General features: G+C 52.5%; 112 protein-coding genes (1 of these 112 only partly in view). 89 read left to right on the forward strand and 23 right to left on the reverse strand.

Annotated features, from left to right (window positions below; all coding sequences use genetic code 11):
* On the forward strand, positions 1–507 hold the 3' portion of the coding sequence (gene nudE / locus IMQ48_RS04195; protein WP_003827667.1) for an ADP compounds hydrolase NudE. It extends 54 nt beyond the left edge of the window; 507 of the gene's 561 nt are visible here — the last part of the coding sequence; its start codon lies off the left edge, out of view; it ends in the stop codon at positions 505–507.
* A gap of 94 nt (positions 508–601) precedes the next feature.
* Here the strand turns inward: nudE and mrcA are convergent, their stop codons facing one another.
* Complete coding sequence (mrcA, locus tag IMQ48_RS04200; protein WP_196208027.1) at positions 602–3,154, reverse strand: peptidoglycan glycosyltransferase/peptidoglycan DD-transpeptidase MrcA; 2,553 nt, start codon at positions 3,152–3,154, stop codon at positions 602–604.
* A gap of 120 nt (positions 3,155–3,274) precedes the next feature.
* Between mrcA and IMQ48_RS04205 the strand changes: the two genes are divergently transcribed.
* From IMQ48_RS04205 to IMQ48_RS04300, 20 genes are all read left to right on the forward strand, one after another.
* On the forward strand, positions 3,275–4,057 hold the full coding sequence (locus IMQ48_RS04205; protein ID WP_196208028.1) for a DNA utilization protein HofM: 783 nt from the start codon (positions 3,275–3,277) through the stop codon (positions 4,055–4,057).
* On the forward strand, positions 4,054–4,593 hold the full coding sequence (locus IMQ48_RS04210) for a PilN domain-containing protein (protein ID WP_196208029.1): 540 nt from the start codon (positions 4,054–4,056) through the stop codon (positions 4,591–4,593). Before IMQ48_RS04205 ends, IMQ48_RS04210 begins: the two co-directional genes overlap by 4 nt.
* Positions 4,577–5,047: a hypothetical protein gene (locus IMQ48_RS04215; RefSeq protein WP_196208030.1), complete on the forward strand. Its 471-nt coding sequence runs from the start codon at positions 4,577–4,579 to the stop codon at positions 5,045–5,047. Before IMQ48_RS04210 ends, IMQ48_RS04215 begins: the two co-directional genes overlap by 17 nt.
* Positions 5,037–5,453, forward strand: coding sequence for a HofP DNA utilization family protein (locus IMQ48_RS04220; protein ID WP_196208031.1), 417 nt, complete (start codon positions 5,037–5,039; stop codon positions 5,451–5,453). The genes IMQ48_RS04215 and IMQ48_RS04220 overlap by 11 nt, the downstream gene beginning before the upstream one ends.
* Positions 5,365–6,603: a DNA uptake porin HofQ gene (hofQ, locus tag IMQ48_RS04225; RefSeq protein ID WP_196208032.1), complete on the forward strand. Its 1,239-nt coding sequence runs from the start codon at positions 5,365–5,367 to the stop codon at positions 6,601–6,603. Before IMQ48_RS04220 ends, hofQ begins: the two co-directional genes overlap by 89 nt.
* A 403-nt stretch (positions 6,604–7,006) precedes the next feature.
* Entirely contained in the window at positions 7,007–7,528 is a 522-nt protein-coding gene (aroK, locus tag IMQ48_RS04230) for a shikimate kinase AroK (RefSeq protein WP_003023552.1), read from the forward strand.
* A gap of 55 nt (positions 7,529–7,583) precedes the next feature.
* Positions 7,584–8,672: a 3-dehydroquinate synthase gene (aroB, locus tag IMQ48_RS04235; protein WP_196208033.1), complete on the forward strand. Its 1,089-nt coding sequence runs from the start codon at positions 7,584–7,586 to the stop codon at positions 8,670–8,672.
* Between the two features lie 96 nt (positions 8,673–8,768).
* A complete protein-coding gene (gene damX / locus IMQ48_RS04240) occupies positions 8,769–10,079 on the forward strand; it encodes a cell division protein DamX (RefSeq protein WP_196208034.1) in 1,311 nt (436 codons plus the stop codon).
* A gap of 117 nt (positions 10,080–10,196) precedes the next feature.
* A complete protein-coding gene (gene dam, locus IMQ48_RS04245) occupies positions 10,197–11,033 on the forward strand; it encodes an adenine-specific DNA-methyltransferase (RefSeq protein WP_196208035.1) in 837 nt (278 codons plus the stop codon).
* A gap of 17 nt (positions 11,034–11,050) precedes the next feature.
* Positions 11,051–11,728 (forward strand): ribulose-phosphate 3-epimerase, encoded by a 678-nt coding sequence (rpe, locus tag IMQ48_RS04250; protein ID WP_096759286.1) that lies wholly within the window; start codon positions 11,051–11,053, stop codon positions 11,726–11,728.
* A complete protein-coding gene (gene gph / locus IMQ48_RS04255; protein WP_196208036.1) occupies positions 11,721–12,479 on the forward strand; it encodes a phosphoglycolate phosphatase in 759 nt (252 codons plus the stop codon). The genes rpe and gph overlap by 8 nt, the downstream gene beginning before the upstream one ends.
* Positions 12,472–13,476 (forward strand): tryptophan--tRNA ligase, encoded by a 1,005-nt coding sequence (gene trpS / locus IMQ48_RS04260; RefSeq protein ID WP_196208037.1) that lies wholly within the window; start codon positions 12,472–12,474, stop codon positions 13,474–13,476. The genes gph and trpS overlap by 8 nt, the downstream gene beginning before the upstream one ends.
* A 162-nt stretch (positions 13,477–13,638) precedes the next feature.
* A complete protein-coding gene (gene yhfZ / locus IMQ48_RS04265; protein WP_196208082.1) occupies positions 13,639–14,544 on the forward strand; it encodes a GntR family transcriptional regulator YhfZ in 906 nt (301 codons plus the stop codon).
* A 14-nt stretch (positions 14,545–14,558) separates the two neighbouring features.
* The gene (locus IMQ48_RS04270; protein ID WP_181218611.1) at positions 14,559–14,921 is read left to right on the forward strand and encodes a PRD domain-containing protein; all 363 of its coding nucleotides are present in this window, start codon (positions 14,559–14,561) and stop codon (positions 14,919–14,921) included.
* A gap of 83 nt (positions 14,922–15,004) precedes the next feature.
* A complete protein-coding gene (locus tag IMQ48_RS04275) occupies positions 15,005–16,168 on the forward strand; it encodes a YhfX family PLP-dependent enzyme (RefSeq protein ID WP_196208038.1) in 1,164 nt (387 codons plus the stop codon).
* Positions 16,168–17,394, forward strand: coding sequence for a phosphopentomutase (locus IMQ48_RS04280; protein WP_196208039.1), 1,227 nt, complete (start codon positions 16,168–16,170; stop codon positions 17,392–17,394). The genes IMQ48_RS04275 and IMQ48_RS04280 overlap by 1 nt, the downstream gene beginning before the upstream one ends.
* Entirely contained in the window at positions 17,391–18,269 is an 879-nt protein-coding gene (locus IMQ48_RS04285) for a phosphotriesterase-related protein (protein WP_196208040.1), read from the forward strand. The genes IMQ48_RS04280 and IMQ48_RS04285 overlap by 4 nt, the downstream gene beginning before the upstream one ends.
* Before the next feature lie 10 nt (positions 18,270–18,279).
* Positions 18,280–18,633 carry a DUF2620 domain-containing protein gene (locus IMQ48_RS04290; RefSeq protein ID WP_181218618.1) on the forward strand — a complete coding sequence of 118 codons (354 nt, stop codon included), beginning with the start codon at positions 18,280–18,282 and terminating at the stop codon, positions 18,631–18,633.
* A gap of 11 nt (positions 18,634–18,644) precedes the next feature.
* Positions 18,645–19,949 (forward strand): YhfT family protein, encoded by a 1,305-nt coding sequence (locus IMQ48_RS04295; RefSeq protein WP_196208041.1) that lies wholly within the window; start codon positions 18,645–18,647, stop codon positions 19,947–19,949.
* A gap of 12 nt (positions 19,950–19,961) precedes the next feature.
* Positions 19,962–21,062: an aminotransferase class I/II-fold pyridoxal phosphate-dependent enzyme gene (locus tag IMQ48_RS04300; protein ID WP_196208042.1), complete on the forward strand. Its 1,101-nt coding sequence runs from the start codon at positions 19,962–19,964 to the stop codon at positions 21,060–21,062.
* Positions 21,063–21,124: 62 nt separating this feature from the next.
* Here the strand turns inward: IMQ48_RS04300 and IMQ48_RS04305 are convergent, their stop codons facing one another.
* The 6 genes from IMQ48_RS04305 to tsgA form a co-directional block, all read right to left on the reverse strand.
* Positions 21,125–21,295 carry a YhfL family protein gene (locus IMQ48_RS04305; protein ID WP_187253783.1) on the reverse strand — a complete coding sequence of 57 codons (171 nt, stop codon included), beginning with the start codon at positions 21,293–21,295 and terminating at the stop codon, positions 21,125–21,127.
* A gap of 272 nt (positions 21,296–21,567) precedes the next feature.
* The gene (cysG, locus tag IMQ48_RS04310; RefSeq protein WP_196208043.1) at positions 21,568–22,941 is read right to left on the reverse strand and encodes a siroheme synthase CysG; all 1,374 of its coding nucleotides are present in this window, start codon (positions 22,939–22,941) and stop codon (positions 21,568–21,570) included.
* Between the two features lie 11 nt (positions 22,942–22,952).
* Entirely contained in the window at positions 22,953–23,762 is an 810-nt protein-coding gene (nirC, locus tag IMQ48_RS04315) for a nitrite transporter NirC (protein WP_196208044.1), read from the reverse strand.
* A 173-nt stretch (positions 23,763–23,935) separates the two neighbouring features.
* On the reverse strand, positions 23,936–24,262 hold the full coding sequence (gene nirD / locus IMQ48_RS04320; RefSeq protein WP_115257314.1) for a nitrite reductase small subunit NirD: 327 nt from the start codon (positions 24,260–24,262) through the stop codon (positions 23,936–23,938).
* A complete protein-coding gene (gene nirB, locus IMQ48_RS04325; RefSeq protein ID WP_196208045.1) occupies positions 24,259–26,802 on the reverse strand; it encodes an NADPH-nitrite reductase large subunit in 2,544 nt (847 codons plus the stop codon). The genes nirD and nirB overlap by 4 nt, the downstream gene beginning before the upstream one ends.
* Before the next feature lie 273 nt (positions 26,803–27,075).
* Entirely contained in the window at positions 27,076–28,257 is a 1,182-nt protein-coding gene (gene tsgA / locus IMQ48_RS04330; protein ID WP_196208046.1) for an MFS transporter TsgA, read from the reverse strand.
* A gap of 345 nt (positions 28,258–28,602) precedes the next feature.
* Here tsgA and ppiA point away from each other — a divergent pair, with 345 nt between their 5' ends.
* From ppiA to IMQ48_RS04355, 5 genes are all read left to right on the forward strand, one after another.
* Positions 28,603–29,175 carry a peptidylprolyl isomerase A gene (ppiA, locus tag IMQ48_RS04335; protein ID WP_096759295.1) on the forward strand — a complete coding sequence of 191 codons (573 nt, stop codon included), beginning with the start codon at positions 28,603–28,605 and terminating at the stop codon, positions 29,173–29,175.
* A 107-nt stretch (positions 29,176–29,282) separates the two neighbouring features.
* Positions 29,283–29,450 carry a YhfG family protein gene (locus IMQ48_RS04340; RefSeq protein ID WP_096759296.1) on the forward strand — a complete coding sequence of 56 codons (168 nt, stop codon included), beginning with the start codon at positions 29,283–29,285 and terminating at the stop codon, positions 29,448–29,450.
* Entirely contained in the window at positions 29,440–30,042 is a 603-nt protein-coding gene (locus IMQ48_RS04345) for a putative adenosine monophosphate-protein transferase Fic (RefSeq protein WP_196208047.1), read from the forward strand. Before IMQ48_RS04340 ends, IMQ48_RS04345 begins: the two co-directional genes overlap by 11 nt.
* A gap of 30 nt (positions 30,043–30,072) precedes the next feature.
* The gene (pabA, locus tag IMQ48_RS04350) at positions 30,073–30,636 is read left to right on the forward strand and encodes an aminodeoxychorismate synthase component 2 (protein WP_196208048.1); all 564 of its coding nucleotides are present in this window, start codon (positions 30,073–30,075) and stop codon (positions 30,634–30,636) included.
* An 85-nt stretch (positions 30,637–30,721) separates the two neighbouring features.
* Positions 30,722–31,939, forward strand: a complete 1,218-nt coding sequence (locus IMQ48_RS04355) for an aspartate aminotransferase family protein (protein ID WP_196208049.1) — start codon at positions 30,722–30,724, stop codon at positions 31,937–31,939.
* Between the two features lie 99 nt (positions 31,940–32,038).
* Here IMQ48_RS04355 and IMQ48_RS04360 read toward each other — a convergent pair whose 3' ends face one another.
* Both IMQ48_RS04360 and crp read right to left on the reverse strand, forming a co-directional pair.
* Positions 32,039–34,126, reverse strand: coding sequence for a YccS/YhfK family putative transporter (locus IMQ48_RS04360; RefSeq protein ID WP_196208083.1), 2,088 nt, complete (start codon positions 34,124–34,126; stop codon positions 32,039–32,041).
* Positions 34,127–34,177: 51 nt separating this feature from the next.
* Positions 34,178–34,810 (reverse strand): cAMP-activated global transcriptional regulator CRP, encoded by a 633-nt coding sequence (gene crp, locus IMQ48_RS04365; protein ID WP_000242758.1) that lies wholly within the window; start codon positions 34,808–34,810, stop codon positions 34,178–34,180.
* Positions 34,811–35,119: 309 nt separating this feature from the next.
* Here crp and IMQ48_RS04370 point away from each other — a divergent pair, with 309 nt between their 5' ends.
* Entirely contained in the window at positions 35,120–35,524 is a 405-nt protein-coding gene (locus IMQ48_RS04370) for an OsmC family protein (RefSeq protein ID WP_096759301.1), read from the forward strand.
* A 98-nt stretch (positions 35,525–35,622) separates the two neighbouring features.
* Here IMQ48_RS04370 and IMQ48_RS04375 read toward each other — a convergent pair whose 3' ends face one another.
* The 4 genes from IMQ48_RS04375 to IMQ48_RS04390 form a co-directional block, all read right to left on the reverse strand.
* Positions 35,623–36,492: a phosphoribulokinase gene (locus tag IMQ48_RS04375; protein WP_196208050.1), complete on the reverse strand. Its 870-nt coding sequence runs from the start codon at positions 36,490–36,492 to the stop codon at positions 35,623–35,625.
* A 52-nt stretch (positions 36,493–36,544) separates the two neighbouring features.
* Positions 36,545–36,763, reverse strand: coding sequence for a YheU family protein (locus tag IMQ48_RS04380; protein ID WP_096759303.1), 219 nt, complete (start codon positions 36,761–36,763; stop codon positions 36,545–36,547).
* Between the two features lie 2 nt (positions 36,764–36,765).
* On the reverse strand, positions 36,766–37,782 hold the full coding sequence (locus IMQ48_RS04385) for a hydrolase (RefSeq protein ID WP_196208051.1): 1,017 nt from the start codon (positions 37,780–37,782) through the stop codon (positions 36,766–36,768).
* Positions 37,783–37,863: 81 nt separating this feature from the next.
* Entirely contained in the window at positions 37,864–38,583 is a 720-nt protein-coding gene (locus IMQ48_RS04390) for an NUDIX domain-containing protein (protein WP_117342452.1), read from the reverse strand.
* A gap of 192 nt (positions 38,584–38,775) precedes the next feature.
* Between IMQ48_RS04390 and prs the strand changes: the two genes are divergently transcribed.
* From prs to mdcH, 10 genes are all read left to right on the forward strand, one after another.
* Complete coding sequence (prs, locus tag IMQ48_RS04395) at positions 38,776–39,636, forward strand: ribose-phosphate diphosphokinase (protein ID WP_196208052.1); 861 nt, start codon at positions 38,776–38,778, stop codon at positions 39,634–39,636.
* A 14-nt stretch (positions 39,637–39,650) separates the two neighbouring features.
* The gene (locus IMQ48_RS04400) at positions 39,651–41,141 is read left to right on the forward strand and encodes a nicotinate phosphoribosyltransferase (protein ID WP_196208053.1); all 1,491 of its coding nucleotides are present in this window, start codon (positions 39,651–39,653) and stop codon (positions 41,139–41,141) included.
* A gap of 193 nt (positions 41,142–41,334) precedes the next feature.
* Complete coding sequence (gene mdcA / locus IMQ48_RS04405) at positions 41,335–42,990, forward strand: malonate decarboxylase subunit alpha (protein WP_196208054.1); 1,656 nt, start codon at positions 41,335–41,337, stop codon at positions 42,988–42,990.
* Positions 42,990–43,877: a triphosphoribosyl-dephospho-CoA synthase gene (locus IMQ48_RS04410; RefSeq protein ID WP_196208055.1), complete on the forward strand. Its 888-nt coding sequence runs from the start codon at positions 42,990–42,992 to the stop codon at positions 43,875–43,877. The genes mdcA and IMQ48_RS04410 overlap by 1 nt, the downstream gene beginning before the upstream one ends.
* Entirely contained in the window at positions 43,859–44,158 is a 300-nt protein-coding gene (gene mdcC / locus IMQ48_RS04415) for a malonate decarboxylase acyl carrier protein (protein ID WP_196208056.1), read from the forward strand. Before IMQ48_RS04410 ends, mdcC begins: the two co-directional genes overlap by 19 nt.
* Positions 44,151–44,984: a biotin-independent malonate decarboxylase subunit beta gene (locus IMQ48_RS04420; protein ID WP_115257326.1), complete on the forward strand. Its 834-nt coding sequence runs from the start codon at positions 44,151–44,153 to the stop codon at positions 44,982–44,984. Before mdcC ends, IMQ48_RS04420 begins: the two co-directional genes overlap by 8 nt.
* Positions 44,984–45,784, forward strand: coding sequence for a biotin-independent malonate decarboxylase subunit gamma (gene mdcE / locus IMQ48_RS04425; RefSeq protein ID WP_196208084.1), 801 nt, complete (start codon positions 44,984–44,986; stop codon positions 45,782–45,784). Before IMQ48_RS04420 ends, mdcE begins: the two co-directional genes overlap by 1 nt.
* Before the next feature lie 192 nt (positions 45,785–45,976).
* A complete protein-coding gene (locus IMQ48_RS04430) occupies positions 45,977–46,936 on the forward strand; it encodes an AEC family transporter (RefSeq protein ID WP_196208057.1) in 960 nt (319 codons plus the stop codon).
* A gap of 3 nt (positions 46,937–46,939) precedes the next feature.
* Positions 46,940–47,557 (forward strand): malonate decarboxylase holo-ACP synthase, encoded by a 618-nt coding sequence (locus IMQ48_RS04435; RefSeq protein ID WP_196208085.1) that lies wholly within the window; start codon positions 46,940–46,942, stop codon positions 47,555–47,557.
* The gene (mdcH, locus tag IMQ48_RS04440; RefSeq protein WP_196208058.1) at positions 47,558–48,454 is read left to right on the forward strand and encodes a malonate decarboxylase subunit epsilon; all 897 of its coding nucleotides are present in this window, start codon (positions 47,558–47,560) and stop codon (positions 48,452–48,454) included.
* A gap of 82 nt (positions 48,455–48,536) precedes the next feature.
* On the opposite strand, the gene IMQ48_RS04445 is transcribed toward mdcH, so the two are convergent.
* Both IMQ48_RS04445 and IMQ48_RS04450 read right to left on the reverse strand, forming a co-directional pair.
* On the reverse strand, positions 48,537–49,469 hold the full coding sequence (locus tag IMQ48_RS04445; protein ID WP_196208059.1) for a LysR family transcriptional regulator: 933 nt from the start codon (positions 49,467–49,469) through the stop codon (positions 48,537–48,539).
* Positions 49,470–49,485: 16 nt separating this feature from the next.
* Positions 49,486–51,390, reverse strand: a complete 1,905-nt coding sequence (locus tag IMQ48_RS04450; RefSeq protein WP_196208060.1) for an ABC transporter ATP-binding protein — start codon at positions 51,388–51,390, stop codon at positions 49,486–49,488.
* Positions 51,391–51,521: 131 nt separating this feature from the next.
* Between IMQ48_RS04450 and kefG the strand changes: the two genes are divergently transcribed.
* From kefG to slyD, 4 genes are all read left to right on the forward strand, one after another.
* On the forward strand, positions 51,522–52,073 hold the full coding sequence (gene kefG, locus IMQ48_RS04455) for a glutathione-regulated potassium-efflux system ancillary protein KefG (RefSeq protein WP_196208086.1): 552 nt from the start codon (positions 51,522–51,524) through the stop codon (positions 52,071–52,073).
* Complete coding sequence (gene kefB, locus IMQ48_RS04460; RefSeq protein WP_196208061.1) at positions 52,073–53,878, forward strand: glutathione-regulated potassium-efflux system protein KefB; 1,806 nt, start codon at positions 52,073–52,075, stop codon at positions 53,876–53,878. Before kefG ends, kefB begins: the two co-directional genes overlap by 1 nt.
* A gap of 9 nt (positions 53,879–53,887) precedes the next feature.
* Positions 53,888–54,088, forward strand: a complete 201-nt coding sequence (locus tag IMQ48_RS04465; RefSeq protein WP_042322806.1) for a YheV family putative zinc ribbon protein — start codon at positions 53,888–53,890, stop codon at positions 54,086–54,088.
* 94 nt (positions 54,089–54,182) lie between these two features.
* The gene (gene slyD, locus IMQ48_RS04470) at positions 54,183–54,800 is read left to right on the forward strand and encodes a peptidylprolyl isomerase (protein ID WP_196208062.1); all 618 of its coding nucleotides are present in this window, start codon (positions 54,183–54,185) and stop codon (positions 54,798–54,800) included.
* Between the two features lie 124 nt (positions 54,801–54,924).
* On the opposite strand, the gene IMQ48_RS04475 is transcribed toward slyD, so the two are convergent.
* Positions 54,925–55,143, reverse strand: a complete 219-nt coding sequence (locus IMQ48_RS04475) for a protein SlyX (protein ID WP_003023639.1) — start codon at positions 55,141–55,143, stop codon at positions 54,925–54,927.
* Positions 55,144–55,373: 230 nt separating this feature from the next.
* Here IMQ48_RS04475 and fkpA point away from each other — a divergent pair, with 230 nt between their 5' ends.
* From fkpA to bfr, 11 genes are all read left to right on the forward strand, one after another.
* The gene (gene fkpA, locus IMQ48_RS04480; protein ID WP_196208063.1) at positions 55,374–56,192 is read left to right on the forward strand and encodes an FKBP-type peptidyl-prolyl cis-trans isomerase; all 819 of its coding nucleotides are present in this window, start codon (positions 55,374–55,376) and stop codon (positions 56,190–56,192) included.
* A 165-nt stretch (positions 56,193–56,357) separates the two neighbouring features.
* The gene (locus IMQ48_RS04485; protein WP_000091462.1) at positions 56,358–57,080 is read left to right on the forward strand and encodes a transcriptional regulator; all 723 of its coding nucleotides are present in this window, start codon (positions 56,358–56,360) and stop codon (positions 57,078–57,080) included.
* The gene (gene tusD, locus IMQ48_RS04490; RefSeq protein WP_196208064.1) at positions 57,080–57,466 is read left to right on the forward strand and encodes a sulfurtransferase complex subunit TusD; all 387 of its coding nucleotides are present in this window, start codon (positions 57,080–57,082) and stop codon (positions 57,464–57,466) included. Before IMQ48_RS04485 ends, tusD begins: the two co-directional genes overlap by 1 nt.
* Entirely contained in the window at positions 57,466–57,825 is a 360-nt protein-coding gene (tusC, locus tag IMQ48_RS04495; RefSeq protein WP_196208065.1) for a sulfurtransferase complex subunit TusC, read from the forward strand. Before tusD ends, tusC begins: the two co-directional genes overlap by 1 nt.
* Positions 57,826–57,831: 6 nt before the next feature.
* Entirely contained in the window at positions 57,832–58,119 is a 288-nt protein-coding gene (gene tusB / locus IMQ48_RS04500) for a sulfurtransferase complex subunit TusB (RefSeq protein WP_196208066.1), read from the forward strand.
* Positions 58,120–58,244: 125 nt separating this feature from the next.
* Positions 58,245–58,619 carry a 30S ribosomal protein S12 gene (gene rpsL / locus IMQ48_RS04505; RefSeq protein WP_003023654.1) on the forward strand — a complete coding sequence of 125 codons (375 nt, stop codon included), beginning with the start codon at positions 58,245–58,247 and terminating at the stop codon, positions 58,617–58,619.
* A gap of 95 nt (positions 58,620–58,714) precedes the next feature.
* The gene (gene rpsG / locus IMQ48_RS04510) at positions 58,715–59,185 is read left to right on the forward strand and encodes a 30S ribosomal protein S7 (RefSeq protein WP_135324092.1); all 471 of its coding nucleotides are present in this window, start codon (positions 58,715–58,717) and stop codon (positions 59,183–59,185) included.
* 96 nt (positions 59,186–59,281) lie between these two features.
* Positions 59,282–61,396, forward strand: a complete 2,115-nt coding sequence (fusA, locus tag IMQ48_RS04515) for an elongation factor G (protein ID WP_196208067.1) — start codon at positions 59,282–59,284, stop codon at positions 61,394–61,396.
* A gap of 70 nt (positions 61,397–61,466) precedes the next feature.
* A complete protein-coding gene (gene tuf, locus IMQ48_RS04520) occupies positions 61,467–62,651 on the forward strand; it encodes an elongation factor Tu (protein WP_096759316.1) in 1,185 nt (394 codons plus the stop codon).
* 184 nt (positions 62,652–62,835) lie between these two features.
* A complete protein-coding gene (gene bfd, locus IMQ48_RS04525) occupies positions 62,836–63,030 on the forward strand; it encodes a bacterioferritin-associated ferredoxin (RefSeq protein WP_159137316.1) in 195 nt (64 codons plus the stop codon).
* A gap of 71 nt (positions 63,031–63,101) precedes the next feature.
* Positions 63,102–63,578, forward strand: a complete 477-nt coding sequence (gene bfr / locus IMQ48_RS04530) for a bacterioferritin (RefSeq protein WP_135324095.1) — start codon at positions 63,102–63,104, stop codon at positions 63,576–63,578.
* On the opposite strand, the gene IMQ48_RS04535 is transcribed toward bfr, so the two are convergent.
* The gene (locus IMQ48_RS04535) at positions 63,575–64,042 is read right to left on the reverse strand and encodes an A24 family peptidase (RefSeq protein WP_196208068.1); all 468 of its coding nucleotides are present in this window, start codon (positions 64,040–64,042) and stop codon (positions 63,575–63,577) included. The two genes, bfr and IMQ48_RS04535, sit on opposite strands and share 4 nt — an antisense overlap.
* 380 nt (positions 64,043–64,422) lie before the next feature.
* Here IMQ48_RS04535 and rpsJ point away from each other — a divergent pair, with 380 nt between their 5' ends.
* The 31 genes from rpsJ to arfA all read left to right on the forward strand — a co-directional run bounded on the left by rpsJ (position 64,423) and on the right by arfA (position 79,261).
* Positions 64,423–64,734: a 30S ribosomal protein S10 gene (gene rpsJ, locus IMQ48_RS04540; RefSeq protein ID WP_001181005.1), complete on the forward strand. Its 312-nt coding sequence runs from the start codon at positions 64,423–64,425 to the stop codon at positions 64,732–64,734.
* A 32-nt stretch (positions 64,735–64,766) separates the two neighbouring features.
* A complete protein-coding gene (gene rplC, locus IMQ48_RS04545) occupies positions 64,767–65,396 on the forward strand; it encodes a 50S ribosomal protein L3 (RefSeq protein ID WP_096759318.1) in 630 nt (209 codons plus the stop codon).
* A gap of 10 nt (positions 65,397–65,406) precedes the next feature.
* A complete protein-coding gene (gene rplD / locus IMQ48_RS04550; RefSeq protein ID WP_003031119.1) occupies positions 65,407–66,012 on the forward strand; it encodes a 50S ribosomal protein L4 in 606 nt (201 codons plus the stop codon).
* Positions 66,009–66,311: a 50S ribosomal protein L23 gene (gene rplW / locus IMQ48_RS04555; RefSeq protein WP_004868363.1), complete on the forward strand. Its 303-nt coding sequence runs from the start codon at positions 66,009–66,011 to the stop codon at positions 66,309–66,311. Before rplD ends, rplW begins: the two co-directional genes overlap by 4 nt.
* Positions 66,312–66,328: 17 nt before the next feature.
* Positions 66,329–67,150, forward strand: a complete 822-nt coding sequence (gene rplB / locus IMQ48_RS04560) for a 50S ribosomal protein L2 (protein WP_038634702.1) — start codon at positions 66,329–66,331, stop codon at positions 67,148–67,150.
* Between the two features lie 16 nt (positions 67,151–67,166).
* Positions 67,167–67,445: a 30S ribosomal protein S19 gene (gene rpsS / locus IMQ48_RS04565; protein WP_001138115.1), complete on the forward strand. Its 279-nt coding sequence runs from the start codon at positions 67,167–67,169 to the stop codon at positions 67,443–67,445.
* A gap of 14 nt (positions 67,446–67,459) precedes the next feature.
* On the forward strand, positions 67,460–67,792 hold the full coding sequence (gene rplV, locus IMQ48_RS04570; RefSeq protein ID WP_000448832.1) for a 50S ribosomal protein L22: 333 nt from the start codon (positions 67,460–67,462) through the stop codon (positions 67,790–67,792).
* Positions 67,793–67,809: 17 nt separating this feature from the next.
* Positions 67,810–68,508 carry a 30S ribosomal protein S3 gene (gene rpsC, locus IMQ48_RS04575; protein WP_006817277.1) on the forward strand — a complete coding sequence of 233 codons (699 nt, stop codon included), beginning with the start codon at positions 67,810–67,812 and terminating at the stop codon, positions 68,506–68,508.
* 12 nt (positions 68,509–68,520) lie between these two features.
* Positions 68,521–68,931: a 50S ribosomal protein L16 gene (rplP, locus tag IMQ48_RS04580; RefSeq protein WP_000941212.1), complete on the forward strand. Its 411-nt coding sequence runs from the start codon at positions 68,521–68,523 to the stop codon at positions 68,929–68,931.
* Positions 68,931–69,122, forward strand: a complete 192-nt coding sequence (gene rpmC / locus IMQ48_RS04585; protein ID WP_000644742.1) for a 50S ribosomal protein L29 — start codon at positions 68,931–68,933, stop codon at positions 69,120–69,122. The genes rplP and rpmC overlap by 1 nt, the downstream gene beginning before the upstream one ends.
* A complete protein-coding gene (gene rpsQ / locus IMQ48_RS04590) occupies positions 69,122–69,376 on the forward strand; it encodes a 30S ribosomal protein S17 (protein WP_003031120.1) in 255 nt (84 codons plus the stop codon). The genes rpmC and rpsQ overlap by 1 nt, the downstream gene beginning before the upstream one ends.
* 162 nt (positions 69,377–69,538) lie before the next feature.
* Positions 69,539–69,910 carry a 50S ribosomal protein L14 gene (gene rplN, locus IMQ48_RS04595; protein ID WP_000613954.1) on the forward strand — a complete coding sequence of 124 codons (372 nt, stop codon included), beginning with the start codon at positions 69,539–69,541 and terminating at the stop codon, positions 69,908–69,910.
* A gap of 10 nt (positions 69,911–69,920) precedes the next feature.
* On the forward strand, positions 69,921–70,235 hold the full coding sequence (gene rplX / locus IMQ48_RS04600; RefSeq protein WP_003031122.1) for a 50S ribosomal protein L24: 315 nt from the start codon (positions 69,921–69,923) through the stop codon (positions 70,233–70,235).
* A gap of 14 nt (positions 70,236–70,249) precedes the next feature.
* Positions 70,250–70,789, forward strand: a complete 540-nt coding sequence (gene rplE, locus IMQ48_RS04605) for a 50S ribosomal protein L5 (protein WP_003031123.1) — start codon at positions 70,250–70,252, stop codon at positions 70,787–70,789.
* A gap of 14 nt (positions 70,790–70,803) precedes the next feature.
* A complete protein-coding gene (rpsN, locus tag IMQ48_RS04610) occupies positions 70,804–71,109 on the forward strand; it encodes a 30S ribosomal protein S14 (RefSeq protein ID WP_045448294.1) in 306 nt (101 codons plus the stop codon).
* 33 nt (positions 71,110–71,142) lie between these two features.
* Complete coding sequence (rpsH, locus tag IMQ48_RS04615) at positions 71,143–71,535, forward strand: 30S ribosomal protein S8 (protein WP_003031127.1); 393 nt, start codon at positions 71,143–71,145, stop codon at positions 71,533–71,535.
* A gap of 12 nt (positions 71,536–71,547) precedes the next feature.
* Complete coding sequence (rplF, locus tag IMQ48_RS04620) at positions 71,548–72,081, forward strand: 50S ribosomal protein L6 (RefSeq protein WP_196208069.1); 534 nt, start codon at positions 71,548–71,550, stop codon at positions 72,079–72,081.
* A 9-nt stretch (positions 72,082–72,090) separates the two neighbouring features.
* Positions 72,091–72,444 carry a 50S ribosomal protein L18 gene (gene rplR, locus IMQ48_RS04625; protein ID WP_000358960.1) on the forward strand — a complete coding sequence of 118 codons (354 nt, stop codon included), beginning with the start codon at positions 72,091–72,093 and terminating at the stop codon, positions 72,442–72,444.
* Between the two features lie 14 nt (positions 72,445–72,458).
* Positions 72,459–72,962 carry a 30S ribosomal protein S5 gene (gene rpsE, locus IMQ48_RS04630; protein ID WP_003031131.1) on the forward strand — a complete coding sequence of 168 codons (504 nt, stop codon included), beginning with the start codon at positions 72,459–72,461 and terminating at the stop codon, positions 72,960–72,962.
* A gap of 3 nt (positions 72,963–72,965) precedes the next feature.
* On the forward strand, positions 72,966–73,145 hold the full coding sequence (gene rpmD, locus IMQ48_RS04635) for a 50S ribosomal protein L30 (RefSeq protein WP_001140434.1): 180 nt from the start codon (positions 72,966–72,968) through the stop codon (positions 73,143–73,145).
* 3 nt (positions 73,146–73,148) lie between these two features.
* On the forward strand, positions 73,149–73,583 hold the full coding sequence (gene rplO, locus IMQ48_RS04640) for a 50S ribosomal protein L15 (RefSeq protein ID WP_096759320.1): 435 nt from the start codon (positions 73,149–73,151) through the stop codon (positions 73,581–73,583).
* A 7-nt stretch (positions 73,584–73,590) separates the two neighbouring features.
* Positions 73,591–74,922, forward strand: a complete 1,332-nt coding sequence (gene secY / locus IMQ48_RS04645) for a preprotein translocase subunit SecY (RefSeq protein WP_001118864.1) — start codon at positions 73,591–73,593, stop codon at positions 74,920–74,922.
* Between the two features lie 30 nt (positions 74,923–74,952).
* Positions 74,953–75,069: a 50S ribosomal protein L36 gene (gene rpmJ / locus IMQ48_RS04650; protein WP_000868187.1), complete on the forward strand. Its 117-nt coding sequence runs from the start codon at positions 74,953–74,955 to the stop codon at positions 75,067–75,069.
* A 146-nt stretch (positions 75,070–75,215) separates the two neighbouring features.
* Positions 75,216–75,572 carry a 30S ribosomal protein S13 gene (gene rpsM / locus IMQ48_RS04655; RefSeq protein WP_003031135.1) on the forward strand — a complete coding sequence of 119 codons (357 nt, stop codon included), beginning with the start codon at positions 75,216–75,218 and terminating at the stop codon, positions 75,570–75,572.
* Positions 75,573–75,588: 16 nt separating this feature from the next.
* Positions 75,589–75,978, forward strand: coding sequence for a 30S ribosomal protein S11 (rpsK, locus tag IMQ48_RS04660; protein WP_003031137.1), 390 nt, complete (start codon positions 75,589–75,591; stop codon positions 75,976–75,978).
* A 32-nt stretch (positions 75,979–76,010) separates the two neighbouring features.
* Complete coding sequence (rpsD, locus tag IMQ48_RS04665; RefSeq protein ID WP_003031138.1) at positions 76,011–76,631, forward strand: 30S ribosomal protein S4; 621 nt, start codon at positions 76,011–76,013, stop codon at positions 76,629–76,631.
* A 25-nt stretch (positions 76,632–76,656) separates the two neighbouring features.
* Positions 76,657–77,646 carry a DNA-directed RNA polymerase subunit alpha gene (gene rpoA / locus IMQ48_RS04670; RefSeq protein ID WP_096755434.1) on the forward strand — a complete coding sequence of 330 codons (990 nt, stop codon included), beginning with the start codon at positions 76,657–76,659 and terminating at the stop codon, positions 77,644–77,646.
* Positions 77,647–77,686: 40 nt separating this feature from the next.
* Entirely contained in the window at positions 77,687–78,073 is a 387-nt protein-coding gene (gene rplQ / locus IMQ48_RS04675) for a 50S ribosomal protein L17 (RefSeq protein WP_001216372.1), read from the forward strand.
* Positions 78,074–78,180: 107 nt separating this feature from the next.
* The gene (locus IMQ48_RS04680; RefSeq protein ID WP_196208070.1) at positions 78,181–78,549 is read left to right on the forward strand and encodes a DUF1992 domain-containing protein; all 369 of its coding nucleotides are present in this window, start codon (positions 78,181–78,183) and stop codon (positions 78,547–78,549) included.
* Positions 78,550–78,559: 10 nt separating this feature from the next.
* Positions 78,560–78,985: a Zn(2+)-responsive transcriptional regulator gene (gene zntR, locus IMQ48_RS04685; protein ID WP_196208071.1), complete on the forward strand. Its 426-nt coding sequence runs from the start codon at positions 78,560–78,562 to the stop codon at positions 78,983–78,985.
* Positions 78,986–79,042: 57 nt separating this feature from the next.
* A complete protein-coding gene (gene arfA / locus IMQ48_RS04690) occupies positions 79,043–79,261 on the forward strand; it encodes an alternative ribosome-rescue factor ArfA (protein WP_096755436.1) in 219 nt (72 codons plus the stop codon).
* Here the strand turns inward: arfA and mscL are convergent.
* The 5 genes from mscL to def form a co-directional block, all read right to left on the reverse strand.
* Positions 79,258–79,671, reverse strand: a complete 414-nt coding sequence (mscL, locus tag IMQ48_RS04695) for a large-conductance mechanosensitive channel protein MscL (RefSeq protein ID WP_135324100.1) — start codon at positions 79,669–79,671, stop codon at positions 79,258–79,260. The genes arfA and mscL overlap by 4 nt on opposite strands.
* 141 nt (positions 79,672–79,812) lie before the next feature.
* A complete protein-coding gene (gene trkA / locus IMQ48_RS04700; protein WP_135324101.1) occupies positions 79,813–81,189 on the reverse strand; it encodes a Trk system potassium transporter TrkA in 1,377 nt (458 codons plus the stop codon).
* Positions 81,190–81,210: 21 nt separating this feature from the next.
* Positions 81,211–82,500: a 16S rRNA (cytosine(967)-C(5))-methyltransferase RsmB gene (gene rsmB, locus IMQ48_RS04705; protein WP_196208072.1), complete on the reverse strand. Its 1,290-nt coding sequence runs from the start codon at positions 82,498–82,500 to the stop codon at positions 81,211–81,213.
* A 51-nt stretch (positions 82,501–82,551) separates the two neighbouring features.
* A complete protein-coding gene (gene fmt / locus IMQ48_RS04710) occupies positions 82,552–83,499 on the reverse strand; it encodes a methionyl-tRNA formyltransferase (RefSeq protein ID WP_196208073.1) in 948 nt (315 codons plus the stop codon).
* Positions 83,500–83,513: 14 nt separating this feature from the next.
* Positions 83,514–84,023 (reverse strand): peptide deformylase, encoded by a 510-nt coding sequence (def, locus tag IMQ48_RS04715; protein ID WP_196208074.1) that lies wholly within the window; start codon positions 84,021–84,023, stop codon positions 83,514–83,516.
* A gap of 129 nt (positions 84,024–84,152) precedes the next feature.
* Between def and dprA the strand changes: the two genes are divergently transcribed.
* The 6 genes from dprA to IMQ48_RS04745 are packed head-to-tail and all read left to right on the forward strand — an operon-like array spanning position 84,153 to position 87,945.
* Positions 84,153–85,277 (forward strand): DNA-protecting protein DprA, encoded by a 1,125-nt coding sequence (dprA, locus tag IMQ48_RS04720; protein WP_196208075.1) that lies wholly within the window; start codon positions 84,153–84,155, stop codon positions 85,275–85,277.
* Positions 85,249–85,722 (forward strand): DUF494 family protein Smg, encoded by a 474-nt coding sequence (gene smg / locus IMQ48_RS04725; protein ID WP_003031162.1) that lies wholly within the window; start codon positions 85,249–85,251, stop codon positions 85,720–85,722. The genes dprA and smg overlap by 29 nt, the downstream gene beginning before the upstream one ends.
* Positions 85,723–85,748: 26 nt before the next feature.
* Positions 85,749–86,291, forward strand: a complete 543-nt coding sequence (locus IMQ48_RS04730) for a type I DNA topoisomerase (RefSeq protein ID WP_196208076.1) — start codon at positions 85,749–85,751, stop codon at positions 86,289–86,291.
* Positions 86,292–86,295: 4 nt separating this feature from the next.
* Positions 86,296–86,868 carry an L-threonylcarbamoyladenylate synthase type 1 TsaC gene (gene tsaC / locus IMQ48_RS04735; RefSeq protein ID WP_196208077.1) on the forward strand — a complete coding sequence of 191 codons (573 nt, stop codon included), beginning with the start codon at positions 86,296–86,298 and terminating at the stop codon, positions 86,866–86,868.
* A 1-nt stretch (position 86,869) separates the two neighbouring features.
* Positions 86,870–87,691: a shikimate dehydrogenase gene (gene aroE / locus IMQ48_RS04740; protein ID WP_196208078.1), complete on the forward strand. Its 822-nt coding sequence runs from the start codon at positions 86,870–86,872 to the stop codon at positions 87,689–87,691.
* Positions 87,688–87,945, forward strand: coding sequence for a DUF1488 domain-containing protein (locus IMQ48_RS04745; protein ID WP_196208079.1), 258 nt, complete (start codon positions 87,688–87,690; stop codon positions 87,943–87,945). The genes aroE and IMQ48_RS04745 overlap by 4 nt, the downstream gene beginning before the upstream one ends.
* On the opposite strand, the gene IMQ48_RS04750 is transcribed toward IMQ48_RS04745, so the two are convergent.
* Entirely contained in the window at positions 87,921–88,475 is a 555-nt protein-coding gene (locus IMQ48_RS04750) for a gamma carbonic anhydrase family protein (protein ID WP_196208080.1), read from the reverse strand. The genes IMQ48_RS04745 and IMQ48_RS04750 overlap by 25 nt on opposite strands.
* Positions 88,476–88,693 lie beyond the last annotated feature (218 nt).

Below are 88,693 nucleotides of genomic sequence, written 5' to 3' on the forward strand. Positions count from 1 at the left end.
TCCCGACTGTTTAAAGTCGAAAGTGTTGACCTTGAATTCAGCAACGGCGTACGCCGCGTCTACGAACGTATGCGTCCGTCCACGCGCGAAGCGGTAATGATTGTGCCGATTGTTGATGACCACCTGATTCTTATCCGCGAATACGCGGTCGGGACCGAATCTTATGAGCTTGGTTTTTCCAAAGGGTTAATCGATCCTGGTGAAAGCGTGTTCGAAGCGGCGAATCGGGAGCTGAAAGAAGAGGTCGGCTTTGGGGCGAAGGATCTGACATTTTTGAAAAAACTCAGCATGGCGCCGTCCTATTTCTCCAGCAAGATGAACATCGTGGTGGCAGAGGATCTGTATCCTGAATCGCTGGAAGGTGATGAGCCCGAGCCGTTGCCGCAGGTGCGCTGGCCGCTGGCGCATTTGATGGACTTGTTAGAAGATCCAGATTTTCACGAAGCGCGTAATGTGAGTGCGCTGTTTCTGGTACGCGAATGGCTGAAAGGGCAGGGACGGCTGTAGCGTATAGCGCCGGAAGGTGACGCCAGAGGCGTCTTATCCGGCCTACAATGTTGCGCTAAGTAGGCCGGATAAACGAAGCGTCATCCGGCGAAGATCAGAACAGTTCGTGCGTCTCACCGTTATCGATAATGGTGGTTCCCACTTCATGAACCGCCTGCTGTGTCGGCTGCGTCCCTTCAATAAAATACTCTTCACGACTGTTGCCGCCGCTCGCCAGTTGGCCGGTGCTACGATCGATATTGACCGTTACGATACCTGGCGGTGGCGTCAGCGGCTGCTCTGGTACGCCCTCTAACACACTCTTCATGTAGGCATCCCACGCTGGCTGGGCACTCTTCGCCCCCCCTTCATAGCCGGAGATCTGATCTTTGATAGCACCTGAAGCCGTAGAGTGTCCAAGGTTGCGGCGATGGTCATCAAAACCGATCCATACCGAGGTCACGACCCCAGGGCCGTAGCCGGAGAACCAGGCATCTTTCGAGCTGTTGGTGGTCCCGGTTTTACCGCCGATATCACGACGTTGTAAATCGCGACCTGCACGCCAGCCGGTTCCCATCCAACCTGGTTCACCAAAGATATTGGTGTTCAGCGCACTTTTAATCAGGAACGCCAACGGCGTGTTGATCACGTGCGGGGCGTATTCCTGGGTTCCGCTTTGCGCGACCAGCGCCTGATTCGCCTGCTCCAGTTGCGGCATTGGTACAGCAGCGTTTTGCTGTTCCTGAGAAATAGCAACGTCTTCAACGTTACTGTTTTCCAGCACGTTAGATTTCTGGGTATCACCATAAATCACCGGAATATCACATTCCGGGCAGGCAATTTTTGGCTTCGCCTCGAAGATAACGCCGCCCTGATCGGTTTCAATCTTGCTGATGAAGTACGGATCAACCAGGAAACCGCCGTTGGCCATCACCGCGTAGCCGCGTGCAACCTGTAGCGGAGTGAACGAGGCGGAACCCAGCGCCAGCGATTCGGTATGAACAATGTTTTGTGCCGGGAAACCAAAACGTTGCAGATACTCTGCCGCATAATCCACGCCCATCGCGCGCATGGCGCGAACCATCACCACGTTTTTCGACTGTCCCAGCCCCTGACGTAAGCGGATAGGGCCGGCGTATTGCGGTGGTGAGTTTTTCGGCTGCCAGTCGGAACCCGCACCTGCATCCCAGCGAGAAATTGGGACGTCATTCAGCATACTGGCCAGCGTCAGGCCTTTATCCATTGCGGCAGTGTAGAGGAACGGTTTGATATTCGACCCGACCTGACGTAACGCCTGGGTGGCACGGTTAAACTTGCTCTGGTTGAAATCAAAGCCACCAACCAGTGCCATTACCGCGCCGTTTTGCGGATTGATGGAGACCAGCGCGGAGTTGACGTCCGGAACTTGTGCCAGCCACCAGGCATCACCGACCTGGCGGACCCAGATTTGCTGACCCGTCTGGACAACATCGGTCACTTTTCGTGGCGTCGGGCCCTGTTGGGTATCGGAGCGGTAAGGGCGTGCCCAGCGCATGCCTTCCATACGCAATGCCACCGACGTGCCGTCTGCCAGCATTGCAGTGGCTTCCTGCGGGTTGGCGCTGGTTACTGCCGCCGGGAGTAATGGCCCGTAGGTCGGCAGCGCTTTCAGCGTGTCGGTGATTTTCTTGGTATCCCAGGTACTTTCGCCCACTTTCCACAGCACATTTGACGGGCCGCGGTAGCCGTGGCGCATGTCGTAATCCATGACGTTATTACGCACGGCCTGCTGGGCCGCCTGCTGGACTTTGCGTGTAATGGTGGTGGTGATGCGATACCCGTCTTCATAGGCTTTTTCACCATAACGGCTATACATTTCCTGGCGCACCATCTCAGACAGATACGGTGCAGAGAAGGCGATTTCCGGCGCGTGATAGTTGGCGTCAATGGCTTCGCTGCGCGCCTGATCGTACTGGGCCTGCGTGATGTAGTTTTCGCTTAACATACGCGACAGCACCACGTTACGTCGCGCGGTAGCCCGGTCCATTGAATAGAGCGGGTTGAAGGTTGATGGCGCTTTTGGCAGACCGGCAATGACCGCCATCTCACTTAAGCTAAGCTGGTCAACCGTCTTACCGAAATAGACTTGTGCCGCGGCACCTACACCATAGGCACGATACCCCAGGTAGATCTTATTCAGATAAAGCTCGAGGATTTCATCTTTACTCAGCAGTTGCTCGATGCGGATCGCGAGGAACACCTCTTTGATCTTACGCATCAGCGTACGTTCCGGGCTGAGGAAGAAGTTTCTCGCCAACTGTTGGGTGATGGTACTCGCCCCTTGCGACGCGTGTCCGGAGAACAGCGCGACGCTGGCCGCACGGAAGATCCCCACCGGGTCAACGCCGTGATGCTCGTAAAAGCGGCTGTCTTCGGTGGCGATAAAGGCTTTGACCATTTCCGGCGGCATCTGATCCAGCGTGACTGGAATTCGACGTTTCTCGCCATACTGCGCGATCAGTTCGCCGTCAGCGCTGTAAACCTGCATCGGGATCTGCAAACGCACATCTTTTAACGTCGCGACGTCAGGTAATTGAGGCTCAATATAGCGATAGAGGCCATAAACCGAGCCTGCTCCCAGCAGGATGCAACATACTGCAAGGATTAATAAATACTTTACGAACTTCACTGGAGATTTCCCATTTAGTGGCATTTGGGCAGTTTATAAACAAACGCGCGGTAGTATAAAGGCAAGCCAGACGCATTGATATACCCGTTAGAGCAACGGGTGATAAGGAGATCATCAGCAATGGCTTTCAATATCTGGAAAATTGGTCTGCATATTCAGCAACATGAAGTACTGGCTGTGGCTATCGTTCGCGACGCATCCGGCTGGTTTCTACAGCGCTGGTGGCGGTTGCCGTTGGCAGGCCAGGCGATTGTCGACGGACATATTCGCGCACCTGAGCAGCTTACCGAGGTGTTGTTGCCGTGGAGTCGTGAACTTCCCCGCAGACATCACATTCATCTGTCCTTTCCCGCCCACAGGACGTTACAAAAAAAGTTCCCACGCCCAGCCATGACTCTGCGTGAGCCAGAGCAAACGACGTGGTTATCCGGGTCGATGGCGCGTGAGTTAGATATGGACCCCAATGCGCTGCAATTCGATTATAGCGAAGACACCTTAAGTCCGGCGTTTAACGTGACCGCCGCGCAAAGCAAAGAGGTGTCGACCCTCCTGACGTTGATGCAAACGCTGAAAGTACAAATAACCGCCATTACGCCGGATGCCAGCGCGTTACAGCGCTTTATACCGTACTTACCGGCGCATCAGCAGTGCCTGGCCTGGCGCGATGACGCGCAGTGGTTGTGGGCGACCCGCTATGCGTGGGGGCGCAAATTGGCGGGCGACAGTCACGCTATCGACGATCTTGCCGCGACATTATCGTTTGCCCCTGAACAGATTGCGTTGTGTGAGCCCGGCGGCTTTGATCCCTTAAGCGTGGTGTCTGTTCGTCAGCCGCCCATTCCGCCTGAAAGCCACATCTTTACTATTGCGCTTGGGCTAGCAATGGGGGAAACAGACCGATGATAGCGACCATTAATCTCCTCCCATGGCGTCAGTCTCAGCGGCGCGCCTGCCTGCGGTTTTGGGGGGTGCTATTTAGCGGTTCACTGCTGCTGATCGTTGGTTGTGCATTGCGCTATTACACCGTCGTCATTGAAGGCAACCGGGCGACTGATATATGGATAGCCGCTGAGAAAACACGGGGCGAGGCGCTTGTTGCACAAAAAACGCATTTACTCCAGCGCCAACAACAATGGCAACAGCGACAGCAGCGTAAAACGCAGCGTGACCAGACGCGAAGCTGGCAGCCGATGCTTGTAGGACTGGTGAATATACTGCCAGAACAGGCGTGGCTGACAACCCTGACCTGGCAGCATGAGGTGCTGGAGCTGAGAGGAATGGCGCAGAACTTTAGCGCACTCAATGCGTTGGAAACGCAATTACGCAAACAGCCCTTTTTTCGTTTAGGCAGCCCCGGTGAAACGCTGCAGGATGCACAGGGCCGTTGGCAATTCCACTATCGCCTGACGCGGAGCGTGATGCATGAACGCGTTCTGTGAATGTTGGTTGGCCTTGTCGCCGCGTTGTCGAGTCGTCTACTGGGGCGGCTGGAGTTTCGGCATGATACTCGTGGTCGTGTTATGCCTGTTTTATCCGCTACACCAGGAGCGCAATGCACAACGAGAGGTGCTGGTGCAGCAACGCGTAGAAAACAATGCGCAATGGCGGAGCCTGTGCCAACTGGCGACACCGGCTGAGCCCTCTCTTTGGGCTGCTGACGAGAAGACGATACCTTTTTCTGCTCTGGATTTTCAGACTCCTGTTTCACGCCTGATTCACTGGCAGCCTTCTGCGCAGGGAGGGGAGATGACGTTGAAGCCTGCCTGGGATGCTGTCCCGCCAATGTTTGTCCGGCTGGCGGAACGGGGGATGCGCGTTAACGGTTTTTCTCTTCACCTGGAGAATGAAGAGCTGATGCTAACGCTGCAACTGGAGCGTCCGAATGGCGGTTAAGCATGGGCTGTTGGTGGGGATTAGCCTGCTGATGCTGACCGGTATGCGTGATCCCTTCCAGCCACCAGAGGATCGTTGCCATATCACTGAGCTATCGACGTGGCGATATCACGGTACGGTGAGCCGGGGACCACGCGTGATCGGTCTGGTTCAGGATGGTAGGCATAAATGGCGGCGGATCGAACTGCATGAGGCGCTGAATAGCGGGTGGACGGTTTCTCACATTTCAGCACAACACGTAACTATTGAGACGGGTAAAGACTGTGAGCCGTCACGCTGGCAGTGGCAACGACAAGGACAAGGACAAGGAGAAGGGAATGAATCGATGGATAGCCGTGATGCTGATGGTGGTCATACCCAGCGTACTGGCGGGAAAAGCACAAAACGTGACGCTGGTGGTGGATGATGTTCCCGTGGTTCAGGTATTGCAGGCGCTGGCTGAACAGGAAGGCAAAAATCTGGTGATTTCGCCCGATGTTGGCGGTGTGCTGTCGTTGCACCTGACTGATGTCCCGTGGAAGCAGGCATTTCAGACGGTGGTAAAAAGCGCTGGGCTGGTGTTGCGCCTGGAGGGGAGCATTCTGCATGTGCATTCGGTGAACAGGCAGACTGAAAATGCGGCACGCCAGGAGAGTGAGCAAGCGCGGCTTCAGGCCCTTCTTCCGCTGGAACATCGTAGCCTCGTTTTGCAGTATGCTGACGCAATTGAACTGGCAAAAGCAGGTGAGAAACTGCTGAGTGCCAAAGGCAGTATGACGGTGGATAAACGCACGAATCGATTGCTGGTTCGTGATAACAAAACCGCGCTGATGGCGCTGGAAACGTGGGTGGCGCAAATGGACTTGCCGGTTGAACAGGTAGAACTGGCGGCACACATCGTCACGATTAACGAAAAAAGCCTGCGAGAGCTGGGTGTGAAGTGGTCACTGGCCGATGCCCAGCAAGCGGGGGCGGTGGGTAACATCACGGCGCTTGCCAGCGATCTTTCCGTGCCCGCTGCGACGTCGCGTGTAGGGTTCAACATTGGTCGCATCAATGGTCGTTTACTGGATTTGGAGCTGTCTGCACTGGAGCAAAAACAGCAGCTTGATATTATCGCCAGCCCACGATTACTGGCATCTCACCTGCAACCTGCCAGTATTAAGCAGGGCAGTGAGATCCCCTACCAGGTCTCCAGCGGGGAAAGCGGCGCGACATCCGTCGAATTCAAGGAAGCCGTGTTGGGGATGGAGGTCACACCCACCGTGCTGCAGAAAGGGCGAATTAGACTAAAGTTGCATATCAGCCAGAATGTTCCAGGGCAGGTGTTACAACAGGCGGATGGTGAAGTACTGGCTATCGATAAGCAGGAGATTGAAACGCTGGTCGAAGTAAAAAGCGGAGAGACAATTGCACTGGGCGGGATTTTTTCACACAAGAATAAATCTGCGGCAGACAGTGTGCCGTTGTTAGGTGATATCCCCTGGCTTGGTTATTTATTTCGCCATGACGGCAAAGAGGATGAGCGGCGCGAGTTAGTGGTTTTTATTACGCCCAGACTGGTCTCAAGCGAATAATTTATGCATGAAAAGCCGTTGTTTTTGCACTGAACACGTTTCAGAAATTTGACGTGCGGGTGTATTTAGCATACAAGGAGTACCGATTTGAGCGTCGGTACTTTTCTTTACTCGTGCACCGGTAATACGCTTTGCCTTTCTGGTGGTGTGTCATGGGTTGATTTGGCGTCATTTGGCCGTGCGATTCGTCGCCAGGCCTGATGTTTGCAGGGCAATACGCCTGCCACGACCAGAAATGCGAAAGGTTTGGTGATTTATTCAGTTGCCAAACCCGCTTGAGTATTGAGATAATTTTCAGTCTGACTCTCGCAATATCTTATGAGGTTTCAGTTCATGTCCTGCTGCGCTGAGTATCTGCGAAGCGGGTTTACCATTAACGAATAGTCTTAGTAGTACCGAAAAAATGGCAGAGAAACGCAATATCTTTCTGGTTGGGCCTATGGGTGCCGGAAAAAGCACTATTGGGCGCCAGTTAGCTCAACAACTCAATATGGAATTTTACGATTCTGATCAAGAGATTGAGAAACGAACCGGAGCTGATGTGGGCTGGGTCTTCGATGTAGAAGGTGAAGACGGCTTCCGCGATCGCGAAGAAAAAGTCATCAACGAGTTGACGGAAAAACAGGGTATTGTGCTGGCAACTGGCGGTGGCTCTGTAAAATCACGTGAAACACGTAACCGTCTTTCCGCGCGTGGCGTCGTGGTCTATCTTGAAACGACAATTGAAAAACAACTTGCGCGAACTCAACGCGACAAGAAACGCCCGCTGCTGCAGGTAGAATCACCGCCTCGCGAAGTTCTGGAAGCGTTGGCTGACGAACGCAATCCTCTGTATGAAGAGATTGCTGACGTGACCATTCGCACCGATGATCAGAGCGCTAAAGTCGTGGCAAACCAGATTATTCATATGTTGGAAAGCAACTGATTCTGGCTTAATACACTCGTCTGCGGGTACAAGTAACTAAGGTGGATGTCGCGTCATGGAGAGGATTACAGTCACTCTCGGGGAACGTAGTTACCCTATCACCATCGCGGCTGGTTTGTTTAATGAACCGGCTTCATTCTTACCGCTGAAATCGGGCGATCAGGTTATGTTGGTGACCAACGAAACTCTGGCTCCCCTTTATCTCGATAAGATTCGCGGCGTACTTGAACAGGCGGGTGTTAATGTTGATAGCGTCATCCTTCCTGACGGCGAGCAGTATAAAAGCCTGACGGTGCTGGATACGGTATTCACAGCATTACTGCAAAAACCGCACGGTCGCGATACCACGCTGGTTGCTCTTGGCGGCGGCGTGATTGGCGATCTTACCGGTTTTGCAGCCGCCAGCTATCAGCGCGGCGTACGTTTTATTCAAGTCCCGACAACGTTGTTGTCGCAGGTTGATTCCTCCGTTGGCGGCAAAACAGCCGTAAACCATCCCCTTGGCAAAAATATGATTGGTGCCTTTTACCAACCGGCCTCCGTGGTGGTGGATCTCGATTGTCTGAAAACGCTTCCTGCGCGTGAGTTGGCGTCGGGTCTGGCGGAAGTGATCAAATACGGCATCATCCTTGACGGTGAATTTTTCAGCTGGCTGGAAGATAATCTGGACGCATTACTCCGTCTGGACGGTCCGGCAATGGCGTACTGTATCCGCCGTTGTTGTGAGCTGAAAGCAGAAGTTGTCGCAGCAGACGAGCGCGAAATGGGCTTACGTGCTTTACTGAATCTGGGACATACGTTTGGCCATGCAATCGAAGCTGAAATGGGTTATGGCAATTGGTTACATGGTGAAGCGGTGGCCGCAGGTATGGTAATGGCTGCTCGTACGTCAGAACGTCTGGGTCAGTTTTGCTCCGTGGACACACAGCGCATCATTACGCTGCTGAAGCGGGCAGGCTTACCGGTTAATGGACCACGTGAGATGTCCACTCAGGCCTATTTACCGCACATGCTGCGAGATAAAAAAGTGTTGGCGGGGGAGATTCGTTTAGTGCTTCCGTTGGCAATAGGGAAGAGTGAAGTGCGCGGCGGAGTGTCGCACGAGGTGGTTCTTAACGCTATTGCTGATTGTCAGCAGGCGTAACAACAAGAAAGGTCCGGCTTGCGTTGTAAGACGTAAGTCTTTTAGCTTCAGGTTATGTGCAACGTCGTAAGCATTAACCTTTGAGTGGGGTGTTAAATGGATGAATTCAAACCAGAAGACGAGCTGAAACCCGATCCCAGCGATCGTCGTACTGGTCGTTCTCGTCAATCGTCTGAACGCGATAATGAGCCGCAAATCAATTTTGATGATGTTGATCTGGATGCTGACGATCGTCGTCCAGCGCGCGCGCGTAAAGAACGTGACGAAGAACAAGACATTGAAGAAGACTATGAATCTGATGACGATACCGTGGATGAAGAGCGTGTAGAACGCCGTCCTCGTAAGCGTAAGAAAGCCGCCAGCAAACCAGCCTCTCGCCAATATATGATGATGGGTGTGGGTGTTCTGGTGTTGCTGTTGTTGATTATCGGCATCGGTTCCGCGTTGAAAGCCCCCTCATCTCCTTCTTCCAGCGATCAGACGGCGTCTGGCGAGAAGAGTATCGATCTTTCTGGCAGTAGTGCGACCGATCAGGCGAGCACCACTCAGCCTGCAACAGGTGCTGAGCAGCCAGCAGGTAATGCGCAGCAGGATGTTTCTCTGCCGCCGATTTCCTCTACGCCGACTCAGGGACAAGAGCCTGTTGCCGCTGAAGGTCAACAGCGTGTTGAAGTTCAGGGCGACCTGAATAATGCCCTGACACAGCAGCAAGGTCAGGAACAGGCGAACAACGTGGTCGTGAACTCCACGCTGCCAACCGAACCTGCCACCGTTGCACCCGTTCGCAATGGCACTACCGCACGTCCTGCAACAACTGAGCCAACTGAACGTCACGCGACTGCGCGCCCGGAACGCAAACAGGCCGTTATTGAGCCGAAGAGCAAACCGCAGACGACCGTGAAAGCGATGCCGACAGAGCCAAAACCTGTTGCTCAGGCAAAGCGCACTGAACCGACTGCGCCAGTAACTGCACCGGTCACTACGACCAAAGCACCTGCGGCGACGACTGCGCCAAAAGCGACAGCTGAGCCTAAAGCAACCGTCAGTACCACCACACCTGCGCAGACTGCTACCCCTGCGGCACCTACGGCAACGCCTGTTGCGGGTGGTGCAAAAACGGCAGGCAATGTTGGGGCGTTAAAATCGGCGCCGTCCAGTCATTACACTCTGCAGCTTAGCAGTTCTTCTAACTACGACAACCTGAACGGTTGGGCGAAGAAAGAGAACCTGAAGAACTACGTGGTGTATCAGACGACGCGTAACGGTCAACCGTGGTATGTTCTGGTTACGGGCGTATATGCGTCTAAAGACGATGCAAAACGTGCGGTGTCTACGTTACCAGCCGACATTCAGGCGAAAAACCCGTGGGCGAAACCGCTGCATCAGGTTCAGGCCGATCTGAAGTAAGATAGGATATGTTCTGCAATGGTTTGATGTTTCGCCCAATTGCGGGACAAAGACTAAAGCGCAGGATGCTGTCGGAGCTTTCTCCACAGCCGGAGAAGGTGTAATTAGTTAGTCAGCATGAAAAAAAATCGCGCTTTTCTGAAGTGGGCAGGGGGAAAATACCCCCTGCTTGATGATATCAAACGACATTTGCCTCAGGGCGATTGTCTTGTTGAACCCTTCGTGGGTGCCGGGTCGGTGTTCCTTAACACCGACTTTTCTCGTTATATTCTTGCCGATATCAACAGCGACCTCATCAGTCTCTATAACATCGTGAAGTCACGTACCGATGAGTATGTGCAGGCTTCGCGTGAGCTGTTTGTTCCTGAGACCAATCAGTCTGAGGTGTACTATCAGTTCCGGACAGAGTTTAACGCAAGCCAGGATCCATTCCGACGCGCGGTGCTGTTCTTATACCTCAACCGTTTTGGTTACAACGGCCTGTGTCGGTATAACCTTCGTGGCGAATTTAACGTGCCGTTTGGCCGTTATAAAAAACCCTACTTCCCGGAAGCAGAGTTGTACCATTTTGCCGAAAAAGCGCAGAATGCAGAGTTTCATTGCCTCTCCTATGAAGAGTGCATGGAGCGCGCTGATATCAACTCTGTGGTTTATTGCGACCCGCCATATGCGCCGCTTTCGGCGACGGCGAATTTCACCGCGTATCACACCAATAGCTTTAGCCCGAAAGAGCAGGCGCATCTGGCCGAGATGGCAGAAAAGCTGGTCAGTAAGCAGATCCCGGTGTTAATTTCGAACCACGACACGCCCGATACGCGCGAGTGGTACCGAGCGGCGAAGCATTTTCAGGTCAAAGTGCGGCGCAGTATAAGCAGCAACGGCGGCACACGTAAAAAGGTGAATGAACTGCTGGCTCTGTACAAACCAGGAGTCGTAACGCCTGCGAAAAAGTAATTCTCAAGGAGAAGCGGATGAAACAGTATTTGATTGCCCCCTCAATTCTGTCGGCTGATTTTGCCCGCCTGGGTGAGGACACCGCGAGCGTCCTGGCTGCCGGTGCCGATGTTGTGCACTTCGATGTCATGGACAACCATTATGTACCTAACCTGACTATCGGGCCGATGGTACTGAAATCACTACGCAAATATGGGATTACCGCCCCTATTGATGTGCATCTGATGGTGAAGCCGGTTGATCGTATTATCCCGGACTTCGCTGCCGCGGGCGCCAGCATCATTACCTTTCACCCGGAAGCCTCCGAACACGTCGATCGCACCTTACAGCTGATCAAAGAGAACGGCTGTAAAGCGGGTTTGGTATTTAACCCGGCCACGCCGCTGAGCTACCTGGACTACGTGATGGATAAGCTCGATGTGATCCTGCTGATGTCCGTTAACCCAGGCTTTGGCGGGCAATCTTTCATTCCGCAAACGCTGGAAAAGCTGCGTGAAGTCCGCCGCCGTATTGATGAGTCCGGCTATGACATTCGCCTGGAAGTTGATGGCGGCGTTAAGGTGAACAATATCGGCGAAATCGCCGCAGCGGGTGCGGATATGTTTGTCGCAGGCTCCGCGATTTTCGACCAACCTGACTACAAAAAAGTCATTGATGAAATGCGCCATGAACTGGCGAAGGTAAGTCATGGATAAATTTCAGGATATTCGGGGCGTTGCTTTTGACCTCGACGGTACGCTGGTTGATAGCGCGCCGGGATTAGCCGCCGCGGTAGATATGGCGCTATATGCGCTGGAATTACCCACCGCAGGTGAAGAACGTGTGATTACCTGGATTGGTAATGGCGCGGATGTATTGATGGAGCGTGCGCTCACCTGGGCTCGCCTTGAGCGCGCGACGCTGCGTAAAACCACGGGTAAACCTCCCGTTGATGACGACATTCCTGCCGTTGAGCAAGTGCGTATTTTACGTAAGCTGTTTGACCGCTATTACGGTGACGTTGCCGAAGAAGGGACATTCTTATTCCCCCACGTTGCCGATACGCTGGGTGCGCTGCATGCGAAAGGCCTGCCGTTAGGTCTGGTGACTAACAAGCCGACGCCGTTTGTGGCACCGTTGCTTAATGCACTGGATATCGCCAGGTATTTTAGCGTAGTCATCGGTGGTGACGACGTTAAGAACAAAAAGCCGCATCCTGACCCGCTGCTGTTAGTGGCCTCACGTATGGAGATCGCGCCTGAACAATTGCTCTTTGTCGGTGATTCGCGCAATGATATTCAGGCGGCAAAAGCCGCAGGCTGTCCTTCGGTTGGCCTCACGTATGGGTATAACTACGGTGAAGGGATCGACCTCAGCCAGCCGGATGTAATTTACGACAGCATTAATGACCTTCTGCCCGCACTCGGGCTCCCGTATAGCGAAAATCAGGAATTGAAAAATGACTAAGCCCATCGTTTTTAGTGGCGCACAGCCCTCAGGTGAATTGACCATTGGCAACTATATGGGTGCGCTGCGTCAATGGGTAAACATGCAAGATGATTACCACTGCATCTACTGTATCGTGGACCAGCATGCTATCACCGTCCGTCAGGACGCGCAGAAGCTGCGTAAAGCCACGCTGGACACGCTGGCACTGTATCTGGCGTGTGGTATCGATCCTGAGAAAAGCACCATTTTCGTTCAGTCCCACGTGCCGGAACATGCACAGTTAGGCTGGGCGCTGAACTGCTACACCTATTTCGGCGAACTGAGCCGCATGACTCAGTTCAAAGATAAATCTGCCCGTTACGCTGAAAACATCAATGCCGGCTTGTTCGACTACCCGGTACTGATGGCGGCCGATATTCTGTTGTACCAGACCAATCTGGTACCGGTAGGGGAAGATCAGAAACAGCACCTGGAACTGAGCCGTGACGTCGCCCAGCGTTTTAATGCACTGTATGGCGACATCTTCAAAGTACCTGAGCCGTTTATTCCGAAATCCGGTGCACGCGTGATGTCCCTGCTTGAGCCGACGAAGAAAATGTCTAAGTCGGATGACAACCGCAACAACGTGATCGGCCTGCTGGAAGATCCGAAATCTGTGGTGAAGAAAATCAAACGCGCCATGACGGATTCCGACGAGCCGCCTGTTGTTCGCTACGATGTGCAGAATAAAGCGGGTGTCGCCAACCTGCTGGATATTCTCTCTGCCGTGACCGGTCAGAGCATCCCGGAACTTGAGCAGCACTTTGAAGGCAAGATGTATGGTCACCTGAAGGGTGAAGTCGCAGACGCCGTGTCCGGTATGCTGACTGAGCTTCAGGAGCGTTATCACCGTTTCCGTAACGATGAAGCCTTCCTGCAGAAAGTAATGAAAGACGGCGCAGAAAAAGCTGGCGTACGTGCAGCGGAAACGCTGAAAGCGGTTTATGAAGCGATTGGATTTGTTGCCAAGCCGTAATTTACTCTGTATTTCGAAAACCGGGTTAGCCCCGGTTTTTTTTCGTCTGTCGGTTTGCAAACAACAAAAACTGTGAAGTGCTTCGCCGTTTGCACATTTCGTTATTGCGTTATATCTTCAATTTAATGAAGATATAAATATTCAATTTACTGAAAATATATGATGCGTCGGACATTTATCAAGAAAGAGGGGGTTGTACTGACAACCCTGGCCCGTTACCTTCTCGGTGAGAAGTGCGGTAATCGTTTGAAAACTATCGATGAACTGGCTGCTGAGTGTCATTCATCGGTAGGGCTAACACAGGCGGCGCTGAAAACGCTGGAATCCTCTGGAGCGATCCGTATCGAGCGTCGCGGGCGTAACGGCAGCTTCCTGGTGGAGATGGATAACCGCACGTTGTTGAAGCATGTCGATATCAATAATGTGGTCTGTGCGATGCCGCTGCCCTATACCCGTTTGTATGAAGGGTTGGCGAGTGGACTGAAAGCGCAGTTTGACGGGATCCCGTTTTATTACGCACATATGCGTGGGGCGGATATCCGTGTGGAATGCCTGATCAATGGCGTCTACGACATGGCGGTAGTTTCCCGTCTGGCTGCAGAAAGTTATCTTGCGCAAAACGGGCTTCGCATCGTACTGGCACTGGGACCGCATACTTACGTAGGCGAACACCAACTTATCTGTCGTAAAGGTGAGTCCGGGCAAGTGAAGAGGGTGGGACTGGATAACCGCTCGGCGGATCAGAAAATTATGACCGAGGCCTGTTTTGGTGAGCGTGATGTTGAGCTGATTGACCTTCCTTATCACGAAAGCCTGCAGCGTATTGCGAAAGGGGATGTAGATGCGGTGATCTGGAACGTGGTGGCGGAGGCTGAACTGGCAGTACTGGGGTTAGAAGCAACGCCACTGACCAACGACCCGCGATTTCTGCAGGCCACCGAAGCCGTAGTGTTGACCCGGACAGATGATTATCCGATGCAGCAGTTACTCCGTGCCGTCGTTAACAAAGACGCGCTGCTTGCCCACCAGCAACGTGTGGCAAATGGTGAACAGGAACCCAGTTATTAAGCGAAGGGCATAAGATGGAAAACAGACTGAACCTGTTGTGTGAAGCGGGTGTTATCGACAAGGATATCTGCAGCGGCATGCTGCAGGTAGTGAAGCAACTCGATGAAGAGTGGCATTTACCGGTTCATACCGAGCAGGGAGCAATGGCAATAACCCATATGGCGAGCGCATTAATGCGTAGCCGCCGGGGGGAAGTGATCGAAGCTCTTGATGATGAACTGCTGGCTGAGCTGGCGCAATCAAACCACTGGCCAACTATTTTATTGGTGCATTGTGGGTTGTTGAAAGAGTTTGCGCTGACGCTACATGCTAATGAAGAGGGGTATCTGTTGGCGAACCTGTACGGATTATGGATGGCGGCGCACGAAGGCGTCTGAGGTAAATCGAATATCGGCGTACCGCATCTTAAATATTCAAAAAAATGAATATTTAACTGAGGGATTAGAAACGAGGCATACAGATGTTTATACAGGCATTGAAACGCCAGAACCCTGCACTCATTACTGCCGCTATTGGCCTGTGGCAGGAAGGAAAGATTGCGCCAGATAGCTGGGTTATTGATGTTGACCAGGTGATCGAGAATGGCAAACGCCTCTTAGACGTGGCGCAGCAACACGGTATCTCACTCTATTTGATGACTAAGCAGATTGGGCGTAATCCGTGGCTGGCAGACAAGCTATTGCAGCTTGGTTATGAAGGCATTGTGGTTGTGGATTACAAAGAGGGCCGCGTGATGCGCCGCGCCGGGCTACCGGTCGCGCATCAGGGGCACCTGGTACAGATCCCTTCGCGACAGGTCAGTGACGCAGTGGCTCAGGGAACTGATGTCATAACTCTTTTTTCACTGGAAAAAGCGCGTGAGGTTTCCGCTGCGGCAGTGAAAGCTGGTTGTGAACAGGCTGTCATGCTCAAAGTCTATGATAAAGAGGATTATCTCTATCCGGGGCAAGAAAGTGGATTTCCACTGGCCTATCTGAACGATGTCGTGAATGAAATACGTTGTTTACCGGGCCTGCATCTTAGTGGATTAACTCATTTTCCCTGCCTGCTGTGGGATGAGAAATCCGCAGAAACGGTACCGACGCCAAATCTGCACACCCTGGTGGCAGCCCGACGTCAGTTAGCCGCGGCAGGCGTTGACGTTGAACAACTCAATGCCCCCTCTGCCAGCAGCTGTACATCGCTTCCGCTACTGGCGAAATATGGCGTGACTCACGCAGAGCCTGGACATGCGCTGACGGGAACCGTCCCGTCTAATCAGAAGGGCGACCAGCCTGAACGTATTGCAATGCTCTGGCTGAGCGAGATTTCCCATACTTTTTGCGGAGACAGTTATTGCTATGGTGGCGGCTATTACCGCCGTGGCCATGCGCGCAATGCACTGGTTTTTGCGCCTGGCAATAGCATACCCGTTGAAGCAACGCTGCAACCTGTAGATGACAGTAGTATCGATTATTACCTGCCTCTGGCTGGAGAGTTCCCGGTGAGCAGTGCGGTGGTGTTCTGCTTCCGTACCCAAATCTTTGTGACCCGTAGTGATGTTGTGCTGGTGTCCGGTATTCAGCGTGGTGCAGCTGAGATCGTTGCCCGGTACGACAGTCTCGGAAATGTACTGGAGGGTTAATGGCGCGATTCGTGGTGTTGGTCATTGATAGCTTTGGGGTCGGCGCAATGAAGGACGTGACGCGGGTCAGGCCGCAGGATGCTGGGGCGAATACCTGTGGTCATATCCTGGGCGAACTCCCGCAGTTACAGTTGCCGACGTTGGAAAAGCTGGGGTTGATTAACGCGCTGGGCTATGCGCCGGGTGTGATGAAACCTTCATTGTCGGCTGTCTGGGGTGTGGCGGAACTGCAGCATGAAGGGGGCGATACCTTTATGGGGCATCAGGAGATTTTAGGCACTCAGCCGCAGTCCCCGTTGCGCATGCCGTTTAGCGATGTTATCGACCGGGTTGAGCAGGCGCTGAAAAGCGAGGGCTGGCAGGTGGAGCGGCGTGGTGGTGAACTGGCATTTCTGTGGATCAACGGGGCTGTGGCCGTGGGGGATAACCTCGAAGCAGATTTAGGTCAGGTCTATAACGTGACCGCTAACCTGTCTGTTATCCCGTTTGATGAGGTGTTGAAAGTCGGCCGAGTGGTACGTGAGCAAGTACAGGTTGGGCGCGTGATCGCGTTTGGCGGACTGCTTACTAACAGCCAGCGTATTCTGGATGCCGCCGAGACCAAAGAGGGACGTTTTATCGGTATTAACGCCCCACGCTCCGGCGCCTACGAAAGCGGCTTTCAGGTCAGACATATGGGCTACGGGGTTGATGACCAGGTGCAGGTTCCGCAAAAGCTGCATGAGATAGGAGTGCAAACGATCCTGGTTGGTAAAGTGGCCGATATCGTCAGCAATCCTCATGGGCGTAGCTGGCAAAACCTGGTGGACAGCCAGCAGATTATGGATATCACCCTGAATGAATTTCAGGCCGAATCGACGGCATTTATCTGCACTAACATCCAGGAAACCGATCTCGCTGGACATGCTGAAGATGTGGCTCGTTATGCCGAACGATTGCAGCTTGTCGATCTTAATCTTTCGCGCCTTCTGGCCGCAATGACTCAAGGGGACTGTCTGGTCGTCATGGCCGATCACGGTAATGATCCGACCATCGGCCATAGCCACCATACCCGTGAAGTTGTACCGGTGTTGGTTTATCAGCAGGGACAGATGCCAGGCCAGCTTGGTGTACGTGCCTCGCTATCGGATGTCGGTGCGACGGTATGTGAGTTTTTCGCCGCACCACCACCACAAAACGGTACCTCTTTTCTTTCTGCGTTACGGCTCACAGGAGATGTTTTATGAGCATTGATACGACAGGCTACACCTACGTCCATGAACATCTGCATATCGATCTCTCTGGTTTTAAGAACAACATCGACTGTCGGTTAGATCAGTACGCGCTCATCTGCCAGGAGATGAAAGATCTGCGGGCGTTAGGGGTACGCAACATTATTGAGATGACCAATCGGTACATGGGGCGTAACCCGCAATTTATGCTCGATATGATGCGTGAAACGGGGATGAATGTAGTGGCCTGCACCGGTTATTACCAGGATGCGTTTTTCCCTGAACATGTAGCGGCCCGCAGCGTGGAACAGCTCGCGCAGGAGATGGTTGATGAGATTGTTATCGGTATTGATGGTACTGAATTGAAGGCCGGAATTATCGCGGAAATCGGCTCCAGCGAAGGGGTGATTACGCCACTTGAAGAGAAGGTTTTTATCGCCGCGGCGCGGGCGCATAACGAAACCGGACGCCCCATATCGACCCATACCTCTTTCAGTACAATGGGCCTGGAACAGTTGGATTTGCTGAAGATGCACGGCGTTGACCTTTCCCGCGTGACCGTTGGTCACTGCGATTTGAAAGATAACCTCGACAATATTCTACGCATGATCGATCTCGGCGCGTATGTGCAGTTCGACACCATTGGTAAAAACAGCTATTACCCGGACGAGAAACGCATTGGCATGCTGCACGCGCTACGCGATCGCAAGCTGCTTAACCACGTGATGCTCTCAATGGATATTACCCGGCGCTCACATTTAAAAGCCAATGGCGGCAATGGCTATGACTACCTGTTAACGACTTTTATTCCACAACTGCGCCAGTCAGGATTCGACCAAGCCGATGTGGACACGATGTTACGTGATAACCCTTCACAATTTTTCCAATAAGGATAGAACCATGAAAAAGATTGGCGTTGCTGGCTTACAGCGTGAGCAGATTAAAAAGACCATCGAAACTGTAGCTCCAGGCTGCTTTGAAGTATCAATTCACAACGATATGGAAGCAGCGATGAAGGTGAAATCCGGGCAACTGGACTACTACATTGGCGCCTGTAATACCGGGGCTGGTGCGGCGCTATCGATTGCTATTGCGGTGATTGGTTACAACAAAAGCTGCACTATCGCCAAGCCGGGTATTAAAGCGAAAGATGAGCATATCGCAAAAATGGTCGCGGAAGGGAAAGTGGCTTTCGGTCTTTCCGTCGAACATGTTGAACATGCGATTCCGCTGCTTGTTAACCATCTGAAATAAAAGGCACGATTATGGATCTGTACATTCAGATTATCCTGGTGGCCTGTCTGACCGGTATGACATCGCTTTTGGCGCATCGGTCGGCTGCCGTTTTTCATGATGGAATCCGTCCAATTCTCCCGCAGCTCATTGAAGGGAATATGAACCGCCGTGAGGCGGGGAGTATCGCGTTTGGTCTGAGCATCGGATTTGTTGCTTCTGTCGGGATTTCGTTCACGTTGAAAACCGGGCTGCTTAATGCGTGGCTGCTGTTTCTGCCAACGGACATTCTTGGCGTGCTGGCAGTCAATAGCCTGCTGGCGTTTGGTCTGGGAGCTATCTGGGGTGTACTGATTCTGACCTGTCTGCTACCGGTGAATCAGTTACTGACAGCATTACCCGTAGATGTGCTGGGTAGCCTCGGGGAGCTGAGTTCTCCGGTGGTGGCCGCATTTGCGCTCTTTCCTCTGGTGGCGATTTTCTACCAGTTTGGCTGGAAACACAGTCTGATAGCGGCCGTTGTGGTATTGCTGACCCGAGTCGCTGTCGTGCGTTTCTTCCCACACCTTAACCCGGAATCAATTGAGATTTTCATTGGTATGGTCATGCTGCTGGCGATTGCCATTTTCCATGATATACGCCATCGCAGTGATGAAGGGATGGATGCCAGTGGGTTATCGGTATTTGAGGAGCGAACCTCAAGGATCATTAAAAATCTACCGTATATCGCCATTGTCGGCGCGCTGATTGCTGCCGTCGCCAGTATGAAAATTTTCGCGGGCAGTGAGGTTTCGATCTTTACGCTGGAAAAAGCTTACTCGGCAGGGATTACGCCAGAACAATCGCAGACCCTGATAAACCAGGCTGCACTGGCTGAATTTATGCGTGGGTTGGGCTTTGTGCCGATGATTGCGACAACCGCGCTGGCGACGGGGGTTTATGCGGTAGCAGGTTTCACTTTCGTCTATTCAGTCGGCTATCTGGCACCGAACCCGTGGATTGCGGCGATCCTCGGCGCTATCGTGATTTCAGCGGAAGTGCTGCTGCTGCGCTCAATTGGCAAATGGCTGGGCCGCTATCCGTCAGTACGCAACGCATCGGATAACATTCGTAATGCCATGAATATACTGATGGAAATGGCACTGTTGATCGGTTCTATTTTTGCAGCAATAAAAATGGCGGGTTACACCGGATTCTCTATTGCGGTTGCCATTTATTTCCTCAACGAGTCGATTGGACGGCCGGTACAGAAAATGGCAGCACCGGTTGTTGCGGTGATGATTACCGGTATCCTGTTGAATATTCTCTACTGGTGCGGGCTGTTTGTCCCGGCCTGAGGAGGCACGTAAATGATGACGTTTCCCCTGCAGAGCCTGACGCTTGCAGAAGCGCAGCAAAAGCAATTTGCGCTGGTAGATACCCTCTGCCGTCATTTCCCAGGTGCTGATTTTTTAGCCGGTGGCGATGTTGGCCTAAGTCCGGGACTGAATCAGCCTCGGGTAACGCAGCGTGTGGAAAAAGTGTTGGCTGATGCGTTTCATGCTGAAGCTGCCGTTCTGGTTCAGGGCGCGGGCACCGGGGCTATTCGCGCTGGTCTGGCGGCATTGCTTAAACCCGGTCAGCGGCTGTTAGTTCACGATGCGCCCGTTTATCCCACCACTCAGGTGCTTATTGAGCAGATGGGGATCGTGCTGGTCAGGACGGATTTCAACGATCTTGCGGCGATTAAGCAGGCTATTACTGAGCACTGTCCTGATGCCGCGTTGGTGCAGCATACGCGTCAGCAGCCCCAGGATCGTTACGTTTTAGCCGAGGTGTTGGCGGAAATTACAAAATGTGGCGTGCCGACGTTAACCGATGACAATTACGCAGTAATGAAAGTCGACAGGATCGGCTGCGAATACGGGGCGACGCTGTCCACCTTCTCTTGTTTTAAACTCTTCGGTCCGGAAGGGGTGGGGGCAGTAATTGGTAAAGCCGATGCTATTGCCAAAATTCGTGCGACGCAGTATTCAGGCGGTAGCCAGATTCAGGGGGCTCAGGCACTGGAGGTTGTTCGCGGTTTGGTGTTTGCTCCGGTGATGCATGCTGTTCAGGCGGAAGTTTCCGAACATCTGCTGATTATGCTCAATAGCGGAGTGATAGCGGAGGTGAAAAAAGCGGTGATTGCCAACGCGCAGTCGAAAGTGCTGATCGTTGAGTTTCATCGGCCGATTGCCTCAAGAGTATTGATAGAGGCACAAAAACGAGGTGCGCTGCCGTATCCGGTCGGGGCAGAGTCGAAGTATGAGATCCCTCCGCTTTTTTATCGCCTCTCCGGAACGTTCCGTGAAGCGAATCCATTACTGGGCGATTATGCGATTCGTATTAATCCCAATCGTAGCGGAGAGGACACTGTGCTACGTATTTTACGTGAGAGCGTCAGTGCGGTTACGTGCGAGTCAGTGTAATTTATTAAATGTGATAAAACCGGGAAATTCCCGGTTTTTTTGTATCTGCGCAATCGCTTTTATTACTGATCTGCAGCAGGGCCACAGCCACCAATAATTTTAGAAATTGAAATCGCCGGATGGAGGAGATAATCGTAGCTGCAGTTATTTTTTTTGTTCTCGATATGACCAGTACATGCGGTCAGTGTAGCCAGAACCCCAGCAACAATGGTGATTTTTGCGAATTTAAACATGTTAAAATCCTTGTTAGATATCTACTTTTAAATGGATGAAATCCATTTCTCGGCGATTAAGATATCAACTAAAATAAACTTTAAGTAGTCCGAATAAAGACATAACAATGTTTATATGAATTATATATTTAATGAATTAAATATCTGTAAACTTGGCTTTATTATAATAATTAACAGGCGGATTATTGAAAGAGATATATTGAACGCATCAATTTTTTATTTTTTACATTATAAATAAATGCCCTGAATCTCAGGGCATTATCGGAGCTCTGTTAATGATTCGAGAACCAGTTCAGCTTATCGCGCAGCCCAACCACGCGACCCACAATGATCAATGCCGGGCTTTCAACCTGTTGCGCCAGTTCACCGAGCTGCGGCAGGATGCCGTTGACGACGCGCTGTTTCACGGAGGTTCCGTTTTCGACCAACGCAACCGGCATATCAGCGGGCATCCCAAACTCGATCAATTTTTCCTGGATAGTTGCCGCCTGATTCAGGCCCATATAGAACACCAGCGTTTGTTTTTCTGCTGCCAGGTTTTCCCAGTCCAGCTCGCCACCGGTTTTCAGGTGTCCGGTGACCAGACGTACGCTCTGGGCGTAATCGCGATGCGTGAGTGGAATACCGGAATAGGCGGAACAACCGGAAGCAGCGGTAATACCTGGAACCACTGAGAACGGGATCCCAGCATGGCACAGGGTTTCCAGCTCTTCACCACCGCGACCAAAGATGAACGGATCGCCGCCTTTCAGGCGCACCACGCGCTTGCCCTGTTGCGCTTCGTTCAGCAGGATCTGGTTGATTTCTTCCTGCGGAACGCAGTGATAACCCGCGCGTTTGCCTACAAAGATACGATCAGCATCGCGACGTACAAGATTCATAATTTCGTCAGAAACCAGGCGGTCATACACCACGACATCGGCCTGTTGGATCTGTTGTAGCCCTTTCAGCGTCAGCAGTCCGGCATCGCCTGGCCCGGCACCAACCAGCACTACTTCGCCACGATGGTCCAGCGGTTCGCTGAGCATCTGCTCGGTGGTTTCTTCTACTGCTTGCCGATCGTTGTTCGCCAGAGATTGCGCCAGCCTGTCGTTAACAAACAGCTTTTCCCAGAAGCGGCGACGTTCACCCATACTGGCGAACTGCTTTTTCACCCGGGAACGTAGCTGGCCTGCATATTGCGCGACCTGGCCCAGATGCTGTGGCAACACGGATTCGAGTCGTTCACGCAGCAGACGCGCCAGAACAGGCGAGGTACCGCCAGAGGAGACCGCCACCATCAGCGGCGAACGGTCAATAATCGAGGGCATGATGAAACTGGCCGCTTTTGGTGCGTCGACCACGTTACAGAAGATGCGGCGTGATTCAGCGGCGTTGCTGACGCGAAGGTTGACGGCATCGTCATCGGTGGCGGCGATCGCCAGCCAGCAGGAGTCGAGCAGGGCTTCGTCAAACGGCCCCTCAACCAGCGTCAGCATGCCTTCATTTGCCCATACGGTGAACTGTGGAATAAACGCCAGCGCATTAACCGTTAAACGGGCGCCTGCTTCCAGCAGTAACCGCGCTTTGCGTTCTGCGACATCACCACCGCCGACGATCAAGCAGTCGCGGTCACGTAGTTGACAAAATATAGGCAAATGATCCACGACATTACCCCTTAATTATTGGCAGCAGCCTCAGTTTGGTTGATTTTTGCCGGAACGGGACGCTCCGATTTTGGCGTAGCATACCAATAACCCAACCCCATGAATACGACACCGGACAAAGTATTACCGAGTGTCACCCACAGCAGGTTATGGCCAATTCCGGACAAGGTATAGGCATCGCTGTGATGACCGAACCAGGAGAGCGCAAATAGCGTCATGTTGGCAACGGAGTGTTCATAGCCGGAAGCGATAAACGCCAGCAGGCACCACCAGATGGCGAGGAACTTCGCCGCACCTTCTGTACGGATTTCCATCCAGATTGCCAGACAAACCAACCAGTTACACAACGCACCTTTAAAAAATAGTACGCTGGCAGGGGCTGTAGTTTTCGCCAGGGCAACGCTATGTACGATGCTGGTATCGACAGGCAGCAGACTACCGCCGCCCCAGCTGTACAGCAGGGCGACAAATACGGAGCCGACCAGGTTACCCAGCCAGGTTTGCGGCAGAATGGCCCACATCTGACCGTGGCTGATGGTGCCGGCCTTCACGCCAAGAGTCAGGAACATAGTGTGTCCGGTGAACAGTTCTGAACCGGCAATAATCACTAACGTCAATGCAATACCAAAGGTTGCACCCATCACCAGCGGACGCACGGATGGGTCAAGCAGATTGCCAAGCGTGAAAATAAGAATGATGCCGAGACCGACATAAGCACCCGCCATGGCGGAGCTGACCCAGAATCCGAGCGGATTGTTGGCCGACAGGCGTGCAATGCGCGCAGCGTTAGCCGCACACTTATTGATAGTGTCTGTAAACATGTGTTTGATTATCCTTGAAGAACAAAAAGTAAAATAAAATCGTAACCGTAGGCCGGATAAGGCAGTTATGCCGCCATCCGGCAATGTGCCTGATGGCGCTACGCTTATCAGGCCTACCAAAAAGGCCTACCAATACGTCTAAAAAGGGAGGCATTGCGCCTCCCAATAATTTACTAACCGCGCAACTGCACCATGCCGTCTTTCACCCGGGCTTCGTAGTGCGCCACGGAATGACTTTCGTCTTCCATGCACAGACCGTCGCTGAGGCGGAAACGCTGTTTTTTCAGCGGGCTGGCAACCCATAGCTCGCCCTGGTGCTCAGCAATAATTCCGCGTGAAAGTACGCTGGACTGGAAGAACGGGTCGATGTTGCTGATCGCAAACACCTGGTCGCTGTGATAAGGACGGAAAATCGCTACTTGCTCTTTACCTAACAGGGCGCAGACGCCTGTTGCAGGCAGAATGTCATCGATTTTGCAGATGTTTTTCCACTGGCTCATGCGTTTTCCTCCACCAGAGTGACCGGGATACGCTCATACGGCGTGGCCGGGCGATGTTGTTCACGTTCAGGTACAACCTGGACATTCGGATCGCGTTTATCGCTGTTGATAAAGTGCTTGAAGCGAACCTGTGCGGACGGCGTGTTGACGGTTTCCGTCCACTCACATACGACGGCTTCACGCAGACGCGCCATCTCTTCTTCCAGATGTTCGTTCAGGCCAAGCTTGTCGTCGATGATGACCGATTTCAGGTACTCGATGCCGCCTTCCAGGTTATCTAACCATGGTGCGGTACGGGTCAGTTTGTCCGCAGTACGGATGTAGAACATCATGAAGCGGTCAAGGTATTTCATCAGCGTTTCACGGTCGAGATCCGCTGCCAGCAGGTCCGCATGGCGTGGTTTCATCCCGCCGTTACCACAGACGTACAGGTTCCAGCCTTTTTCAGTGGCGATGATACCCACGTCTTTACCCTGGGCTTCTGCGCACTCACGGGTACAGCCAGAGACGCCGAACTTCATTTTGTGCGGTGTACGAATGCCCTTGTAGCGGTTTTCCAGCTCAACGCCGAAGCCTACGCTATCGCCGACACCATAACGGCACCAGGTGCTACCCACGCAGGTTTTCGCCATACGCAGCGCTTTGGCATACGCATGACCGGTTTCGAAGCCCGCTTCAATCAGCTGGCGCCAGATTTCCGGCAGGTCATCTTTCTGAGCGCCGAACAGACCAATACGCTGAGAACCGGTGATCTTGGTGTACAGATTGAATTCACGGGCGATACGGCCTACGGCTACCAGACCTTCCGGGGTAATTTCGCCACCGGCAGAGCGTGGGATAATGGAGTAAGTACCGTCTTTCTGGATGTTGGCCAGGAAGTTGTCGTTGGTATCCTGCAGCGGCGTGTGCTGCGGCTTGAGGATGTACTCATTCCAGCAGGAGGCCAGCAGGGAACCGACGGTCGGTTTACACACTTCACAGCCGTAACCTTTACCGTGTTTCGCCAGCAGCTCTTCGAAGGTTTTAATACCTTCCACGCGGATGAGATGGAACAGTTCCTGACGCGAGTACGGGAAGTGATCGCACAGGTTGTTGTTGACTTCGATGCCCTGTTTCGCCAGCTCGGCGTTCAGCACCTGGGTTACCAGCGGAATACAACCGCCGCAGCCGGTACCGGCTTTGGTTTCGGCTTTCAGCGCCGCAACGGTGTGGCAGCCTTTGTTAATGGCGGCAACCAGCATGCCTTTGGTGACGTCGAAGCAGGAACAAATCTGCGCGCTGTCCGGCAGTTTATCCACGCCGATGGACGGCTTACCGCTGCCTGAGTGTGCTGGCAGGATCAGTGAATCCGGGTTTTCCGGCAGTTCGATGGCGTTCAGCACCAGCTGCAGCAGGTTGCCGTAATCGCTGGTGTCACCCACCAGAACCGCACCCAGCAGCGTTTTGTTATCTTCGCTGACGATCAGGCGTTTGTAGACTTCTTTGCTTTCGTCGAGGTAAACGTAGCTACGGGCACCCGGTGTACGCGCATGTGCGTCGCCGATACCGCCGACATCTACGCCCAGCAGCTTCAGCTTGGCGCTCAGGTCTGCGCCTTCGAAAGCATTTTTGCTACCGAGAATATGGTCAACGGCGACCTGCGCCATTTTGTACCCCGGCGCGACCAGGCCATAAACGCGGTCATTCCAGCTGGCGCATTCGCCGATGGCGTAGATATCCGGATCAGAAGTCTGGCAGGCGTCGTTAATCACGATACCGCCGCGCTGAGCCACATCAAGGCCGCACTGGGTTGCCAGTTTGTCACGTGGGCGAATACCGGTGGAGAAGACGATGAAGTCGACTTCCAGTTCGCTGCCGTCGGCAAAGCGCATAGTTTTACGCGCTTCAGTGCCTTGCTGGACGATCTCTTTGGTATTTTTGCTGGTGTGCACACGCACGCCCATGCTTTCAATTTTGCGACGTAACTGCTCGCCACCCATCTGATCCAGCTGTTCAGCCATCAGCATCGGGGCGAATTCAATCACGTGGGTTTCAACGCCTAAGCTTTTCAGGGCACCTGCGGCTTCCAGACCCAACAGGCCACCACCGACAACGGCGCCGCGTTTACTGCGACGAGCGCAAGACTCAATGGCGTTGAGGTCTTCAATGGTACGGTAAACGAAACAATCCTGCGTTTCCGAACCTTTAATCGGCGGGATCCACGGGTAGGAACCGGTTGCCATGATCAGCTTATCGTAATAGACCGTACGGCCTGCGCTGGAGTGGATCACCTTCTCCTGACGGTTGATGGTAATCGCGCGTTCGCCGACTAATACTTTAACGCCATGCTTCTCGTAGAAGCCTTCACGCACCAGAGACAGCTCTTCAGCGGTGTGATGAGAGAAGTAAGAAGACAGGTGTACGCGGTCGTATGCTTTGCGGGGTTCTTCACAGAAGACGGTAATATCAAACTTGTCCGCATCGGATTTATCAAGAAGATCCTCAATAAAGCGATGGCCGACCATACCATTACCGATAATAGCGAGTCTGACTTTGCTCATTTTTGCCTCGATTTCTTTTCTATTACTGCCTACCTTAACGATTCAGCAACCCCGCTTATTGATACAAATCAATTTCGCCCTTATATACTCCTTAAGAGGTATATAACTGATTTGTCAGCGTTTTTATAAGTCACGGAATTGACAGGCTTTTCATGTTTGTATGATTAGCGTACAAATTAAGGGGTTTTAGCGTGTGTTGGCCGGGATCCTAAGGGTAAGAAAAGGGAGTGATAAAATGCCGGATAAGGCGACGTCGCCATCCGGCATTTAGGTTTACTGTGCAGCCGGTGCGTTATGCTGGCGATGACGCGTGACAAACCCAAGGATAAAGCACATCACGAATACCACGGCATACAGACCATTCGCGGTTTGTAATGCGGCCAGAGGACCGCTGTGGGCAACGATCGGACCGGTCACCACGAAGGTTAACATGGTCCCAATGGTGCCGCAGGTCAGGACGAAGTTAACCAGCTTCGGTGAAGCTACTTTGGTCTGCTGGGAGCCGAGGGTGATAATGGTGGTATAAATTGCACTGGAGAAGAAGCCCAGCGTCAGAATGAACCACGGCATGTGTTCTGGCGTGCCGGTGATGAACAGATACATCAACACGGTTGCCAGGCCTGCCAGCACGGTCAGGATGCGCTGCAAATCAAAGAAGCGCAGGATAAAGCTAAACGCCCACATGCCCACCATATAAGACATCCAGAAATCGCTGACCAGCTTACCGGCATCGTTCAGGCTCATGCCGAGGCTTTTAGCGTATTCCGGCACCCAGGAGATAAAACCTAGCTGACCGAGGATGTAGCACAGTGCGGCGATGGACAAAAACAGTACGCCAATACCCCACTTCTCTTTTGCTACTGGCGTTTCCGGCTGCTGCGCATGTTTACCCAACGCCGGGAACTCGCAGCCAAAGGTCAGCAGGAAAATGGCGACGTACACCAGGCCGATACAGGCGTAGACCCAATACCATTCAATGCTGCGAGCCAGCAGATACGCTGCAACCATTGGGAAAATCATGCCTGCCATGCTGAAGAAGGAGTCGGTAAACAGCAAGCGAGACCCACGCTGGCGGCCTTCATACATCTGGGTGACAAGGAAAGTACCAATTGACATGGTGATCCCGCTGACGACCCCCAGCACAAACATGGCGGCAGAGAACAGCGCCAGGCTATGAGTGAGCATCAGTCCGGCGACGGCCAGCAGCATCAGGATAAAGCCAAAGCGCAACTGCGTTTTCAACGGGACAATTTCCATCAGCCAGGCATTCAGAAAAATAGAGATCAGAATACCGGCATTCAGGAAGGTGAAGGTGTTACTCATACTGGAAACGGGCAAATGGAAATAGTCTGCGATGTTTCCCATCACCATCCCGGTGACAATTACCAACGCGCCTGTCAGGGCGTAGGAGAGAAAGCTAATCCATGTGAGCTTGATACGATTGCTGTTAGTCATGACTGGCCTGTATAAGATACACATTACTCTCCACGCTGCCTTCCGGCTTTTGCTGTGAGACATCATGGAGACTTTTGTGTATATGGAAGTAAAGCGCATTGACAGCGCGATGAACGGGCGGATTCTAGGCGCTTTAGTGATGCATTTAAATGTTTATTGATGCACGCCGTGAATGTTACATTTTTTAATGTGATCTTCATCACTAAGATGCATAATGCAGTCGTATAGTTCGTTGAGTTACATTTGTTTCAAGTTCGTAAAATTAAGTAAAGGGATGGCCTTGTCATGGAAGGCTCTTTAGAATCAATTCACTTGCTTCATTTCTGCTCTTGTAAAGGAATTCTCATGCTCAAATCGACTCTGGCGGCTGTTGCAGCTGTTCTCGCTCTTTCTGCCCTCTCTCCCGCAGCACTGGCAGCGAAAGGTGACCCTCGTGTTCTGCTGACAACCTCTGCCGGTAACATTGAGCTGGAACTGAACAGCCAAAAGGCCCCGGTTTCAGTGCAAAACTTTGTCGATTATGTAAACAGTGGTTTCTATAACAACACCACGTTTCACCGTGTGATCCCTGGGTTTATGGTGCAGGGGGGCGGTTTTACCGAGCAGATGCAGCAGAAGAAACCTAACCCGCCTATCAAAAATGAAGCCGATAACGGGCTGCGCAATACCCGTGGCACCATTGCCATGGCGCGGACCGCAGACAAAGACAGCGCAACCAGCCAGTTCTTTATCAACATTGCGGACAACGCTTTCCTCGATCACGGCCAGCGTGACTTCGGATATGCCGTCTTTGGTAAAGTGGTGAAGGGGATGGATGTCGCGGATAAGATAGCCCAGGTGCCGACTCACGACGTCGGCCCTTACCAGAACGTTCCGTCCAAACCGATTGTTATCCTGTCTGCGAAAGTCCTGCCGTAATCGTATTTTTGCGCGGGCGGTTCCTGCCCGCGTTCTCTCCCTTCTCTGCGTAACCCGAAATTGCTGCTTATACTTGTGGCAAGTGCCGGCACATTCAGGGAGGTCACGTGAAAAAACTCACCGATAAACAAAAGTCCAGTCTCTGGGAGCAACTGCGAAACGGCAATTTCCAGGCTAGCAGACGACTGGAAGGCGTGGATATTCCACGGGTTACGCTGAGTGCTGAAGATGCCCTCGCGCGCCTTGAAGAATTGAGGAGGCACTATGAGCGATAAATTCGGTGATGGGCGCGATCCCTATTTGTATCCTGGCCTGAATGTGATGCGTAATCGTCTGGGGGTTCATCAGGCCCAACGTCTGGCGCAGGCGGCCTATGAATTGACGGCGCTCCGGGCGGCGACGATTGGGCTGGGCCCGCTAAAACGCGGCTTGCCGCATCTGTGTGCTATTCATCGTGAACTCTATCAGGATATTTTTGACTGGGCGGGCCATCTGCGCGAGGTCGATATTTACCAGGGCGATACCCGCTTTTGCCACTTTGCCTACATCGAGAAAGAGGGCAACGCGCTGATGCAGGACCTGGAAGACGAGTCCTGGCTGGTGGGGCTGTCAGCGGATAAGTTCATCGATCGACTGGCGCATTATTATTGCGAAATTAATGTGCTGCACCCATTTCGTATTGGCAGCGGTCTGGCCCAGCGTATTTTCTTCGAACAGTTAGCGGTCCATGCCGGGTATATGCTCAGTTGGGATGGTATCCCGGTCGAAGAGTGGAATCAGGCCAACCAGAGTGGTGCGATGGGCGACCTGTCGGCGCTACGGGTGATATTTCGTAAAGTGGTAAGCGAAGCCCGAGAAACTGGGTAGAATAACGCGGTTTTCTGTACCGGAGCCGCCATGATCCTGCTTATCGATAACTACGATTCTTTTACCTGGAACCTGTATCAATATTTTTGCGAACTGGGCGCTGAGGTCCTTGTCAGGCGCAACGACGAGCTGACGCTGGCGCAGATTGACGCGCTGAGCCCGCAAAAAATCGTTATTTCCCCCGGTCCCTGCACGCCGGATGATGCCGGGATTTCGCTGGATGTCATCCGTCACTATGCGGGAAAAATATCGATGCTGGGCGTCTGTCTGGGTCACCAGGCGATGGCGCAGGCATTTGGTGCCAGCGTGGTGCGGGCGGCCAAAGTGATGCACGGTAAGACCTCCCCGATTACGCATACCGGACAGGGCGTTTTTCAGGGGCTGGCGAACCCACTAACGGTGACGCGCTACCACTCTTTGGTGGTTGCCCCTGAGACGCTGCCGGCGTGCTTTGAGGTAACGGCCTGGAGTGAGACGCAGGAAATCATGGGCATTCGCCACCGCGAGTGGGATCTGGAAGGCGTGCAATTCCATCCGGAGAGTATCCTCAGTGAGCAGGGGCATCAACTGCTGGCTAATTTCCTCAATCGGTGATTTGTAGTTGCTATTAAGTGATTTTTTATTCATATTTTATGATTATAATTTCACTAACATTTCTGCTTAACTGGGTGGTAATGACATGGCAACTGAACAAACTGCAATTACGCGCGCGACCTTCGATGAAGTGATTCTGCCGATTTATGCACCGGCAGAGTTTATTCCGGTCAAAGGGAAAGGAAGTCGAGTCTGGGATCAACAGGGGAAAGAGTATGTTGATTTCGCGGGCGGCATTGCGGTTACCGCGTTAGGGCATTGCCATCCGGCCCTGGTCGAGGCATTGAAAACCCAGGGCGAAACTCTGTGGCACACCAGTAATGTTTTCACCAATGAACCCGCTTTGCGCTTAGGCCGCAAAATCATTGATGCGACCTTTGCCGAACGCGTGCTGTTCATGAACTCCGGCACCGAAGCCAACGAAACCGCCTTTAAGCTGGCGCGCCACTATGCCTGCGTCCGCCATAGCCCGTTCAAAACCAAAATTATCGCCTTCCATAATGCGTTTCATGGCCGCTCGCTGTTTACCGTTTCCGTCGGTGGGCAGCCAAAATATTCTGACGGCTTTGGCCCAAAACCGGCGGACATTATTCATGTACCGTTTAACGACCTGCATGCGGTAAAAGCGGTGATGGACGATCACACCTGCGCGGTGGTGGTCGAGCCGATTCAGGGCGAAGGTGGTGTTATGGCCGCCACGCCGGAATTCCTGCAGGGCCTGCGCGAACTGTGCGATCAGCATCAGGCATTGCTGGTATTTGATGAAGTGCAATGTGGTATGGGGCGTACCGGCGACCTGTTTGCCTATATGCATTATGGCGTGACGCCAGACATCCTGACCAGCGCCAAAGCCCTCGGCGGCGGTTTCCCGGTGAGCGCGGTGTTGACCACTCAGGAAATCGCTTCTGCTTTCCATGTCGGTTCACACGGCTCGACCTACGGCGGTAACCCGCTGGCCTGTGCGGTGGCGGAGGCGGCGTTCGACATCATCAACACGCCGGACGTGCTGGACGGTATTCAGTCCAAACGCCAGGCGTTTGTTGCGCATTTACAGAAAATCGATGCTCAGTATGACATTTTTAGCGATATTCGCGGTATGGGGCTGCTGATTGGCGCGGAGCTGAAGCCACAGTTCAAAGGTCGGGCGCGTGATTTCCTCTACGCCGCCGCCCATGAAGGAGTCATGGTGCTGAACGCGGGGCCGGATGTGATGCGTTTTGCGCCATCGTTAGTGGTGGAACAGGCGGATATTGATCAAGGGATGCAGCGTTTCGCCCAAGCGGTGGCGAAGGTGGTGGGCTGATTGGTTGATTGCCGGATGGCGGCGTAAACGCCTTATCCGGCCTACAGGGTAAGGTGTGATTCGTAGGCCGGATAAGCGTAGCGCATCCGGCAGTCGATCTTAACCTTTCATATCCCGCAACCGGCGGCTCAGCCAGATACCGTGGTGCGGGCGCTGACGCCATGCCACTGACGAAATGGTGTGCATGGTATTCAGATGCCCCAGTATACGTTGCAGGTGCTGCTCCAGGGTACTTAACGGACCGTGGGACAGCATCTCCGACGACTCAAGAATGTTCACATCGCCGGAACTTCCCGGCCCGTCATATTCCAGCCGCTGCTGACAGCGCTGAATCGCAATCTCGCAGGACTCCAGATACCGCTGCGCCAAATCCGGCGTCAACATAGTGTGTTCTCTGGCCAGCGTGGTCATCGCGTTAATGTGTTCGACGATGAACTGGCTGTGTGTGACCCACAGTTTCATATCGGCCAGATAGTGCGAGTTGAATCCCGGCTCCTGCATTGCCTGGTTCAGTGAGTTAAACAGCGTGTTATGCGCCTGATTGACCCGCATACGTTGATACGCCAGCGGTGTGGCCTGCGGATCGTTGCTGAGGATCAGGCGAATGGCTTCCTGGTCGGCTTCCAGCGCATCGTGGGCGTTTTTGCGCAGCAGGCCGCTCTGCCACTGTGGCCACAGCCAGAGCGTGCCACCAAAGGCAATCAAACAGCCCAGCACCGTATCGACAAAACGCGGCACAATAAACTGTTCCCCGTTCAGCGTCAGCAACTGCAGAGTGTACACCGCCGTGACTGTAAAGCCGACGGTGGCCCAGCCGTAGTTTTTGCGCATGATCAGATAGCTGACGAGGGTGATGACCAGCATGGCCGCCAGCGTAAACCCTTCCGGAATATGAAAGTGCAACGTGACGCCAGCAATCACCAGCCCAACAAGCGTGCCCAGCGAACGATGCAGAATGCGTACCCGCGTGGCACCGTAGCCATTTTGCGTGACGAACAGGACCGTCATCAGGATCCAATAAGGTTTGGGCAGGTGTAAGGCGCTGCCCATCAGGCTGGCGATGCTCAGCATGACGCTGATACGCCCGGCATTACGTAGCGCGGGAGATTTCAGCGAAAGATAGTTTTTCAGGGCTGGGAGTAACGGCAGGCGGCGCTGTTTGTCGGCCATTAAATCCCGAGCATACAGCGGTCGCTGGGTACGCAGCACGCGGGCAATGCGGCTAAAGTGCCAGTAACAAAACTGCCCGACCGGGTTTTCCGGGTGCTGGTTGGCAATTTTCTCCAGCGTGCCAATCTGTTTTTCCATCGAAAAGCGTGTCGGCAAGCGGTGATACAGAATGTCATCTGCCAGAACACGTAACCGGTCGGCGACGGTGCGCGCATTCCAGCGAATCACCTGCTCCGCATGGCTGCGTTCGACCAGCTTCTGCACCTCTTCCGGCTGATGCAGGCTGACGGAAATATGCTCCTGTAAATCCAGCGCCTCCTGAAAGGCCCGCAACAGGCGTTTGTACTCGTTGTTGTGATGTGCCGACAGCATATGCATTTGCTGATAGCACTGGGTGATCAGATCCACCGCTTTTTGCTGGCGAACCAGCAGCGGGGGCAGCGCTTTTTCAGGATCGACGTGCTGGGTTAGCAGGCTGTATTTTGCTTCACAGTAATCGGCCAGTTCGCGGTATAACAAGCTGAGCGATTCGCGCAGTGGCTGCTCACGCCACAGCCAGAACCAGAACCAGTTGAACGCGCCGTACCACAATGTTCCCAGCGCATAGATCAGCAGCGGTTCCCAGACCGGCATGTTTCCGGCCAGGCTTAGCGTGAAAATAGCGGCAATCAGCGAGGCGGGCAGCAGTCGTGCATGCAGTGGGCTTAACTCGGCGGTCACACCGAGAATGAGCGTCAGGCCGGTGAGGATCAACGGTAGTGCAATGTTTTCTGCCAGCAATAGCTGCATGATCAGGCTGCATCCGGCAAACAGTGACGCGCCAATAACTAAGCGTTTAAAAAATCGCTTATGCGGGGTATCAAGACCGGCAATGTTGCAGCAGGCGGGGACGAGGGAGAAGAGCAGTCCCAGATGAAGCTGGCCGATGATAAGACCGACAGCCACGGGTAAACATAGCACCAGCGTTTGTCGTAGTGCGTAGTTGATCTCTGGGTGATAAATCAGTCTTCGCCACATCGGTGCAAACAAAAATGGCGCATTACCAGGTAACGCGCCATTTCGATGAGGTTAACGCGTGCCGTAGACGACGATGGTCTTACCGTGTGCGGAGATCAGGTTCTGATCTTCCAGCATCTTCAAGATACGACCAACGGTTTCACGGGAGCAGCCAACGATCTGGCCAATTTCCTGACGGGTGATTTTGATCTGCATGCCGTCCGGGTGGGTCATCGCGTCAGGTTGTTTCGCCAGGTTCAACAGGGTCTGGGCGATACGACCGGTGACATCCAGGAAGGCAAGGTTGCCCACTTTTTCGGACGTTACCTGCAGGCGACGGGCCATCTGAGAAGACAGGCGCATCAGAATATCCGGGTTAACCTGGATTAATTGACGAAATTTTTTGTATGAAATTTCAGCGACTTCACATGCGGTTTTAGCACGTACCCAGGCGCTACGTTCCTGGCCTTCTTCAAACAGGCCTAATTCACCAATGAAGTCGCCCTGATTCAGATAAGAGAGGATCATTTCTTTCCCTTCTTCATCTTTGATCAGCACTGCCACTGAGCCTTTAACGATGTAATACAACGTTTCCGCTTTTTCACCCTGGTGAATCAGCGTGCTCTTCGATGGGTACTTATGAATATGGCAATGAGACAAGAACCATTCGAGAGTCGGGTCTGTTTGCGGTTTGCCAAGCACCATGCGCGGTTATCCTCTGTTATAAGCTGTCTCCAGAGCCAGAAAACGACGCTGCCTCTGGGGTTGCAAAAATATGCTTCCCGCTACCTGGGAAAGGGGCTGCTAAAAAGTGAACTGCAGCCTGTAATGTGATGTCCTCTGCATACATGCAGTACGTCAATGTATTACTGTAGCATCCTGACTGTTTTAGCATAGCTTTCGCCGTGTGTCTCCTGGTGTCTCGCTTCAGCATGACTCAGGTCGCCTTCCGTTGCGAGAATTGTTATGTACGCGTAATCTGTCAGGAAAATTGAAACATTGGAGTTACGAAATATGCAAGCGCGTGTAAAGTGGGTTGAGGGGTTAACCTTCCTCGGTGAGTCCGCCTCTGGCCACCAAATCTTGATGGACGGTAACTCCGGTGATAAAGCGCCGAGCCCGATGGAAATGGTACTAATGGCTGCGGGTGGCTGTAGTGCGATTGATGTGGTGTCGATCCTGCAAAAGGGTCGTCAGGATGTGACCAACTGCGAAGTGAAGCTCACGTCCGAACGCCGTGAAGAAGCACCGCGTCTGTTTACCCATATTAATCTGCATTTCATCGTCACCGGTAACGATCTGAAAGACGCTTCCGTGTCTCGTGCCGTCGATCTCTCTGCGGAAAAATACTGCTCCGTGGCGTTGATGCTGGAAAAAGCGGTGAATATTACCCATTCCTATGAAGTGATCGCCGCGTAATACATGATGCCGGATGGCTGCGTAGCCTTATCCGGCCTACAGGACTCTATCGACTCGTAGGCCCGATAAGCGTAACGCCATCGGGCACTTCCCACGCTTCACCCGATTTTTTTGCCTTCCATCAGTCGCTGGACCAGCGGCAGCATAATCAATTCCATCGCCAGACCCATCTTGCCGCCCGGCACCACTAATGTATTGATATGGGAAATGAATGAGCCCTGCAGCATTGCCAGCAGCCACGGGAAGTCGATGCCTTCCAGATTACGAAAATGAATCACCACAAAGCTTTCATCCAGTGATGGAATGCTCTTTGCTGCAAAAGGGTTGGAGGTGTCGACGGTCGGTACGCGCTGGAAGTTAATATGCGTACGGGAAAACTGTGGCGTGATGTAATTGATGTAATCGTCCATTGAACGCACGACTGAGTCCATTACCGCCTCGCGGGAGTGACCGCGCTCGCTGGTGTCGCGGGTCAGCTTCTGGATCCACTCCAGATTGACGATCGGTACCACGCCGACCAGCAGATCAACGTGCCGCGCCACGTTTTGCTGCGGCGTCACCACGCCACCGTGCAGGCCTTCATAGAATAAGACGTCCGTCGGTTCAGGCAGTGGCTGCCACGGGGTAAACGTCCCCGGCACCTGATTCCACGGTACGGCCTCATCGTAAGTGTGCAGATATTTTCGTGACTGGCCTTTGCCGGTCTGGCCGTATTCACTGAAGGTTTGTTCCAGCAGGCCGAAGTCGTTAGCTTCGGGGCCAAAGTAACTGATGTGTCGCCCGGCATCGCGCGCTTTGCGGATCGCCATGTCCATCTCAGGACGGGTATAACGGTGAAAACTGTCGCCTTCCACCTCGGCGGCGCACAGATTTAACTGCGCGAAAATTTTACGAAACGCGAGGCTGGTGGTGGTGGTCCCCGCGCCGCTGGATCCTGTTACCGCAATCACCGGATGTTTGGCAGACATAATAACTCCATGGATAGGTTAGTTTTTATTATAGTCAGCCGCCGGCTGCGGGTTACTCGCGAAACTGTTTTCGCGGCATAATGTTGACCGTTTCATGCAGTTCTGACCATACCAGTACAGCTTCGCCAGATTGTAACTGGCGTCGGACGTCGGCGACTTTTTGTTCGAGCGAACGTTCATGTTCACCATAATCGGTGCCTTCGCGCAAGACAAAGCTTTCAATCAGATTGTCCAGCGCTTCAGGGGATAAGTCCTGCCAGGGGATCTGCATGGTTATGCCTCCAGATACGTTGTCAGCCAGTCGGGAATACGGGATTCCAGCCACATCTCAGGATGACGCAGCGTGCCGCCAATAAACCCAACGTGTCCACCGTGCTCGGTTAACTGATATTCCACCTGCGAGGGCAGATTTTCCGGTTTGGGGATCACGTGGTGATCCATAAAAGGATCGTCCTTGGCGTGAATAATCAGCGTCGGTTTTGCGATCTGGTTGAGCAGTGGCATGGCACTACACTGACGATAATAGTCTATCGCATCGGCAAAACCGTGGATTTTGGCGGTGATCAGATCGTCAAAGTCACGAATGCGGCGCAGTGATTTCAGCTGCGCCAGACTCACTGGCAGCGAACCAGGATAAGCCTCAAGTTTGCGTGAGGCATTGGCTTTTAACAGATTAAGCAGGTAGCGCTGGTAGACGCGGGAGAACCCTTTTTCCATGTGATAGCTACAGGCTTCCAGCACGAACGGCGCGGAGACAATAACCGCGGCATCAATCGGGATAGCGTTCCCTTCTTTGGCCAACAGGCAGGCCAGCATGTTGCCACCGAGCGAGTAGCCGACCGCTGCGGTTGGCACGCGGCCGAACTCGCGCTCCAGCCAGCGTAAAAACCAGGTACCGTCCTCGGTCTCGCCGGAGTGATAAATGCGGTTCAGGCGATTCGGCTCGCCGCTGCAGCCGCGAAAATGCATCACCACGCCTAACCAGCCGCGCTTTTGCGCCGCCTCAATCAGACCGTGGGCGTACGGGCTGTTCAGGCTACCTTCCAGACCGTGAAAAACCACCAGACGCGGTTTGTGTTTCGCCTGATGTGGATCTTCACTCCATGCCAGATCGACAAAGTCGCCGTCGGGTAATTCCAGACGCTGCCAGTGGGCATCGAACTTCACCTTACGGCGAATTAAACGCGGCAGCATGGTTTGCAGATGGCGATTACTGATCCCGCGCATCGGGCGGAATTCTCGCGAATCATCGGCAGGGAGATTCATTTCTGTTGGAGTGATTTCAACCATAACACCAGAGCAATTAATCATCGAAAAGAGCGACTATACCGCGCGCAGGGCCTGCGGGTTAGCCAATATGTGATTTTGTACTTATTCAGCCAGCAGGTTACGTGAGAAAAGATGAAAATCTACACCCGGTTTACGTCGCCACAGGCGGGCTTTCCGCGTGCCGGTGGCCATGCTTTCACCGGTATCTTCAAACATATCTGAGGCCTCAAAGCGGCGGATCAGGCTTTTGCGCTGAATCGGCTGGCCGAGGATAACTTCTGTGGCTTCCTGTAGCTGACCATGAGTAAAGGTATCCGGCAAACAATAAACGGGCAGTAAAGAATACTTCGTTTTTTGCCGCAGCCGGTTCAGGGCGGCATCAATGATCGCCTGGTGGTCGAAGGCCAACGGATAGTCGGCAAGCTTATCAACCGGGACCCAGCGGGCATCGCTGACGCTGGCAATATGCGGTTCGCAGTCCACCCACGCGATCAGCGCAAACCAGGTGACTGTCAGGCTCCAGCCACGCGGGTCACGATCTGGCCCGGAAAATGTGTCCAGCTGTTCCAGCCACGAAGGCGAAACGCCTGTTTTTTCAGTAAGTTTACGCAGCGCCGTGGCGCGAGTGGAATCATCGTGTGCCATATCAATAAAGCCGCCGGGTAATCCCCACCGTCCTTTCTGCGGCTGGTTTGCGCGTTCGACTAGCAGCACGCACAGCGCCTGTTGATGCACGGTAAACAACACGCTATCCACCGTTACCAGCGGGGAGGGAAAGCGGCGGGCGTCGTACTGATTCAGGTAGTCGGCTTCGGTGGTCATAAGGTACTCACGATGATGTGCAACGCTGCCAAGTGTACCAGCCCGGTATCGGTGGGCAAGGTGCGTTTTTTTTCCATTGATTATCAGTTGATTAGCGCACGTTGGAAAATACTGTATTTTTTGCTTGCTTAATTAATGTCTTAGAGACATTATTAATTATGTCGAAGGGACACAATTAAAAGGGGAAGCGAGATGAGCGTAAAATTAACCTTAACGCTGGATGACCAGGCTTACGCTATTGCCAGCGGCATTTTTCCTGATGGGGCCGTCTGGTTGAAAGTCACCGACGCGTTGCCATCCTTCGCTCACCAGATGCGCATTCGTGCCACGGCGATGCGCGATATGAACGACTTTATGCTATTGGCGCAGTTGGTCGACGCGGTGCGCCATCAGACCGATGTACGGGTCAGCCATCTTGAACTTCCCTGGCTACCGTGGGCGCGCCAGGACCGACATATGGTGGCGGGCGACAGCTTTGCGCTGAAGGTTTTTGCCCGTCAGCTCAATACGTTGCAGTTCGACAAGGTGAAGGTACTTGACCCACACAGCGACGCGGCGGCAGCAGCTATCGATAATTTCATCACTCTTCCCCAGGAAGCCTGTCTGCTGCAAAGCACGACCTTGCAGCGCCAGTTCCAGCAAAACGCGTTGATGCTGGTGGCTCCCGATGCCGGAGCATTAAAGAAAATTGATGCTGTTGCCAGAGCTGCGGGGGTTGCTGAATACGCCATTTTGAGTAAAAAACGCGATGTCGCCAGCGGTAACCTGACGGGTTTCACGTTGGTTGCCGGGGATGTTAAAGACCGGGATGTGCTGATTGTCGACGACCTGTGCGATGCTGGCGGCACCTTCATTGGTTCCGCCCAGGTTCTACGTGATGCCGGCGCGCGCAGCGTCAGCCTGTACGTCACCCACGGGATCTTTTCTAAAGGCGTTGAGCACCTGTTTGCCAACGGCATTGACGCCGTTTACACCACCACATCGTTAGCGGCCTCTACGCTGGCCCATCCGCAGCTTGAACTTATCGACATTGACGCGATTTACCGCGCCTGAGGGAGACACCTGTTATGAAAATGAATCCAATTTTGGCTATTGATGGCTACAAAGTGTCTCACCGCGTTCAGTATCCGCAGGGCACCAGCCGGGTCTATTCCAACTTTACCCCGCGCAGCGATCGCTTTTTCTCGTCGCCGCTGCCGGATGGCAAGCTGGTGTTCTTCGGTCTGCAGGGCTTTTTGCAGTGGTTTCTGGTTGATTTGTTTAACGAGGCGTTCTTTGCCCGACCGCAGGAAGAGGTGGTCAGCGAATACAAGCAGGTGATGGACGGGTATCTGGGAAAAGATGCCGTGGCGGTCGATCACATTCGTGCGCTGCACCAGTTGGGCTATCTGCCGTTGCACATTAAAGCACTCGATGAAGGCAGCAAAGTGCCGATGGCGGTGCCGGTATTAACCATCATCAATACTCAACCTGAGTTTTTCTGGCTGGTGAATTACCTCGAGACGGCGCTGTCGGCTGAGCTGTGGAAAGCGTCAACCAATGCCACCATCGCGCATCACTACCGCAAAATCTGCGCGCATTGGGCAGAAAAAACCTGTAGCGATATGACGCACCTCGATTTCCAGTGCCATGACTTTTCGTTTCGTGGTATGTCCGGATTGCAGGACACCATGCAGGCTGGGGGCGGGCATCTGCTGAGCTTTAAAGGCACCGACAGTATTCCGTCACTGCTGTATGCCCGTGATTACTACACTGACGGCGAGGCGTATTTCATCGGTGCCAGCATTCCAGCCACCGAGCACAGCGTGATGTGCATGGGCGAGCGTGAACACGAGATCGAAACCTTCCGTCGTCTGATTGCCGATCTGTACCCGCAGGGATTTGTGTCGATAGTCTCTGATACCTGGGATTACTGGCAGGTGCTGACGGAGTATACCCGGGAATTGAAGCACATCATTCTGGCGCGTGAGGGGCGGGTGGTATTCCGTCCGGACAGCGGCAACCCAGTAGATATTCTGTGTGGCACAGGGTTAGATGACGATGGCCGTGCCGAACGTACGCCAGAGGAAAAAGGCTCCGTGGAGGTGCTGTGGGAGATTTTTGGCGGCACGATTAATGCCAAAGGGTATAAGGTGCTCGACCCGCATGTAGGCCTGATTTATGGCGATTCCATTACGCTGGAACGAGCGAATGAAATTCTGCGTCGCCTGGAAGCAAAAGGTTTTGCCAGCTCAAACGTGGTGTTCGGGGTTGGATCGTTTACCTATCAGTACAACACGCGAGATACCTTTGGCTTTGCGATGAAAGCGACCTGGGGAGAAGTGAACGGTAAAGGCCGGACCCTCTTTAAAGAGCCGAAAACCGACAATGGTCTGAAACGCTCTGCCCGCGGGCTGCTGCGCGTTGCGCGTGATGAGCAGGGCGAGTTACGACTGCATGATGAACAAACCTGGCAACAGGAGCAGGAAGGCGAGCTGAAAACCCGCTTCCTCGACGGTAAGCTTTATCACCGTCAACATTTCGACGATATCCGCCAGCGCCTGGCGGCGCAAAAATAATTTCCTGCAAGCGGGTAGCGATACCCGTTTTACTTACCCCGTTTAAATTGATCCTCATCACAAATCGTTACTTCAATTATTACTCTCAAGCTAATGATTCACGCCTACGCTTAATTGATGGTTTTCTCACCAGGGCGCACACTCTTTCCAGTGTTAAGCAATCAAAATGATTCGCTGAATCAGGAGGTTAATAATGTTATCTGGGCAAATGCCAGCACGAGTCTGGAACACCCGCCGCACAGAAAAGCAGCGGCGTCTGGCTTCCGTTCCGGTGCAAGGTAAGGTTCTGCCGACCGCAGACCTGACCGCGATGCTGGAATTACTGATCGCGCCGGGTGACCGCGTGGTATTAGAAGGGAATAACCAAAAGCAGGCAGATTTCTTATCTCGTATGCTGGCTGAAGTTAATCCGCAAAAAGTGCATGACCTGCACATGATTATGCCCAGCGTCGGACGCAGCGAGCATCTGGATATTTTCGAAAAAGGTATCGCTCGCAAGCTGGACTTCTCCTTCTCCGGTACCCAAAGCCTGCGCATCTCGCAGCTACTGGAAGATGGCCTGCTGGAAATCGGCGCTATCCACACCTACATCGAACTTTACTCCCGTTTGTACGTTGACCTGTCGCCGAACGTGGCGCTGATTGCCGGTTTCAAAGCCGACCGCAAAGGTAACCTCTACACCGGGGCGAGCACCGAAGATACCCCGGCGCTAGTTGAAGCGGCTGCGTTCCATGACGGTATCGTCATCGCGCAGGTTAACGAACTGGTTGACGATGAATGCGACCTGCCGCGCGTTGATATTCCGGGTTCATGGATTGATTACGTGGTTGTCGCTGACAAGCCGTTCTTCATCGAACCGTTGTTCACCCGTGACCCGCGCCTGATCAAACAAGAACATATCCTGATGGCGATGATGGCCATTAAAGGTATCTACGCAGAACACCAGGTCCAGTCGCTGAACCACGGCATCGGCTTTAACACCGCGGCAATCGAACTGCTGTTGCCGACCTACGGCGAACAGCTGGGTCTGAAAGGCAAAATCTGTAAACACTGGACGCTGAACCCGCATCCAACGCTGATTCCTGCGATTGAAAGCGGCTGGGTTGAAAGCGTGCACTGCTTCGGCGGAGAGCTGGGGATGGAAGAGTACATCCGTGCCCGCCCAGACGTGTTCTTCACCGGTGCCGATGGTTCAATGCGTTCTAACCGTGCTTTCTGTCAGCTGGCGGGTCAGTACGCGGTCGATATGTTTATCGGTTCCACTTTGCAGGTTGATGGTTATGCTAACTCCTCAACGGTGACCCGTGGACGCCTGTCCGGTTTCGGTGGCGCGCCAAACATGGGCCATGACCCGCACGGTCGTCGTCATGCAACGGCTGCCTGGCTGAACATGATTACCGAACCTGACCCCATGCAGCGCGGTAAAAAACTCGTCGTACAGATGGTCGAAACCTTCCAGGCCGGCGTGAAGCCCACCTTCGTCGAAAAACTCGATGCAGTTGAAGTTGCCAAAACCTCCGGAATGCCGCTGGCGCCGGTCATGATTTACGGCGATGACGTCACTCACGTTCTGACCGAAGAGGGGATCGCTTACCTCTACCGTGCGAAAGATCTTGAAGAACGCCGGGCGATGGTGGCTGCTGTTGCTGGGATCACCGACATTGGTTTGGGCGTTGATGCGAAACGTGTCGCAGAACTGCGGGCTAGCGGCAAGGTTGTCTATCCAGAGGATATGGGCATTCGTCGTACCGATGCGACCCGTTCTCTGCTGGCTGCCGGTAGCGTGTCAGACCTCGTTGAATGGTCTGGCGGTCTTTACAACCCACCTGCGAAATTCCGGAGCTGGTAATGAAACTTCTGTCCCCGATTCAGGTTGAAGGTGGTGCCGAATGGCTGGCGCAAACTGCCACGCAGTGTCTGATTGACGAAGCGCGACTCAGCCCGAAACCCGGTCTGGTGGACAGTCGGGGGAATGGCGCGCATCACGATTTGTCACTCGCGTTGATGGAGCGCTCTGCGCACAGCCTGACCTCTACATTTCAGTCGTTGGCGCAACAAAGCTGGCAGCGTCCAGCGGATATTGCGCTCAGACAAACCATAGGGCGACTCGGTCGCGAAGGCGAGCAACAGATGATGGCGGCCACGGGCGGTGTGAACACCCACCGTGGCGCGATTTGGGCACTGGGATTGTTGGTAAGCGCGGTGGCAATGCACGGTGGCACCGCGAGCGCGCAGCAGGTCGCGGCGACCGCCGCCGAACTGGCAAAACTGCCGGATGCCGCCGCACCCAAAGTGTTCAGCAAAGGGCTGCGTGCGACGCACCGTTATCAGGTGCCGGGTGCGCGTGAAGAGGCGCAGCAGGCGTTTCCGCATGTGATGCAGCGTGCGCTGCCGCAACTGCGCTTAAGCCGGTTTAACGGCAGCAGTGAAACGCACGCCAGGCTCGACGCGCTGATGGCGATCATGACCTCGCTGACCGATACCTGCGTGCTGTCCCGCGCAGGTATGGAAGGGCTGGATGCCATGCAGGACGGCGCGCGTGCCGTGCTCAGTGCCGGCGGCAGCGCTCATCCGGCGGGTCAGGCGGCATTGGCCGCACTCGATAGCCACATGCTGGCGCTGAACGCCTCGCCGGGCGGGGCGGCAGATTTGCTCGCCGCCACCTTGTTCATCGACCGCATCGATTCGTCCTATACACGAAGTAATAAGAGGATGTTATGGAACACATTATGTTAACCGTACCGGCCAGCCGCACCTTAAGCGGTAAAGCGCTGGCTGGCGTTGTGGGCTCCGGGGATATGGAGGTGTTATTCACCGCCGACCAGAGCCAGACGTTAACCATTGATATCACCACTTCTGTCGATAACAGCCGTAGTCGCTGGGAAGCGTTGTTGAACCGTCTGCAAACGGTCAGCAGCCTGCCTGCGGGAAAACTGACGATCCACGACTTTGGCGCAACCCCAGGTGTTGCACGTATTCGTATCGAACAGGTATTTGAAGAGGTGAGCCATGCGTGATGACAGCAGTTTTATCGAATTAAAAGCACGCCAGCGTGCCCACGCGCTGCTTGACGAAGGCAGCTACCGCGAACTGCTCGACCCGTTTGACGGCGTGATGTCACCGTGGCTCGGCGCGCAGGGCATTGTTCCGCAGTCGGATGACGGCATGGTCGTTGCTAAAGGCACCATCAACGGCAAACCTGCCGTGGTGGTGGCGATTGAAGGCGCATTCCAGGGCGGCAGCATGGGTGAAGTGTCCGGTGCCAAAATGGCAGCGGCGCTGGAGCTGGCGGCTGAAGATAACCGCAACGGCATCCCAACTCAGGCTGTTTTAAGCCTGGAAACCGGCGGCGTGCGTTTGCAGGAGGCCAACCTTGGCCTGGCGGCGATTGCGGATATTCATGCGGCGATTGTTGACCTGCGTCGTTACACCCCGGTGGTCGGCATTGTCGCCGGTACCGTGGGCTGCTTTGGCGGGATGTCTATCGCTGCGGCACTGTGTAGCTACCTGATCGTGACCCGTGAAGCACGTCTGGGCCTGAACGGCCCGCAGGTTATCGAGCAGGAAGCGGGGATTGAAGAGTATGACTCCCGTGACCGTCCGTTTATCTGGAGCATGACCGGTGGTGAAATTCGCTACCAAAGCGGGCTGGTGGAAGCGCTGGTCGGTGATGGCGTCAATGCCGTAAAAGCGGCAATGAACGACGCGCTGGCAAAAGGCGTACCGGCAAAACACCGCACCGATAACTACGACTGGTATCTCGACCGTTTGACGAATTTTGACACTCGTAAACAGGCCGATACCGAACAGATTCATGCGCTTTTCGCCCGGGAGGTGAAATGATGAGTAACTCAATAAGCCGTGGCGAATTATGGCTGGAAACCCTCGTACCGAACGCGAAACGTATTGCCGGGCTGTGCCCGTCCGTACAGGCCGCTGATGGTGAACTGAACGGTGAGACGGTGCGCTTTATTGCCGTTGTCCCGGATGCCAATAACCATTACCCACGTGCCGCTGGCGGTGAAGTCGGTCTGCTGGAAGGCTGGACGCTGGCGAAAGTGGTGAGCGAAACCATCGCTGCTGACGCGAATAACGCGGTGAAACGTCCGATTGTGGCGGTGATTGATGTACCAAGCCAGGCTTATGGTCGCCGTGAAGAAGGCTTCGGTATTCACCAGGCGCTGGCCGGTGCTGCTGCGGCGTATGCCAATGCGCGTCTGGCGGGGCACCCGGTCATTGGCCTGATTGTCGGTAAAGCGATGTCCGGTGCCTTCCTGGCACACGGCTACCAGGCAAACCGTCTGATTGCGTTCAACGACAACGGTGTGCTGATTCACGCAATGGGCAAAGAATCTGCTGCACGTATCACGCTGCGTTCCGTTGAGTCGCTGGAGAAACTGGCGGCGACGATTCCGCCAATGGCGTACGACATCAGCAACTACGCCACGCTGGGGCTGCTGGAAAATCTGCTGGATATCAGCAACCCGGACGCGCCATCTGCAAACGATCTGACGCTGGTGTTAAACACCTTGCAGCAGGCCATCAATGATGCTCGTCAGGACCCAACGCTGAAAAGCCGTCTGGGCGCTGACAACCGCCGCAGCTCTGCCCTCGTACGCGAACGTATGCGAGCAAGCTGGTAAGTAAAAAGAGACCTGCAGGATGTACGGCTCCGCGGGCGCAGACGTTGCGCCCGCGTGGGCCACTACATCTGAAAAATAATAATCATCGCATCAGTGCTAAAGCACAAAGTCATTCTGATCGCATCAAGGCAGTCAACGCAGAGGCGGTCTGAATGACGAAGTGGTTTTCTTTTTTTGAATTACAGGTGAAATATGACTTACGTAATTGTTCATGCTCTTGCTCCGATTTTCGTCATCATGCTACTAGGATTCTGGGCCGGGAAGGCCAAAATGGTGGACAACAAAAACGTCTCCCTGCTCAATATCTTCGTGATGGACTTTGCCTTACCCGCTGCACTGTTTAGCGCCACGGTACAAACGCCCTGGAGCGGGATTGTTGCGCAGTCACCGCTGATTGTGGTGCTGACGTTGGCAATGTGGATTACCTATGCGGCCATCTACTTTATGGCGACCAAAGTCTTCAAAAAATCTCCGCAGGATGCCGCCGTGCTGACGTTGACTGTCGCGCTGCCAAACTATGCGGCGCTTGGCTTGCCGATTCTTGGTAGCGTCCTCGGTGAAGCGTCATCAACGCCGCTTTCGGTTGCTGTGTCTATTGCCTGCGGTTCCGTACTGATGACGCCATTCTGCCTGCTGATTTTGGAACGTGAAAAAGCGCTGGCAGCCGGTGGAAACACCGGCTCGACACTGTCAATGCTGCCGGTATTGATGTGGCGCTCTATCAAGAAACCTATCGTGATGGGCCCGCTGTTAGGGGTTATTCTCTCGGCTATCGGCATCAAAATGCCGGAACTGGTGCTGGCGGCGATTAAACCGCTGGGATTGGCAGCGACGGCGGCAGCGCTGTTCCTGACCGGTGTGATCCTGTCGGCCCGTAAGCTGCAAATCAACACCATGGTGATCAGTGCAACCATTACCAAGCTGCTGATTCAGCCTGCTATTGCCTGGGGCATCGTGCTTATCTTCGGTCTGCATGGCTCCGTAGCCATTACCGCTATTCTGATGATTGCGCTGTCTGCCGGTTTCTTCGGTGTGGTGTTCGGTAACCGCTTTGGCGTGCAGTCGCCGGATGCAGAAGCCGTGCTGCTGTTGAGCTCGGTCCTGTGTATCCTGTCGCTGCCGCTGTTTATCTCGCTGACTTCAGGAATGTAAATGATGACCTCAACATTACGCCCGCACGATCTTATCTGGCTGAATGCGCGTGACGCGCTGGAAGGGACCACGGAATCCTGGGTGGATGACGTGTGGCATACCGGCCTGCCGGTGGTTGTACGGCGTGATGTTGACGAGGCAGGGCGTATCCCCGTCGGTGTGCGCGGCATGAAGCGCGATCAGCGGGCGGCGGGTTGGGTGAATCCTGACGCCGTTACCCGCGTCTGCACGCCGGAGTCGCTGGTTGACCCGCAGGCGCTGCTGCGTTCACCGTTTATCTCTCAGCCACCGGTTCAGGTGGCTTTGTTACTGTCACAGCAAGCGTGGCCGTGGACATGGGGTATTACCGGTAGCACCGGTTATGCGCTGGCGAGTGGGATCCCGGTGATTCATGCCAGTAGCGATCTGGATTTGCTGATCCGTGCCCCGCAGGCGCTATCACGCGAGGTGATGGAAAAATGGCAGCAACAGCTTACGGACGGTCTGTGCCGCGCTGACACTCAGGTAGAAACGCCGTATGGCGCGTTTGCCCTGAACGAATGGCTGCGCGACGGCAGGGCACTGTTGAAAACATCGCAGGGGCCGCGCTTGGTGAGCGCCCCGTGGAGCAGGGAGGAGTAAATGAAAATCCTGTTTACCTTTCCGGGACAGGGAACTCAGCATCCGCAGATGCTGCATAGCCTGCCGGGAACGGAATTAGCACAGGCACGTGAAGTGCTGGGGGCAGACGCGGATACGCTGGATTCCCCTGACGCATTGCAACACACCCGAGCGGTACAGTTAGCGCTGTTGATTGCCGGAGTTGCCTGGGCGCGCGAGCTGGAACGTCGCGGCGTTTCACCAGACATTGTGAGCGGGCTGTCGATTGGTGCATATCCGGCGGCGGTGATTGCCGGAGCGCTCGACTTTACAGATGCGCTGACGCTGGTGGCGTTGCGCGGTGATTTGATGGAGCAGGCTTATCCGCACGGCTACGGCCTGACAGCGATTATGGGGCTGACGTTGCCGCAGGTGGAATCGCTGGTGGCGGGTAGCGGAACGTATATCGCCAACCTCAATGCCGAAACGCAGATTGTTATTGCTGGCGCTGATGAGGCAATGGCTGGAGTAGCAAAACGGGCGCTGGAGAAAGGGGCGAGCAAGGCTCACCGTCTGGCGGTTAGCGTACCGTCACATTGCGAACTCCTGGCAGAACCTGCGCAAAAATTGGCAGAGGCGTTTAGCCAGGTGACACTTTCCCGTCCTCGCTACGCTTATCTCAGCGGCAGCACAGGACGCGTACTATGGCAGCCGGAGCGCATTGCCGACGATTTGGCCATGAATATGGCGCGCACCGTGCGCTGGCAGGAGGCGGTTGTCTCCGCCAATGAGCGTGAAGCCCGGCTGGCGATTGAAATGCCACCTGGCGGTGTGCTGACCTGCCTGACGCGTCAGGCGGCGTGGGAAGGGGAGTCAATTTCGCTGGAACGCAGCGGGGTGGACGTTGCTGTACATCTGGCGAAACGGCTGCGTGCATAGTGGTATTGCCCGATGGCGCTGCGCTTATCGGGCCAACAAGATCGGTAGGCCGGAAAAACGCGTTAGCGTTGCCATCCGGCAATCAGGCACTGTTCTTTAAACTCCGCGCATACATCCGCCCTTCGGCAGCTAACGCCAGCAAACTCGGGTCGCGCTCGCGGTTGCGGGCAAAGACAATCGCGATCAGCTGCTGCATTTGATAGGGCTCTGACAGCTTTTGCAGCTTCACGGTATTCTCATACATCTTCTTCATTCGCCCTGGCATCAAACAGAATCCAACCCCCGCCTGCACCAGACTGAGCATTGAGAAAATATCGTTCACGCGAGTGACGATTGAAGGCTCAAACCCGGCGACATGAAACGCTTCCTGGAATCCCGCATAGGTGGCAAAGCCTTCCGCTAACGAGACGAACTTCTCATTGCGATAATTGCGAAGATCCGCCGTTTTGCTGGGATCCAGCGCTGCCGTGATCGGCGCAGCAAGGTAGATATCATCGTGGAACAGCGGCAACACTTCCAGACTGTTACGGTCGATCTCGCTTTCAGAGATAGAGATCAGAATCGCATCCAGGGTACCGCTCTCCAGCATATTCAGCAGGGCTTCGTTTGATCCCATCGTCAGATCCATTTCTAGATCCGGACGGCGCAGCTTCATACCCATAATCAGGTGTGGCACTGTTTCCAGCGTTAACGAGTAGAGCGTGCCGACACGCAAGCGCCCCTGACCGACGCCCGCCGTTTTACGTGCTTCTTCCAGCCCACGCTCCATTAACTGGGTCACTTCCTGGCAGTACTCCAGCAGCGTCCACGCCGCCGGTTGTGCAATCAGGTTACGCCCTTTGTGCACGAACAGCGGACAACGAACGTTCTCTTCCAGCGTATGCAGCGCCCGATGCACGCTCACGCCGCTGATATCCAGCGCCTCGGCGGTACGGGCGATGTTGCCCTTCTCCATAAAGGTCATGAAGATGGTCAGTTTGCGGAAGGTAATATCGTCGGTGATTGATAAGTTCATCGTCCGCCTTTCGTGGTTAGTCGTTCTGCATCATCTGCTCAAGCTGCTCCTGCGCATCCAGCCAGGCCATTTCACACTCTTCCAGCCCGGACTTCGCACTGGCTTGCTGTTGCAGGCACGCGGTCAGTTCGGCCTTGCGGCTTTGGTCGTACAGCTCGCTGTCACCGAGTTTTTCTTCCGCTTGTGCAAGCTGTGCCTGGAGTCTCTCCATCTCTTTTTCCAGACGGGTAATCTCTTTACGCAGCGGCTGGGTCAGGGTGCGTAGTTCGGCTTCACGGCGCTTCTGATCTTTACGCGCCTGGGCACTGTTGACACTCTCTTTTGCCGGTTCATCGCTCTGACTTTCCTGCTTTTGTACCTCGCTCAGCCATTGCTGATAATCCTCCAGATCGCCATCGAACGGTTCGACCTTCTTGTCGTGCACCAGGTAGAGATCGTCGGTGGTGGAGCGGATCAGGTGACGGTCGTGCGACACCACTACCAGCGCGCCTTCGAAATCGATTAACGCTTCGGTCAGCGCCTGACGCATGTCGAGATCCAGGTGGTTAGTTGGTTCATCGAGCAGCAGCAGATTCGGACGCTGCCAGACGATCAGCGCTAGCACCAGTCGAGCCTTTTCCCCCCCCGAGAAGCGAGCGGTCTGTTCGGTGACTTTATCGCCCTGGAAGCCGAAGCCGCCGAGGTAATCACGCAGCTTCTGTTCTAACTCCTGCGGCGCCATGCGAGACAGATGCTGAATTGGTGACTCGTCAGCACGTAAAAATTCTAACTGATGCTGGGCGAAGTAACCGAGCTTAATGCCCTTCGCCAGGCCTATTTCACCGCTAATCGGTGCCAGTTCGCCTGCCAGCAGTTTGATCAGCGTGGATTTACCCGCACCGTTACGGCCTAACAGGCCGATGCGCGAACCCGGCACCAGGTTCAGCTTGATGGAGTCGAGAATAATATTTTCGCCATAACCTGCGCTGACCTTCTCCATTTTTAGCAGTGGGTTAGGCAGGCTTTCAGGGATGCGGAAGCTGAAGTGGAACGGGTTATCGACATGGGCTGGGGCAATCAGCTCCATGCGTTCCAGCATCTTGATACGGCTCTGCGCCTGCTTGGCCTTGGTGGCCTGCGCCCGAAAACGGTCGATATAGCTTTGCAGATGCGCCACGCGCTCCTGCTGGCTTTCGTACATCGCCTGTTGTTGCGCGAGACGAGTGGAACGCTGTACTTCAAATGCGCTGTAGTTACCGGTGTACTCGAACATCGTTTGCTGTTCGATATGAATAATTTTGTCTACCACCGGATCGAGGAAATCACGGTCGTGGGAGATCAGGATCAGCGTGCCCTGATAGCTTTTTAGCCATCTTTCCAGCCAGATAACGGCGTCGAGGTCAAGGTGGTTGGTCGGTTCATCGAGCAGCAGCAGGTCTGAACGGCAAATCAGCGCCTGAGCCAGGTTGAGACGCATGCGCCAGCCACCGGAGAAATCGCTGACCGGGCGTTCAAGTTGTTCGTTAGAAAAACCGAGGCCGTGCAGCAGGCTGGCGGCACGCGAGCGCACGGTCCAGGCGTCGATGGCGTCCAGTTTGCCGTGCACGGTAGCAATCGCATGCCCGTCGTTACGTTCGTTGGCCTCGTTCAACTGTGCTTCCAGTTGACGATACTCGCGGTCGCCGTCAATGACGTATTCCAGCGCAGGCTGAGCAAGCGCGGGCGTTTCCTGATTTACCCAGGCGAGCTGCCAGTTACCTGGGTATGTAAACCCGCCAGCGTCGGCGCTGATTTCATTTTTCAGCAATGCCAGCAGGGTAGATTTACCGCAGCCATTCTTACCCACCAGGCCCACTTTCTGACCTGGATTAATGGTGGCCGTGGCATTTTCCAACAGGACGCGCACGCCGCGACGAATTTGTAACGAGGAGAAAACAATCATAAGGCGCCGTATGTTCAGACTATGTTAATTTATCATTATGATAATGTAATGTGTGGGCGGTTTGCCGCACCGAGGCGCAATGGTAGCCCAAAACGCCGAAAATAGACAAAGACATAACCGGGAGGGGGATGATGTTCCAGCCAGCGAAAGTTTTGCTGCTGTATGCCCATCCGGAATCTCAGGACTCGGTCGCGAACCGGGTGCTGCTTAAACCGGCCATGCAGCTCAGTAACGTTACCGTGCACGATCTTTATGCGCACTATCCTGATTTTTTTATCGACATCCCGCATGAGCAGACGCTGCTGCGTGACCATGATGTGATTGTTTTTCAGCATCCGCTGTATACCTATAGCTGTCCAGCGCTGCTCAAAGAGTGGTTTGACCGTGTGCTGAGTCGTGGGTTTGCCAGTGGGCTGGGAGGAAATCAGCTGGCGGGAAAGTACTGGCGGAGCGTCATCACCACCGGTGAACCCGAAAGCGCGTACCGCTATGACGCGCTGAACCGCTATCCAATGAGCGATGTGCTGCGCCCCTTTGAGCTGACAGCCGGTATGTGTCGCATGCACTGGATGAGTCCCATCATTGTTTACTGGGCCAGACGGCAAACGAAGCCGGAACTGGACAGCCACGCCAAAGCGTATGGTGAGTGGCTGGCAAATCCAATCCCCGTGGGAGGCCGCTGATGGAAGGTTCTGACTTATTGACTGCGGGAGTGCTGTTCCTCTTCGCGGCGGTGGCGGCGGTGCCGCTGGCGTCAAAATTGGGTATCGGCCCGGTGTTAGGGTATTTACTGGCGGGGATCGCGATTGGCCCGTGGGGGCTAGGATTCATCAGCGATGTGGATGAAATCCTGCATTTCTCTGAACTTGGTGTGGTTTTTCTGATGTTCATCATTGGGCTGGAGCTTAATCCGGCCAAATTGTGGCAACTGCGGCGCTCTATCTTTGGCGTTGGCGCCGCGCAGGTGATGCTTAGTGCGCTGATCCTGGCCGGGCTGCTGATGTTGACACACTTCTCCTGGCAGGCGGCCGTGGTGGGCGGAATTGGCCTGGCGATGTCCTCTACTGCTATGGCGCTGCAACTGATGCGAGAAAAGGGGATGAACCGCAGCGAATCGGGGCAACTGGGCTTTTCGGTACTGCTGTTTCAGGATCTGGCGGTGATCCCGGCGTTAGCGCTGGTGCCGTTATTGGCGGGCTCTGGCGATGAACATTTTGACTGGATCAAAGTGGGCATGAAGGTGCTGGCCTTTGCCGGTATGTTGATTGGTGGGCGCTATTTGTTGCGCCCCGTTTTCCGCTTTATTGCAGATTCCGGCGTGCGGGAGGTATTCACCGCCGCTACGCTATTGCTGGTGCTCGGTTCTGCTTTATTTATGGACGCGCTGGGACTGTCGATGGCGTTGGGGACGTTTATCGCCGGCGTATTGCTGGCGGAAAGCGAATACCGACACGAGCTGGAAACGGCTATCGATCCCTTCAAGGGGCTGTTGCTGGGGCTGTTCTTTATTTCTGTCGGTATGTCGCTCAATCTTGGCGTGTTGTATACCCACATCCTGTGGGTGGCGGTAAGCGTTATTGTGCTGGTGGTGGTTAAAACGTTGGTGCTGTATGTGCTGGCGCGCCTGAATGGGATGAGAAGCTCGGAACGGATGCAGTTTGCCGGGGTGCTAAGCCAGGGGGGAGAGTTTGCCTTCGTTCTGTTTTCAACGGCATCTTCACAGCGATTGTTTCAGGGTGATCAGATGGCGCTGCTGCTGGTGACCGTCACGTTGTCAATGATGACCACACCGCTGTTGATGAAACTGATTGATAAATGGCTTTCCCGCCAGATTAACGGCCCGGATGAAGAAGATGAAAAACCCTGGGTGGAAGACGATAAGCCGCAGGTGATTGTGGTGGGTTTTGGCCGCTTTGGGCAGGTGATTGGCCGTTTGCTGATGGCGAACAAAATGCGTATTACCGTGCTGGAGCGGGATATCAGCGCGGTGAATCTGATGCGTAAATACGGTTATAAGGTGTATTACGGCGATGCCACGCAGGTGGAACTTTTACGTTCTGCCGGTGCAGAAGCGGCACAATCGATTGTCATTACCTGTAACGAACCCGAAGATACGATGAAGTTAGTGGAATTGTGCCAACAACATTTTCCGCATTTGCATATTCTTGCGCGCGCTCGCGGACGTGTGGAAGCTCATGAGTTATTACAGGCTGGTGTAACGCAGTTTTCCCGCGAAACCTTCTCCAGCGCGCTGGAATTAGGGCGAAAAACGCTGGTGTCATTGGGGATGCATCCGCACCAGGCGCAGCGTGCCCAACTGCATTTTCGTCGGCTGGATATGAGTATGTTGCGGGAACTGATCCCTATCCACACCGATACGGTACAAATCTCTCGTGCCCGGGAGGCCAGGCGCGAACTGGAAGAGATTTTCCAGCGTGAAATGCAGCGAGAGCGACGTCAGCCGGACGGCTGGGATGAATTTGAGTAGAGGATAACCATGGCAATTCGTAAACGTTTTATTGCAGGTGCAAAATGCCCATCCTGCCAGGCGCAGGATTCACTGGCGATGTGGCGCGAAAATAATATCGATATTGTTGAGTGTGTTAAGTGTGGTCATCAGATGCGAGAAGCGGATAAAGAAGCCCGCGACCACGTTCGCAAAGAAGAGCAAGTGATCGGGATTTTTCATCCGGACTAGCGATATGCCGCAGCTTTTTTTAAGCTAGAGGGTACACAGGTGCAGAATTCCGCTACAATCTGCGCCACTATTCTTTCCATGCTCAGGAGATATCATGAAAGTAGCAAAGGACCTGGTGGTCAGCCTGGCCTATCAGGTACGTACAGAAGACGGTGTGTTGGTTGATGAGTCTCCGGTGAGTGCACCGCTGGACTACCTGCATGGTCACGGTTCCCTGATTTCTGGCCTGGAAACAGCGCTGGACGGTCACGAAGTTGGCGATAAATTCGATGTTGCTGTTGGCGCAAACGACGCTTACGGTCAGTATGATGAAAACCTGGTGCAGCGCGTGCCGAAAGACGTCTTCATGGGCGTTGACGAACTGCAGGTTGGCATGCGTTTCCTGGCGGAAACCGACCAGGGTCCAGTACCGGTAGAAATTACCGAAGTGGAAGACGACCATGTCGTGGTTGACGGTAACCACATGCTGGCTGGCCAGAATCTGAAATTCAACGTAGAAGTTGTCGCTATCCGTGAAGCAACCGAAGAAGAACTGGCTCACGGCCACGTTCACGGTGCAAACGGCCATGACCACGATCACGAACATGGTCACGATGGTTGCTGCGGCGGTCACGGTCATGACCACGATCATGGTCATGAACACGGCGGCGAAGGCTGCTGCGGTGGTGGCGGTAAAGGCAAAGGTAACGGCGGCGGCTGCGGTTGCCACTAATACCCGTCGTTTTTCAACCTACAGCGGTGTTGGCTGTGATTTGAGATTCTTGGGGTAGTAGGCCCGATAAGCATTAGCGTCATCGGGCACAAAAAAAGCGGGGAAACCCCGCTTTTTTTACGTCTCAATAATGCGGCGGCGGTGTCTCTTCGGACTGCGACGCAATGTGGGATGGCTGCGTTGCTTTAAGCTTCTCCGTCAATAGACGCAGATGATCGCGCAGTTTAGCCATTTCCAGTTCGTGAGCGGTGACCGTCACGTTGAGTTCTTCAATGGTGATTTCCTGAAATGCCAGGCGACTTTCCAGCTCAGCCAGGCGGGTTTCCATCGTTGTATCCTGCATGATTCACCTCTTCTGTTATTTCCGGCAGATCGCGGACTGCGGCGAATTTTACTCAACTTTGTCTGTTTGCACAGCACTCATTCCTTCGCAACGAAACTAATTTAAACAAAAAGAGTCTGAAAAGTGGTGATAATAGGGCGTGCCCGTATGTTGATTTGTTCTGCAACGCTTTATAGTACATTTTGTGTTAGTTAACCCTGGGGTGAGATGCCCCGGCCCTGGAGAGATGGATGAAATCACTGTTTAAAGTAACGCTGCTGGCGACCACGATGGCCGTAGCTCTGCATGCCCCGATCACCTTCGCCGCCGATGCTGCGAAACCAGCCGCTACTGCTGACAGCAAAGCCGCATTCAAAAATGACGACCAAAAATCTGCTTACGCGCTGGGCGCGTCTCTGGGTCGTTACATGGAAAACTCCCTGAAAGAACAGGAAAAACTGGGCATCAAACTGGATAAAGACCAGTTGATCGCAGGTGTTCAGGATGCATTTGCAGATAAGAGCAAACTGTCCGACCAGGAAATCGAGCAAACCCTGCAGGCGTTTGAAGCGCGCGTGAAGTCTTCCGCTCAGGCGAAAATGGAAAAAGACGCGGCTGATAACGAAGCCAAAGGTAAAGTGTACCGCGAGAAGTTTGCTAAAGAGAAAGGGGTTAAAACCTCTTCTACTGGCCTGGTCTACAAAGTAGAGAAAGAAGGTACTGGCGAAGCACCGAAAGACAGCGATACCGTTGTGGTGAACTACAAAGGTACGCTGATTGATGGTAAAGAGTTTGATAACTCTTATACCCGTGGTGAGCCGCTCTCTTTCCGTCTTGACGGTGTTATCCCTGGCTGGACCGAAGGCCTGAAAAACATCAAGAAAGGTGGTAAAATCCAACTGGTTATTCCACCCGATCTGGCATACGGCAAAACCGGTGTTCCGGGGATCCCGGCTAACTCCACGCTGGTCTTTGATGTTGAGCTGTTAGATATCAAACCAGCACCGAAAGCGGATGCTCAGCCAGCCGCTGCGCCGGCTGATAAAGCTGCAGACAGCAGCAAAAAGTAAGTCACTAAAAACCGCCGCCCACAGGGCGGCGGTTTTTTATTATCGACAGGATATAATTAATACTGGAAAGCGCCTTGTGCGCTGTATTACTTTAGATGCCCCTAATAGTGATGAGCCTGCCCTGACAACATAACGACAGGCTCCTGAAAAGGAGTGCTTTTTTTCATGTCCAGGTCGCTTTTAACCAACGAAACCAGTGAGCTAGATTTGCTGGATCAACGTCCTTTCGATCAAACCGACTTCGATATCCTTAAATCCTACGAAGCGGTAGTGGACGGGTTGGCGATGCTCATTGGTTCCCATTGTGAAATCGTATTGCACTCTTTGCAGGATTTGAAATGCTCGGCTATTCGCATTGCTAACGGTGAACATACGGGCCGTAAAATCGGCTCACCGATTACCGATCTGGCGTTGCGTATGCTGCATGATATGACGGGTGCGGATAGCAGCGTGTCGAAGTGTTACTTCACACGTGCGAAAAGTGGTGTCTTGATGAAGTCGTTGACGATTGCCATTCGCAACCGTGAGCATCGCGTAATTGGTCTGCTGTGCATCAACATGAACCTTGATGTTCCTTTCTCGCAGATAATGAATACCTTTATCCCACCGGAAACCCCGGAAGTGGGCTCTGCTGTGAATTTCGCCTCATCAGTGGAAGATCTGGTTACCCAGACGCTGGAGTTCACGATTGAAGAAGTGAATGCCGATCGTAACGTCTCCAACAATGCGAAGAATCGTCAGATCGTCCTGAATCTGTATGAGAAAGGCATCTTCGATATCAAAGATGCTATTAATCAGGTCGCCGACCGTCTGAATATCTCCAAGCATACGGTCTACCTCTATATTCGCCAGTTCAAAAGCGGTGATTTCCAGGGGCAAGACAAGTAATGCGTTTTGCTATCGTCGTCACTGGGCCTGCTTATGGCACGCAGCAGGCGAGCAGCGCATTGCAATTTGCTCACGCATTGATTGAAGAAGGTCATGAGTTAAGCCGAGTCTTTTTCTATCGGGAAGGCGTTTATAACGCCAACCTTCTGACATCGCCCGCCAGTGATGAATTCGATCTGGTTCGTGCCTGGCAACAGCTTAACCAACAACATGATGTGGAGCTGAATATCTGCGTGGCAGCGGCACTCCGCCGAGGCGTGGTCGATGAAACGGAAGCTGCGAGGTTGGGGCTGGCTGGGGCTAATTTACAATCAGGCTTTAACCTCAGTGGGCTGGGTTCGCTGGCTGAGGCATCCCTGACATGCGATCGCGTGGTGCAGTTCTAATGAATCGAATCGCTTTTGTATTTTCCACCGTGCCGCACGGGAGCGCATCGGGCCGTGAAGGTCTGGATGCACTACTGGCGACATCAGCGCTAACAGAAGATCTCGGTGTCTTTTTTATCGGGGACGGCGTCTTCCAAATCCTGCCAGAGCAAAAACCTGATCTCATTCTGGCACGGGACTATATTGCGACCTTCAAATTGTTAGGGCTGTACGATATAGAACAATGTTGGCTGTGCGCTGCCTCATTGCGCGAACGTGGTCTTGATACGGACATGAAATTCGTTGTCGATGCGACGGTACTTGAACCTGAAGAACTGCGCTGTGAACTTGGCAACTATGACGTCATTATGAGGTTCTAAACTCGCATGCTGCATACGTTACGTCGTTCCGCGTGGCTGACAGACTTCTCCTCCTTGCTGCGTCTTATTGGTGCAGATGACGAGCTCTTATTGCTCCAGGACGGCGTGACTGCAGCCATAGAAGGTAGCCGTTTCCTTGAAACGCTGCAAAACGCCTCCATTAAGGTTTATGTACTGGAAGAAGACATTAAGGCTCGCGGGTTGGGCGGTCAAATTTCAGACAGTGTCGTCAGGGTTAGCTATACTGACTTCGTCAGACTTACGGTGAAGCATCCCAACCAGATAGCCTGGTAATTGCGGGATCGTTGTATATTTCTTGACACCTTTTCGACACCGACCTAAAATTCTGCGTCCTCATATTGTATGAGGTCGTTTTATTACGTGTTTACGAAGCAAAAGCTAAAACCAGGAGCTATTTAATGGCAACAGTTAACCAGCTGGTACGCAAACCACGCGCACGCAAAGTTGCAAAGAGCAACGTGCCTGCGCTGGAAGCCTGCCCGCAGAAACGTGGTGTATGTACCCGTGTATATACCACCACTCCTAAAAAACCAAACTCCGCACTGCGTAAAGTATGCCGTGTGCGTTTGACTAACGGTTTTGAAGTGACTTCCTACATCGGTGGTGAAGGTCACAACCTGCAGGAGCACTCCGTGATCCTGATCCGTGGCGGTCGTGTAAAAGACCTTCCGGGTGTTCGTTACCACACCGTTCGTGGTGCGCTTGACTGCTCCGGCGTTAAAGACCGTAAGCAATCTCGCTCCAAGTATGGCGTGAAACGTCCTAAGGCTTAATGGTTCTCCGTTAAGTAAGGCCAAACGTTTTATATTAATGTCAAACTAAACTCTTAGAGTTTTGGACAATCCTGAATTAACAACGGAGTATTCCCATGCCACGTCGTCGCGTCATTGGTCAGCGTAAAATTCTGCCGGATCCTAAGTTCGGATCAGAGCTGCTGGCTAAATTTGTAAATATCCTGATGGTAGATGGTAAAAAATCTACTGCAGAAACCATCGTATACAGCGCCCTGGAGACCCTGGCTCAGCGTGCTGGTAAAGATGGCCTGGAAGCCTTTGAAGTAGCCCTCGAAAACGTGCGCCCGACTGTCGAAGTTAAGTCTCGCCGCGTTGGTGGTTCTACTTACCAGGTACCAGTTGAAGTCCGTCCGGTTCGTCGTAATGCTCTGGCAATGCGTTGGATCGTTGAAGCTGCTCGTAAACGCGGTGATAAATCCATGGCTCTGCGCCTGGCGAACGAACTTTCTGATGCTGCAGAAAACAAAGGTACTGCAGTTAAGAAACGTGAAGACGTTCACCGTATGGCAGAAGCCAACAAGGCGTTCGCACACTACCGTTGGTAATCCCTTCGGAGTAATAGTCACCAGGCGGGCGCTTCCTGTAAGCAGCCCGCTTTGGGCTACTTAAATTGAACGCCTAAAAGATAAACGAGGAATCAAATGGCTCGTACAACACCCATCGCGCGCTACCGTAACATCGGTATCAGTGCGCACATCGACGCCGGTAAAACCACTACTACCGAACGTATTCTGTTCTACACCGGTGTAAACCATAAAATCGGTGAAGTTCATGACGGCGCAGCCACCATGGACTGGATGGAACAGGAGCAGGAGCGTGGTATTACTATCACCTCCGCAGCGACTACTGCGTTCTGGTCTGGTATGGCCAAGCAGTATGAACCGCATCGCGTAAACATCATCGACACCCCGGGGCACGTTGACTTCACTATCGAAGTAGAACGTTCCATGCGTGTGCTTGATGGTGCAGTAATGGTTTACTGCGCAGTTGGTGGTGTTCAGCCGCAGTCTGAAACCGTATGGCGTCAGGCTAACAAATATAAAGTTCCACGTATTGCGTTCGTTAACAAAATGGACCGCATGGGTGCGAACTTCCTGAAAGTTGTTGGTCAGATCAAAACCCGTCTGGGCGCGACTCCTGTTCCGCTGCAGTTGGCTATTGGTGCTGAAGAACATTTCACCGGTGTTGTTGACCTGGTGAAAATGAAAGCCATCAACTGGAACGAAGAAGATGCAGGCGTAACCTTCACTTATGAAGATATCCCGGCAGACATGCAGGAACTGGCTGAAGAATGGCACCAGAACCTGATCGAGTCCGCTGCAGAAGCTTCAGAAGAGCTGATGGAGAAATACCTGGGTGGTGAAGAACTGACTGAAGAAGAGATCAAGAAAGCTCTGCGTCAGCGTGTTCTGAACAACGAAATCATCCTGGTAACCTGTGGTTCTGCGTTCAAGAACAAAGGTGTTCAGGCGATGCTGGATGCGGTAATTGATTACCTGCCATCCCCAGTCGACGTACCTGCGATCAACGGTATTCTGGACGACGGTAAAGATACTCCGGCTGAGCGTCACGCTAGCGATGAAGAGCCGTTTGCTGCTCTTGCATTCAAAATCGCTACCGACCCGTTCGTGGGTAACCTGACCTTCTTCCGCGTGTACTCTGGCGTGGTTAACTCTGGTGATACCATCCTGAACTCCGTGAAAGCTGCACGTGAGCGTTTCGGTCGTATCGTTCAGATGCACGCTAACAAGCGTGAAGAGATCAAAGAAGTTCGCGCGGGCGACATCGCTGCTGCGATCGGTCTGAAAGACGTAACTACGGGTGACACTCTGTGTGATCCTAACGCGCCAATCATTCTGGAGCGTATGGAATTCCCTGAGCCGGTAATCTCCATCGCGGTAGAACCGAAAACCAAAGCTGACCAGGAAAAAATGGGTCTGGCTCTGGGCCGTCTGGCTAAAGAAGACCCGTCTTTCCGCGTATGGACTGACGAAGAATCTAACCAGACCATTATCGCCGGTATGGGTGAGCTGCACCTCGACATCATCGTTGACCGCATGAAGCGTGAATTCAACGTTGAAGCGAACGTCGGTAAACCTCAGGTTGCTTACCGTGAAGCGATTCGCGCGAAAGTTACCGATATCGAAGGTAAACACGCTAAGCAGTCTGGTGGTCGCGGTCAGTACGGTCATGTTGTTATCGACATGTACCCGCTGGAGCCGGGTTCAAACCCGAAAGGCTACGAGTTCATCAACGACATTAAAGGTGGTGTAATTCCTGGCGAATACATCCCGGCCGTTGATAAAGGCATCCAGGAACAGCTGAAATCTGGCCCGCTGGCTGGCTATCCGGTTGTTGATCTGGGCGTGCGTCTGCACTTCGGTTCTTACCATGACGTTGACTCCTCTGAGCTGGCGTTTAAACTGGCTGCTTCTATCGCCTTCAAAGATGGCTTTAAGAAAGCGAAACCTGTTCTGCTTGAGCCGATCATGAAGGTTGAAGTAGAAACGCCGGAAGAGAACACTGGTGACGTCATCGGTGACCTTAGCCGTCGTCGTGGTCAGTTGAAAGGTCAGGAATCTAACGCTACTGGTGTTCAGATTCATGCTGAAGTTCCGCTGTCTGAAATGTTCGGATATGCAACTCAGTTGCGTTCTCTGACCAAAGGTCGTGCATCTTACTCTATGGAATTCCTGAAGTATGATGATGCGCCGAACAACGTTGCTCAGGCCGTAATCGAAGCCCGCGGTAAATAAGCCGTAGGTTAAAAACCAAAATCCCGTGCTCTCTCTATAAGGGGAGAGCACTATAGTAAGGAATATAGCCGTGTCTAAAGAAAAATTTGAACGTACAAAACCGCACGTTAACGTCGGCACCATCGGCCACGTTGACCACGGTAAAACTACTCTGACCGCTGCAATCACCACCGTACTGGCTAAAACCTACGGCGGTTCTGCTCGTGCATTCGATCAGATCGATAACGCACCGGAAGAAAAAGCACGTGGTATCACCATCAACACTTCTCACGTTGAATATGACACCCCGTCTCGCCACTACGCACACGTAGACTGCCCGGGCCACGCCGACTATGTTAAAAACATGATCACCGGTGCTGCGCAGATGGACGGCGCGATCCTGGTTGTTGCTGCGACTGACGGCCCGATGCCGCAGACTCGTGAGCACATCCTGCTGGGTCGTCAGGTTGGCGTTCCGTACATCATCGTGTTCCTGAACAAATGCGACATGGTTGATGACGAAGAGCTGCTGGAACTGGTAGAAATGGAAGTTCGTGAACTTCTGTCTCAGTACGATTTCCCGGGCGACGATACTCCGATCGTTCGTGGTTCTGCTCTGAAAGCGCTGGAAGGCGAAGCTGAGTGGGAAGCTAAAATCGTTGAACTGGCTGGCTACCTGGATTCTTACATCCCGGAACCAGAACGTGCGATTGACAAGCCGTTCCTGCTGCCTATCGAAGACGTATTCTCCATCTCCGGCCGTGGTACCGTTGTTACCGGTCGTGTAGAGCGCGGTATCGTTAAAGTTGGCGAAGAAGTTGAAATCGTTGGTATCAAAGAGACTGCGAAGTCTACCTGTACTGGCGTTGAAATGTTCCGCAAACTGCTGGACGAAGGCCGTGCTGGTGAGAACGTTGGTGTTCTGCTGCGTGGTATCAAACGTGAAGAAATCGAACGTGGTCAGGTACTGGCTAAGCCGGGCTCTATCAAGCCGCACACCAAGTTCGAATCTGAAGTTTACATCCTGTCCAAAGACGAAGGCGGCCGTCATACTCCGTTCTTCAAAGGCTACCGTCCGCAGTTCTACTTCCGTACTACTGACGTGACTGGTACCATCGAACTGCCGGAAGGCGTAGAGATGGTAATGCCGGGCGACAACATCAAAATGGTTGTTACCCTGATCCACCCGATCGCGATGGACGACGGTCTGCGTTTCGCAATCCGTGAAGGCGGCCGTACCGTTGGTGCGGGCGTTGTTGCTAAAGTTCTGAGCTAATTACTCGTTAATTAGTTTTGAATTGAAAAGGGCGCTTAGGCGCCCTTTTTGCTGCCTGATATTTGACACCTGTAATATTTATTCGCATTTTTCGCAAGCCGCGGCGGCATACAAACAGTATTGTGCTATTGTAATCATAACTATTCTCATTTACACTTTGCGCATAAATTGAACGGGAGCGATCATGTACGTTTGTTTGTGTAATGCGATAAGTGATAAAAAAATTCGTCAGGCTGTTCGCCAGTTTCATCCGCAATCCTTTCAGCAATTACGTAAATTTATTCCTGTTGGAAATCAATGTGGTAAGTGCATTCGCGCCGCGCGTGAAGTGATGCAAGATGAGTTAACAAAAATGCCTGAATTTAAAGAGATCGCCTAAGTCACACTCTTTTTTTTGACATCCCTGTAGCCCCATCTACGCTCTAAGAGTGGAAGCGGAGGGACTATAAAATGAAAGGTGATGTTAAAATCATAAATTATCTCAATAAACTATTGGGAAATGAGCTTGTCGCGATCAACCAGTATTTTCTCCATGCCCGAATGTTTAAAAACTGGGGGCTGACTCGCCTCAATGATGTTGAGTACCATGAATCTATTGATGAGATGAAACACGCCGATAAATATATCGAGCGTATTTTGTTTCTGGAAGGACTCCCAAACTTACAGGACTTGGGTAAGTTAGGGATTGGCGAAGACGTCGAGGAGATGCTGCAGTCAGATCTTCGACTTGAACTGGATGGCGCAAAAGATTTACGTGAAGCCATTGCCTATGCCGATAGTGTTCATGACTATGTCAGTCGGGACATGATGATAGAGATCCTGACTGATGAAGAAGGGCATATTGACTGGCTCGAAACGGAGCTGGATCTGATTGGAAAATTGGGATTGCAAAATTACTTGCAGTCGCAAATTAAAGTCAGTGACTAAACGCCCCGAATCAGATTTACCCCGCCAATAATAAAACCCGCAGCCGCCAGATATGGCCCAAAAGGCAGCGGGTTTTTTAGTCTTTTTTTTCCGTGCCTTACATATTCAGCTCCCATCATGCAGCACGCTAAACAAGCCGCGAGGAAGACCAATAGCGGTAATGATTCCCACCGATGCCAGGCACCCAATGCGGCGAGGAATTTTACATCACCATAGCCTAATCCCTCATATCGCCGCACCAGGCGATAGCCCCAGTAGATCAGAGAAAATGCGCTATAGCCTGCTATGGCTCCCCAAAGTGCATCGGATAGGAGTGCCGGTTGACAGCACTGGTAGTAAATAAGACCGCACCAGAGAAGAGGGCAGGTCAACCTGTCGGGTAATAACCCGGTACGTAAATCCTGGGCCCAAAGCAGCCCACATAGTGAAATGTAGAAAAACAGAAAGGGGAGATCGGTGTACATGCGTGAATCCTTTGTGGAAATAGATGCCACCTTCAAGAAAACGTGTCGGCCATACAAGGCTCGATTGCTCATTCTGTCGGCTACTTTCCAGGTAAATTACGATGCACAAGTACCTCTGCATTCCGAGTGGAATCATGCTCGCATTACCGGTTGAGTGATTAATATCTACACGGTGCTTGCGTAAGGCTGAGATTTACGTATAATGCGCGGGCTTGTCTAATATTGACAGCGGTTCGATATGAGCCACCGGTACTGCGAAAGCGATACCAGACAATGTTCCCAATCGGGGAACTCTGTAAGAACGGTTACACTCTCCCATCAATCGTAATGGGTTTGAGGAGTAACTATTTCGTCTATAAAATAATTGGAGCTCTGGTCTCATGCAGAACCAAAGAATCCGTATCCGTTTGAAAGCGTTTGATCATCGTCTGATTGATCAATCAACCGCGGAAATCGTCGAGACTGCCAAGCGCACTGGTGCGCAGGTTCGTGGTCCGATCCCGCTGCCGACCCGCAAAGAGCGCTTTACCGTTCTGATCTCTCCGCACGTTAACAAAGACGCGCGTGATCAGTACGAGATTCGCACTCACAAGCGTCTGGTTGACATCGTTGAGCCAACTGAAAAAACCGTTGATGCTCTGATGCGTCTGGACCTGGCTGCCGGTGTAGACGTGCAGATCAGCCTGGGTTAATCAGGTCATCGAGCGATTGAGAGGTTGATACAATGATTGGTTTAGTCGGTAAAAAAGTGGGTATGACCCGCATCTTCACTGAAGATGGCGTATCTATCCCAGTAACCGTTATCGAAGTTGAAGCAAACCGCGTTACTCAGATCAAAGATCTGGCTAACGATGGCTATCGCGCTGTTCAGGTTACCACTGGTGCTAAAAAAGCTAACCGTGTAACCAAGCCGGAAGCTGGTCACTTTGCTAAAGCTGGCGTAGAAGCTGGCCGCGGCCTGTGGGAGTTCCGTCTGGCAGATGGTGAAGAATACACCGTTGGTCAGAACATTAGCGTTGAACTGTTTGCTGACGTTAAAAAAGTTGACGTAACCGGTACCTCTAAAGGTAAAGGTTTCGCTGGTACCGTTAAGCGCTGGAACTTCCGTACCCAGGACGCGACTCACGGTAACTCCTTGTCTCACCGCGTTCCGGGTTCTATCGGTCAGAACCAGACTCCGGGCAAAGTGTTCAAAGGCAAGAAAATGGCAGGTCAGATGGGTAACGAGCGTGTCACCGTTCAGAGCCTTGACGTAGTACGCGTTGACGCTGAGCGCAACCTGCTGCTGGTTAAAGGTGGTGTTCCGGGTGCGACCGGCTGCGACCTGATCGTTAAACCAGCTGTGAAGGCGTAAGGGGATAGCAATGGAATTAGTATTGAAAGACGCGCAGAGCGCGCTGACTGTTTCCGAAACTACCTTCGGTCGTGATTTCAACGAAGCGCTGGTTCACCAGGTTGTTGTTGCTTATGCAGCTGGTGCTCGTCAGGGTACTCGTGCTCAGAAGACTCGTGCTGAAGTAACTGGTTCAGGCAAAAAGCCGTGGCGCCAGAAAGGTACCGGCCGTGCGCGTTCAGGTTCTATTAAGAGCCCGATCTGGCGTTCCGGTGGCGTAACCTTCGCTGCTCGCCCGCAGGACCACAGTCAAAAAGTTAACAAAAAGATGTACCGCGGCGCGCTGAAAAGCATTCTGTCCGAACTGGTACGTCAGGATCGTCTGATCGTTGTCGAATCATTCTCTGTAGAAGCGCCTAAAACTAAGCTGCTGGCACAGAAACTGAAAGACATGGCTCTGGAAGATGTGCTGATCATCACCGGTGAGCTGGACGAAAACCTGTTCCTGGCTGCGCGCAACCTGCACAAGGTTGACGTACGCGATGCAACTGGTATCGACCCGGTTAGCCTGATCGCCTTCGACAAAGTCGTAATGACTGCTGATGCTGTTAAGCAAGTTGAGGAGATGCTGGCATGATTCGTGAAGAACGTTTGCTGAAGGTGCTGCGTGCACCGCACGTTTCTGAAAAAGCGTCTGCTGCGATGGAAAAAACCAATACCATCGTTCTCAAAGTTGCTAAAGACGCGACCAAAGCAGAAATCAAAGCTGCTGTGCAGAAACTGTTTGAAGTCGAAGTCGAAGTCGTTAACACCCTGGTTGTTAAAGGGAAGGTTAAACGTCACGGACAGCGTATCGGTCGTCGTAGCGACTGGAAAAAAGCTTACGTCACCCTGAAGGAAGGCCAGAATCTGGACTTCGTCGGCGGCGCTGAGTAAGTCGGAGGAGTAATACAATGGCAGTTGTTAAATGTAAACCGACATCTCCGGGTCGTCGCCACGTTGTTAAAGTGGTCAACCCAGAGCTGCACAAGGGCAAACCTTTTGCTCCGCTGGTTGAAAAAAACAGCAAATCCGGTGGTCGTAACAACAATGGCCGCATCACCACTCGTCACATCGGTGGTGGTCACAAGCAGGCTTACCGTATTGTTGACTTCAAACGCAACAAAGACGGTATCCCGGCAATTGTTGAGCGTCTTGAGTACGATCCGAACCGTTCCGCGAACATCGCGCTGGTTCTGTACAAAGACGGCGAACGTCGTTACATCCTGGCCCCTAAAGGCCTGAAAGCTGGCGACCAGGTTCAATCTGGCGTTGATGCTGCAATCAAAGCAGGTAACACCCTGCCGATGCGCAATATCCCGGTTGGTTCTACCGTTCATAACGTAGAAATGAAACCAGGTAAAGGCGGTCAGCTGGCACGTTCCGCTGGTACTTACGTTCAGATCGTTGCTCGTGATGGTGCTTATGTCACCCTGCGTCTGCGTTCTGGTGAAATGCGTAAAGTCGAAGCAGACTGCCGTGCAACTCTGGGCGAAGTTGGCAATGCTGAGCATATGCTGCGCGTTCTGGGTAAAGCAGGTGCTGCTCGCTGGCGTGGTGTTCGTCCTACCGTTCGCGGTACTGCGATGAACCCAGTCGATCACCCACATGGTGGTGGTGAAGGTCGTAACTTTGGTAAGCACCCGGTAACTCCGTGGGGCGTTCAGACCAAAGGTAAGAAGACCCGCAGCAACAAGCGTACTGATAAATTCATCGTACGTCGCCGTAGCAAATAATTTTAGAGGATAAGCCATGCCACGTTCTCTCAAGAAAGGTCCTTTTATTGACCTGCACTTGCTGAAGAAGGTAGAGAAAGCGGTGGAAAGCGGAGACAAGAAGCCCCTGCGCACTTGGTCCCGTCGTTCAACGATCTTTCCTAACATGATCGGTTTGACCATCGCTGTCCATAATGGTCGTCAGCACGTTCCGGTATTTGTTTCCGACGAAATGGTCGGTCACAAACTGGGTGAATTCGCACCGACTCGTACTTATCGCGGCCATGCTGCTGATAAAAAAGCGAAGAAGAAATAAGGTAGGAGGAAGAGATGGAAACTTTAGCTCAACATCGCCATGCTCGTTCTTCTGCTCAGAAGGTTCGCCTTGTTGCAGACCTGATTCGCGGTAAGAAAGTGTCGCAGGCTCTGGATATTCTGACCTACACCAATAAGAAAGCGGCTGTACTGGTTAAGAAAGTCCTGGAATCTGCCATTGCTAACGCTGAACACAACGATGGCGCTGACATTGACGATCTGAAAGTTACGAAAATTTTCGTAGACGAAGGCCCTAGCATGAAGCGCATTATGCCGCGTGCAAAAGGTCGTGCAGATCGCATCCTGAAGCGCACCAGCCACATTACTGTGGTTGTGTCCGATCGCTGAGACTCTGGAGACTAGCAATGGGTCAGAAAGTACATCCTAATGGTATTCGCCTGGGTATTGTAAAACCATGGAACTCAACCTGGTTTGCGAACACCAAAGAATTCGCTGACAACCTGGACAGCGATTTTAAAGTACGTCAGTACCTGACAAAGGAACTGGCTAAAGCGTCTGTATCTCGTATCGTTATCGAGCGTCCGGCTAAGAGCATCCGTGTGACCATTCACACTGCTCGCCCGGGTATCGTTATCGGTAAGAAAGGCGAAGACGTAGAAAAACTGCGCAAAGTCGTAGCTGATATTGCTGGCGTACCTGCCCAGATCAATATCGCCGAAGTGCGTAAGCCTGAACTGGACGCAAAATTGGTTGCTGACAGCATCACTTCTCAGCTGGAACGTCGCGTTATGTTCCGTCGTGCTATGAAGCGTGCTGTACAGAACGCAATGCGTCTGGGCGCTAAAGGTATTAAAGTTGAAGTTAGCGGCCGTCTGGGCGGCGCGGAAATCGCACGTACCGAATGGTACCGCGAAGGTCGCGTACCTCTGCACACTCTGCGTGCTGACATCGACTACAACACCTCTGAAGCGCACACCACTTATGGTGTAATCGGCGTTAAGGTATGGATCTTCAAAGGCGAGATCCTGGGTGGTATGGCTGCTGTTGAACAACCGGAACCGGCTGCTCAACCTAAAAAGCAGCAGCGTAAAGGCCGTAAATAAGGAGCGTCGCTGATGTTACAACCAAAGCGTACAAAATTCCGTAAAATGCACAAAGGCCGTAACCGCGGTCTGGCGCAGGGTACGGATGTTAGCTTCGGCAGCTTCGGTCTGAAAGCTGTTGGCCGTGGTCGTCTGACTGCCCGTCAGATCGAAGCAGCACGTCGTGCTATGACCCGTGCAGTTAAGCGTCAAGGTAAGATCTGGATCCGTGTATTCCCGGACAAACCGATCACTGAAAAGCCGCTGGCAGTGCGTATGGGTAAAGGTAAAGGTAACGTGGAGTATTGGGTTGCCTTGATTCAGCCGGGTAAAGTCCTGTATGAAATGGACGGCGTACCGGAAGAGCTGGCCCGTGAAGCATTCAAGCTGGCAGCAGCGAAACTGCCGATTAAAACCACCTTTGTAACTAAGACGGTGATGTAATGAAAGCAAAAGAGCTGCGTGAGAAGAGTGTTGAAGAGCTGAACACCGAGCTGCTGAATCTGCTGCGTGAGCAGTTCAACCTGCGTATGCAGGCTGCAAGTGGCCAGCTGCAACAGTCTCACCTGTTGAAGCAAGTGCGTCGTGATGTCGCACGCGTTAAGACTTTACTGACTGAGAAGGCGGGTGCGTAATGACCGATAAAATCCGTACTCTGCAAGGTCGCGTTGTTAGCGACAAAATGGAGAAATCCATTGTTGTTGCTATCGAACGTTTTGTGAAACACCCGATCTACGGTAAATTCATCAAGCGTACGACCAAACTGCACGTACATGACGAGAACAACGAATGCGGTACTGGTGACGTGGTTGAAATCCGCGAATGCCGTCCGCTGTCCAAGACTAAGTCCTGGACGCTGGTTCGCGTTGTAGAGAAAGCTGTTCTGTAATAGAGTATGCATTCTCAGCGAATAAACGGCTCAGCGATGAGCCGTTTATTTTTTCTACCCATATCGTTGAAGCGGTGTTATAATGCCGCGCCCCCGATATGGGGCTTTTTAACGACCTGATTTTCGGGTCTCAGTAGTAGTTGACATTAGCGGAGCACTAAAATGATCCAAGAACAGACTATGCTGAACGTCGCCGACAACTCCGGTGCACGTCGCGTAATGTGTATCAAGGTTCTGGGTGGCTCGCACCGTCGCTACGCAGGCGTAGGCGACATCATCAAGATCACCATCAAGGAAGCAATTCCGCGTGGTAAGGTCAAAAAAGGTGATGTGCTGAAGGCGGTAGTGGTGCGCACCAAGAAGGGTGTTCGTCGCCCGGACGGTTCTGTCATTCGCTTCGATGGTAATGCATGCGTTATTTTAAATAATAACAGCGAGCAACCTATCGGTACGCGTATTTTTGGGCCGGTAACTCGTGAACTTCGTAACGAGAAGTTCATGAAAATTATCTCTCTGGCACCAGAAGTACTCTAAGGAGCGAATCATGGCAGCGAAGATCCGTCGTGATGACGAAGTTATCGTGTTAACCGGTAAAGATAAAGGTAAACGCGGTAAAGTAAAAAATGTCCTGTCTTCCGGCAAGGTCATTGTTGAAGGTATCAACCTGGTTAAGAAACATCAGAAGCCGGTTCCGGCCCTGAACCAACCAGGCGGCATTGTAGAGAAAGAAGCAGCTATTCAGATCTCTAACCTTGCTATCTTCAACGCGGCAACCGGCAAGGCTGACCGTGTAGGCTTTAGATTCGAAGACGGCAAAAAAGTCCGTTTCTTCAAATCTAACAGCGAAACTATCAAGTAATTTGGAGTAGTACGATGGCGAAACTGCATGATTACTACAAAGACGAAGTAGTCGCTAAACTCATGACTGAGTTTAACTACAATTCTGTCATGCAAGTCCCTCGGGTCGAGAAGATCACCCTGAACATGGGTGTTGGTGAAGCGATCGCTGACAAGAAACTGCTGGATAACGCAGCAGCTGATCTGACAGCAATCTCCGGTCAAAAGCCGTTGATCACCAAAGCACGCAAATCTGTTGCAGGCTTCAAAATCCGTCAGGGCTATCCGATCGGCTGTAAAGTAACCCTGCGTGGCGAACGCATGTGGGAGTTCTTTGAGCGCCTGATCACTATTGCTGTTCCACGTATCCGTGACTTCCGTGGCTTGTCCGCTAAGTCTTTCGACGGTCGTGGTAACTACAGCATGGGTGTCCGTGAGCAGATCATCTTCCCAGAAATCGACTACGATAAAGTCGACCGCGTGCGTGGTTTGGATATTACCATTACCACTACTGCGAAATCTGATGAAGAAGGCCGTGCTCTGCTGGCTGCCTTTGACTTCCCGTTCCGCAAGTAAGGTAGGGTTACTGAATGGCTAAGCAATCAATGAAAGCACGCGAAGTTAAGCGCGTAGCTTTAGCTGATAAGTACTTCGCAAAACGCGCTGAACTGAAAGCTATCATCTCTGATGTGAACGCGACCGACGAAGATCGTTGGAACGCAGTTCTGAAGCTGCAGTCTCTGCCGCGTGATTCCAGCCCGTCTCGTCAGCGTAACCGCTGCCGTCAAACTGGTCGTCCGCACGCTTTCCTGCGGAAGTTCGGGTTGAGCCGTATTAAGGTCCGTGAAGCCGCTATGCGCGGTGAAATTCCGGGTCTTAAAAAGGCTAGCTGGTAATTGTCACCAATTGAATCACGGGAGTAAAGACAGATGAGCATGCAAGATCCGATCGCGGATATGCTGACCCGTATCCGTAACGGTCAGGCCGCGAATAAAGCTGCGGTCACCATGCCTTCCTCCAAGCTGAAAGTGGCAATTGCCAACGTGCTGAAGGAAGAAGGTTTTATTGAAGATTTTAAAGTTGAAGGCGACACCAAGCCGGAACTGGAACTTACTCTTAAGTATTTCCAGGGTAAAGCTGTTGTAGAAAGCATTCAGCGTGTCAGTCGCCCAGGTCTGCGCATTTATAAGCGTAAAGACGAGCTGCCAAAAGTTATGGCAGGTATGGGTATCGCAGTTGTTTCTACCTCTAAAGGTGTTATGACTGATCGTGCAGCGCGCCAAGCTGGTCTTGGTGGCGAAATTATCTGCTACGTAGCCTAATCGGAGGAAAAAATGTCTCGTGTTGCTAAAGCACCGGTCGTTATTCCTGCCGGCGTTGATGTAAAAATCAACGGTCAGGTTATTACGATCAAAGGTAAGAACGGCGAGCTGACTCGTACTCTCAACGATGCTGTTGAAGTTAATCATGCAGATAATGCACTGACCTTCGGTCCGCGTGATGGTTACGTAGACGGTTGGGCTCAGGCTGGTACCGCGCGTGCCCTGCTGAACTCAATGGTTATCGGTGTTACCGAAGGCTTCACTAAGAAGCTGCAGCTGGTTGGTGTAGGTTACCGCGCAGCGGTCAAAGGGAATGCAGTAAGCCTAGCTTTAGGTTTCTCTCATCCAGTTGATCATGAGCTGCCGGCAGGTATTACTGCAGAATGTCCGTCCCAGACTGAAATCGTGCTGAAAGGCGCGGATAAACAGCTGATCGGCCAGGTTGCAGCAGATCTGCGCGCCTACCGTCGTCCTGAGCCTTATAAAGGCAAGGGTGTTCGTTACGCCGACGAAGTCGTGCGTACCAAAGAGGCTAAGAAGAAGTAAGGTAACACTATGGATAAGAAATCTGCTCGTATCCGTCGTGCGACCCGCGCACGCCGCAAGCTCCAGGAGCTGGGTGCAACTCGCCTGGTGGTACATCGTACCCCGCGTCATATTTACGCACAGGTAATTGCACCGAACGGTTCTGAAGTTCTGGTAGCTGCTTCTACTGTAGAAAAAGCTATCGCTGAACAATTGAAGTACACCGGTAACAAAGACGCTGCTGCAGCTGTAGGTAAAGCTGTTGCTGAACGCGCTCTGGAAAAAGGCATCAAAGATGTATCCTTTGACCGTTCCGGGTTCCAATATCATGGTCGTGTCCAGGCACTGGCAGATGCTGCCCGTGAAGCTGGCCTTCAGTTCTAAGGTAGAGGTGTAAGATGGCTCACATCGAAAAACAAGCTGGCGAACTGCAGGAAAAGCTGATCGCGGTTAACCGCGTATCTAAAACCGTTAAAGGTGGTCGTATTTTCTCCTTCACAGCTCTGACTGTAGTGGGTGACGGTAACGGTCGCGTAGGTTTTGGTTACGGTAAAGCGCGTGAAGTTCCAGCAGCGATCCAGAAAGCGATGGAAAAAGCCCGTCGCAATATGATTAACGTCGCGCTGAACCACGGCACCCTGCAGCACCCGGTTAAGGGTACTCACACGGGCTCTCGTGTCTTCATGCAGCCGGCTTCCGAAGGTACCGGTATCATCGCCGGTGGTGCAATGCGCGCCGTTCTGGAAGTCGCTGGAGTTCGTAACGTTCTGGCTAAAGCGTATGGTTCCACCAACCCGATTAACGTGGTTCGTGCAACTATCGATGGTTTGGAAAATATGAAATCTCCGGAAATGGTCGCTGCCAAGCGTGGTAAATCCGTTGAAGAAATTCTGGGGAAATAAACCATGGCAAAGACTATTAAAATTACTCAAACCCGCAGTGCAATCGGTCGTCTGCCGAAACACAAGGCAACGCTGCTTGGCCTGGGTCTGCGTCGTATTGGTCACACCGTAGAACGCGAGGATACTCCTGCTGTTCGTGGTATGGTCAACGCGGTTTCCTTCATGGTTAAAGTTGAGGAGTAAGAGATGCGTTTAAATACTCTGTCTCCGGCCGAAGGCTCTAAAAAAGCGGCTCGCCGCCTGGGTCGTGGTATCGGTTCTGGCCTCGGTAAAACCGGTGGTCGTGGTCACAAAGGTCAGAAGTCTCGTTCTGGCGGTGGCGTACGTCGCGGTTTCGAAGGTGGTCAGATGCCTCTGTACCGTCGTCTGCCGAAATTCGGCTTCACTTCACGTAAATCAGCGATTACAGCCGAAGTTCGTCTGTCTGACCTGGCTAAAGTTGAAGGCGGTGTTGTAGACCTGAATACGCTGAAAGCAGCAAACATTATCGGTATCCAGATCGAGTTCGCGAAAGTGATCCTGGCTGGTGAAGTCACTACTCCGGTAACTGTTCGTGGCCTGCGTGTTACTAAAGGCGCTCGTGCTGCTATCGAAGCTGCTGGCGGTAAAATCGAGGAATAAGTAGCAGATGGCTAAACAACCGGGATTAGATTTTCAAAGTGCCAAAGGTGGCTTAGGCGAGCTGAAACGCAGACTGCTGTTTGTTATCGGCGCGCTGATTGTGTTCCGTATTGGCTCTTTCATTCCGATCCCTGGTATTGATGCCGCTGTACTTGCCAAACTGCTTGAGCAACAGCGAGGCACCATCATTGAAATGTTTAACATGTTCTCTGGTGGTGCTCTCAGCCGTGCTTCTATCTTTGCTCTGGGGATCATGCCGTATATTTCGGCGTCGATCATTATCCAGCTGCTGACGGTGGTTCATCCAACGTTGGCGGAAATTAAGAAAGAAGGGGAGTCTGGTCGTCGTAAGATCAGCCAGTACACCCGCTACGGTACTCTGGTGCTGGCGATATTCCAGTCGATCGGTATTGCTACCGGTCTCCCGAATATGCCTGGTATGCAGGGCCTGGTAATGAATCCAGGCTTTGCATTCTATTTCACCGCTGTTGTAAGTCTGGTTACAGGAACAATGTTCCTGATGTGGTTGGGTGAACAGATTACTGAACGTGGTATCGGCAACGGTATCTCAATCATTATCTTCGCCGGTATTGTCGCGGGACTCCCGCCAGCCATTGCCCATACTATCGAGCAAGCGCGTCAAGGCGACCTGCACTTCCTCGTGTTGCTGTTGGTTGCAGTATTAGTATTTGCAGTGACGTTCTTTGTTGTATTTGTTGAGCGTGGTCAACGCCGTATTGTGGTAAACTACGCGAAACGTCAGCAAGGTCGTCGTGTCTATGCTGCACAGAGCACACATTTACCGCTGAAAGTGAATATGGCCGGGGTTATCCCAGCAATCTTCGCTTCCAGTATTATTCTGTTCCCGGCGACCATCGCGTCATGGTTCGGGGGCGGTACTGGTTGGAACTGGCTGACAACAATTTCGCTGTATTTGCAGCCTGGGCAACCGCTTTATGTGTTACTCTATGCGTCTGCAATCATCTTCTTCTGTTTCTTTTACACGGCGTTGGTTTTCAACCCGCGTGAAACAGCAGATAACCTGAAGAAGTCCGGTGCATTTGTACCAGGAATTCGTCCGGGAGAGCAAACGGCGAAGTATATCGATAAAGTAATGACCCGCCTGACTTTGGTTGGTGCGCTTTACATTACCTTTATCTGCCTGATCCCGGAGTTCATGCGTGATGCAATGAAAGTACCGTTCTACTTCGGTGGGACCTCACTGCTTATCGTTGTTGTCGTGATTATGGACTTTATGGCTCAAGTGCAAACTCTGATGATGTCAAGTCAGTATGAGTCTGCATTGAAGAAGGCGAATCTGAAAGGCTACGGCCGTTAACAGTCGCCCGAGAAGTTACGGAGAGTAAAAATGAAAGTTCGTGCTTCCGTCAAGAAATTATGCCGTAACTGCAAAATCGTTAAGCGTGATGGTGTCATCCGTGTGATTTGCAGTGCCGAGCCGAAGCATAAACAGCGCCAAGGCTGATTTATTCGCATATTTTTCTTGCAAAGTTGGGTTGAGCTGGCTAGATTAGCCAGCCAATCTTTTGTATGTCTGTGCGTTTCCATTTGAGTATCCTGAAAACGGGCTTTTCAGCATGGTGCGTACATATTAAATAGTAGGAGTGCATAGTGGCCCGTATAGCAGGCATTAACATTCCTGATCAGAAACATGCTGTGATCGCATTAACTTCGATCTACGGCGTCGGCAAGACCCGTTCTAAGGCCATTTTGGCTGCAGCGGGTATCGCTGAAGATGTTAAGATCAGTGAGCTGTCTGAAGAACAAATCGACACGCTGCGTGACGAAGTTGCCAAATTTGTCGTTGAAGGTGATCTGCGCCGTGAAGTTAGCATGAGCATCAAGCGCCTTATGGACCTTGGTTGCTATCGCGGTTTGCGTCATCGTCGTGGTCTCCCGGTTCGCGGTCAGCGTACCAAGACCAACGCACGTACCCGTAAGGGTCCGCGCAAACCGATCAAGAAATAATCGGGGTGATTGAATAATGGCAAAGGCACCAATTCGTGCACGTAAACGTGTAAGAAAACAAGTCTCTGACGGCGTGGCTCATATCCATGCTTCTTTTAACAACACCATCGTTACCATTACTGATCGTCAGGGTAACGCACTGGGTTGGGCAACAGCCGGTGGTTCCGGTTTCCGTGGTTCTCGCAAATCCACTCCGTTTGCAGCTCAGGTTGCAGCAGAGCGTTGCGCTGAAGCCGTAAAAGAATACGGTATCAAGAATCTGGAAGTTATGGTCAAAGGACCGGGTCCAGGTCGCGAATCTACTGTTCGTGCTCTGAACGCCGCTGGTTTCCGCATCACTAATATTACTGATGTGACTCCGATCCCTCATAACGGTTGTCGTCCGCCGAAAAAACGTCGCGTATAACGCCTCGTTTCTAGGATTGTTGGAGAAAGAAAATGGCAAGATATTTGGGTCCTAAGCTCAAGCTGAGCCGTCGTGAGGGCACTGACTTATTCCTTAAGTCTGGCGTTCGCGCGATCGATACCAAGTGTAAAATTGAACAAGCTCCTGGCCAGCACGGTGCGCGTAAACCGCGTCTGTCTGACTATGGTGTGCAGTTGCGTGAAAAGCAAAAAGTTCGCCGTATCTACGGTGTGCTGGAGCGTCAGTTCCGTAACTACTACAAAGAAGCAGCACGTCTGAAAGGCAACACCGGTGAAAACCTGTTGGGTCTGCTGGAAGGTCGTCTGGACAACGTTGTATACCGTATGGGCTTCGGTGCCACTCGTGCAGAAGCACGTCAGCTGGTCAGCCATAAAGCAATTATGGTAAACGGTCGTGTTGTTAACATCGCTTCTTATCAGGTTAGTCCGAATGACGTTGTTAGCATTCGTGAGAAAGCGAAGAAGCAGTCTCGCGTGAAAGCCGCTCTGGAGCTGGCTGAGCAGCGTGAAAAGCCAACCTGGCTGGAAGTTGATGCTGGCAAGATGGAAGGTACGTTCAAGCGTAAGCCGGAGCGTTCTGATCTGTCTGCGGACATTAACGAACACCTGATCGTCGAGCTTTACTCCAAGTAAAGCTTAGTACCAAAGAGAGGACACAATGCAGGGTTCTGTGACAGAGTTTCTAAAACCGCGCCTGGTAGATATCGAGCAACTGAGTTCGACGCACGCCAAGGTGACCCTTGAGCCTTTAGAGCGTGGCTTTGGCCATACTTTGGGTAACGCACTGCGCCGTATTCTGCTCTCATCGATGCCGGGTTGTGCGGTGACCGAGGTTGAGATTGATGGTGTACTACATGAGTACAGCACCAAAGAAGGCGTTCAGGAAGATATCCTGGAAATCCTGCTCAACCTGAAAGGGCTGGCGGTGAGAGTTCAGGGTAAAGATGACGTTATTCTTACCTTGAATAAATCTGGCATTGGCCCTGTGACTGCAGCCGATATCACCCATGATGGTGATGTCGAAATCGTCAAGCCACAGCACGTGATCTGCCACCTGACCGATGAGAACGCATCTATTAGCATGCGTATCAAAGTTCAGCGCGGTCGTGGTTATGTGCCGGCTTCTACCCGAATTCATTCGGAAGAAGATGAGCGCCCAATCGGCCGTCTGCTGGTCGACGCCTGCTACAGCCCTGTAGAGCGTATTGCCTACAATGTTGAAGCTGCGCGTGTAGAACAGCGTACCGACCTGGACAAGCTGGTCATCGAAATGGAAACCAACGGCACAATCGATCCTGAAGAGGCGATTCGTCGTGCGGCAACCATTCTGGCAGAACAACTTGAAGCTTTCGTTGATTTACGTGATGTACGTCAGCCGGAAGTTAAAGAAGAGAAACCAGAGTTCGATCCGATCCTGCTGCGCCCTGTTGACGATCTGGAATTGACTGTCCGCTCTGCTAACTGCCTCAAAGCAGAAGCTATCCACTATATCGGTGATCTGGTACAGCGTACTGAGGTTGAGCTTCTTAAGACGCCTAACCTTGGTAAAAAATCTCTTACTGAGATTAAAGACGTGCTGGCTTCCCGTGGACTGTCTCTGGGCATGCGCCTGGAAAACTGGCCACCGGCAAGCATCGCTGACGAGTAACCGGATCACAGGTTAAGGTTTTACTGAGAAGGATAAGGTCATGCGCCATCGTAAGAGTGGTCGTCAACTGAACCGCAACAGCAGCCATCGCCAGGCTATGTTCCGCAATATGGCAGGTTCACTGGTTCGTCATGAGATCATCAAGACGACCCTGCCTAAAGCGAAAGAGCTGCGCCGCGTAGTTGAGCCGCTGATTACTCTTGCCAAGACTGATAGCGTAGCTAATCGTCGTCTGGCATTCGCCCGTACTCGTGATAACGAGATCGTGGCAAAACTGTTTAACGAGCTGGGCCCGCGTTTCGCGAGCCGCGCCGGTGGTTACACTCGCATTCTGAAGTGTGGCTTCCGTGCAGGCGACAACGCGCCGATGGCATACATCGAGCTGGTTGATCGCTCTGAATCGAAAGCAGAAGCTGCTGCAGAGTAATCTGTAGTAACGTAAAAAAACCCGCCCCGGCGGGTTTTTTTATATCCACAGAATCCCCATCTATCTATACGAGCTGTACTCTTTTTGTTCATCCTCTGGAGCATTTTATGTGGTTACTGGACCAGTGGGCTGAGCGCCATATTAATGACGCACAGGCCAGAGGCGAGTTTGATGATCTACCGGGGTCTGGTGAGCTGCTTGCTCTGGATGATGATTCTCAGATTCCACCGGAGCTGCGAGCTGGCTACAGGCTATTAAAAAATTCGGGTTGCCTTCCTCCCGAACTTGAGCAACGCAGAGAAGCGATCCGTCTACTTGATATCCTTGCGGGAATTCATGAAGATGATCTCCGATATGAGGAAGTGAGCCGACGTCTTTCGCTCCTTGAACTTAAACTTCGACAAGCTGGACTCAGCACGGAGTTTTTACGTGGAGAATATGCAGATAAACTTCTGCATCGAATTAGTGATGATTAGCGGAGGTACCATGTATCGTATTGGCGAATTAGCGAAACTGGCAGAAGTCACGCCAGATACCATCCGCTACTATGAAAAGCAACAAATGATGGAGCATGAAGTACGTACTGAAGGTGGATTTCGGCTCTATACCGAAAGCGATCTTCAGCGTCTTAAATTTATCCGTTATGCCCGACAACTGGGTTTTACTCTGGAGTCGATCCGCGAACTGCTTTCGATCCGTATCGATCCTGAGCATCATACCTGCCAGGAATCTAAGGGGATCGTTCAGGAAAGATTAAAAGAGGTTGAAGTCCGAATTGCTGAGCTCCAGACAATGCAGCGCTCGCTACAGCGATTAAACGATGCGTGTTGCGGCATGGCACATAGCAGCGTGTATTGTTCTATCCTTGAAGCACTTGAACAAGGCGCCAGTGGAACGAAATCAGGCTGTTGATTTATTGAACGCCTAAGACTACACTCGCGGCGTAAATTATTACACACTGGAGAAATTATGAGTCGTTATCAGCATACGAAAGGGCAGATAAAGGACAATGCGATTGAGGCACTTTTGCATGACCCGCTATTCAGACAGCGGGTTGAGAAAAATAAGAAAGGAAAAGGAAGTTATCAGCGTAAAGGTAAACAAGGCAATCGGGGTAACTGGGAGGCCAGTGGCAAGAAAGTGAATCACTTTTTTACCACTGGCCTTCTTGTTTCAGTGAGCGCTTAAGAACGATTATTCTGTTCTTTCAGCAGGTCACGAATTTCACTCAGCAACACCTCTTCTTTTGATGGTGCTGGCGGTGCTGCTGGCTCTTCAGCCTTTTTGCGATTCAGTCTGTTGATCAGCTTGATGGCCATAAAGATAGCAAAGGCCACAATAATGAAATCAAAAACGTTCTGGATGAACACGCCGTAATGCATAACAACAGCTGGGATATCTCCCTGCGCATCGCGTAACGTTAAAGCAAACTGTTTAAAATCAATTCCACCAATTAACAACCCCAGTGGTGGCATGATGATGTCGGCAACCAATGACGAAACAATCTTACCGAATGCTGCACCAATAATGACACCCACTGCCAAATCTACAACATTCCCGCGCATCGCGAATTCGCGAAATTCTTTAATAATGCTCATTTTATTCTCCCTATGCAGCTGACGTTTATAAGTTTAACAAATGTTAAGACAATTTCCATTTATGTATTACTAACAGAAAAATTTATTAAACCATGAAAAACAAGGGGAAATAAAAAGGGTGCTGTATTCGCACCCTCATAATTACAGAAAGAAGGGACTTGGCTGGAATAATCGTTCGACGTCGGTAATAAATTTTTTATCAGTCAGGAACATAATGACGTGATCGCCCTGCTCAATTCGCAAGTTATCATTAGCGATCATGACGTCATTACCCCGAACAACGGCGCCAATGATCGTTCCTGGCGGCAGCTTAATCTCGTCAATTGCGCGCCCAACGACCCGGGATGTTGTTTCATCCCCGTGCGCGACGGCCTCGATAGCTTCTGCGACACCACGGCGTAACGAAGAAACGCCGACAATATCTGCTTTACGGACGTGGCTGAGCAACGCAGAGATCGTCGCCTGTTGTGGTGAAATGGCAATATCAATCACGCTGCCCTGCACCAGATCGACGTACGCTTTACGTTGAATCAGCACCATTACTTTCTTAGCGCCCATACGTTTAGCCAGCATTGCAGACATGATGTTAGCTTCGTCATCATTAGTGACGGCAATAAACAGATCAACTTGATCGATATGCTCTTCAGCCAGCAGTTCTTGATCCGAAGCATCGCCAAAAAAGACGATCGTATTTTGCAACTTTTCAGCAAGCTCTGAAGCTCGTTGTTGATCGCGTTCGATCAACTTAACGCTGTAATCTTTTTCCAGCCGACGAGCGAGTCCGGCACCGATATTACCGCCGCCCACAAGCATGATGCGCTTGTAGGGTTTTTCCAGACGCTGCAGTTCGCTCATCACGGCGCGAATATGTTGTGACGCCGCAATAAAGAATACTTCGTCACCCGCTTCCACGATGGTTGAGCCCTGCGGGCGAATAGGCCTGTCATGGCGGAAAATTGCCGCAACGCGGGTATCGATATGCGGCATATGCTCGCGCATAGTCGACAGGGCGTTACCGATCAGTGGACCGCCATAATAGGCTTTAACCACTGCCAGGCTGACTTTACCTTCGGCAAAATTCACAACCTGCAGCGCTCCTGGATATTCAATCAGTCTGTAGATGCTGTCGATAACCAGTTGCTCTGGGGCAATGAGGTGATCGATAGGTACCGCATCAGAGTGAAAGAGTTTATCGGCATCACGAACATAATCCGGTGAGCGAATACGTGCGATACGATTAGGCGTATTGAAGAGTGAATATGCGACCTGGCAGGCAACCATATTAGTCTCATCAGAGCTGGTCACAGCGACCAGCATATCGGCATCGTCGGCGCCAGCTTCGCGCAGTACGCGAGGATGAGAACCATGCCCCTGCACAACGCGGAGGTCGAACTTATCCTGCAGGCTGCGCAGACGTTCACCGTTGGTATCGACTACCGTGATATCGTTGTTCTCTCCAACCAGGTTCTCAGCCAACGTACCGCCAACTTGCCCTGCGCCCAGAATGATAATTTTCATCAGTCGCGACCCGTCATCTCATCACTTTTTGATTAGCTTAGCGTAAAAGAAGCCATCACCTTCTTCTGCACCCGGTAAATTCTGGCACCCCGGTTGCTCAGGCGTGCCGGTTTCGCTTAATACCGCATCTGGAGTATGCGCCAGGAAGGCAGCAATCTGCTGCTGGTTCTCTTCAGGCAGGATCGAACAGGTTGCATAAACCAGCGTGCCGCCTGGCTTTAGATGTGCCCAGGTCGCATTCAGGATCTCTGCCTGCAGTTGTGCTAGTTCGGTGATATCCCGGTCGCGGCGCAGCCATTTAATATCTGGATGGCGACGAATAACCCCAGTTGCTGAGCATGGGGCATCCAGCAGAATACGATCGAACAGTTGTTCGCCGCACCATTGTTGCGGATAACGACCATCGCCTTGCTTGACTGTGGCCTTCATGCCTAAACGCTTCAGGTTGTCGTAGACGCGAGACAGGCGTTTTTCGTCTACGTCGACCGCCATCACGTTTGCATTCGGGGCAACTTCCAGAATATGTGTCGTCTTTCCACCTGGCGCTGCACATAAATCGAGGATCTGTTCACCGTTCTTCGGCTGCAGATAGCTCACGCATCCCTGAGCGGAAGCGTCCTGGACGGTTACCCACCCCTGCTCGAAGCCGGGCAACGCCAGAACGGGCACAGGGGTTTCCAGACGCACAGCATCCGGGTAATCCAGGTGCGGGAAGCCGATAAGACCACTTTCAGCCAGCAACTCTAACCACGCGTCGCGCGAGTGATGGTTACGGTTAACACGCAGCCACATTGGCGGACGCTGGTTATTAGCCTCAAGAATAGCCTCCCACTGCTGAGGATAGGCGTTCTTAATGCGCTTCACTAACCAGGAGGGATGTAAGAAGCGCAGTTCGCTTTGTACAAATTCGGTTAACAGTTCTTCCTGGCGGCGCTGAAACTGGCGCAGTACGCCGTTAATCAGGCCTTTCAGCTGCGGGCGTTTGATAACGACCGCGCCTTCTACTGTCTCAGCTAATGCAGCATGAGGAGGGATACGGGTATGCAGTAGTTGGTAGAAACCGACCATAATCAGGTAGTGGACCGTACGCTGTTTGCCCGTCATCGGCCGCTCCATCAGCTGTTTGCTCATCCACTCAAGTTGGGAGAGCGTGCGCAATACGCCGAAGCAAAGTTCCTGCAGCAGTGCCTTATCTTTATCGGCAACTTTTTGCTGCATGGCAGGCAGCACATTGCTTAGCGACTGCCCCTTTTCGACAACCTGTTCGACGGCCTGCGCCGCCATACTGCGTAAATTTAGATGTTTTTTCATAACCGCAAAAATAAAAATGCCCGGGGATGCCGGGCTTTAAGAGATGAACCGTCAGAGCAGACGGTTTCCAGGAACGAACCATTCCCGGCGTGAATTTAACAGGTCCTGCGCACTCATGGCTTTTTTACCGGCTGGTTGCAAAGAGATGAGATTCAGGATGCCATTGCCTGTCGCAACCTGAATGCCCTGACGGGTTGCTTCCAGGATGGTTCCTGGTTTGGCACCTGCAGGTTTATCAATCACCGTAGCCTCCCAGATTTTGACCGGCTGTTCATCAATGACGATGTAGCTCATTGGCCATGGATTAAAGGCGCGAATACAGCGCTCCAGCTGAACAGCGCTAAGCGTCCAGTCCATACGGGCTTCTTCTTTACTCAGCTTCTCGGCATAGCTCACCAGTGATTCGTCCTGGACTTCCGGTTTCGCGGTGCCCGTTGCCAGCAGGTGCAACGTGTGCAGCAGCCCCTGTGGGCCGAGTTCGGCTAGTTTGTCGTAGAGACTGGCGCTTGTATCATCAGCAGTGATTGGGCAGGAGAGCTTATGCAGCATATCGCCGGTATCCAGACCGACATCCATCTGCATGATGGTGACACCGGTTTCTTTATCGCCAGCCCACAGAGAGCGTTGAATAGGTGCCGCACCACGCCAGCGTGGAAGCAATGAACCATGAACGTTGATGCATCCCAGACGCGGCATGTCCAGCACAGCTTTTGGCAGAATCAGGCCATACGCCACTACCACCATTACATCTGCGTGCAGGTCAGCGACCAACTGCTGGTTTTCCTGAGGACGAAGAGAGACCGGCTGAAAAACCGATAACCCTTTTTCTTCTGCCAGCACTTTCACTGGGCTGGGCATCAGCTTTTTACCGCGTCCCGCAGGGCGATCCGGTTGGGTAAACACGCCGACAACGTTATGTCCAGAAGACAACAGCGCGTCGAGATGACGCGCTGCGAAGTCAGGTGTACCCGCAAAAATAATACGTAGTGAGTCTGACACGTTGATTCTTATCCTTAAGGTCGGGCGTTCAGGCGGTCGAGTTTTTCAACTTTCTGACGAATGCGTTGTTGCTTCAATGGCGACAGATAATCAATAAACAGTTTACCGACCAGGTGATCCATTTCGTGTTGAATACAGATAGCTAGCAGGCCATCGGCTTCCAGTTCAAAGGGCTTACCCTCACGATCGAGCGCGCGAATTTTTACTTTTTCTGCCCGCGGCACTAATGCACGTTGTTCGGGAATAGACAAGCAACCTTCTTCAATGCCGGTTTCGCCGTCTTTCTCCAGCAGCTCTGGGTTGATTAGTACCAGGCGCTCATCGCGGTTTTCAGAGACATCAATAACAATGATGCGCTGATGAATATCGACCTGCGTTGCCGCCAGGCCAATACCTTCTTCGGCGTACATCGTCTCGAACATATCATCGACGATACGCTGAATTTCTGCATTCACTTCTTCAACCGGTTTTGCGATTTTGCGAAGACGCTCGTCCGGGATATGTAACACTTGCAAAACTGACATAGTTATCCAGAGTTGTGTTCAGGAGTTGGAAAGATTATTACCTCTATTCTAGACAAAACCCCTTCTGATTGACAGCATCAGTGACCAATCGCAAAGATTGCTAAGACTGCTTGTGGCAGGGGAATAGGGATGACCCAGACCGAGATTTGGTTACGTTTGGCACGGGTAAGTGAACTGTACGGTGATGAGATGGTGCGCATTGCTCATTGGCTTATTGCTCAACCGTGTATTAACAAGGCGATGCTGCAATATGCAGGATTCTCTCCCCGCCAGGTTGCTCGTTTTTTAAGCTTTTCCGAAATTGAACTGGAAAAAACGCTACGCTGGCTGGAATTACCGCATCATCATGTTGTTTTTGCCGACAGCGAACGATATCCACCGCAGCTTCGCGTCACTGAGGATTACCCGGGACTCCTCTTTATTGTTGGCGATCCTGATTGTTTACACTCTTTTCAGCTTGCTGTTGTGGGAAGCCGGCAACATTCCTGGTATGGAGAACGATGGGGGCGATTATTCTGTGAGAAACTCGCCGCTTGCGGTGTGACAATTACCAGCGGACTGGCGCGAGGGATTGATGGCGTTGCGCACAATGCGGCGGTAAATATGAATAGAACAAGTATCGCCGTGTTGGGGAACGGTCTGGAAACTATTCATCCACGGCGGCACGTGCATCTTGCCGAGCGTCTGATTGAGACCGGTGGTGCTCTGGTGTCTGAGTTCCCTTTGGACATGCTCCCTTTACCGCGCAATTTTCCGCGACGAAATCGCATTATTAGTGGTCTAAGTAAAGGAGTTCTGGTTATTGAAGCCGCTCAGCGTAGTGGTTCGCTGGTGACTGCGCGTTGTGCTCTGGAGCAAGGACGGGACGTTTTTGCTTTACCTGGGCCAATAGGGAACCCTGGTTGTGAGGGGCCGCATTGGCTCATTAAGCAAGGAGCGACGTTGGTTACGGCTCCAGAGGATATTCTGGAACATTTGCAATATGGGTTACATTGGTTGCCAGATGAACCTGAAAATTCAATTTATTCACCAGATCACGAAGAGGTGGCATTGCCATTTCCTGAGCTCCTGGCTAACGTAGGAGATGAGGTAACACCTGTTGACGTCGTCGCTGAACGTGCCGGCCAACCTGTGCCAGAGGTAGTGGCTCAGCTACTCGAACTGGAGTTAGCAGGATGGATCGCAGCTGTACCCGGCGGCTATGTCCGATTGAGGAGGGCATGCCATGTTCGACGTACTAATGTATTTGTTTGAGACATATATCCATAACGAAGCGGAGCTGCGTGTGGATCAGGACAAACTGGAACGGGACCTTACCGACGCTGGTTTTGATCGTGAAGACATCTACAACGCGTTACTGTGGCTGGAAAAACTTGCTGATTATCAGGATGGGCTTGCCGAACCGATGCAGCTTGCATCTGACCCTCTGTCTATTCGTATTTATACGGCGGAAGAGTGCGATCGTCTGGATGCGAGTTGTCGGGGATTCTTGTTATTCCTGGAGCAGATCCAGGTGCTAAACCTCGAAACTCGAGAGATGGTAATTGAACGTGTACTCGCGCTGGATACAGCAGAATTCGATCTGGAAGACCTGAAGTGGGTGATCCTGATGGTTTTATTCAACATTCCCGGTTGTGAAAATGCGTATCAGCAAATGGAAGAATTACTCTTTGAAGTGAATGAAGGTATGCTGCATTAATCGATCTTCATTCAGTATGAGTTGTTATGGCTAAATCAGCACTGTTTACGGTGCGTAAAAATGAGCCCTGCCCACAGTGTGGGGCTGAGCTGGTTATCCGCTCCGGGAAACATGGCCCGTTTCTCGGCTGTTCACAGTATCCGGAATGTGACTATGTCCGTCCGCTAAAATCCTCTGCGGACGGACATATCGTCAAAGTTCTGGAGGGTAAGTTTTGTCCTGCGTGTGGCGCTGAGCTGGTGCTGAGGCAGGGACGATTCGGTATGTTTATTGGTTGTAGCGATTATCCTGCATGTGACCATACCGAACTTATCGATAAACCAGATGAAACGGCAATTGTTTGTCCCCAATGCCGGACGGGTCATCTGGTCCAGCGGCGTTCTCGTTATGGCAAAACTTTTTACTCCTGCGATCGCTATCCTGAGTGCCAGTTTGTCATTAACTTCAAACCTCTGGCCGGGGAGTGTCCTGAGTGTCACTATCCGCTTCTCATCGAAAAGAAAACCGCGCAGGGTGTGAAACACTTTTGTGCCAGTAAACAATGTGGAAAGCCGATTTCGGCGGAATAATAAAGTGAATAATAACCTGCCTACAGATCCCATCGCTGCTGCGATAGCGGTTCTGAAACAAGAAAAAGTCATCGCTTATCCAACAGAAGCTGTTTTCGGCGTCGGCTGTGACCCAGACAGCGAAACGGCGGTTACCCGTCTGTTGGAACTAAAACAACGCCCAATTGATAAAGGCTTAATTTTGATTGCGGCAGATTTTGACCAGCTCAAACCGTATATTGATGACAGTGTGCTCACTGATGCCCAGCGTGATGCTATTTTCGCGCGTTGGCCGGGTCCTGTTACCTTTGTGTTCCCGGCACCGGTAACGACACCGCGTTGGCTGACCGGCCGTTTTGATTCGCTGGCCGTGCGCGTCACCGATCACCCGCTGGTGGTTGCATTATGCCAGGCTTATGGCAAACCGTTAGTCTCCACCAGTGCTAATTTAAGTGGCTTACCACCTTGCAGAACGGTAGAGGAAGTACGCGTGCAATTTGGTGCAGATTTCCCCGTTGTCGAGGGAGATACTGGGGGGCGTTTAAATCCTTCGGAAATCCGTGATGCTTTGACGGGTGAACAATTTCGACAGGGGTAATATGAAAGAAGCCTATGCTGTTTTTGGCAATCCAATCGCGCACAGCAAATCGCCTTTTATTCATCAGCAATTTGCAGCGCAGCTGAATATCGATCACACCTATGGACGGGTGTTGGCACCTATCAATAATTTTGTGAATACGCTGAACACCTTCTTTGCTGAGGGAGGAAAAGGGGCAAATATTACGGTTCCCTTTAAAGAAGAGGCGTTTGCGCGGGCTGATGAATTAACGGAGCGGGCGTCGCTTGCCGGAGCAGTCAACACCCTTAAGCGTTTGGATGATGGACGCTTACTTGGGGATAACACCGATGGTATTGGTTTATTAAGCGATCTCGAACGTTTAGCTTTCATACGTCCTGGATCGCGTATTTTACTTATTGGGGCTGGTGGGGCATCCCGCGGGGTATTACTCCCTCTTCTTTCTATGGACTGTGCGGTGGTCATCGTAAACCGTACCGCTTCGCGTGCAGAAGAACTGGCTCAGATCTTTTCCCATACCGGCAGCGTTCAGGCCGTGGGATTTGATGAGCTTGAGAATAACACCTTCGATCTCATTATTAATGCGACCTCCAGTGGGATTAGCGGGGATATTCCGGCTATCCCTGCATCACTGATCAACGCCTCTGTTTATTGCTACGACATGTTTTATCAGAAAGGGAATACGCCGTTCTTGTCCTGGTGCGCATTACAGGGAGCAAAACATTGTGCTGATGGGTTGGGAATGTTGGTAGGGCAGGCGGCGCATGCCGTTTTACTCTGGCATGGCGTATTGCCGAAGACGGAACCCATCATTAAACAGCTACAACAGGAACTGTCCGCATGAACCAGGCGATCCAGTTTCCCGATAGAGAAGAATGGAGGGCTGATATAGATGCTGTCGTTTTCCCGGCGATGGTGCAGGGTATGCAGCTAACATGTGCCATAAACGGAGAGGTGTTGGCGCGTCGCTTTGGCGGTGACACGCCTGAACAGTGGCTGGAAATTTTTCGGGAGCATCGCTGGGATCTGGAAGATGAAGCCGAAGCATTAATCCAGGCTCAGCAAGAGGATGCTCAGGGTTGGGTTTGGTTACCCTGACTCAAATACTCGTCTTTCCATTTCACATAGTTGTTAGCTGAATACAGTAGGCCCGCTTTTTCTTCATCGCTGAGTGAGCGGATCTGTTTAACCGGGCTGCCCAGGTACAGATACCCGCTCTCCAGGCGTTTGTTTTGCGGAACCAAACTTCCCGCGCCAATCATTACGTCATCTTCTACTACGACACCGTCCAGCAGGATCGACCCCATACCGACCAAAACGCGGTTGCCAATGACGCAGCCGTGCAGCATGACTTTATGACCCACGGTGACATCCTCGCCCACGATCAGTGGATTGCCTTGCGGGTTAGATGCTGATTTATGCGTAACGTGTAACACGCTACCGTCCTGAATGTTTGTGCGTGCGCCGATTTGTACATAGTTCACGTCGGCACGGATCGCAACCAGAGGCCAGATCCCGACATTATCAGCCAGACGAACATCACCAATGATGACGCTGCTGGTGTCGATCATCACGCGATTCCCGATCTGCGGGAAAAGATCCTTATAAGGACGCAGTACATCAGACATGTTTACCTCAATGAAATAGAGCAGTAATGAAGACTTTGGTTTGATTATCGAGACTGTGCAAGTGATTTAGTTATCAAAAATCAGCCATATTGTGCAGGAATGTAGCGAAAGGGGTAAAAAACAGCCACTCAGCAAAAAAGATCTAAAAAACACTTGTGCTAAAAAATGGGATCCCTATAATGCGCCTCCATCGACACGGCGGATGTGAATCACTTCAC

This window comes from Citrobacter sp. Res13-Sevr-PEB04-36 (assembly GCF_015672735.1).
In the GTDB taxonomy this organism is placed as follows: Bacteria; Pseudomonadota; Gammaproteobacteria; order Enterobacterales; family Enterobacteriaceae; genus Citrobacter.

What these genes read in the sequence shown, in the direction of transcription:
- IMQ48_RS04205 (WP_196208028.1), top strand. Translation starts at nt 3,275, where the DNA reads ATGGCTTTCAATATCTGGAAAATTGGTCTGCATATTCAGCAACATGAA.
- IMQ48_RS04210 (WP_196208029.1), top strand. Translation starts at nt 4,054, where the DNA reads ATGATAGCGACCATTAATCTCCTCCCATGGCGTCAGTCTCAGCGGCGC.
- IMQ48_RS04215 (WP_196208030.1), top strand. Translation starts at nt 4,577, where the DNA reads ATGAACGCGTTCTGTGAATGTTGGTTGGCCTTGTCGCCGCGTTGTCGA.
- IMQ48_RS04220 (WP_196208031.1), top strand. Translation starts at nt 5,037, where the DNA reads ATGGCGGTTAAGCATGGGCTGTTGGTGGGGATTAGCCTGCTGATGCTG.
- hofQ (WP_196208032.1), top strand. Translation starts at nt 5,365, where the DNA reads ATGAATCGATGGATAGCCGTGATGCTGATGGTGGTCATACCCAGCGTA.
- aroK (WP_003023552.1), top strand. Translation starts at nt 7,007, where the DNA reads ATGGCAGAGAAACGCAATATCTTTCTGGTTGGGCCTATGGGTGCCGGA.
- aroB (WP_196208033.1), top strand. Translation starts at nt 7,584, where the DNA reads ATGGAGAGGATTACAGTCACTCTCGGGGAACGTAGTTACCCTATCACC.
- damX (WP_196208034.1), top strand. Translation starts at nt 8,769, where the DNA reads ATGGATGAATTCAAACCAGAAGACGAGCTGAAACCCGATCCCAGCGAT.
- dam (WP_196208035.1), top strand. Translation starts at nt 10,197, where the DNA reads ATGAAAAAAAATCGCGCTTTTCTGAAGTGGGCAGGGGGAAAATACCCC.
- rpe (WP_096759286.1), top strand. Translation starts at nt 11,051, where the DNA reads ATGAAACAGTATTTGATTGCCCCCTCAATTCTGTCGGCTGATTTTGCC.
- gph (WP_196208036.1), top strand. Translation starts at nt 11,721, where the DNA reads ATGGATAAATTTCAGGATATTCGGGGCGTTGCTTTTGACCTCGACGGT.
- trpS (WP_196208037.1), top strand. Translation starts at nt 12,472, where the DNA reads ATGACTAAGCCCATCGTTTTTAGTGGCGCACAGCCCTCAGGTGAATTG.
- yhfZ (WP_196208082.1), top strand. Translation starts at nt 13,639, where the DNA reads ATGCGTCGGACATTTATCAAGAAAGAGGGGGTTGTACTGACAACCCTG.
- IMQ48_RS04270 (WP_181218611.1), top strand. Translation starts at nt 14,559, where the DNA reads ATGGAAAACAGACTGAACCTGTTGTGTGAAGCGGGTGTTATCGACAAG.
- IMQ48_RS04275 (WP_196208038.1), top strand. Translation starts at nt 15,005, where the DNA reads ATGTTTATACAGGCATTGAAACGCCAGAACCCTGCACTCATTACTGCC.
- IMQ48_RS04280 (WP_196208039.1), top strand. Translation starts at nt 16,168, where the DNA reads ATGGCGCGATTCGTGGTGTTGGTCATTGATAGCTTTGGGGTCGGCGCA.
- IMQ48_RS04285 (WP_196208040.1), top strand. Translation starts at nt 17,391, where the DNA reads ATGAGCATTGATACGACAGGCTACACCTACGTCCATGAACATCTGCAT.
- IMQ48_RS04290 (WP_181218618.1), top strand. Translation starts at nt 18,280, where the DNA reads ATGAAAAAGATTGGCGTTGCTGGCTTACAGCGTGAGCAGATTAAAAAG.
- IMQ48_RS04295 (WP_196208041.1), top strand. Translation starts at nt 18,645, where the DNA reads ATGGATCTGTACATTCAGATTATCCTGGTGGCCTGTCTGACCGGTATG.
- IMQ48_RS04300 (WP_196208042.1), top strand. Translation starts at nt 19,962, where the DNA reads ATGATGACGTTTCCCCTGCAGAGCCTGACGCTTGCAGAAGCGCAGCAA.
- IMQ48_RS04305 (WP_187253783.1), bottom strand. Translation starts at nt 21,295, where the DNA reads ATGTTTAAATTCGCAAAAATCACCATTGTTGCTGGGGTTCTGGCTACA.
- nirC (WP_196208044.1), bottom strand. Translation starts at nt 23,762, where the DNA reads ATGTTTACAGACACTATCAATAAGTGTGCGGCTAACGCTGCGCGCATT.
- nirD (WP_115257314.1), bottom strand. Translation starts at nt 24,262, where the DNA reads ATGAGCCAGTGGAAAAACATCTGCAAAATCGATGACATTCTGCCTGCA.
- nirB (WP_196208045.1), bottom strand. Translation starts at nt 26,802, where the DNA reads ATGAGCAAAGTCAGACTCGCTATTATCGGTAATGGTATGGTCGGCCAT.
- tsgA (WP_196208046.1), bottom strand. Translation starts at nt 28,257, where the DNA reads ATGACTAACAGCAATCGTATCAAGCTCACATGGATTAGCTTTCTCTCC.
- ppiA (WP_096759295.1), top strand. Translation starts at nt 28,603, where the DNA reads ATGCTCAAATCGACTCTGGCGGCTGTTGCAGCTGTTCTCGCTCTTTCT.
- IMQ48_RS04345 (WP_196208047.1), top strand. Translation starts at nt 29,440, where the DNA reads ATGAGCGATAAATTCGGTGATGGGCGCGATCCCTATTTGTATCCTGGC.
- pabA (WP_196208048.1), top strand. Translation starts at nt 30,073, where the DNA reads ATGATCCTGCTTATCGATAACTACGATTCTTTTACCTGGAACCTGTAT.
- IMQ48_RS04355 (WP_196208049.1), top strand. Translation starts at nt 30,722, where the DNA reads ATGGCAACTGAACAAACTGCAATTACGCGCGCGACCTTCGATGAAGTG.
- IMQ48_RS04360 (WP_196208083.1), bottom strand. Translation starts at nt 34,126, where the DNA reads ATGTGGCGAAGACTGATTTATCACCCAGAGATCAACTACGCACTACGA.
- crp (WP_000242758.1), bottom strand. Translation starts at nt 34,810, where the DNA reads ATGGTGCTTGGCAAACCGCAAACAGACCCGACTCTCGAATGGTTCTTG.
- IMQ48_RS04370 (WP_096759301.1), top strand. Translation starts at nt 35,120, where the DNA reads ATGCAAGCGCGTGTAAAGTGGGTTGAGGGGTTAACCTTCCTCGGTGAG.
- IMQ48_RS04375 (WP_196208050.1), bottom strand. Translation starts at nt 36,492, where the DNA reads ATGTCTGCCAAACATCCGGTGATTGCGGTAACAGGATCCAGCGGCGCG.
- IMQ48_RS04380 (WP_096759303.1), bottom strand. Translation starts at nt 36,763, where the DNA reads ATGCAGATCCCCTGGCAGGACTTATCCCCTGAAGCGCTGGACAATCTG.
- IMQ48_RS04385 (WP_196208051.1), bottom strand. Translation starts at nt 37,782, where the DNA reads ATGGTTGAAATCACTCCAACAGAAATGAATCTCCCTGCCGATGATTCG.
- IMQ48_RS04390 (WP_117342452.1), bottom strand. Translation starts at nt 38,583, where the DNA reads ATGACCACCGAAGCCGACTACCTGAATCAGTACGACGCCCGCCGCTTT.
- prs (WP_196208052.1), top strand. Translation starts at nt 38,776, where the DNA reads ATGAGCGTAAAATTAACCTTAACGCTGGATGACCAGGCTTACGCTATT.
- IMQ48_RS04400 (WP_196208053.1), top strand. Translation starts at nt 39,651, where the DNA reads ATGAAAATGAATCCAATTTTGGCTATTGATGGCTACAAAGTGTCTCAC.
- mdcA (WP_196208054.1), top strand. Translation starts at nt 41,335, where the DNA reads ATGTTATCTGGGCAAATGCCAGCACGAGTCTGGAACACCCGCCGCACA.
- IMQ48_RS04410 (WP_196208055.1), top strand. Translation starts at nt 42,990, where the DNA reads ATGAAACTTCTGTCCCCGATTCAGGTTGAAGGTGGTGCCGAATGGCTG.
- mdcC (WP_196208056.1), top strand. Translation starts at nt 43,859, where the DNA reads ATGGAACACATTATGTTAACCGTACCGGCCAGCCGCACCTTAAGCGGT.
- IMQ48_RS04420 (WP_115257326.1), top strand. Translation starts at nt 44,151, where the DNA reads ATGCGTGATGACAGCAGTTTTATCGAATTAAAAGCACGCCAGCGTGCC.
- mdcE (WP_196208084.1), top strand. Translation starts at nt 44,984, where the DNA reads ATGAGTAACTCAATAAGCCGTGGCGAATTATGGCTGGAAACCCTCGTA.
- IMQ48_RS04430 (WP_196208057.1), top strand. Translation starts at nt 45,977, where the DNA reads ATGACTTACGTAATTGTTCATGCTCTTGCTCCGATTTTCGTCATCATG.
- IMQ48_RS04435 (WP_196208085.1), top strand. Translation starts at nt 46,940, where the DNA reads ATGACCTCAACATTACGCCCGCACGATCTTATCTGGCTGAATGCGCGT.
- mdcH (WP_196208058.1), top strand. Translation starts at nt 47,558, where the DNA reads ATGAAAATCCTGTTTACCTTTCCGGGACAGGGAACTCAGCATCCGCAG.
- IMQ48_RS04445 (WP_196208059.1), bottom strand. Translation starts at nt 49,469, where the DNA reads ATGAACTTATCAATCACCGACGATATTACCTTCCGCAAACTGACCATC.
- IMQ48_RS04450 (WP_196208060.1), bottom strand. Translation starts at nt 51,390, where the DNA reads ATGATTGTTTTCTCCTCGTTACAAATTCGTCGCGGCGTGCGCGTCCTG.
- kefG (WP_196208086.1), top strand. Translation starts at nt 51,522, where the DNA reads ATGTTCCAGCCAGCGAAAGTTTTGCTGCTGTATGCCCATCCGGAATCT.
- kefB (WP_196208061.1), top strand. Translation starts at nt 52,073, where the DNA reads ATGGAAGGTTCTGACTTATTGACTGCGGGAGTGCTGTTCCTCTTCGCG.
- IMQ48_RS04465 (WP_042322806.1), top strand. Translation starts at nt 53,888, where the DNA reads ATGGCAATTCGTAAACGTTTTATTGCAGGTGCAAAATGCCCATCCTGC.
- slyD (WP_196208062.1), top strand. Translation starts at nt 54,183, where the DNA reads ATGAAAGTAGCAAAGGACCTGGTGGTCAGCCTGGCCTATCAGGTACGT.
- IMQ48_RS04475 (WP_003023639.1), bottom strand. Translation starts at nt 55,143, where the DNA reads ATGCAGGATACAACGATGGAAACCCGCCTGGCTGAGCTGGAAAGTCGC.
- fkpA (WP_196208063.1), top strand. Translation starts at nt 55,374, where the DNA reads ATGAAATCACTGTTTAAAGTAACGCTGCTGGCGACCACGATGGCCGTA.
- IMQ48_RS04485 (WP_000091462.1), top strand. Translation starts at nt 56,358, where the DNA reads ATGTCCAGGTCGCTTTTAACCAACGAAACCAGTGAGCTAGATTTGCTG.
- tusD (WP_196208064.1), top strand. Translation starts at nt 57,080, where the DNA reads ATGCGTTTTGCTATCGTCGTCACTGGGCCTGCTTATGGCACGCAGCAG.
- tusC (WP_196208065.1), top strand. Translation starts at nt 57,466, where the DNA reads ATGAATCGAATCGCTTTTGTATTTTCCACCGTGCCGCACGGGAGCGCA.
- tusB (WP_196208066.1), top strand. Translation starts at nt 57,832, where the DNA reads ATGCTGCATACGTTACGTCGTTCCGCGTGGCTGACAGACTTCTCCTCC.
- rpsL (WP_003023654.1), top strand. Translation starts at nt 58,245, where the DNA reads ATGGCAACAGTTAACCAGCTGGTACGCAAACCACGCGCACGCAAAGTT.
- rpsG (WP_135324092.1), top strand. Translation starts at nt 58,715, where the DNA reads ATGCCACGTCGTCGCGTCATTGGTCAGCGTAAAATTCTGCCGGATCCT.
- fusA (WP_196208067.1), top strand. Translation starts at nt 59,282, where the DNA reads ATGGCTCGTACAACACCCATCGCGCGCTACCGTAACATCGGTATCAGT.
- bfd (WP_159137316.1), top strand. Translation starts at nt 62,836, where the DNA reads ATGTACGTTTGTTTGTGTAATGCGATAAGTGATAAAAAAATTCGTCAG.
- bfr (WP_135324095.1), top strand. Translation starts at nt 63,102, where the DNA reads ATGAAAGGTGATGTTAAAATCATAAATTATCTCAATAAACTATTGGGA.
- IMQ48_RS04535 (WP_196208068.1), bottom strand. Translation starts at nt 64,042, where the DNA reads ATGTACACCGATCTCCCCTTTCTGTTTTTCTACATTTCACTATGTGGG.
- rpsJ (WP_001181005.1), top strand. Translation starts at nt 64,423, where the DNA reads ATGCAGAACCAAAGAATCCGTATCCGTTTGAAAGCGTTTGATCATCGT.
- rplC (WP_096759318.1), top strand. Translation starts at nt 64,767, where the DNA reads ATGATTGGTTTAGTCGGTAAAAAAGTGGGTATGACCCGCATCTTCACT.
- rplD (WP_003031119.1), top strand. Translation starts at nt 65,407, where the DNA reads ATGGAATTAGTATTGAAAGACGCGCAGAGCGCGCTGACTGTTTCCGAA.
- rplW (WP_004868363.1), top strand. Translation starts at nt 66,009, where the DNA reads ATGATTCGTGAAGAACGTTTGCTGAAGGTGCTGCGTGCACCGCACGTT.
- rplB (WP_038634702.1), top strand. Translation starts at nt 66,329, where the DNA reads ATGGCAGTTGTTAAATGTAAACCGACATCTCCGGGTCGTCGCCACGTT.
- rpsS (WP_001138115.1), top strand. Translation starts at nt 67,167, where the DNA reads ATGCCACGTTCTCTCAAGAAAGGTCCTTTTATTGACCTGCACTTGCTG.
- rplV (WP_000448832.1), top strand. Translation starts at nt 67,460, where the DNA reads ATGGAAACTTTAGCTCAACATCGCCATGCTCGTTCTTCTGCTCAGAAG.
- rpsC (WP_006817277.1), top strand. Translation starts at nt 67,810, where the DNA reads ATGGGTCAGAAAGTACATCCTAATGGTATTCGCCTGGGTATTGTAAAA.
- rplP (WP_000941212.1), top strand. Translation starts at nt 68,521, where the DNA reads ATGTTACAACCAAAGCGTACAAAATTCCGTAAAATGCACAAAGGCCGT.
- rpmC (WP_000644742.1), top strand. Translation starts at nt 68,931, where the DNA reads ATGAAAGCAAAAGAGCTGCGTGAGAAGAGTGTTGAAGAGCTGAACACC.
- rpsQ (WP_003031120.1), top strand. Translation starts at nt 69,122, where the DNA reads ATGACCGATAAAATCCGTACTCTGCAAGGTCGCGTTGTTAGCGACAAA.
- rplN (WP_000613954.1), top strand. Translation starts at nt 69,539, where the DNA reads ATGATCCAAGAACAGACTATGCTGAACGTCGCCGACAACTCCGGTGCA.
- rplX (WP_003031122.1), top strand. Translation starts at nt 69,921, where the DNA reads ATGGCAGCGAAGATCCGTCGTGATGACGAAGTTATCGTGTTAACCGGT.
- rplE (WP_003031123.1), top strand. Translation starts at nt 70,250, where the DNA reads ATGGCGAAACTGCATGATTACTACAAAGACGAAGTAGTCGCTAAACTC.
- rpsN (WP_045448294.1), top strand. Translation starts at nt 70,804, where the DNA reads ATGGCTAAGCAATCAATGAAAGCACGCGAAGTTAAGCGCGTAGCTTTA.
- rpsH (WP_003031127.1), top strand. Translation starts at nt 71,143, where the DNA reads ATGAGCATGCAAGATCCGATCGCGGATATGCTGACCCGTATCCGTAAC.
- rplF (WP_196208069.1), top strand. Translation starts at nt 71,548, where the DNA reads ATGTCTCGTGTTGCTAAAGCACCGGTCGTTATTCCTGCCGGCGTTGAT.
- rplR (WP_000358960.1), top strand. Translation starts at nt 72,091, where the DNA reads ATGGATAAGAAATCTGCTCGTATCCGTCGTGCGACCCGCGCACGCCGC.
- rpsE (WP_003031131.1), top strand. Translation starts at nt 72,459, where the DNA reads ATGGCTCACATCGAAAAACAAGCTGGCGAACTGCAGGAAAAGCTGATC.
- rpmD (WP_001140434.1), top strand. Translation starts at nt 72,966, where the DNA reads ATGGCAAAGACTATTAAAATTACTCAAACCCGCAGTGCAATCGGTCGT.
- rplO (WP_096759320.1), top strand. Translation starts at nt 73,149, where the DNA reads ATGCGTTTAAATACTCTGTCTCCGGCCGAAGGCTCTAAAAAAGCGGCT.
- secY (WP_001118864.1), top strand. Translation starts at nt 73,591, where the DNA reads ATGGCTAAACAACCGGGATTAGATTTTCAAAGTGCCAAAGGTGGCTTA.
- rpmJ (WP_000868187.1), top strand. Translation starts at nt 74,953, where the DNA reads ATGAAAGTTCGTGCTTCCGTCAAGAAATTATGCCGTAACTGCAAAATC.
- rpsK (WP_003031137.1), top strand. Translation starts at nt 75,589, where the DNA reads ATGGCAAAGGCACCAATTCGTGCACGTAAACGTGTAAGAAAACAAGTC.
- rpsD (WP_003031138.1), top strand. Translation starts at nt 76,011, where the DNA reads ATGGCAAGATATTTGGGTCCTAAGCTCAAGCTGAGCCGTCGTGAGGGC.
- rpoA (WP_096755434.1), top strand. Translation starts at nt 76,657, where the DNA reads ATGCAGGGTTCTGTGACAGAGTTTCTAAAACCGCGCCTGGTAGATATC.
- rplQ (WP_001216372.1), top strand. Translation starts at nt 77,687, where the DNA reads ATGCGCCATCGTAAGAGTGGTCGTCAACTGAACCGCAACAGCAGCCAT.
- IMQ48_RS04680 (WP_196208070.1), top strand. Translation starts at nt 78,181, where the DNA reads ATGTGGTTACTGGACCAGTGGGCTGAGCGCCATATTAATGACGCACAG.
- zntR (WP_196208071.1), top strand. Translation starts at nt 78,560, where the DNA reads ATGTATCGTATTGGCGAATTAGCGAAACTGGCAGAAGTCACGCCAGAT.
- arfA (WP_096755436.1), top strand. Translation starts at nt 79,043, where the DNA reads ATGAGTCGTTATCAGCATACGAAAGGGCAGATAAAGGACAATGCGATT.
- mscL (WP_135324100.1), bottom strand. Translation starts at nt 79,671, where the DNA reads ATGAGCATTATTAAAGAATTTCGCGAATTCGCGATGCGCGGGAATGTT.
- trkA (WP_135324101.1), bottom strand. Translation starts at nt 81,189, where the DNA reads ATGAAAATTATCATTCTGGGCGCAGGGCAAGTTGGCGGTACGTTGGCT.
- rsmB (WP_196208072.1), bottom strand. Translation starts at nt 82,500, where the DNA reads ATGAAAAAACATCTAAATTTACGCAGTATGGCGGCGCAGGCCGTCGAA.
- def (WP_196208074.1), bottom strand. Translation starts at nt 84,023, where the DNA reads ATGTCAGTTTTGCAAGTGTTACATATCCCGGACGAGCGTCTTCGCAAA.
- dprA (WP_196208075.1), top strand. Translation starts at nt 84,153, where the DNA reads ATGACCCAGACCGAGATTTGGTTACGTTTGGCACGGGTAAGTGAACTG.
- smg (WP_003031162.1), top strand. Translation starts at nt 85,249, where the DNA reads ATGTTCGACGTACTAATGTATTTGTTTGAGACATATATCCATAACGAA.
- IMQ48_RS04730 (WP_196208076.1), top strand. Translation starts at nt 85,749, where the DNA reads ATGGCTAAATCAGCACTGTTTACGGTGCGTAAAAATGAGCCCTGCCCA.
- aroE (WP_196208078.1), top strand. Translation starts at nt 86,870, where the DNA reads ATGAAAGAAGCCTATGCTGTTTTTGGCAATCCAATCGCGCACAGCAAA.
- IMQ48_RS04745 (WP_196208079.1), top strand. Translation starts at nt 87,688, where the DNA reads ATGAACCAGGCGATCCAGTTTCCCGATAGAGAAGAATGGAGGGCTGAT.
- IMQ48_RS04750 (WP_196208080.1), bottom strand. Translation starts at nt 88,475, where the DNA reads ATGTCTGATGTACTGCGTCCTTATAAGGATCTTTTCCCGCAGATCGGG.